The sequence below is a fragment of the Streptomyces sp. JJ36 genome (assembly GCF_021696945.1).
Lineage (GTDB): Bacteria > Actinomycetota > Actinomycetes > Streptomycetales > Streptomycetaceae > Streptomyces.
This window is the reverse complement of record NZ_JACYHE010000012.1, coordinates 1-113,906: the sequence shown is the minus strand read 5'-3', so window position 1 is coordinate 113,906 and position 113,906 is coordinate 1. Positions and strand designations below refer to the sequence as shown.

Sequence of the window (113,906 nt, the reverse complement as noted above, 5' to 3'; positions counted from 1 at the left end):
GCTGCAGGGTCGCCTTGCGCTCCTGGGCGGAGGCCGCCCACGCGGAGCGGTCCGGGAGCCTGCCGGCGGCCTCGAGCTCCCTCGCCACCTCGACGCAGAGCTCCAGGGCGGCCTTGGCGTCGGAGACGATGCCGTAGTCCGGGGCGAAGATCCTGCCGATCTGGGTCGGCTCGATGTCGATGTGGACGAACGTCCGGCCCTCGGTGTACACGTCCATCCGGTAACCGGTGTGGCGGTTGGCCCAGCGGTTGCCGATGCCGAGGACGAAGTCCGACTCCAGGAAGGTCGCGTTGCCGTAGCGGTGACCGGTCTGCTGGCCGACCATACCGGCGTTCAGCGCGTGGTCGTCGGCGATGACGCCCCAGCCCATCAGGGTCGGCACCACCGGGATCCCGGTGAGTTCGGCGAACTCGACCAGCAGGTCGGAGGCGTCGGCGTTGATGACACCGCCGCCCGCGATGATCAGCGGGCGCTCCGACGCGCCGAGCATGGCCAGCGCCTTCTCCACCTGGCGGCGGGTCGCGGCGGGCCGGTGCACCGGCAGCGGTTCGTAGTACTCGGGGTCGAACTCGATCTCGGTCTGCTGGACGTCGATCGGCAGGTCGATGTGGACCGGGCCCGGGCGGCCGGAGCGCATCAGGTGAAACGCCTCCTGGAAGACGCCGGGCACCTGCGCGGCCTCCAGCACGGTGGTGGCCTTCTTGGTGACCGGAGCCGCGATGGCCTCGATGTCGACCGCCTGGAAGTCCTCCTTGTGCAGGAGATGGGTGGGCGCCTGGCCGGTGATCGTCAGGATCGGGACGGAGTCACCGATCGCCGAGTACAGGCCGGTGATCATGTCGGTGCCGGCCGGGCCCGACGTACCGATGCACACACCGATGTTGCCGGCCTTGGCGCGCGTGTAGCCCTCGGCCATGTGGGAGGCGCCCTCGACGTGCCGGGCGAGCTTGTGCTCGATTCCGCCGCCTGCCTTGAGGGCTGCGTAGAAGGGGTTGATCGCCGCGCCGGGCACGCCGAACGCGGTGTCCACGCCCTCGCGCTTGAGGATCTCGACTGCCGCTCGGGCAGCGGTCATACGGGCCATGGGGAAACTCCTGTTCCGGCCGGCCGCCGGCGTCGGGGCCGGGGCCGGGGTCGCAGCAGACGGTGAGGAAGGCGGGGCCCGGCTGGTGTCCGGGCGGGGTGGGTGCCACGCAGGGGTCGGGGCGGGCGGGTGCCACGCAGGGGTCGGGGTGGGCGGGTGCCACGCAGGTCGGTACGGGTGGGTGCCGCGTGGCTCCGGGCGGGTGGACGCCCCGTGGATATCCGGGCGGCGGCGCCTGGGCGCGACAGGACAGGTGTCGGCGCCGCCGCCCGGACGTGGCGGGGAGGGCCGCTGCGGCCCTCCGGGATGCGGCGGGTTCCCGCGTACGGGCCCGGGCCGGTCAGGGGTCGGCCGGTCCCGTACGGGCGGGTCCGCGGGAAGCACCGGCCGGGACCGGTGCGGTGCCGGGCGGCCCCGGTGCGGGGCCGGCCCGCGGCGGTCAGTCCCGGACCGGGAGGCCGGAGAGGCGCTCGACGCCGCGCAGCAGCGCGGAGTGGTCGAGGCCGCCGTCGCCCTGCGCCCGCAGGGACGCCACCAGGTCGGCCACCAGGGAGCCGACCGGCAGGGCGGCGCCGACGGTGCGGGCGGCGTCGCTGACGATGCCCATGTCCTTGTGGTGCAGGTCGATGCGGAAGCCGGGCTGGAAGTCCCGGTTCTTGAAGTTGTCCTTCTTCCGGGTCAGCACGGTGGAGCCGGCCAGGCCGCCGTTGAGCACGTCCAGGGCGGCGTTCAGGTCGACGCCGGACTTCTCCAGGAAGACCACGGCCTCGGCGCAGGCCTGGATGTGGACCGCGACGATGAGCTGGTTGGCCGCCTTGACGGTCTGGCCGGAGCCGTGCGGGCCGCAGAGCACGATGGTCTTGCCCAGCGCGTCGAAGAGCGGCTTGGCGCGGTCGAAGTCGGCCTGCTCGCCGCCGACCATGATGGAGAGCACCGCTTCGACGGCGCCGGCCTCGCCGCCGGAGACCGGGGCGTCCAGCACCCGGATGTCCTTCTCCGCCGCGGCCTTGGCCAGGTCGACGGAGGTCTGCGGGGTGATCGAGGACATGTCGATCAGCAGGGCGCCGGACTTCGCGTGCTCCAGGATGCCCTCGGGGCCGTAGGCGATCGCCTCGACCTGCGGGGACGCGGGGACCATGGTGATCACGACGTCGGCGTCGCGGACGGCCTCGGCGATCGAGGCGGCGGCGGCGCCGCCGTTCTTCGTCAGCCGGTCCAGCTTCTCCTGCTCCAGGGTGTAGCCGGTGACGTCGTAGCCGGCCTTGATCAGGTTCTCGGCCATGGGGGAGCCCATGATGCCCAGGCCGATCCAGGCGATCTTCGGGAGGTTGCTCATGAGGGTGCTGCCTTTCGGGGGCGATCGGAGAGGTTCGGGGGGTTTCCGGCGGGAAGCACCGGCCGTTTGCGGGTCGTGCCGGCCCGGTACGCGGAGAGGGCCTAGCGCGCCGCGCGGAGCGGCGCGGGGAGCCAGTCGAAGGCGCCGGCGCTGGGCGTGTCGCCCGGCTTGTACTCCAGCCCGATCCAGCCGTCGTAGCCGGTCTTCCGCAGCCGGCCGAGCAGGTCGGTGAAGTCGAGTCCGCCGGTGCCGGGGGCGCCGCGGCCGGGGTTGTCGGCGATCTGCACATGGCCGGTCCTGGCCGTGTAGGCGTCGATGACCTGGTGCAGGTCCTCGCCGTTCATGGACAGGTGGTAGAGGTCCATCAGGAAGCGGGCGTTGTCCAGCCCGGTCCGCTCGTTGACCCGGTCCACCACCTCGACGGCGCGGGGGGCGCTGACGATCGGGCACTTCGGCGACTCGGGCGCGTTCAGCGCCTCGACCAGTACCACCGCGCCGATCCGGTCGGCGGCGCGGGCCGCCCGCTCCAGGTTCTCCAGGGCGAGGGCGTCCTGCTCCGCCTCGTCCACGCCCTCGACGCGGTTGCCGTAGAGGGCGTTGAGCGCGGTGCAGCCGAGCGAGCCGGCGAAGTCCACCGCGACGTCGATGTTGGCGCGGAACTTCTCGGACTCCTCGCCGGGGACCGACAGCGCGCCGCGGTCGGGGCCCGGGAGCTGTCCGGCGTAGAAGTTCAGGCCGGTCAGCGTGGTGCCCGCGTCGTTCAGCGCGTGCCGGAGCGCGTCCAGCTCGGACTTCTCCGGGACGGGTGCGTCGACCCAGGGCCACCACAGCTCGACCGCGGTGAATCCCGCTGCGGCGGCAGCGGCGGGTCGCTCCAGGAGCGGCAGTTCGGTGAAGAGGATCGACAGGTTGACCGTGAAGCGGTGGTCTCCGCTGCCGATTTCTGCGAGGGGGGCCACTGTGATCGGTGCTCCCTTCCGTATTGCGGAAGTTCGTTTCTGCGTGTTGGAAGAGTGCTACCGGGTGCCGGGTGCTGTCAAGTGCGGCCGGGTCCGGTGGGCCCGTACGGGCCTAAGGTGGGGCTGTGCGATTGAAGGTGGAGTTCACGACGGAACCGTTCGACCTGGAGGAGCCGCCGCCGCACGCGGTGGTGGCACGGGAGACGGTGCAGGCCGCGGGGCTGGACGCGCTCGACGTCGGCCCGTTCGGCAACACGGCGGAAGGTGCCGCGGAAGAGGTGCTGGCGGCGGTCTCGGCGATGCTGCGCCGCTCCCTGGACGCCGGTGCGACCCGGGTGTCGTTGCAGGTCAACGTGGTGTCCGAAGGCGAGCCGGGGGAGGCCGCGTCGTGAGCGTCCCGGGGGATCACCCGTTCGTGGCGGCCGTGAAGCCGCTGGTCGACGCCATGGGCGGGGAGATGGTCGAGCCCGCCCGCGCCGAGGGTGACGACGTCGTGCTGGCCTGGGAGGGGCGGGACGTGGTCGCGGTGCGGCTGCCGCACCTGTCGGACTCGCTGGACCACATCCTGGCGGAGCTGGAACGCCGGCACGGCATGCCGCTCTCCGAGCTGGACCGCAAGACCAAGCAGTCGGTGGTGCGCATCCTGGAGACCCGCGGGGCCTTCTCCGTGCGTCACGGCGTGGAGACGGTGGCGAGCGCGCTGGGGGTCAGCCGCTTCACCGTCTACAACTATCTGAACAGGGAGAACGCCACCAGGGGCGGTTCCTGAGCCGATGCCGCCGCGGGCCCGCGCCGTGCGGCGGACCCGCGGCGCGGCCCGTGCCCGCGCGGCACGCACCTCCCGCCGCCGTCCGGATGCCGGGCGGCGGTTTTTTCCGCACCCAGAGTTCAACAAAGTGTTGACGTGGTGTGCTCGGAGGGCTTAGCTGTTCCCAGCCCGAACAGCACCACGGCCTCGGAGGCCCCCCGTGACTTCGACTCCGACACCAGGTCTGACCTGGTTCAACACCGCCGAGGAGAGCGCGGCCCGGGCCGCACTCGCCGAGGTCTGCGCCTCGTCCGCCTGGGGGAGCGGGGTGCTCTCCCGGCGTCCGTACGCCGACCCGGCGGCCCTCTTCGCCGCCAGCGACGCCGCCATGGCGGAGCTGACCGCGGAGGACCTCGCGGAGGCCATGGCGGCACACCCGCCGATCGGCCGCCCGAAGCCGGGCGACCCGGCCTCCGCACGGGAGCAGCGGGGCATGTCCGGGGCCTCCGAGGAGCTCAGGGCGGAGATGCTGGAACTGAACCTGGCCTACCAGGAGCGGTTCGGTCACGTCTTCCTGATCTGCGCCACCGGCCTCTCCGGTGAGCAGATGCGGGACGCGCTCCGCGAGCGCCTCGGCAACCCGCCGGAGCGCGAGCGGGAGAACGTACGCGACGAACTGGTGAAGATCAACCGCATCCGGCTGACCCGCCTCGCCCGGGAGGCACCCGCAGCGCACGAAGGAGCCTGAGCCATGAGCACCGAGCACGCCGGCACCACCGCCTCCGTGTCCACGCACATCCTGGACACCAGTGTGGGCCGCCCCGCCGGGGGTGTGGCCGTCGCGCTGTCCGTCCGTGCGGGCGGCGACGGTGACTGGGCCGCGCACGGCGCGTCGCAGACCGACGCGGACGGGCGCTGCAAAGACCTTCCGGTCCTGCCGGAGGGCACCACGCACGTACGGCTCCGCTTCGAGGTCGAGCCGTACTTCGCCGGCCACGCCGCGCGAGCACCGCAAGCCGAGGAAAAGCAGGACGCCCCCCGCGTAAGGGACAGCGCCCCCCAAGGAAGGGAAAGTGGCAGTTTCTTCCCCGAGGTGACCATCGTCTTCGCGGTCGTCCCGGGTGAGCACTACCACGTACCGCTGCTGCTCAACCCGTTCGGCTACTCCGTGTACCGAGGGAGCTGACACGAACATGACCGCTATGTCCCGCCCGGCCCGCCCGGTCGTCCTGGGCCAGAACCAGTACGGCAAGGCGGAGAACCGGGTCGTCAAGATCACGCGCGACGGCGACACCCACCACATCAAGGACCTGAACGTCTCGGTCGCGCTCTCCGGCGACATGGAGGACGTCCACTACTCCGGCTCCAACGCGAACGTCCTGCCGACGGACACCACCAAGAACACCGTGTTCGCCTTCGCAAAGGAGCACGGCATCGAGTCGGCCGAGCAGTTCGGCGTCCACCTGGCCCGGCACTTCGTGACCAGCCAGGAGCCGATCCACCGGGCCCGCATCCGCATCGAGGAGTACGCCTGGGAGCGGATCGCCACCTCGGAGGCCAACTCGAAGTTCATCGGCGCCGACCAGGTGCAGCACTCCTTCGTCCGCACCGGCCAGGAGACCCGCACCGCCCAGATCACCTTCGACGGCGAGCGCTTCGAGGTGCTCTCCGGACTCAGCGGCCTGACCGTCCTCAACTCCACCAACTCGGAGTTCTGGGGCTACCTCAAGGACCGCTACACCACGCTGAAGGAGGACTACGACCGCATCCTCGCCACCGAGGTCGCCGCCGTCTGGCGGCACGGCTGGTCCGGCCCGGAGACGCGGATGCCGAACTGGGACCGGTCGTACGCGGAGGTGAAGAAGCACATGCTGCACGCCTTCGCCGAGACCTACTCCCTCTCCCTCCAGCAGACGCTCTACCAGATGGGCGCCCGGGTGATCAACAGCCGCGCGGAGGTGGAGGAGATCCGCTTCTCCATGCCGAACAAGCACCACTTCCGGGTGGACCTGGAGCCCTTCGGGCTGAAGAACGAGGCCGCCGACGGCGCCGTCTACTACGCGGCCGACCGGCCGTACGGCCTGATCGAGGCCACCGTCCTCCGGGACGGCGCCGAGCAGCGCATCCCGGTGGACATCACGAACCTCTGACCGCGAAACCCACCCTTTCGGCACCCGGAGCGGTAACGGTGGGGGCAGTCCTGTCAACTGCCCCGCCGGCTCCGGCACTCACCTCACGGGCCCTGCCGTGCCCCTCCCCGGCCGACGGCGGGGAGTCCCGACGCCGAACACAGAACGAGGACCACCATGGCAGACCGAGCAGAGCGCATCGTCATCGAGAACTGCGCCGTCGCCACCGTCGACGCCGAGGACACCGAGTACGCCTCCGGGCACGTCGTCGTCGCGGACCACCGCATCGAGTCCGTGGGAGCCGGCCCGGCGCCCGGGGGACTCGACGGCGTCGTACGGCGCGTGGACGGCACCGGCCATCTGGCCACCCCCGGACTGGTCAACACCCACCACCACTTCTACCAGTGGATCACCCGCGGTCTCGCCCAGGACTGCAACCTCTTCAACTGGCTGGTGACGCTCTATCCGGTCTGGGCGCGCATCGACGAGCAGATGGTGCACGCCGCGGCCCAGGGCTCGCTGGCGATGATGGCCCGTGGCGGCGTCACCACCGCCATGGACCACCACTACGTCTTCCCGCAGGGCGCCGGCGATCTGCTCGGCGCCGAGATCCGGGCCGCCCGCGACATGGGCGTGCGCTTCACCGCGGCCCGCGGCTCCATGGACCGCGGCGAGTCGGACGGCGGCCTGCCGCCGGACTTCGCGGTGGAGAGCACCGAGGACGCGCTGCGCGCCACGGAGGAGGCGGTCGACCGCCACCACGACGCCTCCTTCGGGTCCATGCTGCACATCGCCGTGGCACCGTGCTCGCCGTTCTCCGTGACCACCGAGCTGCTCCGGGAGGCGGCCGTGCTCGCCCGCCGCAAGGGCGTACGGCTGCACACGCACGGCTCGGAGACGGTCGAGGAGGAGAAGTTCTGCCACGAGCTCTTCGGCAAGGGGCCCACCGACTATCTGGACTCCACCGGCTGGCTCGGCGAGGACGTGTGGATGGCGCACTGCGTCCACATGAACGACTCCGACATCGCTGCCTTCGCCCGCACCGGCACCGGTGTCGCGCACTGCCCCTCCTCCAACGCCCGGCTCGCCGCGGGCATCGCCCGGGTCCCGGACATGCTGGCGAGCGGTGTCCCGGTCGGGCTCGGGGTGGACGGCACCGCCTCCAACGAGTCCGGCGAGCTGCACACCGAGCTGCGCAACGCCCTCCTCGTCAACCGCCTCGGCGAGCACCGGGAGAAGGCGCTGAACGTCCGTCAGGCGCTCCGGCTGGGCACCCGCGGCGGCGCCCGGGTGCTGGGCCGCACCGCGGAGATCGGCTCGCTGGAGGCCGGCAAGCTGGCCGACCTGGTGCTCTGGAAGCTCGACGGCCTCGGCCACTCCTCCATCGCCGACCCGGTCGCCGCCCTCGTCCTGGGGGCCGCCGCGCCGGTGACGCTCTCCCTGGTGAACGGCCGGCCGGTGGTCGAGGACGGCCGCCTGGTCACCGCCGACGAGGACGCGATCGCCCGCAGCACCCGGGACGAGGCACGGCGCCTCGCCCGTATCGCCGACGGCGCCCGCTGACCGGGCGTACCGGCACCGCCGCCGTACCGCAGCGGCGTACGGCACCCGCCGTCGTACGACGGCCCCGCAGCTCCGGCCGGGAGGGACGGCTCCCGGCCGGAACCCGGGCATCCGAGCGGGATGCTCGGGCACCGCTCCCGGGACCGGCCCCGGCCGGTCCCGGGAGCGGCCCGCACGACCAGGGCGCGACGGGACACCGCAACCGCACACCCAGCAGGACCTTGCCCCCCACGCACGACGCAGCACGACCTCCCTGAAACCGCGTGCCACCCCGGCACACGTCCACCGACAGGAGGAACCGCCCGTGGCCGAGACGCCCAGGTTCACCGCGCAAGGCACCACCCCCGACGGCACCCCGGAACCCGACGCCCCGGACGGGGGCGCCCGCGACGCGAGCGGCGCGCCCGCCGGAGAGCACCCGCCGGACGGGGGAGCCCCGGCCCCGGACCGTGCCTCCGCCCCCGGCAAGCACCCCGTCGACGAGACGCTGCCGCCGCTCCGGCTCGTCACCACCGGTCTCCAGCATGTGGCCGCCATGTACGCGGGCGTCGTGGCGCCCCCGCTCGTGGTGGGCGTGGCCGTCGGCCTCTCGACGGCCGAGCTCACCTTCCTCATGGGCGCCAGCCTGTTCACGGCGGGCATCGCCACCCTGCTCCAGACGCTGGGCGTCTGGCGGATCGGCGCCCGGCTGCCCTTCGTCAACGGTGTCACCTTCGCCGGCGTGGCGCCCATGCTCGCCATCGTCGGCTCCGAGGAGCCCGGGGACGCGCTCCCGGTCATCTTCGGCGCCGTGATGGTCGCCGGGGCCCTCGGCTTCCTCCTCGCGCCGTACTTCGGCAAACTCGTCCGCTTCTTCCCGCCCGTCGTCACGGGCACCGTCATCACCCTGATCGGCATCTCGCTGCTGCCGGTCGCCTTCAACTGGGCCCAGGGCGGGGACGCGCAGGCCGACGACTACGGCGCGGCCGCGAACATCGCCATGGCGGCGGTGACGCTGGTGACCGTGCTGCTGCTGCGCCGTTTCACCGGCGGCTTCGTCAAGCAGATCGCGGTGCTGCTCGGTCTGGTCATCGGGACGCTGCTGGCGATACCGGCCGGCCTGACCGACTTCTCCGCGCTCGGAGAGGCGGACGTGGTGGGCTTCCCGACGCCCTTCCACTTCGGCGCCCCGCAGTTCTCGCCGGCCGCGATCATCTCGATCTGCATCGTCATGGTGGTGTCGATGACGGAGTCCACCGCCGACATGCTGGCGCTGGGCGAGATCGTGGACCGCCCGGCGGACGAGAAGACGATCGCGGCCGGCCTGCGCGCCGACACCCTGGGCTCCTTCGTCAGCCCCTTCTTCAACGGCTTCACCTGCAGCGCCTTCGCACAGAACATCGGCCTGGTGGCGATGACCCGGGTGCGCAGCCGCTTCGTGGTCGCCGCCGGCGGCGCCATCCTGGTGCTGATGGGCCTCTGCCCGGTCGCGGCCGCGCTCATCGCCGCCGTCCCGCTGCCGGTGCTGGGCGGGGCGGGTGTGGTGCTCTTCGGCTCGGTCGCCGCCAGCGGCATCCAGACGCTGGTGAGGGCGGGCCTGGACCGGGACAGCAACGTGGTGGTCGTAGCGGTCTCGCTGGCCGTCGGCATCATCCCCATCACCGCGGAGGGCTTCTACCACTCCTTCCCGGAGAGCGCGCGCATCGTCCTGGACTCCGGCATCTCCACCGGCTGCCTCGCGGCCATCGTCCTCAACTTCCTCTTCAACCACCTCGGCGGGCGCCGGGCGGAAGAGCAGACCGTCGCACACCCGATGGAGCCGCACGCCGAGCCGGGCTCCCAGCCGCCCCCGGCGCACCCCGAGAGCGCCCCCGCGGCCACCCGCTGAGCGGGTGCGCCCCGGCCCGAACGGGTGGCAGCGCAGGGCCAGTCGCGGTGACCTCACGCATGAACGCCGCGCAACGGGACATTCCGGCGGTGGTCCGTGGCGGCACCGCCCCGGATCGACGGAATCCGGGCGGTAGTCCCATAACCAATACATATCGATGTATGGTCCCTGTACCGGTGCTCCGCGCCGTCACGCTTCGCGTCCCCGCAGGTGGGGGCGGTGGTGACGGCGCGGACCGGTGCGCGGGCGCCGCCCGGTGGGAACGGAGCACCCCTCCGGCTGGGCCAAGATGATCCCTCAGCACCGTCTGAAGGAGCCACCCCCCCGTGCACGCCACCACCAGCCGCCGGAAGTTCGTCGCCGCGGCCGGAGCGGCTCTCGGCCTGGCCGGGGCCACCGCCGCCGTCACCGCGATCGCCGCCGGCACCGACGACGAGTCGTCGGACTCACCGTCCGCCGAGGCCAGTGTCCGCCCCCCGAACGTCATCGTCGTCCTCGCCGACGACCTCGGGTACGGGGAGCTGGGCTCGTACGGCCAGCGCCTGATCACCACCCCGCGGCTCGACGAACTTGCCGCCGAGGGGATGCGGTTCACCCAGGCGTACGCACCGGCGCCGGTCTGCGCCCCGTCCCGCTGCTCGCTGCTGACCGGGCTGCACAGCGGGCACGCCGCCGTGCGCACCAACCCCTTCCAGGGCCCGCAGGCCTCCATAGGCGACGACGACACCACCTTCGCGGAGCTGCTGCGGGAACGCGGCTACCGGACGGCCTGCGTGGGCAAGTGGGGCTTCGGGCCGGAGGAGCCCCACCAGCCCAGTCACCCGAACAGCCGGGGCTTCGAGGAGTTCTACGGCTACATCGCCCACGGCGCCGCGCACGACTACCACCCGGACGCGCTGTGGCACAACGCCGAACGGGTGGCGCTGCCTGCCAACGCGAACGGCCGCCGCGGCACCTACGCCCCGGACCTCTTCCACGAACGGGCGCTGGACTTCCTGGAGCGGCACGCCGGCGGGGACGACCCCTTCCTGCTCTACTTCGCCCCGAACGTCCCGCACGCCCCGAGCCGCCGGCTGGAGCAGGCCGGCTACGCCACCCGCCCCTGGACCCAGGCGAACAAGGGCCACGCCGCCCAGGTCTCCCACCTCGACGCCTCCGTCGGGGCCATGGTCGACCTGCTGCGTGCCAAGGGCGCCGACCGGGACACCATCCTGCTGGTCAGCAGCGACAACGGCCCGCACGACGAGGGCCGGGTCGACCCCGCGCGGTTCGCCGCCGCCGGCGGCCTCCGCGGCAACAAGCGCAACCTCTACGAGGGCGGCATCCGGGTGCCGCTCATCGCCTGGGCGCCGGGCCGGATCGAGCCCGGCAGCGAGACCGACCGTGCCACACCGCTCACCGACGTGCTGCCCACCGTGGCCGAGCTGGCCGGCGCCCGCGTGCCCGGAAACATCGACGGCGTCTCCCTCACCGGGCTCCTCGGCGGGGGCGACGCCCGTCCGCACCGGTATCTCTACTGGTACCGCAACGACCCGCACGCCACCCGCCACTCGCAGCGCGCCGACCACGGCCGCGGGCTGCAGGTCTGCGAGGCGGTGCGGCAGGGCGACTGGAAGCTGGTCCGGTTCGCCCCCGGCCGGGACCGCTCGGTGCCGGACGCGCGCTGGCAGGTCGAGCTCTACAACCTGCGGACGGACCCGGGGGAGCGGCACGACGTCGCCGCACGGCATCCGCGGATCGTGGCCCGGCTGGTCAACCTCGCGCACGACGCCTGGGTGGAGCCGCAGCCGGTACGCGCCTGAGCGGCCCGCGGGCGGGCCGCGGCGCCGGCCCGCCCGTACGGTGCGCCGCCGTACGCCCCGCCCGCCCGTACGGCGTGGCGGCGCGTCAGGGCGCCGGGTCCGGCCCGTCGGTGCTGAGGAACTCGCACCACACGCTCTTGCCCGAGCCCCGGGACTCCACGCCCCAGACCTCCGCCAGCCGGTCGACCAGCAGCATGCCGCGCCCGGAGACCGAGGAGGCGGCGGGCGTCCGCACCTGGGGCGGTGCGCTGGAGCGGTCCGCGACCTCCACCCGCACCCGGCGCTCCCGGCCGGCCAGCGGGTAGACGGTGACGGTGGCGCCGTCACCGGTGTGCAGCAGCGCGTTGGTGACCAGCTCGTCGGTGACCAGCGCCACGTCGTCCGCGCGGTCGCCCGCGCTCCAGGACCGGGCCGCGGCGTGCACCATGTGGCGCACGGCGATCAGCGCCTCGGGGTCGCGCGGGGCCACGTGCTGGTGCAGCCGGCGTCCCGGCTGCCGGGGCGCGGTCTCCTCGCGGTGCAGCAGCACCAGGGCCATGTCGTCGGTGCCCGCCCAGCCGTCGGGCACCTCGCACAGCCGGTCCGCCAGCTCCGCGATGTCCTGCGGGCCGTCCCGCACGGCCTCCTCCAGCCGCCGCACCCCGGTGTCCAGGTCGCTGCCGGGCTCCTCCACCAGCCCGTCGGTGAAGAGCACCAGCGTCTCGCCCGGCTCCAGCTCCATGGTGGTCTCCGGGTACTCCACCCGGCCGAAGTGCGTGGAGAGGCCCAGGGGCAGGGAGCCCATGGCGGGGAAGGTGCGGCAGCTCCCGTCCGGCCGGCGGAGCAGCGGCGCCGGGTGCCCGGCCCGGACCAGCCGCACCCAGCCGCTCACCGGGTCGGTCTCGGCGTAGAGACAGGTGGCGAACCGGTCGGTGTCCAGGTCGTGCAGGAAGGCGGAGGCCCGGGCCATCACGGTCGGCGCCGCGTGCCCCTCCGCCGCGTAGGCGCGCAGCACGATCCGGAGCTGGCCCATCACCGCCGCCGCCTGGGTGTCGTGCCCCTGCACGTCGCCCACCACGGCCGCCACCCGGCCGCCGGGCAGCGGGATGACGTCGTACCAGTCGCCGCCGATGTCGGTGCCCTGCCGGGCGGAGCGGTAGCGGACCTCGGCCCGCACCCCCGGCGTGTAGGGGATGGTGTGCGGCAGCATCGCGCGCTGCAGGCCCTCGGCGAGCTCGTGCTCCTGCTCGTACAGCCGGGCACGCTGCACGCTCTGCGCGATGCTGCTGGTGAGCGCGGTGAGCAGGGCCCGCTCCTCGTTCGGGAAGGAGTGCTTGTTCCGGTAGAGCAGGCCGATCGCCCCCACCGCACGGGCCTGGGCGAGCAGCGGGAGATAGGCGGCGGCCGAGACGTCCAGCTCCCTCAGGTGCCGCCAGAGCCGCGGGTAGCGGGCGCGGAAGTCCTCGGGGGAGGTCAGATAGCGGGGGGTGAGGGTGCGCACCACCTCGCTGAGCGGCAGCGGGTCCTCGATCCGCGCGAAGCCGTCCAGCGGGAGCCGGTCGCCCAGCTCGCCCTCGCCGAACATCCGCAGCCGGGTGTCCTCCAGCAGGCCGACGATGAGCCCGACCGCCCCGAGCTGTTCCAGCCCGTGCGAGGCGGCCAGCGCGTCCAGCACCTCGCCCACGGTCCGGGCGTGTGCCAGGGCCGCGGTGGTCTTCTCCACCACGTCGGTGTGCGGGTTCCGGGTCGCGTAGGGGGTGTGTCCGGCCGGGCGGGTCAACTCCTCCCCGGCGTCCCGGAGGATGCCGATGATGCGGCGCGGGCGGCCGGTGGGGCCCCGCCGCACCGCCCCCTGGCTGTGCGCCCAGCGGACGGAGCCGTCCCGGCGCTGGATGCGGAAGTAGACCGAGTACGAGCCGCCGCCCTGCTTGAGCACCTGGGAGATCAGCGCGTCCAGCCGGGTGGCCTCCGAGGGCGGCACCCGCTCGGCGAGGCTCTGCGGATCGCTGTCGTAGGCGCCGTCCGGCAGGTCGAAGAGGGCCTGCGCGGAGCCGTCGAGGTGGAGCAGGCCGCGGTCCAGGTCCCAGTCGAAGGACCCGGTGTGGGTGAGCACCATGGCGCACTCGGGCCCGACGGGCCACGGGCCCGGGTCTCCGGTGCCGCCCGGCGGCGCCCTGCGCGGATCCATCCCAGCTCCCGCCCTCGAGGGCGGCAGACCGACCGCCCCGATGCCACCACTGTGGCACTGTCCGCCGGGTATGGCGACCACCGCGCGCAGGTCGGGAGGCCGCAGCGGTCCGTCGCGTCCCCGGGCCCGGCGCCGTGCGGCCGTCGCCCGCGGCGCGGCCCCGGGGCCCGCCGTCCCCGGCGGACCCGGTGCCGCGCCTCCGCGGTGCGCGGCGGGTGTCAGTCCAGCAGCTCGTAGGCGGGCAGGGTGAGGAATTCGGCGTAGTCCTCGTCCAGCGCCACCCGGAGCAGCAGGTCGTGCGCCTGCTGCCAGCGCCCGGCGGCGAACGCCTCCTCGCCGGTCTCGGCGCGGACGGCCGCCAGGTCCTCCGCCGCGATCTCCCGGACCAGCTCGGGGGTGACGCGGCGGCCGTCGTCCAGGACGACACCGGCGTTCACCCACTGCCAGATCTGCGAGCGGGAGATCTCCGCGGTGGCGGCGTCCTCCATCAGACCGAAGATCGCCACGGCCCCGAGCCCGCGCAGCCACGCCTCGATGTAGCGGATGCCGACCTGCACGGCGTTCCGCAGGCCCTCGTACGTCGGTCGCGCGTCCAGCGAGTCGACGGCGAGGAGGTCGGCCGCCGCCACCCGGACGTCCTCCCGGAGCCGCTCCTTCTGGTGCGGCCGGTCGCCGAGCACCGCGTCGAACGAGGCGCGGGCGACGGGCACCAGGTCGGGGTGGGCGACCCAGGAGCCGTCGAAGCCGTCGCCGGCCTCCCGGTCCTTGTCGCTGCGCACCTTCTCCAGGGCCCGCTCGTTGGCCTCCGGGTCCCGGCGGTTCGGGATGAACGCCGCCATGCCGCCGATGGCGTGCGCGCCCCGCTTGTGGCAGGTGCGGACCAGCAGCTCGGTGTAGGCCCGCATGAAGGGGGCCGTCATGGTCACCGCGTTGCGGTCCGGGAGCACGAAGCGCTCGCCGGCGTCCCGGAAGTTCTTGACGAGCGAGAAGAGGTAGTCCCAGCGGCCGGCGTTCAGCCCGGAGGCGTGGTCGCGCAGCTCGTGCAGGATCTCCTCCATCTCGTACGCGGCGGTGATCGTCTCGATCAGTACGGTGGCCCGCACGGTGCCCTGCGGGATGCCGCAGTAGTCCTGGGCGAAGACGAACACGTCGTTCCACAGCCGCGCCTCGAGGTGCGACTCGGTCTTCGGCAGGTAGAAGTAGGGGCCCTTGCCGAGGTCGAGCAGGCGCTGCGCGTTGTGGAAGAAGTAGAGCCCGAAGTCGACCAGGGCGCCCGGCACGGCGCGGCCGTCCACCCGCAGATGGCGCTCCTCCAGGTGCCAGCCGCGGGGCCGCATCACCACGGTGGCCAGCTCCTCGGCGGGGCGGAGGGCGTAGGACTTGCCGCTCGCCGGGTCGGTGAAGTCGATGCGGCGCTCGTAGGCGTCGGCCAGATTGAGCTGGCCGCCGATGACGTTCTCCCAGGTGGGAGCCGAGGCGTCCTCGAAGTCGGCGAGCCAGACCCGGGCGCCGGAGTTCAGCGCGTTGACGGTCATCTTCCGGTCGGTCGGACCGGTGATCTCCACCCGGCGGTCCTGGAGCGCGGGCGGGCAGGGGGCCACCTGCCAGTCGCCCTCCCGGACGCCGGCGGTGTGCGGGAGGAAGTCCAGCGTGCCGGTGCGGGCGATCTCGGCCCGGCGCTCGGCACGCTGTACCAGCAGCTCGTCACGGCGCGGCGTGAACCGCCGGTGCAGCTCGGCCACGAACGCCAGGGCCGCGCCGGTCAGGACCTCGTCCTGACGGTCGACCGGCTCGGCGTCGACGACGGCTGGCTGGGACGGCGCTGGTGCGGACATGTGCGGTCACTCCTTCAGCGGGCGGTGCCTGACGGCCGCCTTCCCGGTCGCGGGGCTGCACAGGGCACGCAGTGCCAGCCGCTCCGGAATACGGTCGCGGGCGCCGTCGTGGGTACGGGGCGCTTCTGACCAGTGGAGAGTAGTTTTCTTATTGTGGAAGTTCAATACTCTGTTGACGTCGAGACATTTCTCTCCCGTCGACGGGGGCGCCGATGGCCCGGCGTGCCACCGCGTTTCACGGTACGGCGGGAGCCCGGATCAGGGCGTGAGCCGGGAGAGGTCCCCGGGTGTGTCCACGTCCGCCGGGTCGGCGACGTCGCCGCACTCGACCAGTTCCAGCCGGGCCGCGTGGGTCCGCAGATAGTCCCGGGCTCCGTGGTCCCCGGCCGCCGCCGCGGCGACTCCCGCCCAGTGCGTGCGGCCCAGCAGGACCGGGTGCCCGCGGCGGCCGCCGTACGACGCGGCCGCCAGGGTGCCGGGGGAGCGCGCCGCCGCGAGCACCCGGGCCACCGCCTCCGGGCCGATGCCCGGCTGGTCGACCAGGAAGACCAGGGCCGCGTCCGCCCCGCTCCCGGGCAGCTCCCGCAGGCCCGTACGCAGTGACGAGCCCATGCCGCGGGCCCAGTCCGGGTTCTCCAGCAGTACGCAGCCGGGCAGCTCGGCCTGTTCCCGGACCTCCGCCGCCGCGGCACCCAGGACCACCCGCACCGCGGGCAGGCAGCCACCCTCCCGCAGCACCCGTACGGCGTGCTCGACCAGGGGGCGGCCGTGGTGCCGCAGCAGGGCCTTCGGGCGTCCGCCGAGGCGCCGCCCGCCGCCTGCGGCCAGCAGCAGCGCGGCGACCCGGGGGCCGGCGGATACGTCCTCCATGCCGTCCATGGTGACCGAGAGCTGCGAGGCGATAACAATACCGGCTGGAATTTCGCCCTCCGTGTGGCGCGGTGTGCGGAGCGTGGCGTTTACTGTGCGGACCTCTCGCGCCGGCCCGGGGGCCGGGAGAGGCCGACGGTGTGATCCGTGGGGGGAGAGAACCATGGTGCGAAGCGAGGCGCTGGAGCAGCGCGCCGCCGCGGCGGACTCCGCCGGCGGTGCCGCGGCGGACCCGCGGGTGGCCGCCCTGCGCCGGTCGGTGGACCGGGTCCGCCGGGAGCTGGCGGCCCACCCCGCGGAGCTGCCGGACCGGCAGACCGCCGAGGAGGAGCTGGCCGGGATGGAGGCGATGGCACGGGACGGCCTGCCGGAGCTGCCGCGGCTGCGCGGTGCGCTGCTGCTCGTCGCCGCCGCACTCGGCTCGGTGAGCGCGCTGGCGGCGGCGCTGGCCGAACTGCGGCAGGCCGTCGAGCTCTTCGGCGACCCGGCCGGTTCGCAGCCGGGACCGCCGCGGGCGTAGCGGCGGCCGGCGTCCGGGGTTGCGCCCGGTTCCGTGGCCGGCGCCCGTACCGGTGGCCGGGAGGCTTCCGGCGCGCCGCTGAGGCAGGCGGGCCGGGGCGGCCCGGTCCCGGGGCCAGCACCCGGCCCGAAGGCACATGACGGGGCGCGCCGCCGCGGAGTACGCGCGGCGGCGCGCTACCGTCCGCCCGCCGTGATCCGGCCCCGAACGGGCGGGTGCCCCATGACCGGAACGGCCGTCCGCCGGCGCGCAGAGGCTCTGCTGCCGCCGCCGACCCGTTCCGGATCGCCGCGCCCCGCCCGCGGGCGCGGCCTCGCGGGGAGCCGACGGCGCTGCGGGCCGCCGGTGCCCGGGACCGGAGGGCCAGCCGACCGGCCCTCCGGCGCGGCCGGCGCAGCGGGCCGCCCCCTGCACGCCGACGGATCCGGCCGCTCGACGGCTGCCCTCTCCGGCTCCGTGAGCAGACTCCGCGGAGGACGGCACGCGCGGCGGGCTCTCCCGGGCGGGCCCGGCGGACCGGCGCCCTCAGGGCCCGTGTGTGGAGACGAGCGCGGCCGACAAATCCCGGGCCACCTCGTGCAGCAGCGGCACGAACTTGTCGGTGGCGGCCTCGGTCACCCGCCCGGCCGGACCGGAGATGGAGATGGCCGCGGCGGTCGGCGAGTCCGGGACGGTCACGGCGATGCACCGCACACCGACCTCCTGCTCGTTGTCGTCCACCGCGTAGCCCACCTCCCGCACGTGCTCCAGCGCGTCCAGGAAGCCCTCCGGGGTGGTGAGGGTCCGTTCCGTGGCGGCCGGCATGCCGGTGCGCGCGAGCAGCGCCCGCACCTCCTCGGCGGGCGTGTGGGCCAGCAGTGCCTTGCCGACGCCGGTGGAGTGCGGCAGCACCCGGCGGCCGACCTCGGTGAACATCCGCATGGAGTGCCGGGAGGGCACCTGCGCGACATAGACCACCTCGTCGCCGTCGAGCATGGCCATGTTGGCCGTCTCGCCGGTCTCCTCGACCAGCCGGGCCAGGTAGGGCCGTGCCCAGGTGCCGAGCAGCCGCGAGGCGCTCTCGCCGAGGCGGATCAGCCGGGGCCCGAGGGCGTACCGGCGGTTGGGCTGCTGGCGGACGTAGCCGCACGCCACCAGGGTGCGCATCAGCCGGTGGATGGTGGGCAGCGGCAGCCCGCTGCTGCTGGAGAGCTCGCTCAGGCCGACCTCGCCGCCGGCGTCCGCCATCCGCTCCAGCAGGTCGAAGGCGCGCTCGAGGGACTGCACGCCACCACCGGAGGCGGGGGCGGGCGAGGCGGAGGTCTTGCGCTCGGCGGACGGCGGCACTTCGCGTTCCTTTCCTGCGGGTGTGCCGCATGCTACCGGTCCCTACCGGGGGTCCACAGTGTCGTGGGCGCGGCGTCTCCGCCGGTCACGAGCGTTTTGTCCGGCCCGGCAGGCGTGGGGCGGGAGCGCCAGTGACAGGACAGACATTCTACTTTGCGAAAACTGGTTTTCGTTTTGTGGAAACCTCCAAGATCCGGCCTGGTCTTGACGGGGTGCCGTCCCGGAATGAAGACTTCTCAACAGAACGTTGAAATTCCGCAGTGTGGAAGCGCTGTGGCGGGCCGAGGAACAGGAAGAGGAGGACCGCCGTGTCCGTGCCGCCGGATTCGTCCCAGCTCGTGCTGCGCTCGACGCGCGTCGTCACGCCCGAGGGCACCCGGCCGGCGTCCGTGACGGTCGCCGGCGGTCGCATCACCGCCGTGCTGCCGCACGACGCGGAGGTCCCCGCGGGCGCCCGGCTGCAGGACTTCGGGGACGACGCGCTGCTGCCCGGCCTCGTCGACACGCACGTGCATGTGAACGACCCGGGCCGCTCGGAGTGGGAGGGCTTCTGGACGGCCACCCGGGCCGCGGCGGCCGGGGGCGTCACCACGCTGCTCGACATGCCGCTCAACTCGCTGCCGCCCACCACCACCGTGGACCACCTGCGCGTCAAGCAGGACGTCGCCCGCAGCAAGGCCCACGTGGACACCGGCTTCTGGGGCGGTGCCGTGCCCGGCAACGTGGCCGAGCTGCGCCCACTGCACGACGCGGGCGTCTTCGGCTTCAAGTGTTTCCTCTCCCCGTCCGGCGTCGAGGAGTTCCCGGAGCTCGACGCCGGGCAACTGGAGGCCGCCCTCACCGAGATCGCCTCCTTCGGCGGCCTGCTCATCGTGCACGCCGAGGACCCGGCCCACCTGTCCGCGGCCCCGCAGCGGGCCGGTGGCCGGTACGCCGACTTCCTCGCCTCCCGGCCCCGCGCGGCCGAGAACGACGCCGTCGCGCTGCTCGTCCGGCTGGCCCGGCAGCTCGACGCCCGGGTGCACGTGCTGCACCTCTCGTCCGCCGACGCGCTGCCGATGATCGCGGAGGCCCGGCGGGAGGGCGTGCGGCTGACCGTCGAGACCTGCCCCCACTTCCTCACCCTCACCGCCGAGGAGGTGCCGGACGGCGCCACCGAGTTCAAGTGCTGCCCGCCGATCCGGGAGCGGGAGAACCAGGACGCCCTCTGGCAGGGCCTGGCCGACGGCGTCATCGACTGCGTCGTGTCCGACCACTCGCCCTGCACCGCCGACCTGAAGACCCCGGACTTCCGGGACGCCTGGGGCGGCATCTCCTCCCTCCAGCTCGGGCTGCCCGCGGTGTGGACCGAGGCCCGCCGCCGCGGGCATTCACTGGACGACGTGGTGCGCTGGATGTCCGGCGGGCCCGCCGCCCTTGCCGGCCTCGCCGCCAAGGGCGCCATCGCGCCGGGCCGCGACGCCGACTTCGCCGTCCTGGCCCCCGAGCAGACCTTCACGGTGGACCCGGCCGCCCTGCACCACCGCAACCGGGTCACCGCGTACGCCGGCCGCACGCTGCACGGCGTCGTACGGTCGAGCTGGCTGCGCGGGGAGCAGATCACCGACCACTCCCGTCCCGTCCGCACGTCCGGCCGACTGATCGAGAGGAACCCCGCATGAGCGCGGCCACACCCGCGATCCCCCGCTTCACCGGTGATGCGAGCCCCTACGGCGGCGGCGACCCGTACGCCGACTACCGCTCCGCCGACCTGCCCTTCACCCGACTCGCCGACCTGGCCGACCGGCGGCTCGGCGCCTCGGTGATCGCCGCCAACGACGAGTTCTTCGCCGAGCGGGAGAACCTGCTCAAGCCGGGCGCCGCCGAGTTCGACCCGGAGCACTTCGGCCACAAGGGCAAGATCATGGACGGCTGGGAGACCCGCCGCCGGCGCGGCGTCTCCGCCGAGGCGCCGCACCCCGCCGAGGACGACCACGACTGGGCGCTGATCCGGCTCGGCGCCCCCGGTGTGATCCGCGGCCTCGTCGTGGACACCGCCCACTTCCGCGGCAACCACCCGCAGGCGGTCTCCGTGGAGGCCGCCGCCGTGGACGGGTCCCCCTCCCCGGAGGAGCTGCTCGGCGACGACGTGCGGTGGACCGAGCTGGTGCCCCGCACCGAGATCGGCGGGCACGCCGCCAACGGCTTCGAGGTCACCGCCGAGCGGCGCTTCACCCACCTCCGCCTGAAGCAGCACCCGGACGGCGGCATCGCGCGGCTGCGGGTGCACGGCGAGGTCGCCCCCGACCCGGCATGGCTCGCCGCGCTGGGCACCTTCGACCTGGTCGCGCTGGAGAACGGCGGCGCGGTGCGGGACGCCTCCGACCGCTTCTACTCCCCGGCCACGAACACCATCCAGCCCGGCCGCTCCCGCAAGATGGACGACGGCTGGGAGACCCGCCGGCGCCGGGACGCCGGCCACGACTGGATCCGCTACGCCCTCGCCGAGCAGGCCGTGGTCCGCGCCGTCGAGATCGACACCGGCTACCTCAAGGGCAACGCCGCGGGCTGGGCCGCGCTCCACGGCCGGGACGGGCGGGACGCCGAGTGGCGCGAACTGCTGCCCCGCACCCGGCTCCAGCCGGACACCGTGCACCGCTTCCTGCTGGACGGGACGCCGCCGGTCACCGACGTCCGGCTCGACATCTTCCCCGACGGCGGCATCGCCCGGCTGCGGCTGCACGGCTCGCTCACCGAGGAGGGGGCCCGGCGGCTGTCGGCGCGCCACCGGGAGCTCGGCGGCTGACCGCGGCGCGGGCCGGCCGGAACCCGTTCCCGGCGAGGTCACCCCTCGGCCCGGCGGCCGAGGGGTGGCATTGTCTGCGGCAACCGGTAGCGTTCCCCGCGAACGCGATGACCGGCGGCGTACACACGGGAGGCAAGGGTGGCATTCGGGCCGGAAGCCGTGACCTGCGGCGAGGCGATGCTGCTGATGCTCGCCGAGCCCGGCGTCCCGCTGGAGCGCGCGACGCACTTCCGCCGCGCCGTGGCGGGCGCCGAGTCCAACGTCGCGGCGGGCCTGGCCCGCCTCGGGCACCCGGCGCGCTGGCTCGGCCGGGTCGGTGCCGACCCGGCGGGCGACGCGGTGCTGCGCGAGCTGCGCGCCGACGGCGTCGACGTGTCGTACGCCGTCCGGGACCCGGAGGCCCCCACCGGTCTGCTGCTGCGGGACAGCCATCCGCAGCGCGCCATCGACGCCCAGTACTACCGCACCGGCTCCGCCGGCTCCCGGCTGACGCCCGCGCAGATCGTTCCGGAGGCCCTGCACGGCGCCCGCCTGGTGCACGTCTCCGGGATCACGCCGATGCTCTCCCGGTCCGCCGCCGAGGCCACGCACCGGCTGATCGAGGTCGCGCGGCAGGCCGGGGCGGCCGTCAGCCTGGACCCGTCCGTCCGGGAGAACCTCGGCGGCGACCACGCCTGGATACGCACCGTCGGCCCGCTGTTGCGCGAGGCCGACCTCGTGGTCGCGGGCGAGGACGAACTGGAGCTGCTGCTCGGCGGCGGCGCCGACGAGGGCGCCAAGGCGCTGCTGGAGCTGGGCCGGGCGGGGACGGTGGTCGTCAAGCGCCGCGACCACTCGGCCACCGCCGTCAGCCGGGAGGGCACGTGGCGGCACGAGCCGTTCGCCGTGCAGGTCGCCGACCCGGTGGGCGCCGGGGACGCGTTCGCCGGCGGCTGGCTCTCCGCCTGGCTCCGCGGGGCGCCGCCGGAGCGGGCGCTGGCGGAGGCGGCCTGCGTGGCGGCGCTGGCGGTGCAGGCGCCGGCCGACACCGACGGGCTCCCCACCGCGGCCTTGCGGGACCGCACACTGGCGATGTTCGGCGGGGGCGGGGCGCACCGGCCCGGCTGAGAGGGGGAGCAGCATGCGCGGTGGTACCGGCGACCCGGAGGGGCCCGCGCCCAGCGGGGCCGAGGTGGCCCCGTGCCGGGCCGGCGATCTCGCCCTGCTGGAGCGGCACATGCCCGCCCCGGACGCCCCGGGCCGGCACGCCCGCTGCTTCGCCCGGCACCAGGCCGGCCGTGGCAGCTATCTGGTGGCCTGGCGGTACGGCCTTCCGGTGGCGAGCTGCGAGGTGCGCTGGGACGGCTGCCCGGATCCCGTGGTCCGCACCCGCTGCCCGGAGTGCGCCGAGGTCGAGGGCCTCGGCGCCTGGCCGGAGGTGATGCGCTCCCCGGGGGTGGGCGTCGTGCTGCTGGAGGCCGCCGAGGAGCTGGCCGTGGCCCGCCGCACCCCGTGTCTGGGCATCGGTGTGGAGCGGAACAACCCGCGTGCCGAGGCGCTCTACAAGCGGCTCGGCTTCCGCAGCGAACTGCCCTATCTCCACTGCTGGTCGTACCGGGACGGGGCGGGCGCCACCCACCGGGTGGCCGAAGCCCGCACCTTCATGGTCAAGCGGCTGCGCCGGCCCCGGGGGCGGGGCGGCGCGCGGGCGGTCAGGTGAGCAGGAAGTCGGCGTCGCCGTTCTTGGCACCCTCGATGAAGGTCTGGATCTCGTGTGGGGTGTAGATCAGGGCGGGACCGTCCGGGTCGCTGGACTGCCGCAGCGCCACCCGGCCGTCGGACAGCTTCAGCACCTCCACGCAGTTGCCGCCGTTGGTGCCGCTCCACGGCTTGTGCCAGCCGTGGCTGCCGAGGTCCCTCGCGGGCATGCCGTTGTATATCCGGTCCATGGGGGGTTCAGAGCTCCTTGCGCAGGTCACCGAGGATCCGCTCGGTGTCTTTCAGGGGCGCGGCCTGCGCCCCCATCCGGTCCAGCGCCTCCAGATAGGCGACGGTGTCCGGGCGTTCGTCCAGATAGACGGCACCCGTCAGGCTCTCGGTGTAGACGATGTCGGGGAGTTCGGGGATGTCGAAGCGGAAGAGCTGGAACGGCCCGAACATCCCCGGGTGGGGCCCGTTCGCGAAGGACAGGATCTGCAGGGTGACATGAGGCAGCGCCACCAGTTCGGAGAGCCGGTCGAGCTGCTCCCGCATCACCCGGGCACCGCCGACCGGCCGGCGCAGCACCGTCTCGTCCACCACCGCCCAGAAGCGGGGCGGCGAGGGGCGGTGCAGCAGCGCCTGGCGTTCCATCCGCAGCGCGACCCGGCGGTCCAGCTCCTCGGCGGGCGCGCCGGGAAAACCCACCCGCAGCAAGGCGCGCGCGTAGTCCGGGGTCTGCAGCAGCCCGGGCACGCAGTGCGGCTCGTACGCCCGGATCAGCGCGGCCGACTCCTCCAGGCTCACGTACAGGCTGAACCAGGGCGGCAGCACATCCCGGAAGCGGTGCCACCAGCCCGGGTTCCCGGCCTCCTCCACCAGGCCGAGGAAGGCCACGCACTCGGCCTGCGGCACGCCGTACACCTGGAGCAGCTTCTCCACGTAGACCGGCTTCAGGCCCACCTCGGCCTTCTCCATGCGCCGGACGGTGGTGGGGTTGACGCTCAGCGCACGGGCGGCCGCCTCGAAGGAGACACCGGCGCGCTCCCGCAGGTCGCGGAGCCGCAGACCGAGGACGATCTGCCCCACGGTCGGTGCTGAACGCGCGTCAGGCACCGCGCCCCTCCCTCGTCCGTACGCCACGCAGACGTCAACCGCGCCGCCGCGCAGCAGTGTTGCATGCGGCGACCACGGAACCAACATCTTGCCGGGGCTATTCTGCAATTCGCAGAACGCCTCTTGCCAGATGCTCCCGGCGCACTGGATAGTGGGGCACCGGGCGTACACACGTTCCCGGCATCACCCGTATGCGGACGGAAGGCGGAATGCTCGTGGCCTTGACTCCCGGCGCCACGGTGCTCGCCCTGCCGCCCGGCGAGGACGCGGGCGACGCCGACCTCCTCTGGGCGGGCTTCGAACTCGCCGCGCACGACGGCGCCCCGGCGGACGCCCGCAGGAGGGTGCGCCGCCAGCTCCGGCGCTGGTCCTTCCCCGCCCGCCTCTGCGACACGGCGCAACTCCTCGTCTCCGAGCTGGTGACCAACGCCGTGGTGCACACCGACAGCGCGCGGGTGCGCTGCCTGCTGCGGGCCGGCGGCAGCCGGCTCCGCCTGGAGATCCACGACGAGGGCTCGGAGCGGTCCGCACCACTGCCCTGCTGGGCCACGCCCGAGGACGAGCACGGCCGCGGGCTGCTGCTCGTCGACACCCTCTCCGACGAGTGGGGCGTGGACTGCGCCGCGCAGGGGCGCGGCCGTACGGTCTGGGTGGAGCTGGCACCGGCACCCACCTGACGTGCCCGGTCCGCCGCGGTGTGGGCACGGGGGTGCGCCGCGGCGGCCGGGTGCTTCTCCCGGGGGCGCCGTCCCCGGCGTGGTCCTCCCGGGGCGCCCGGGGCCCTCCGCGGCGCGGGCCGCCGCGCACGGTCACCCGGGCGGTCCGCCGGAACGGCGGCTCGTCCGCTCCTGCCGGAGCGGTGGCCCGTCGCGGCGTAGGCTGCCGGGATGACCGGAAGCCCCAGTACCTTCGACGACGCCATGGAGGCCTGGCGCGACTGGCAGGCGAGCCCGTGGGGGCGGCTCCGTTACACCCTCGCCGCGCACAACCTGGCCCGCCACCTGCCGGAGGGCGGCCGCCCGCTGCGGGTGCTGGACCTGGCCGGGGCCGACGGCGGCGACGCCGTTCCGCTCGCCGCCCGCGGGCACCATGTCACCGTGGTGGACTTCTCCCCGGGCATGCTGGCCGCCGCCCGGGAGCGGGCCCGCGCGGCCGGTGCCGCGGACCGGCTCGCCACCGTCGAGGCGGACGTCTTCGCGCTGCCCGCCACTCTCACCCGTGACGCCTTCGACCTGGTGATCTGCCACAACCTGCTGCAGTACCAGCGCACCGTACGGCCCGCCGTGGCGGCGGCGCTGCCGCTGGTGCGGCCCGGCGGGCTGCTCTCCCTGATGGCCGTCAACCGGCACTCCGTCCCGCCGGCGCTCGCCGTGCGGGACCTGGACCCGGCGGCCGCCCTGGCAGCGCTCGACGAGCGGCGCGGCACCGCCTTCACCTTCGACGCCGAGATCACCCTGCACACCGCCGAGGAGGCCGTCGCAGAACTGGACGCCCGCGGCTGCGGCCCGGTGCACCACTACGGCATCCGCAGCGTCGCCGACCACATCACGGACGAGGAGCGCAAGCGAGAGCCCGGCTTCTACGCCGCGCTGGAGGCGCTGGAGCTGGCGCTCTCCGACCGGGCGCCCTACCGCTCGGTGGCGCGGTTGTTCCAGCTCGTCGCGGAGGTCCCGGGGCCGCGGTGAGGCGGGGGTGGGGCTTCCGCGAGATCCTTTTCTTGTCCGGACATCCGAACCTACGGCTTCCGGAGCCCCGGGGTGCGGGTTACGCTCCCCGGGTGACCAAGAGGGAACCGGCCGATCTCGAGCTCGGCGTGGACCGCAGCAGCCCGGTGCCGCTGTACTTCCAGCTCTCGCAGCAGCTCGAGTCCGCCATCGAGAAGGGAAAGCTCGCCCCCGGCAGCCTGCTCGGCAACGAGATCGACCTGGCCGGGCGGCTCGGACTGTCCCGGCCCACCGTGCGGCAGGCCATCCAGGCGCTCGTCGACAAGGGCCTGCTGGTCCGCCGCCGCGGCATCGGCACCCAGGTGGTGCACAGCCAGATCAAGCGGCCGCTGGAGCTGAGCAGCCTCTACGACGACCTGGAGGCGGCGGGACAGCACCCCGCCACCCGAGTGCTCCGGCTGGAGAGCCGGGAGGCCACCGCGGAGGTCGCGGCCGCTCTCGGCATCGCCGAGGGCGCCGAAGTGCGGACGGTGGAACGGCTCCGCCTCGCTCACGGCGAACCCATGGCCTATCTACGGAACCACCTGCCCCCGGAGCTGCTCACCGCCGACGCCGAGGAACTGGAGCGGACCGGGCTCTACCGGCTGCTGCGCGGTGCCGGGGTCACCCTGCACAGCGCCCGGCAGGCCGTCGGGGCCCGCGCCGCCACCCCGGAGGAGGGCGAACTGCTCGAGGAACCGGCCGGAGCGCCGCTGCTCACCATGGAGCGGACCGCCTTCGACGACACGGGCCGGCCCGTCGAGTTCGGCTCCCACCTCTACCGGGCCTCCCGGTACGCCTTCGAGTTCCAGCTCCTGGTCCGCGGCTGACCGGCCCGCCCCGGGCGCCCGGCCCCACGTGGCACAATCGGCACGCGGGCGCTCCGCCGCCCCGACGGACACCGAGCTCACCGAGATCACCGAGATCACGCAGAGACGAGACGAGAAGTTGCGCGCACCCTCCCGCAGCCGCCCTCGCACCCGCCCGGCACCCGGCACGGGGGTCACGCCGTGAGCGCCGGACGTGACCGCGTGTACCGCCGGAGCGCGCCCAGCAGCAGCGTGCTCCGCACCGTCAGCACCCGGGAGCGGCGTTCGCACCTGTCCGCCCCAAGGGTGCCCACCGTCGGCATCGACATCGGCGGCACCAAGGTGATGGCCGGCGTGGTGGACGCGGACGGCCACATCCTGGAGCGGGTCCGCGCCGAGACACCGGACAAGTCCAAGAGCCCCCAGGTCGTCGAGGACACCATCACCGAGCTGGTGCTCGACCTCTCCGACCGGCACGACGTGCACGCCGTCGGCATCGGCGCGGCCGGCTGGGTGGACGCCGACCGCTCCCGGGTGCTCTTCGCCCCCCACCTCGCCTGGCGGGACGAGCCCCTCAAGGACGCCCTCACCGCCCGGCTGGCCGTGCCCGTGATGGTGGACAACGACGCCAACACCGCCGCCTGGGGCGAGTGGCGCTTCGGCGCCGGGCGCGGCGAGGACCACCTGGTCATGATCACCCTCGGCACCGGCATCGGCGGCGCCATCCTGGAGGACGGCCGGGTCAAGCGCGGCCGGTACGGCGTCGCCGGGGAGTTCGGCCACATGCAGGTGGTGCCCGGCGGCCATCGCTGCCCGTGCGGCAACCGCGGCTGCTGGGAGCAGTACAGCTCCGGCAACGCCCTGGTCCGCGAGGCCCGCGAACTCGCCGTGGCCGAGTCCCCGGTGGCGTACGGGATCATCGACCGCGTCGGCGGCCAGGTGGGGGACATCACCGGGCCGCTGATCACCGAGCTGGCCCGCTCCGGGGACGCCATGTGCGTCGAGCTCTTCCAGGACATCGGGCAGTGGCTGGGCATCGGACTGGCCAACCTGGCCGCCGCCCTGGACCCGTCCTGCTTCGTCATCGGCGGCGGCGTCAGCGCCGCCGACGAGCTGCTGACCGAACCGGCCCGGGAGGCCTTCCGCCGGCATCTCACCGGGCGCGGCTACCGGCCGGAGGCCCGCATCGTGAAGGCCCAGCTCGGCCCGGAGGCGGGGATGGTCGGCGCGGCAGACCTGGCCCGGCTCGTCGCCCGCCGCTTCCGGCGCGCCAACCGGCGCCGGCTGGAGCGCTACGAACGCTACGAGCGCGCCGCGGACAACCTGCGCCGGGCGGTGGGCCAGTGACGCCGCCCACCGGGCCCGCCGCCCCCACCGCCACCGAGGACCCCATGCCCCCGCGGACCTCCCTCCTGCCGGTCAACCCGCGCCCGCCGCACCGGCCGCGGCACCGGGTGCTGACCCTGCTCGTCGTGGTGCTGCTGATCGCGATCCCCGCGGCGATCCTGGTCCAGTCCGCCTTCGTCAGCCGGGAGAGCGGCGAGGACAAGCAGCGCGAGGCGGCCCTGAGCGACCTGCACTGGGAGTGGCCCAGCAAGGTCCAGCGGCGCGTCTACGAGGTGCCGATCCCGCAGGGATCGAGCTATGTCGCCTACTACGAGACCAACGGCTGGGAGAAGAGCACGCTCTACGTGCAGTTCCGCACCTCCCGGAAGAACCTCGGGGCCTTCCTGGAGGAGATCGGAACCGGACGCTCCGCGCTGCGCCCCGGCACGGTGCCCATCACCGCGCGGCAGGCGGCCGTCGTCGGCTGGGACTTCCGTGACGACGGGCGCAGCTACGCCGGCCTCACCCACCCGCAGTCCGGCCCGGACCCGGACCTGTCCGTGGTCGTGGACACCTCCGCCGAGCAGCGGCCGCGGGTGTACGTCCGCTCGGTCGTCACCTTCTGACCACCCGTCCGGCGCGGCCGGGGGCCGCTCCCGGGGCCTCCCGGGCCGCTTCCGTGAACGTCCCGTGAACGGCCTGTGTCCCCGGAACCCCGGGGAAGCGGCCGCGGCATCCCTCGATAGCGTGACCGGGTGAGCGAGACGAAGACCCTTCAGTACCGGACGGACGGCCCCGGCGGCGCGCCGCTGCTCGTCCTCGGTCCCGCGCTGGGCGCGACCTGGCACATGTGGGACCGGCAGATCCCCGAACTCACCCGGCACTGGCGCGTCCTCCGCATCGACCTCCCGGGGCACGGCGGCGCGCCCGCCCACCCCGCCCCGTCGGTCGCGGAACTCGCGGACCGCCTGCTGGCCACCGTGGACGCGCTCGGCGTCGACCGGTTCGGCTACGCGGGCTGCTCGCTCGGCGGCGCAGTCGGCGCCCAGCTCGCCCTCGCCCACCCGGAGCGGGTCTCCTCGCTGGCCCTGGTCTCCGCCTCCGCCCGGCACGCCACCCCGGACACCTGGCGGCAGCGCGGCGTGGTGGTCCGCACCAACGGGCTGGAGCCGATCGCGCGGTCCGCCCCGGAGCGCTGGTTCACCGCCGCGTTCGCCGCCGCGCAGCCCGCCATCGTGGAGTGGGCCGTGCAGATGGTGCGCACCACCGACCCCGGCTGCTACATCGCCGCCTGCGAGGCGCTGGCCGCCTTCGACATCCGCGCCGAGCTCGGCCGGATCGGGGTGCCCGCACTCATCGTGGCCGGCTCCGAGGACCAGGCCACCCCGCCGGCCGACGCCCGGGCGCTGGTCGCCGGGATACCGGACGCCCGCCTGGCGATGGTCCCCGGCGCCTCCCACCTGGTGCCGGTCGAGCAACCCGGCGCCGTCACCGAGCTGCTCATCCGGCACTTCACCACGAGCCGGCAGCAGTCCGCCGCCGGGCCGCCCGCTCCTGCGCCCGTGCTCACGCCCTCCTCGCCGCAGCCCGCCGCGGTCGCCGAGCTGGAGGCGGCGGACCCGGGGACCGGCGCGGTGCGCGCCGACCCGTACGACGCGGGCCTGAAGGTACGGCGGGAGGTGCTCGGCGACGCCCATGTGGACCGGGCGCTGGAGAACGCCGACGGCTTCACCCGCGACTTCCAGGACTTCGTCACCCGCTACGCCTGGGGCGAGGTCTGGGACCGGCCCGGCCTCGACCGGCGCACCCGCTCGGTGATCACCCTGACCGCCCTGCTCTCCCGCGGCCACCTCGACGAGCTCGCCTTCCACACCCGCGCGGCGCTGCGCAACGGCCTCACCCCGGACGAGATCAAGGAGGTGCTGCTGCACGCCGCCGTCTACTGCGGGGTGCCGGCCGCCCACTCGGCCTTCGCCGTGGCGCAGCGTGTCATCCGCGAGGAGACGACCCCACAGGAGTAGCACAATGGCCGCCATGGAGCTCACGAAGCAGGGCCACGCCTGCGTACGCCTGGCCCAGGACGACCGTACGCTCGTCATCGACCCCGGCGGCTTCTCCGAGGAGGACGCCGCGCTGGGCGCCGACGCGATCCTGGTCACCCACGAGCACCCCGACCACTTCGACGAGTACCGGCTGCGCGCCGCCATGGAGGCGAACCCGGCCGCGGAGATCTGGACCCTGCGCAGCGTCGCCGACCGGGTCGCCCCCGCCTTCCCCTGCCGGGTGCACACCGTCGGGCAGGGCGACACCTTCACGGCCGCGGGCTTCGAGATCGAGGTGCACGGCGAGCTGCACGCGGTGATCCACCCCGACATCCCGCGGATCACCAACATCGGTTTCGTCGTGGACGGCAGCGTCTTCCACCCCGGCGACGCGCTGACCGTGCCCGGCCGCCCCGTGGACACCCTGCTGCTGCCCGTGCACGCCCCGTGGAACAAGGTCGCGGAGGTCATCGACTACCTGCGCGAGGTCGCGCCCCGGCAGGCGTACGACATCCACGACGGGCTGCTCTCCGCCGTCGCCCACCCGGTGTACGGGCGGATGCTCGGGGAGGGCGGCCCGGGGGTCGGCGGCGCGGAACACCTCCGGCTGGCCCCGGGGGAGAGCACCACGGTCCCGGCGCCCGCACGGTGAGCCGCCCCTGAGCGGCCCCGTGGGCCCCGGGCAGCGGGCGACGGCCGGGCTGTCGGCGGGGGCGGGTAGGTTGGAGCGCATGGCATTGCGTATCGCGACGTGGAACGTCAACTCCGTCACCGCGCGGCTGCCGCGGCTCCTGTCGTGGCTGGAGAGCAGCGCGGCGGACGTGGTCTGCCTCCAGGAGCTGAAGTGCACCGCGGAGGCCTTCCCGGCGGAGCAGCTCCGCGCGCTGGGGTACGAGGCCGTGGTGCACGCCGACGGCCGGTGGAACGGCGTGGCGGTGCTCTCCCGCGCCGGGCTGTCCGACCCCGTGCTGGGGCTTCCGGACGGCCCGGACTTCGACGGCGGGCAGGAGCCCCGTGCGGTGGCGGCGACCTGCGGCGGGGTGCGCGTATGGTCGGTGTACGTGCCGAACGGGCGCGAGGTCGGCCACCCCCACTTCGCGTACAAGCTGGAGTGGCTGGCCGCGTTGCGCAAGACCGCGGAGCCGGACGCCGCGGCGGCGCCGCCCTTCGCCGTTCTCGGGGACTTCAACATCGCGCCGGCCGACGAGGACGTCTGGGACATCTCCCGCTTCGAGGGCGCCACCCATGTCACCGAGGCGGAGCGGGCGGCCCTCGCCGCGCTGCGCGAGACGGGGCTGTCGGACGTGATGCCGCGCCCGCTGAAGTACGACCACCCCTTCACCTACTGGGACTACCGCGAGCTCTGCTTCCCGAAGAACCGCGGCATGCGCATCGACCTGGTCTACGGCAACCGCGCCTTCTCCGACGCCGTGCGGGACGCCTACGTGGACCGGGAGGCCCGCAAGGGCAAGGGACCCTCGGACCACGCCCCGGTCGTCGTCGACCTGGAGCTCTGAGGAAGCCCCGGGGCGGGGCGGGCCCCGGACGGCGGACGCCCGGTGCCGCGGGGCAACCGGCGCCAGCGCGCCTGTGGTGCTTCCTGCTGCCCGGATGCCACGCTGAGCGGTATGAACATCCCCTTCCTCGACCAGTGGCGCAAGCGGCACGGAGAGCCGGCCGGCGGGGCGGCGCTCGCCGACGCGCTCTCCGCCGACCCCGAGGGGGTCGCCCAGCTCCTCTCCGAGTGCGAGCTGCTGCGCGACCACGCGAGACGGGCCGGGGTGGAGCTGGACGACACGGTGGAGTCGCTGGCCGCGCTCGACCAGCTCCTGCCGCGCTGGCGCGAGGACCCCGAGGTGGAGCCGTGGCTCGGCGGGGATGCGGGACTCTATCTGGGCACCGTCATCCTGCGGACCGTTCCGGGCGCGGCCTGGCAGCTCTGGCCCGGCGGGCAGCCCGTGGTGCGGCTGCCCTCCGGACTGGAGGTGGACGTGCTGGAGGAGGGCCGCTCCTGGGCGGCCACCGGCACGCCGGAGCTCTCGCAGATCTACGCGGAGCTCTCCGAGGACTGACCCGTTCCCGGTCCCTGCTCTCCCTCGGGAGGACCGTCCGGTTCCGCTCCCGGTGCACAGTGCGCGGCGGCCACGCCCACCGCCACCAGTGCGGCGAGCAGCAGCCCGCACACCAGAACCGGCCGGGGGCCCGGAGTGGCGAGCAGCACCAGCCCTGCGGTGACCGGCAGCAACGCGCCGTACGCCACCCCGCCGTGCCGTGGCCGCACCAGCAGGAACCAGGTCACCAGCAGGAAGACGGCGACCGGGACGGTCACCGTGGCGGCCGCCTGCGTCGCGCCGATGTCCGCGTGGTGGGTGGCGTGCGCGGTGGCCACCGCCAGCCCGGCGCCGACGGCGGCCACGGAGGCGAAGAGCAGCAGATGGCCGTACCCCCAGACGAACGCGACCCGGTTGCTCACCAGATAGCCGGCGTAGGGCTTGGCGAAGTAGACCCACCACAGCGCGAACACCGTCAGCAGTCCGCCCGCGATCACGGTCAGCAGGTCCGTGGTCAGCCCCTCCCGCACCGCGCCCTCCACGGCCACGGTGGCCGCGAGGACCGACTCGCCGAGCACGATGATGGTGAAGAGCCCGTACCGCTCGGTGATGTGGCGCGGATGCCAGGCGGTGCCGCCCGCCCGCTCGGCCCACACCGGCGTCGCCAGGTCGGCGAGCCCGAGCAGCACGAACACGGCGAGCAGCCCGCCGGTCGGCCGGGCCTGGAAGACGAAGAGCAGCCAGCCGGTCTGCACCGCCACCAGTGCCACCGCGTACCGCAGGGACGTGCGACGGCGCTCCGGGTGTGCGTGGGCGGCCCGTAGCCACTGGGAGACCAGGCCGAGGCGCATGATCGCGTATCCGGTTCCGGTCACCCGGAAGTCCAGCTCGGTGAAGGCGCGTGGCACTCCGGCGGCGAACACCAGCAGCCCGGTGATCTGCACGAAGGTCGCCACCCGGTACGGCACGTCGTCGGTGTCGTAGGCGGAGGCGAACCAGGTGAAGCCCATCCAGGCCCACCAGATGGCGAAGAACACCAGCAGGTAGTGGCCGGTGCCCTCCGCGAAGTGCCCCTCGGCGAAGGCGTGGTGCAGCTCCGTGGAGACCTGGGCGACGGCGACGACGAAACAGAGGTCGAAGAAGAGTTCGAGAGGGGTGGCGGGCCGGTGCGGTGCCGCGGGGTCCCGTTCCCTCATCCGGCGCACCCACGGGGTCCGGGGCGGCCCGGAGGGCGTCGTTCGCGTCATGCGTTCAGTCTCGGGACGTCCTCCGCGGATGCCGGCGGGGACGCGCGCCGCGCTCCCGGGTTCAGCCGGACGCGCGAGCGCTCCCGCGGCGGGTGCCGCCGCCGGAGGCGGCCGCCGGGGGAGCGGTGGCCGCCCGCGTGACGTCGGCGACCAGCTCCACCATGTCCGGGCCGTACGCCTCCGAGTTGTGCACCCGCAGCAGCAGGCAGAAGGTCCCCTTGTGGCCGTGCCTGCGGGCCAGCCGGACGTGGTGGCGGGCCAGATAGCGGGCGGCGGCCTGGTTGGTGATCCCGGTCTGTCCCGCGAAGAGGAAGACGGGCCGCTGCGTGCCGTTCTCCCCGGCGGTCAGCCGGGCGAGCAGCACGTGCTCGCTGGTCCCCTTCTCCATCCGGTGGGTCTCGCCGCCGATGGTGAAGGCGGCCCGGTCCGGGCCCGGTTCGGGGTCCGTGCCGACCGAGACGCCCGGCAGCAGCGACTTCAGGTGGGCCGCGGTCCGGCTGTTCGAGACGGGGCCGCCGAGACAGAACTCGGTGCGCTCGCCGAACCCCTGCTCTGCCGCGTCGTGCGCGACGATGTCGGCCTGCGCCTCGCAGTCCTTGATGAGCGCGGACAGCTCCAGCAGCGCGTAGACGTCGTGCCGGGCCACCGCCCGCTCGGTGACGGACGGGTCGTTGTTGACCACCAGCAGGCACCGGGAGTGCGGCGGGAGCCCGAAGAAGCGCTGGGTGCGACGGAGCCGGCGGCGCCAGAGATGCGTCCGCAGGAACCAGCCCAGGGCGGCCGTGACCCCGGCCGTGAGCACGCCGAGCACGAGCTCGCGCAGGTTGTCGTCCATGGCCCGGCAGCGTACATGTCAGGTCGCCGGCGGCACCCCTGCCGGGCGTGCCCCTCCGGCCCGGACCGTCCCCGCGTAGGGCGTGCGGTGCTGACGTGCCTGCCCCCGGCGCACTACGCTGCGCTGACGGCCGATCACTGGAGGTTCCGGATGCGCCGTCCCGCCCGCCTGTTGTCCCTCCTCACCGCCCTCACCGCGGCCGCCACGTTCGGCGCGCCGGCCGCCGCGACCGGCTCCGCCGGCTCTGCCCCGGCCCCGCACCACCCGCCCGGAACACCGCAGAAATCACCCGTCGCCGTCGGTCACGGAGGCGCCGTCGCCAGCGTCGACCCGGAGGCCAGCGCCATCGGCATCCGCGTGCTGCGGCGCGGCGGCAACGCCGTGGACGCCGCCGTGGCCACCGCTGCCGCCCTCGGCGTCACCGAGCCCTACTCGGCCGGGCTCGGCGGCGGCGGGTACTTCGTCCACTACGACTCACGAACCGGCCGGGTGCAGACCCTGGACGGCCGTGAACGCGCCCCGCTCAGCGCGCGCGAGGACCTCTTCCTGGAGGACGGCGCGCCGCTGCCCTTCGACGAGGCCGTCACCAGCGGGCTGAGCGTGGGCACCCCGGGCACCCCGGCCACCTGGGAGACCGCCCTGGACACCTGGGGCACCCTCTCCCTGCGGCAGGCGCTCCGGCCCGCCGCCCGGCTGGCCGCCCGCGGCTTCGTCGTCGACGAGACCTTCCGCGCGCAGACCGCCGCCAACGCCGACCGCTTCGCCGACTTCCCCGCCAGCGCCGCGCTCTTCCTGCCCGGCGGCGAACTCCCCGAGACCGGCTCCCGGCTGCGCAACCCGGACCTCGCCCGCACCTACCGGGAGCTCGGCCGCCGCGGCATGGACGCCTTCTACCACGGCGACCTCGCGCGGGACCTGGTCCGCACCGTCCGCCGGCCCCCCGTGGACCCGGCGGCCGAACGCGAGGTCCGGCCCGGCGACCTCACCCTCCGCGACCTGGCGGCGTACGGCGTCAAGGCCCAGCGCCCGGCCCGGGTCGGCTACCGGGGACTGGACGTCTACGGCATGGCGCCCTCCTCCTCCGGCGGCACCACCGTGGGCGAGGCACTGAACATCCTGGAGCGCTTCGACCTCGGCGGCATGGACGCCACGGACCGGCTGCACCGCGTGCTGGAGGCGAGCCGCATCGCCTTCGCCGACCGCGGCCGCTGGGTCGGGGACCCCGCCCACGAGGACGTGCCCACCCGCGGCCTGCTCTCCCAGGAGTTCGCCGACGCCCGCGGTTGCCTGATCCGCGACGACCGGGCGCTGACCAGCCCGCTCGCCCCCGGCGACCCGCGCGACCCGCGGGCCTGCGCGCCGGGCGGCCGCGCGGCGCCGCTCACCTACGAGGGCACCAGCACCACCCACCTCACCGTGGCCGACCGCTGGGGCGACGTCGTCTCCTACACCCTCACCATCGAGCAGACCGGCGGCAGCGGCATCACCGTGCCCGGCCGCGGCTTCCTGCTCAACAACGAGCTGACCGACTTCTCCTTCGCCCCGGCGGGCCCGGACGTCCCCGACCCCAACCTGCCGGGCCCCGGCAAGCGTCCCCGGTCCTCGATGTCGCCCACCCTGGTGCTCCGGGACGGTGAACCGGTCGCCGCGCTCGGCTCGCCCGGCGGCTCCACCATCATCACGACCGTGCTGCAGATCCTGGTGAACCACGTCGACCGGGGCCTCCCGCTGCACCGGGCCGTCGCCGCACCGCGGACCAGCCAGCGCAACACCGCCGTGACCCAGCTCGAGCCCGGGCTGTACGACTCCCCGGTCCGCCGTCAGCTGGAGGCGCTCGGCCACCGCTTCGCCCGCAACCCGGAGATCGGCGCCGCGACGGGCGTACAGCGGCTGCCAGGCGGCCGCTGGCTTGCGGCCGCGGAGCCGGAGCGCCGCGGCGGGGGCGCGGCCATGGTGGTCCGCCCGTGAACCGGGGCGGGGGCCACCAGGCGGCCTTCCGCCGCCGGTGACCCCCGCCGTGTTCTCCTCACGCCCCTGCCCGTCCTCTCTCCCCTCACGACTCCGCCCGTGCTCTCCTCACGCCCCGGCCGGTGGATGCCCCGCGGCCACCGACCGCCGCCGCGGACCCACCGCCGTGGCGGCCGTCCGCTCCGCCGGACAGGCATCTGTCGGCGACCTGACGCCGATGCCCTTGCCACCGCCGTGGCCGGGATCTACGGTCACATCCTCACGCGGATCCGGTCGTTCTTCGCGGATCCGCGCGGGTCTACGCGAGTCGAGCCCGGCGGATGTCGTACACCTCGTACGAAGGAGCTGTTCATGCCCGATGTGGTGCGCGCCGCGCTGGTCCAGGCCACCTGGACCGGGGACACCGAGTCCATGATCGAGAAGCACGAGCGCCACGCGCGCGAGGCGGCCCGGCAGGGAGCGCGGGTCCTCGGCTTCCAGGAGGTGTTCAACGCCCCCTACTTCTGCCAGGTCCAGGACCCCGCCCACTACCGCTGGGCCGAACCGGTGCCGGACGGCCCGACCGTGCGGCGCATGCAGGCCCTGGCGCGGGAGACCGGCATGGTGCTGGTGGTGCCCGTCTTCGAGGTCGAGCAGTCCGGCTTCTACTACAACACCGCCGCCGTGATCGACGCCGACGGCACGGTGCTCGGCAGTTACCGCAAGCACCACATCCCGCAGGTCGAGGGCTTCTGGGAGAAGTACTACTTCCGGCCCGGCAACCTCGGCTGGCCCGTCTTCGACACCGCGGTCGGCAAGGTCGGCGTCTCCATCTGCTACGACCGCCACTTCCCCGAGGGCTGGCGCGCCCTCGGCCTGGCCGGCGCGCAGCTCGTCTACAACCCCTCCGCCACCTCCCGCGGTCTCTCCGCCTACCTCTGGCAGCTCGAACAGCCCGCCGCCGCGGTCGCCAACGAGTACTTCGTCGCCGCCATCAACCGCGTCGGCACCGAGGAGTACGGCGCCAACGACTTCTACGGCACCAGCTACTTCGTCGACCCCCGCGGGCGGTTCGTCGGGGAGGTCGCCAGCGACAAGGAGGAGGAACTGCTCGTACGGGACCTGGACTTCTCGCTGATCGACGAGGTCCGGCAGCAGTGGGCCTTCTACCGGGACCGCCGCCCGGACGCGTACGAGGGGCTGGTGCGGCCGTGACCGGACGCAGCGACCACCGGGACGACCTCCTCCACCGCCACCGGGCCGTGCTGCCCGGCTGGCTCGCCCTCTACTACGACCGCCCGCTGGAGCTCACGCACGGCGAGGGCCGCCACGTCTGGGACGCCGACGGCCGCCGCTACCTGGACTTCTTCGGCGGCATCCTCACCACCATGACCGCCCACGCGCTGCCCGAGGTCACCAAGGCCGTCAGCGAGCAGGCGGGCCGCATCCTGCACACCTCCACCCTCTACCTCAACCGCCCCATGGTGGAGCTGGCCGAGCGCATCGCCGCGCTCTCCGGCATCCCGGACGCGCGCGTCTTCTTCACCACCTCCGGCACCGAGGCCAACGACGCGGCGCTGCTGCTGGCCACCGCGTACCGCGGCTCCCACCAGGTCCTGGCCCTGCGCAACAGCTACCACGGCCGCTCCTTCTCCACCGTCGGCATCACCGGCAACCGCGCCTGGTCCCCGACCACCCTCTCCCCGCTGCAGACCCTCTACGTGCACGGCGGGGTGCGCACCCGCGGCCCCTACGCCGGGCTGGACGACGCCGCCTTCGTCCGCGCCTGCGTCGCCGACCTGGAGGACCTGCTCGGCCAGACCGGCGGCCGGGTGGCCGCGCTGATCGCCGAGCCGGTGCAGGGCGTCGGCGGTTTCACCGCGCCCCCGGACGGCCTCCTCGCCGCCTTCCGCGAGGTGCTGGACCGGCACGGCATCCTGTGGATCTCCGACGAGGTGCAGACCGGCTGGGGCCGTACCGGCGACCACTTCTGGGGCTGGCAGGCGCACGCCGGCAACGGCCCGCCGGACGTGCTCACCTTCGCCAAGGGCATCGGCAACGGCATGTCCGTCGGCGGCGTCGTCGCCCGCGCCGAGGTCATGAACTGCCTGGACGCCAACTCCATCTCCACCTTCGGCGGCAGCCCGGTCACCATGGCCGCCGCCCACGCCAACCTCACCCACCTGCTGGAGCACGACCTGCAGGGCAACGCCCGCCGCGTCGGCGGACTGCTGCTGGAACGGGTGCGGGCCGCCTGCGCCGGGCTGAGCGTCGTCCGCGAGGTGCGCGGCCGCGGCCTGATGATCGGCATCGAACTGGTGCGGCCCGGCACCGACGAGCCCTCGCCCGAGGCGGCCTCGCTGGTGCTGGAGGCGGCCCGGGAGGGCGGCCTGCTCCTCGGCAAGGGCGGCAGCCACCTGGGCAGCGTGCTGCGCGTCGCACCCCCGCTGTCGCTCACCGTGGCGGAAGCGGAGGAGGGCGCCGCCGTCCTGGAGGAGGCCCTCCACGCGGCACAGACCGAGCTGGAAGGGAGCGGAAACCCATGAGCCGTACGGTCATCCGGGGTGGACTGGTGATCACCGCCGCCGACGAACTCCACGCCGACCTGCTCGTCGAGGACGGGCGCATCGCCGCGCTGGCCACCCACGGCAGCGACGCCGCGGCCGCCTGGACCGCCGACGAGGAGCTGGACGCCACCGGCCGGTACGTCCTCCCCGGCGGCGTCGACGCCCACACCCACATGGACTTCCCCTTCGGCGGGACCTTCTCCTCCGACACCTTCGAGACCGGGACCCGGGCGGCCGCCTGGGGCGGCACCACCACCGTCATCGACTTCGCCGTGCAGACCCGCGGGCACGCGCTGCGCGAGGGGCTCGACCAGTGGCACGCGAAGGCCGACGCCCAGTGCGCCGTCGACTACGCCTTCCACATGATCCTCTCCGACGTGAACGAGGGCACCCTCAAGGAGATGGACCTGCTGGTCGAGGAAGGAATCACCTCGTTCAAGCTGTTCATGGCCTACCCCGGGGTGGTCTACAGCGACGACGGCCAGATCCTCCGCGCGATGCAGCGCGCCGCGGACAACGGCGCCCTCACCATGATCCACGCGGAGAACGGCATCGCCATCGACGTGCTGGTCCAGCAGGCCCTCGCCGCCGGGCGCACCGACCCCCGCCACCACGGCGAGGTCCGCAAGGTGCTGCTGGAGGCCGAGGCCACCCACCGCGCCGTGCAGCTCGCCCGGGTGGCCGGCGCGCCGCTGTACGTCGTGCACGTCTCCGCCGAGGAGGCCGTCGCCGAACTCGCCGCCGCCCGCGACAAGGACCTGCCCGTCTTCGGGGAGACCTGCCCGCAGTACCTCTTCCTCTCCACCGACAACCTCGCCGAGCCGGACTTCGAGGGCGCCAAGTACGTGTGCAGCACGCCGCTGCGGCCCCGCGAACACCAGGCGGCGCTGTGGAAGGGGCTGCGCACCAACGACCTCCAGGTGGTCTCCACCGACCACTGCCCGTTCTGCTTCAGCGGCCAGAAGGAGCTGGGCCGCGGCGACTTCTCCAAGATCCCCAACGGCCTGCCCGGTGTCGAGCACCGCATGGACCTGCTGCACCAGGCCGTGCTCGACGGGCACCTCAGCCGCCGCCGCTGGATCGAGATCGCCTGTGCCACCCCCGCCCGGATGTTCGGGCTCTACCCCAAGAAGGGCACCCTCGCCCCCGGCTCGGACGCCGACGTGGTCCTCTACGACCCGGGCGCGGAGCAGACCCTCTCCGCCGCCACGCACCACATGAACGTCGACTACTCCGTCTACGAGGGCAAGCGCCTCACCGGCCGGGTGGAGACCGTGCTCTCCCGCGGCCGCACGATCATCGACCGCGGCTCCTACACCGGCCACGCCGGCCACGGCCAGTACACCCCGCGCGGCACCTGCCAGTTCCTCGGCTAGCCGCGCGCGCACCCGCCCGTACCGGCCCGGGCCGTCCCGGGCAGGCCGCAGCAGACCGGACAGACCGGAAAGGAGACCTGAGGCATGGACTTCGGGCTCGTCCTCCAGACAGACCCGCCCGGCGCCGCCACCGTCGGCCTGATGCGGCGCGCCGAGCGCAACGGTTTCCGGTACGGCTGGACCTTCGACTCCTCGGTCCTCTGGCAGGAGCCGTACGTCATCCACAGCCGCATCCTCGCCAACACCCGGCGGCTGATCGTCGGCCCCATGGTGACCAACCCCGCCACCCGCGCCTGGGAGGTCACCGCCTCGACCTTCGCCACGCTCAACGAGATGTACGGCAACCGCACGGTCTGCGGCATCGGCCGCGGCGACTCCGCGATGCGGGTGGCCGGGCGCCGGCCCACCACGCTGGCCCGGCTCTCCGAGGCCATGTCCGTCATCCGCGACCTGGCCGAGGGCCGGGAGGCCGTCGTCGACGGCACTCCGCTGCGGCTGCCCTGGGTGCGGGACGGGCACCTGCCGGTGTGGATGGCGGCGTACGGGCCGAGGGCGCTGGCCCTGGCGGGCCGGGAGGCCGACGGCTTCATTCTCCAGCTCGCCGACCCGTATCTGACGGAGTGGATGGTGCGGGCCGTGCGCGAGGCCGCCGCCGGCGCCGGCCGGGACCCGGACCAGGTGACCGTCTGCGTCGCCGCGCCCGCCTACGTCTGCGAGGACACCCCCGAGGCGCTGGCGCACGCCCGCGAGCAGTGCCGCTGGTTCGGCGGCATGGTCGGCAACCACGTCGCCGATCTGGTGGCCCGCTACGGCGAGGACTCCGCGCTCGTGCCCACCGCGCTCACCGCGTACATCAGATCCAGACAGGGGTACGACTACGCCCACCACGGGCGCGCCGGCAACCCCGACACCGCCTTCGTCCCGGACGACATCGTGGACCGCTTCTGCCTGCTCGGTCCGCCCGCGGCGCAGGTGGCGCGGCTGCGGGAGCTGCGCGACCTGGGCGTGCACCAGTTCGCCGTGTACGCCATGCACGACGCCCGGGAGGCCACCATCGACGCCTACGGCGCCGAGGTGCTGCCGGCCCTCCAGCCCTGAGCCCGCAGCCCGCTCACGGCTCGCCGCCGGGAGCCGTGCCCGGCACCGTGCCGCGACCGGTGGCGCGCGGTGCGGCGCCGTCCGGGCCGGTCTCCGGCCCGGACTTCGTGGCGGCCTCCGGGCCGGCGTCCGGGGCGCGGTCCCCGGCGGGGGACCGGCCCCGCGCCTCACCGGCCTCCCCGGCGGCGCCTGCCACGTCCTGCCCGTCCTCCCCGTCCTCCCCGTACTCGACGTCGTCCTCGCCGTCCTCCGCCGCCAGGCGGCGCGCGAGCGGGGACAGGACGGCGCCGAGCAGCGTGGCCGAGGCGATGCCGCCGAAGGCCATGCCCCATCCCACCGGACCCAGCGGCGTACAGCCGAAGAAGGGGCTCACCACCGGCGTCTGGATGATCGCCGCGAGAACCGCGGCCGACCCGAGCCCGGCGACCAGCACCTCCCGGTTCAGACCGCCGGCCAGCAGCGTCTGTGCGAGCTGGGTGCCGACCACGGCCGCCAGCGCCACCGTGCTCGCCCGCCGCTGACGCCCCGTCAGCCGCGCCAAGCCCCAGGCCAGGCCGGCGCCGGCCGCCGTGGTGGCCCCGCGCACCAGCATCTCGTACGTCAGCGCGGCCCCCAGCGACTGGTGCGGCCCCTCCCGCAGCAGCCGCTCGCCGGCCTCGGCGTTCGGCTCGCGCACCGCGATGGCCAGCGCGGGCGCCAGATCCGTGAGCAGGTTCACCAGCATGATCTGACGGGCGTTCAGCGGCGCGGCACCGGTCAGCGCGGAGGCCAGCACGCTGAACGAGACCTCGCCCAGGTTCCCGCCGATGAGGATGGCCAGCGCCGCCCGGACCGACGCCCACATGGAGCGGCCCTCCAGCAGCGCCGAGATGATGGTCTCCAGGCGGTCGTCGCCCACCACCAGGTCCGCCGCCGCGGTGGCCGCCGGCGTGCCCCGCCGGCCCAGCGCGATGCCGACGTCGGCGAGCCGGATCGCCGGGGCGTCGTTCGCCCCGTCGCCCGTCATCGCCACCACCCGGCCGAGCCGCTGGTAGGCCTGCACGATGCGGACCTTGTGCCGCGGGCTGCACCGGGCGATCACGTCCACTCGCGGCAGCAGCGCGTCCAGCTCCGCGTCGTCGAGCTCGTCCAGTTCCGGCCCGGTCGACACCACCGGCTCCGCGTCCTCGCTCACCGTCGAGGCGATGGCGCCCGCGGTCGCCGGGTGGTCGCCGGTGAGCATGACGATCTGCACCCCGGCCTCCCGCAGCCGCGCGGTGGCCGGCGCGGCGCCGCTGCGCACCGGGTCGGCCAGGGTGACGAACCCGAGGAAGACCAGCTCCTCCACGGTCTCGTCGGTCAGCCGCGCGTCCGTGGCGAGGGTCCGCTCGGCCACGGCCAGCACCCGGCGGCCGGCGCCGGCCAGCTTCTCGGCCGTGGCGGTGAGGTCGTGCCGCGCGGCCTCGTCCAGCTCCGTCGTCTCGCCGTCCAGCCGCCGGCGGCGGCACCGCGGCAGGACGTTCTCGGGCGCGCCCTTCACGCTGAGCAGACCGCCGCGCGAGGTCCGTCCCGCGGTGGCGTGGTACGCCCGGGACGGGTCGAAGGCCAGCGCATAGGTGCGCCGCCAGGAGGCGGCGCCGCGCCGCACCGCCACCTTCGCCCGGCGTGCCCCGGCCGCCACCGCACGGTCCGTCTGGTGGGCCATGGGCTCCGACTGCCGCGCCGGCGGGGTGGCGCGCAGCGCCGCGGCGAGCACCGCCCTGTGCTCCGGGCCGAGCCGGTCGACGGGCTGCGCGGTCTCCCCGTCGCTCACCGCGGCCAGCTCCAGATGGCCCTCGGTGAGGGTGCCGGTCTTGTCGAAGCAGAGCACGTCCGCGCGGCCCAGCGCCTCGATGGTCCGCGGGTTGCGCACCAGCGCCCCGTCCTCCGCGAGCCGCCGGGCGGCGGCCAACTGCGCCGCGTTGACCAGGAGCGGAAGCCCCTCCGGGACGGAGGCGACGGCCAGGTTCACCGCCGAGGCGAGGGTCTCGGTGATCCGGTGCCCGTGCAGCAGCCCGGCACCGGCCACCGCGGCCGCCGAGCCCAGCGCGAGCGGCAGGCCCGCCCGGGTCAGCCTGGTCAGCCGGGCCTCCACGCCGGTGGCCGGAGCGGAGCGCCGGGCCGTGGCCATGCTGCGGCCCACCTCCGTGGAGGCGCCGGTCGCCACCACCACGGCCACGGCCCGTCCCGCCGAGACCATCGTGCCCTCGTAGAGCATCGAGCGCCGGTCGGCGAGTTGCGCGGCCACCACCGGCGCCGGGTCCTTCGCCACCGGCAGCGACTCGCCGGTCAGCGAGGACTCGTCGACCTCCACCCCCTCCGCCTCCAGCAGCCGGCAGTCCGCCGGGACCACGTCCTCCGGGCGCAGCACCACGATGTCCCCGTGCACCAGGTCCCCCGCGGTCACCAGCCGCTCCGCTCCGCCGCGCCGCACCCGGGCGCCGATCGCCGAGCGTGCGAAGAGGCCTGCCAGGGCGCGCTCGGTCCGTACTCGCTGCACGCTGCCGACCAGCGCCGACGTACCGGTGATCGCGCCCACCAGGGCGGCGTCGGTACGCGACCCGACGGCGGCGGCCAGAGCCGCGCCCGCCGCCAGGACCGGCGTCAGCGGGTTGGCCAGCTCCTCCACGAAGGCCGCCGGCAGCGTGGTGCGCGCCGGTTCGGCCGAGCCGGGCGAGGCGCCCACCCGGGACGCGGCCTCGTCCGGGGCCAGCCCCTCGGGCGTGGTGTCCAGCCGCTCCAGCACCCGGTCCACGGGCATCAGATGCCACGGCGTGGTGCTCACCGGCGGATCGACCGGGCGGGAGAGCAACTGCCGCGCCCGCCACACGCCCATGCCGAACGCCGCGGACCCGGCGGCGGTGCCCGCCGCGGCCCCCCGCGCGGCCGCCCGGGGCGGCGGCGACTGCAGCGCGGCCACCGCGCCCACGCCGCTGCCGCCGGTCGCCAGCACCGCGCTGTCGTGGTCGACCCGGGCGGCCACGCCGACGGCGTCCACCACCAGGCCCGCCGCCTCCAGGTCGGCACCGACCAGCAGATGGGCGCCCCACGCCGGGGGATCGCCCGCATGGTGCACCCCCACCCCGCAGTCCGCGGCGCCGAGCGCCCGCCGGTTCCCCGACACCAGCAGCACCACCGAGCCGGCGGCCTGCAGCTCCCGTACGGAGCCGGCCAGCCGGTCACCCCCGGGCACCACCGCGTCGGCGAAGCCGAACGCCGGCTCCCGCCGGTCGGTGGCGAGCACCACGCGCGCTCCCGCCCGGCGGGCCGCGGCCGCCACGGCCTCCGCACCCGGGGCCGTCTGGGTGGCCAGCCCCGCCACCGCCTCCAGCCGGCGGCCGCGCGCCAGGCCGAGGAACCGCTCGCTGCCCCGCTTCCGCAGCCGCGCCGCCGCCTGCCGGCCCGTCCGGCCGGTCAGCGTCAGCCCCTCCAGCGGGCCCAGCACCCAGCCGTCGTCGTCCCGCCGCGTCTCCAGGGCGGCCTCCGGATCGAGCAGTGCGAAGAGCCGCTCCGCCGTACGCCCGGGGTCGGCGCCGCTCAGCAGCGCCAGGTCCACCGGCTCGTACCGGTCGGTGCGCAGCGCCTGCTCCTCCAGCACCACGGTGTCCACCTGCCCGAGCCGGCGCAGCGCACCCCGGTCCATCACCACCACGCCGCGCAGCGAGAGGAACCGGCCGAGGGTGGTGGCGAATCCCTCCCGCCCGGCGCCCGGGGCCTTCGGCACCGCGGCCAGCGCCACCGCCAGCCCGCGCCGCGGCCCGGCGAACGGGGTCGCCGCGGCACCCGCCAGGGCCCCGGCCCCCATCGCCCGTTCGGCGAACCGGGCGGCCGTGTCCCGGTGCGGCACCGGCCGCTCCACCGCCACCGGCCCGGCGGCCGCCTCCTCCGGGCCGGGGACCAGGCCCGGCTCCGCCGCCGCCCAGGCGTCGCGCTCCGCGGCCGCCTCCCGCCACTGGGAGACACGTTGCGCGACGTCCAGCACCAGACCGCCGCCCCGCGTGGCCACGCCCTGGACCAGCGCGCTGACCACCGGCAGCACCGACTCGGCGGAGTCCTGGCCGGGCAGTCCCCGCTGGGCCAGCCGCCGCAGCCGCGGATGGGTCTGGAGGGCGCCGACGAGGCCCGCGACCTCACTGGGCAGCGGAGCCCAGGGCAGCAGCCGGGAGGCGGTCGACGTGGCGAGCCCGATCGCGTCCGCGGCCAGCGCCGAGACCGACTGCCGGGTCCGCGGGCCCTCGCCCGGATGGTGGGGTTCGGCCAGCCACTCGTCGTGCTCGTACGTCTCCGGGACCGCGCTGCGTCGCTCCGCCCACTCGATCAGCGCGACCAGCTCCCGGGTCGGCGCCGCCGGCGACCCCAGCGCCACCACCGCCCGCTCGGAGGGCGCGTTCACCCGCGCCCACAGCACCCCGGGATGCTCCTCCAGCGCCCGCTCCACGAGCCGGGCCAGCCGCGCCCCCTCCGGGCCGTGCACTCCGCGCACCTCGATGTACCGGCGACCCGGCCGCTCCCACACCCCGCGCCGCTCCAGGCCCAGCAGCGGCCCGGCGAGCCGGCCCGTCACCTGCCCGGCCAGGTCCGCGGCCCCGCGGACGCCCGCCGCCACCCCGTCGGTGAGGAAAGACGGCAGCGGGAGCGGCACACCGGGCACGTGCAACGCTGACATGACTCCGCCCTTCCCGCCCGCTCCGGGCCTCCCGGTCGGAACCTGAAGAGCTCCCGGTTCCCCCGCTCGCCGGGATGTACACCGGATAGACTGAAGGTGGACATGCCTCTTATCTGCGCGAATGTACGGATGTGAGATCCGTGGCCAGCGAGAAGAAGGAAGCTGCGGCGCGGCAGGCCGGACGCGGGCAGCAGCCTGAAGAGCACACCGGCGGGCGTACGCTCACCGTCACCCTCCCCCGGGCCGACCGGCTCGCCTCCGGCGCGGTGCACGCGGCGCTGCTGCCCGTCGCCGTGGCCCGCGAGGTGCTGCCGGCCAAGGGCGGTCTCCCGCTCTACCTCGGGCTCGGCGCCCTGGGCGCCGCGGACGTGCTGGACTGGCCGGTGGCCGTCGGCATCGGCCTCGGTTACGCCCTCCTCCGCCGCCCCGCCCCCCGCACGGCCGCCGCCCCCGCCTGACACGTCGCCCACGGAGGACGGCGCGCGGCGCCGGCCGGGACCGCCTGCCCGGGGACGCCCACCGGTGACGGGCCACCTGAGCCGGGTCGCCCGGGAACGCCCGGGACTGGCGGAGGCCGGTGACTACACCGGCTGCCCGGGGCCGCCGGACGGTTCCGTCAGCTCGTCGAGGAGTCCGGGGAGGGCCCGGCTGATGGGCTCCCGCACCACGCGTTCGGCGAGGGCGTCATACGGGGTGGGCTCGCCGTTGACGATGAGCAGCCGGGCGCCGTGCTCGGCGGCCACCCCGGCCAGCGAGGCCGCGGGCTGGACCCGGAGGCTGGTGCCGACCGCCAGGAAGACGTCGCACGCCCGGGCGACGGCCACCGCCTCGCCCAGCACCTCACGGTCCAGGGCCTGCCCGAACATCACCGTCGCGGACTTCAGGATGCCCCCGCACTCCCGGCACGCCGGGTCCGCCTCGCCCGCCGCCACCCGCTCCAGCGCCTCCGCCATCGGCGCCCGCGCGTCGCACTCGGTGCAGACCACGGTGCGCGAGGTGCCGTGCAGCTCCAGCACCTCGCGGTCCGGCATCCCGGCGAGCTGGTGCAGCCCGTCGACGTTCTGTGTGATCACCCGCACCGGCAGGCCGTCCCGGGCCAGCCGCGCCACCGCCTCGTGCGCGGCGTTCGGCCGGGCCTGCCAGGTGGGGCTCTCCCGCCGCATCTGCCAGGAACGGCGGCGGATCTCCGGATCCGCCATGTAGTAGTCGTACGTCACCAGCTTCTCTGCCTCCGGATCGCGCCGCCAGAGGCCCTGCGGACCGCGGTAGTCGGGGATGCCGGAGTCGGTGGAGATCCCCGCACCGGTGAGCACGGCGATCAGCGGCCTGCGGTCGGTGGTCCCGGTGGAGCTCATGCCGGCGAGCCTAGTCCGCCCCCGGCCGGTGTGCCGCGTTGCGGGGAACCGTCTCCCGGGACATGCGGCGGTCCGGGGGTGTTCTCCGGGAGCCCTGGCGGCTGGACGCCCCGAGCCGGGCCGGCCCGGCGGCGGGCCCTCGAGCACCAGGGGCCGGCGTCGCGGGTCACGGGGCGTGCGCCCCGTACAGGCGGCCGCGGGCGGTCTCGTCGGGGCGCGGCCGCGCGCGTACCCTCCCGCGCATGGTGACCACCCGGCCCACCCTGCAGGGCACCTTCGGCATGGCCTCCTCCACCCACTGGCTGGCCTCGCAGACGGCGATGGCGGTGCTGGAGGACGACGGCAACGCGTTCGACGCCGCGGTCGCCGCCGCCTTCGTGCTGCACGTCGTCGAACCGCACCTGAACGGCCCGGCCGGCGAGGTGCCGATCCTGCTCGCCCCCGCCGGCGGGCCGGTACGGGTGCTCTGCGGCCAGGGCGTCGCCCCGGCCGGCGCCACGCCCGCGCACTACCGCGCCCTCGGCCTGGACCTCGTCCCCGGCACCGGCCCGCTGGCCGCCGCCGTGCCGGGCGCCGTCGACGCCTGGCTGGTGCTGCTGCGGGACCACGGCACCAAGCAGCTGGAACAGGTCCTCGGCTACGCCATCGGGTACGCCGAGCGAGGGCACCCGGCGGTGGAGCGGGTGGGGGAGACCGTGGAGGCCGTGCGCGGGCTCTTCGAGCGGGAGTGGACCACCTCGGCCGCCGTCTACCTGCCCGGCGGCCGCGCCCCGCGCCCCGGCGCCCTGCTGCGCAACCCCGCGCTCGCCCGCACCTGGCGGCGGCTGCTGGACGAGGCCGCCGCCGCTGGGCCCGGCCGGGAGACCCGGATCGAGGCGGCACGCCGGGTGTGGCGCGAGGGGTTCATCGCCGAGGCGCTGGTGCGGGCGGCGGCGCGGCCGGCGCTGGACACCTCCGGGGAGCGCCACGCCGCCACGCTGACCGGCGACGACCTGGCCCGCTGGGAGGCCGCCTACGAGGACCCGGTGACCGGTGACTGGGAGGGCTGGACGATCTGCAAGCCGGGTCCCTGGTCACAGGGCCCCGTCCTCCTCCAGCAGCTCGCCCTGCTGCCGCCGGGGCCGTTCCCGGCCGCCGGGGAGGCGAGCGGGGCCGAGGTGCACCGGCTGGTCGAGGGCACCAAACTCGCCATGGCCGACCGGGAGGCGTGGTACGGGGACGCGCAGGGCCCCGGGGCGGTGCCGCTGGCGGAGCTGCTCTCCCCGGGGTACGCCGCCACCCGCCGGGCGCTGATCGGCCCGGACGCCTCGTACGCGCTGCGGCCCGGCAGCCCCGGCGGCCGTACGCCCCGGCTGCCCGCGCACGTGCACGGCGCGGCCCTCCGCGAGAGACCTCCCGAGCCGGGCACCGGCGAGCCCACCGTCCCCCGCGAGGACGCCGACGCGCGGGAGGCGGCGGAGCCCGGCCCGCCGGGGACGGACCCGGCCGGGCCCGCCGTGGCCCCGGACGGCGCCACCCGGGGCGACACCTGCCACCTGGATGTCGTGGACCGCTGGGGCAACATGCTCTCCGCGACGCCCAGCGGCGGCTGGCTCCAGTCCAGCCCGGTCGTCCCGGAACTGGGCTTCCCCCTGGGCACCCGGCTCCAGATGACCCGGCTGGAGCCCGGTCTCCCGAACACCCTCACACCGGGGCGCCGGCCCCGCACCACCCTCTCGCCCACCCTGGCGCTGCGCGGCGGCGAGCCCGTGCTGGCCTTCGGCACCCCCGGCGGCGACCAGCAGGACCAGTGGCAGCTCCCCTTCCTCCTCGGCGTCGCCCGCCGGCCCCCGGTCCGCGGCGGCCCGGACCTCCAGGGCGCCGTCGACGCGCCGAACTGGCACACCGAGGGCTTCCCCGCCTCCTTCCATCCCCGGACCTGGCGGCCCGGGAGCGTCACCGTGGAGTCCCGGGCCGGCGCGGAGACCGTCGCGGAGCTGCGGCGCCGCGGGCACCGGGTGACCGTCGGGCCGCCCTGGTCCGAGGGGCGGCTCTGTGCCGTCGCCCGCGACCCGGAGACCGGGGTGCTCAGCGCCGCGGCCGACCCGCGCGGGGCCCAGGGGTACGCCGTGGGCCGCTGACCGCGCGGTGCGCCGGAGGGTGCGCGGAGCCGGGACACCGGGTCGACACCCGGGATCGGCCCGGTGGACACGCCACCGAGCGGGCCCGGCCTTGGCGGGCGTGCTTCCATGGAGGAATGATCGACGATGCACTGGTGGCGAACACCGAGGAGGCCCTGCGCAAGGCGGCGGCCGAGGAGATCATGCCGCGGTGGCGCCAGCTCGCCGCCCACGAGGTGGTCGAGAAGAACGGCCCGCACGACCTGGTCACCATCGCCGACCGCCGGGCCGAGGAGCACCTCACCCGCTCGCTGACGGCGCTGCTGCCCGGCTCCGTCGTGGTGGGCGAGGAGGCGGTCCACGACGACCCGGTGGTCTACGAGGCGCTGCGCGGCCCGCAGCCGGTGTGGATCGTGGACCCGGTCGACGGCACGCGGCAGTTCGTCCGCGGCGAGACCGGCTTCAGCACCCTGGTCGCCCTCGCCCGCCACGGTGAGCTGCTCGCCTCCTGGACGTACGCGGCCGCGCAGGACCTGATGGCCGTCGCCCGGCACCGCGGCGGGGCCCTGCTCAACGGCGAGGTGCTGCGCTCCGGTTCGCCGGACCCGGACCGGCCGCTCCGGGTGGCCACCTCGCACCCGGACTTCACCACCGAGGCCCAGCAGCGCGCCCTGCTGGGGCTGCGCACGGAAGGCGTGGAGGCGCGGCCCTGCGGCTCCGCCGGACTGGAGTACCTCGCCGTCGCCCGGGGCCTCGTCGACGCGGTCGCCTTCTCCTGGGAGAACGCCTGGGACCACGCCGCCGGGCTGCTGCTGGTCGCGGAGGCGGGCGGCGGCAGCAGCACCATCGCGGGCGAGCCGTTCCGGATCGCCGGCGGCAACGCGCTGCCGTTCACCGCGGCGCGCGACGACGCGACCGTGAGGCGTATCGTCGACCTCCTGCGCACCAGCAGTGGAGCCGAGCGGTGAGGGGAGTGCCGAAGTGCCGTCGATCCGGGACGCGGTGGTGGTGGGGGCGGGCCCCAACGGGCTGACGGCCGCGGTGGAGCTGGCCCGGCGCGGGCTGAGCGTGGAGGTCTTCGAGGCACGGGAGGCGGTGGGCGGCGGCGCCCGCACCGAGGAGCTGACGCTGCCGGGCTTCCGCCACGACCCCTGCTCGGCCGCGCACCCGCTCGGAGTGAACTCGCCCGCGTTCCGGGGGATGCCGCTCGATCGCCACGGCCTGGAGTGGGCGGAGTCCCGGCTGCCGATGGCCCACCCCTTCCCGGACGGAACCGCGGCGGTGCTGGCCCGCTCGGTCGGTGAGACCGCCGCCTCCCTGGGCCCGCGGGACGCGGGCAGCTACCGCCGGCTGGTCGAACCCTTCCTGGCCCGCTGGGACCGGCTGGCCGAGGACTTCCTGGGGCTCGGCTCCGCCCTCAACGGCCGCCTGCCGCGGGACCCGCTGGGCCTGGCGCGGTTCGGGCTGACCGGTCTGCAGCCGGCCGCCTGGGTGGCCCGGCGCTTCCGCGACGAGAAGGCCCGCGGGCTGCTGGCCGGGCTGGCGGCCCATGTCATAGCGCCCACCCGCACGTTCGCCACCGGCGGCATCGCGCTGGTGTTCGCGCTCGCCGCGCACGCCCGCGGCTGGCCGGTGGCCCGCGGCGGCTCCCAGGCGGTCTCCGACGCGCTGACCGGCTACCTGCGCGCGCTCGGCGGTCTGGTGCACACGGGCGCCGAGGTGAAGCGGCTGGACGAGCTGCCGCCGGCCCGCGCGTACGTCTTCGACACCTCGCCGCACGCCCTCGCCCGTATCGCCGGACTCGGCAACGCCTACCGCGGCTACCGCTACGGGCCCGCCGTCTTCAAGATCGACTATGCCCTGGACGGCCCCGTGCCGTGGAACGCCCCGGAGGCCCGAGAGGCCACCACGGTGCACGTCGGGCCGACAGCGCACCGGATCGACGACGCCATGGAACGGGCGGTCGAGGGCCGGGAACCCACCGAACCCTTCCTGATCACCGTCCAGCCGAGCCTCGCCGACCCCACCCGGGCCCCCGAGGGCAAGCAGGTCTTCTGGGCGTACGGGCACGTGCCGAACGGCTGGGAGGGCGACGCCACCGCGCTGATCGAGCGCCGCCTGGAGCAGTACGCCCCCGGCTTCCGCGACCTGGTGCTGGCCCGCGCGACAGCGGGCCCGCCGGAGCTGGCCGCCCGCAACCCCAACTACGTCGGCGGCGACATCGCCGCCGGTGCCGCCTCCGGGCTGCAGCTCCTGCTGCGGCCGAAGCTCACCCGGGTCCCGTACGCCACCGCGCACCCGGCGGTCTTCCTCTGCTCCTCGGCGACGCCCCCGGGCCCGGGCGTGCACGGCATGTCCGGCCACCACGCGGCCCGCGCCGTCTGGCGCCGCCTCACCCTCGGCCGCTGACCCGGGCGGCCTGCCCGGGCCGCCGCCCGGCGCCCGGGAGCCCGCCGGCGCTCGCGCCGTACCGTCCCACGCCCCCGCCCGGCGGGAACCGGCGGGCGCGGAGACGTGTCCTCCCCGGTGTGGAGGCGCGGCACCGGCGCGGGGCCGGAAGCGCCTCCCCAGGGGGTGGCAGCACATGTCCGATTGGGTGGTCCCCGGGTACACCGAGGTGCGGGAACTGGGCTCGGGCGCGAGCGGCCGGGTGGTGCTGGCCGTGCACGACGCCACCGGCACCCCGGTGGCCGTCAAGTACCTCGGCGCGGCGCTGCGGGCCGACCCCGCCCTGCGGCGGGAGTTCCGCGCGGAGGCCCGGCTCCTCGGCGACCTGCGGTCCCCGTACGTCGTGGACCTCTACGAGTACGTGGAGGCGCCGGAGGGCGCGGCCCTGGTGATGGAACCGGTGGAGGGCGCCGCCCTGCGGCAGCTCCTGCGCGAACAGCCGGTCCTCACGCCGGAGGCCGCGCTGGCGCTGCTCAAGGGCTCCCTGCTGGGGTTGGCCGCCGCTCACCGGGTGGGCGTGGTGCACCGCGACTACAAACCGGAGAACGTCCTCGTCGCACCCGACGGCTCCTCCCGCCTGGTCGACTTCGGCATCGCCGCCCGCAGCGGCACCCCCGGCCGGGCGAGCGGCACGCCGGTCTACATGCCGCCGGAACAGTGGAGCGGCCGGCCCGCCACCCCGGCCGCCGACGTCTACGCCGCCACCGCCACCTGCTACGAGTGCCTCACCGGCGACAAGCCGTACCCCGGGCGCCACCCGATGGAGCTGGCGCTTCAGCACCTGGACGCCCCCGTCCCCGCCGAGCGGGTACCGGAGCGCGTACGCGAGCTGATCCGGCGCGGGATGGCCAAGGACCCGGCGGACCGCCCGCGGGACGCGGCGGCGTTCGTGGCGGAACTGGAGCAGGCGGCCGGCGCGGTCTACGGGCCGCAGTGGGAGGAGCGCGGGCGGAAGCGGCTCGCCGCCCTGATGGCGCTGGTGCCGCTGCTGCCGTCCCCCGCCGGGGGTCCCGGCGGCGTCGTCGCCCGGGCCACCACCAGCCTGCCCGGGCAGGGCCGGGCCGGCTCCCCTTCCGGAGCGGCCGCCGGACCGGGCGCCCGGGCCCCCCGCCTCCGGCCGGACCGGGGCCCGCTGCTCGCCACCGGGGGCGCCCTGCTGCTGGCCGGCGTGCTCGTCCTCGGCCCGGCCGTGGCCGGGGGCACGGAGGGCGGAGGTGCCGGGGAGACCGTTCCGGCGGCCGGGGCCCCCGCCACCACGGACGTGTCCCGTGGGGCGTCGCCCGCGCCGGTGACGAGTCCGTCCGGCACCGCGTCGCCCTCCGGCGCGATCCCCACCGGGTCCTCGGCGCCCACCGGGCCGTCGGCGACCGCAAGCCCCACGGCCTCCGGGCCCCCGTCCGGCGGCTCCGGCCCGGCGTCTCCCGGAGCCGGCGGGGCGAGCCCGGGCACCGGCCCGTCCGGCGATCCGTCCCCCGGCGGCACCGGCCCGTCCCCGGGCACGGGCACACCGGGGCCCGGCGGGCCGTCACCCGGCCCGGGCGGTTCGGCCTCCCCGGCGACGCCCGTACGGGTCGACTCGGTCGCGGTCAGGGACCTGCGCCAGACGGGCCCCGCCGACGCCGCCGCCGTGCTCGGGGTGACCGCCGGAGGACGGGGACCGGTGACCCTGACGGTCACCTGGTACGTAGCCGACGGCAAGGCGGGCCCCGGTGTGCCGGACGGCGCCTCGCGCACGTACCGGCTCGATGGGGACGGCAGCCGCTCGCTTAACGTGACCCACACCTTCCGGGCGCGCGGCTGCTACTGGGGTCTCACCGTGACCGCAGAGCCCGCCGCCGGCAGCGGCACGACCGACCGGCGCCTGCTGACCCGCCGGTGCACGCTCGAATGAGCGCGGCGGACAGACCCGGGGGCGCTCCGGAGCCGTGGCGGAGGGGTCCGGCCGGGGGCGCGGCTCCGGAGCCCGCCCCGGAGGACGACGACCGCGCGACGCTGCTCGGCACCGGGTGGGGCCAGGCGGGGGACCGGCCGGCGGACCGGGACACCCAGCCGCTGCCCGCGGAACCGGGCGGCACACCGCCGCCTGCGGAGTCCGGCGGCACGCTGCTGCCCGCGGGACCCGCGCGGCCCGGCGGGGCGCCGCTGTGGCCTGGGCAACCGCTCCGGCCCGGCGGGGAGCAGTCGGGGGAGCGCGGAGAGGCCGGGGCGTCCCCTCGGCCGGGCGGCGCACCGCCGTCCGCGGAACCGTCCGGGGAGCCGGCGAGCACCCTGTCGCTGCCCGGCGAGTCCGGACGGCAGCCCGGCGGCATGCCGCCCTCCCCGGAGGGCCCCGGCAGCGTGGCGCTGCCGTCCGGTGCGCGCGGACACCTGGGGGAGCTCCCTGGCACGCTGCCGCTGCCCGGGAAGGTGGAACGTACCGGGGAGACCTGGCCGCCGTCGGGGGAGCCCAGGGTGTCCGTCCGGGCCGGTGGCACGCTGCCCGGCACGCCTGGCACGCCTGGCACGCCCGGCACGTCCGGGGAGGACGGACCGGCGACGCCGGCCCCGGAGCCGGGCGGGACCGTGCCGCTGCCGGGGACACAGGGTACTCCGGCCCGGGCGGCACCGCGGGAGCCGGGCGCCGCCGGCGCGGTGCTGCGGTTCGGGCCGGGCGTGCCCGCGTCCCCGGCACCCGCCGGCCCGGCCTCGCGGCCGCGCGGCCCCCGCCTGCGCTACCTGCCCGCGCTTCTGGTCCTCCTGGCCACGGCCGCCTTTCTCGGGTGGCAGCACCTCGGACCGGGGCTGGCCGTGGAGCGCGTGACCGTACGGACCCCTCCCGGAGGACCGGGGTGCGACGGGACCGCGGAGGTGGTGGGCGTGGTCGCGACGAACGGCGAGGCCGGGATCCTCCGCTATCGCTGGCGGCGCAGCGACGGCACCGCCTCCGCACTGCTGCGGGCCCGCGTCCCGGAGGGGCGGCGGGAGGTGCGGCTGCACCTGCTGTGGACCTTCCAGGGCGCGGGCCGCCACGCGGCCCGCGCCACGCTGGAGATGACCGCGCCCACCGCCCGTACGGCCACCGCCCGCTTCACCTACCGCTGCCCCTGAGCCGGGCCCTGCACCGCGGGGCGGGCACCCGCCCCGCGGTGCAGATCCCGGGAACCCGCCGTGCTGCCGTTCCGGCGCCGGTCGCGGCGTGCGCCCCGAGCCGGGCCCGCCCCGGCGGCCGGCGCCGGGGCGGTTCAGGCAGCGTCCCGCAGATCCGCCAGGACGATCTCCCGGACCGGCGCCGGCTCGATGCCCAGACGTGCGAGCACTCCCCGGGTGACGCGGTCGTCGGAGCGCAGCAGGGCGAGCACCAGGTGCTCCACCCCGATGTACCGGTCCTTGCGGGCGACGGCCTCCCGCAGCGCCAGTTCCAGCGCCTTCTTCGCCCGGGGGGTGAAGGGGATGTGGCCCGCGGGTTCCGCCTCGCCGCCGCGGGAGCGGCGCCCCCGGCCGAGCGGCAGCCACCGCCCACGGCGACCGCTCGCGGCGGCGTCGTCGCCCGCCCGGTCCAGCGCACCGGGCTCGAAGGCGGCGTCGGTGTGGCGCCGGACCTCCTCGAGGTCGATGCCGAAGGCCCGCAGCGCCGCTGCGTCCTCCGGGCCCAGCGGTTCCGGGCCGGAGGCGAGGGCGGCGACGGCGTCCCGGCAGTTCTCCGCGGTGACCCCCAGCCGCGCCAGGGTGGCCGCGCCGGCCTCCTCCGGTTCCCGCACCACCGCCAGCAGCAGGTGCTCGGTGCCGATTCCCTCGTGCCGGAGGGCGCGGGCCTCTTCCTGGGCCCGCACCACCGTGGACCGTGCCCGCTTGGTGAATCGCTCGAACATCTCCCGCCTACCTCCTGGCGTGCTTCTTGTGTACGGCCTGCCGGCTGACGCCCAGCGCGGCCCCGATCTCCTCCCAGGACCATCCCTGCCGGCGGGCGCTGTCCACCTGAAGCGCCTCCAGGCGCTCCACCAGCCGCCGCAGGGCGGCGACCGCGCGTAGGCCGACCTGCGGGTCCCGGTCGGCCGCGGCGCGGGCGTCGTCCAGCGCGTTGAGCGCCTCCGGCCCGTCGCCTCGCTCGTCCCGTGCGTCCGTCTTTCCGGTCATGGTGTCAACGTAGGATGACAGAATGCCGCGTGTCAACCATCATTGACATCGGTGGTCGTGGCGGTGTGCGCCGGATAAGGTCGCAGCGGCGCGACTGCCCGTTCGAACGCAAGGGACGACTCAATGGCTCACACAGGGCGCGTGCTGATCGCCGCGGACAAGTTCAAGGGCTCGCTGACGGCCGTGGAGGTCGCCGAGCACGTCACGGCCGGTCTGCACCGGGCCCGCCCGGACCTGGAGGTGGCGGCCCTGCCCGTAGCCGACGGCGGCGACGGCACGGTGGCCGCCGCCGTCGCGGCCGGTTTCGCCCGCCGGGAGGTGCGGGTGACGGGCCCGCTCGGCGAGCCGGTCACCGCCGCCTACGCGCTGCGCGACGGCACCGCCGTGGTCGAGATGGCCGAGGCGTCCGGGCTGCAACTGCTGCCCGAGGGCGTCTTCGCCCCCCTGACCGCCACCACCTACGGCACCGGGGAGCTGCTGCTCGCGGCGGTCGGGGCGGGGGCCCGCCGGATCGTCTTCGGGGTCGGCGGCTCCGCCACCACGGACGGCGGCGCCGGGATGCTGGAGGCGCTCGGCGCCCGCTTCCTGGACCGGGACGGCGACCCGGTGCCGCACGGCGGCGGGCCGCTGCGGGAGCTGGACACGGCGGATCTCGCCCGGCTCGACCCCCGGCTGCGGGAGGTCGAGGTGGTGCTCGCCAGCGACGTGGACAACCCGCTGACCGGCCCCCAGGGCGCGGCGGCGGTCTACGGACCGCAGAAGGGGGCCGGCGAGACCGAGGTGGCGGCGCTGGACGCGGGCCTCTCCCGGTTCGCCCGGGTGCTGGGCGAGAAGCTCGGGCCGGAGGCCGCGGCCGCCGCCGAGGCGCCCGGTGCGGGCGCGGCCGGCGGCATCGGCTACGGGGCCCTGGTGGGGCTCGGTGCGGCCTTCCGGCCCGGCATCGAGGTGCTGCTGGAGGTGCTCGGCTTTGCCCCCGAGCTGGACCGGGCGGACTTCGTGATCACCGGTGAGGGCTCGCTGGACGCGCAGACCCTGCACGGCAAGGCCCCGGCCGGTGTCGCTGCCGCGGCGCAGGCCGCGGGCAAGCCGGTGGTGGCGGTCTGCGGCAGGCTGGCGATCGACGAGGCCGCGCTGCGGCGGTCCGGGATCGTGGCGGCGTATCCGCTGACCGAGCTGGAGCCGGACCCGGCAGTGTGCATGGCGCAGGCGGGGCCGCTGCTGGAGCGGGTCGCCGAGCGGATCGCCCGGGACCACCTGGCCTGAGAGACCGCGGTACACCGCCGGAACGCGCCCGGGAAGGCCGGAACGCGCCCGGGACGGCAGGGAAGGGCGCCCGCAAGCAGCGAGAAGGGGTTCGCGGGCCGTGAGGCCACGGGCACCGGCCCGCAGGCCGCGAAAACGGACGGGCGGGCCCCACCGCCCAGGGTCGCGGTGGGGCCCGCCCGTGCAGCGTGTGGGTCCGTGCGGGTCAGCCGCCGTGCGCGGCCGCCCGGGCCTCCCGCCGGTTGTCGCGGAAGGCGTTGACCCGGCGCGCCGTCGCGAACAGCGGGATGACCGCGCCCAGCACCACCTGGAGCGCGCAGCCCGTCTGGAGCAGCAGCTCCCCTCCCGGAGCGTCGAACGCCCAGGCCGCCAGCAGCGCCATGCTGAGCACGATCCAGCACAGCATCGCCCCCGCGAGCCGCCCCCGGGGCTTCGGGTACTCGACCCGGCTGACCATCAGCCACGCCACCCCGATGATGGCCAGCAGCGTCGGCAGGAACGGCAGGCCCAGCAGCACGATGGAGACGACCGTGAGGGCGCCGAACGGGCTCGGCATGCCCTGGAAGATCCCGTCCCGCAGGGTCACGCAGGAGAAGCGGGCGAGCCGCAGCACCACCGCCAGCAGCACCACCACCGCGGCGACCACCGAGACCCGCTGGTGGGCGTCGCTGGCGACCATGCCCCATACGGCCACGAAGTAGGCGGGGGCGAGCCCGAAGCTGATGAGGTCGGAGAGATTGTCCAGTTCCGCGCCCATCGCGGAGCTGCGCAGCTTGCGCGCCACCAGCCCGTCGAACAGGTCGAAGACGGAGGCCAGCAGCATGAAGATGACGGCGGTGGCGGCGCTGTGCCGGGCCATGCCGCCGTCCTCGTTGCCCATCAGGTGCGGGATGAGGACGCCCGTGGTGGTGAAGTAGACGGCGAGGAAGCCGCAGATGGCGTTGCCCAGGGTCAGGGTGTCCGCTATCGAGAGCCGCATCGACAGCGGCATCTCGTCGTCGTCCTCGTCCACGTCCGGGACCCAGGCCGGCTGGGCGTCGCGGTCAATCACGGTCAAGGCGAGTCACCCCCGCGGTGGTCTTCTGGCCGACCTCGACGGCGGGCTCGACCCCCTGCGGGAGGTAGACGTCCACCCGGGAGCCGAAGCGGATGAGGCCGAGCCGCTCGCCCTGCTCGAGCTTCGCACCGTGGGTGACGTAGGGGACGATGCGCCGCGCGACGGTGCCGGCGATCTGCACCATCTCGATGTCGCCGAGCTCGGTGTCGAAGTGCCACACCACCCGCTCGTTGTGCTCGCTCTCCTTGTTGAACGCCGGCACGAAGCCACCGGGGACGTGTTCCACGGAGGTCACCGTGCCCGCCAGCGGCGCGCGGTTGACATGGACGTTCAGCGGGCTCATGAAGATCGCGACGCGGGTGCGGCCGTCCTGCCACGGCATGATGCTCTGCACCACCCCGTCGGCCGGGGAGACGACCCGCCCCGGGGCGATCTCGCGCTCCGGGTCGCGGAAGAACCACAGCATGCCCGCCGCGAGCGCGGTGGCGGGCACGGCGACCGCCGCCGCGCGCCCCGAGCGGCGGGCGCGGACCAGGCTGACGGCGGCGGTGGCCACGGTCGGGAGGAGCCACGGCGAGGCTCCGCGCGCGAGGCGTACACGACCGCTGGGTGCAGTGGATGGGCTGTGGGGCATGGAAGACCTTCGTAGCGGAGGGTGCCGCGTGATCGATGGGGGACGGCGGCTTTCCGGGATGTTATCGGTTACTGGTGGCAACTGGGCAAGCCAGAGCGCCAGTCAGCCCCCGAACTCTCCCGATCGGGGTGTTCCCCGGTCTCCCGGAAAACACCCCGAAGGGGACGATCAGCCCTGGAAGCGGTACTCCTCCAGCAGACGGCGCCCGACGATCATTTTCTGGATCTCGGCGGTTCCTTCACCGATCAGGAGCATCGGCGCCTCCCGGTAGAGCCGCTCGATCTCGTACTCCTTGGAGAAACCGTACCCGCCGTGGATGCGGAAGGCGTCCTCCACGACCTCCTTGCAGTACTCGGAGGCGAGATATTTGGCCATGCCCGCCTCCAGGTCGTTCCGCTGCCCGGAGTCCTTCTTGCGGGCGGCGCCCACCATCAGGGCGTGCGCGGCCTCCACCTTGGTGCCCATCTCGGCCAGCTTGAACTGGATGGCCTGGTGCTGGGCGATGGGCTTGCCGAAGGTGTGGCGCTGCTGCGCGTACGCCACGCCCAGCTCGAACGCGCGCTGCGCGACGCCGCAGCCACGGGCCGCCACGTTCACCCGGCCCACCTCGACGCCGTCCATCATCTGGTAGAAGCCGCGGCCGGTCTCGCCGCCGAGCACGCGGTCGGCCGGCAGGCGCAGCCCGTCCATGATCAGCTCGGTGGTGTCGACACCCTTGTAGCCCATCTTGTCGATCTTGCCGGGGATGGTCAGGCCCGGCCTGACCTCGCCGAATCCGGGCTCCTTCTCCACCAGGAAGGTGGTCATCGACCGGTGCGGAGCCGTCCCCTCCGGGTGCCCCTCGTCGGTGCGGCAGAGCACCGCCACCAGGGTCGAGGAGCCGCCGTTGGTCAGCCACATCTTCTGGCCGTCGAGGACGTACTCCTCGCCGTCCCGGACGCCCTTGGAGGAGATCGCGGAGACGTCGGAGCCCAGGCCGGGCTCCGACATGGAGAAGGCGCCGCGGACCTCGCCCGTCGCCATCCTCGGCAGGAAGTGGTCCTTCTGCTCCTGTGTGCCGTGCTGCTTGAGCATGTAGGCGACGATGAAGTGCGTGTTGATGATGCCGGAGACGCTCATCCAGCCGCGCGCGATCTCCTCCACGCACAGCGCGTAGGTGAGCAGCGACTCCCCGAGGCCGCCGTACTCCTCGGGGATCATCAGGCCGAAGATGCCGAGTTCCTTGAGGCCCTCGACGATCTCGGTCGGATAGGCATCCTGGTGCTCCAGCTCGGTGGCGACCGGAAGAATCTCCTTGTCGACAAAGCTGCGGACCGTGGAGACGATCTCCTGCTGGACGTCGGTCAGTCCCTCGGTCTGTGCGAGCCGCCCCATGTCACTTCGCTCCCTTCGGCGCGGGCTCCCGGAGCTCGGGCCGGCCCGGCTGCTCGCCGCCGCGCTCCTCGACGTACGCGGCGGTGGGCACCATCACCTTGCGCCGGAAGACGCAGACGAGGGTGCCGTCCTGCTTGTAGCCCTTGGTCTCCACCTGCACGATGCCGCGGTCGTTCTTCGACTTCGACGGCGTCTTGTCCAGCACCGTGGTCTCGCCGTAGAGCGTGTCGCCGTGGAAGGTCGGCGCCACGTGCCGCAGGGACTCGATCTCCAGGTTGGCGATGGCCTTGCCGGACACGTCCGGCACCGACATGCCGAGCAGCAGGGAGTAGATGTAGTTGCCCACCACCACGTTCCTGCCGAAGTCGGTGGTCTCCCCGGCGTAGTGCGCGTCCATGTGCAGCGGGTGGTGGTTCATGGTGAGCAGGCAGAACAGGTGGTCGTCGTACTCGGTGACGGTCTTGCCGGGCCAGTGCCGGTAGACGTCGCCGACGGTGAATTCCTCGTAGGTGCGGCCGAACTGCATGGGTGGGGGTCCCCTCCGGGGTGTGCGGGGCGGGCCCTGGGGCCCGCGGGGGTTTCTCGGGTACGGGGTGTGCCGGGCCCCGCGACGGCCCGTGCCGGGCCCTCCCGTCCGGGGCCCCGCGACGCGGCCCCGGACGGGACTCCGGCGCCCGGGCCCGGGCGCCGGAGGGGCGGTGCCCTCCGGGGCACGGGCCGCCGGCACGTACCGGCCCGTGCCCCGGAGAGCGGACCCGTAGCCGGCCCGGCCGAGCCGTGCCGCGCGGGTCCGGACGCGCCGCGGGCGCACCGCGCTCAGTCCTGCGGTGGCTCGAAGCGCGAGGTGCGGGACAGACCTGCCGCCCGCCCCTTCCCGGCGACGACCAGCGCCATCTTGCGGCTGGCCTCGTCGATCATCTCGTCGCCGAGCATCGCCGAGCCCTTCTTTCCGCCCTCCTCGGAGGTGAAGTACTCGTACGCGTCGAGGATCAGCTCCGCGTGGTCGTAGTCCTCCTGCGACGGGGAGAAGATCTCGTTGGACGCGTCCACCTGGCCCGGGTGCAGCACCCACTTGCCGTCGAAGCCCAGCGCCGCCGCCCGCTGGGCGACCTCGCGGTACCCCTCCACGTTCTTGATCTGGAGGTACGGGCCGTCGATGGCCTGCAGGTCGTTGGCCCGGGCGGCCATCAGGATGCGCATCAGGATGTAGTGGTAGGCGTCGGCCGGGTAGCCGGGCGGCTGCTCGCCGACCACCAGCGACTTCATGTTGATGGAGGCCATGAAGTCCGCCGGGCCGAAGATGACGGTCTCCAGCCGCGGTGAGGCGGCGGCGATCTCGTCGACGTTCACCAGGCCCCTGGCGTTCTCGATCTGCGCTTCGATGCCGATGCGCCCGGTCTCCAGCCCGACCGTCTTCTCGATCTGCGTGAGCAGCATGTCCAGGGCGTGCACCTGCTGGGCGTCCTGCACCTTGGGCAGCATGATGCAGTCCAGGTTGGCCCCGGCGCCCTCGACCACCGTGATGACGTCCCGGTAGGTCCAGTGCGTGGTCCAGTCGTTGACCCGCACCACCCGGGTCTTGCCGGTCCAGTCGCCCTCGTTGAGGAACTTCACGATCGTGTGCCGCGCCCCCTCCTTGGCGAGCGGGGCGCACGCGTCCTCCAGGTCCAGGAAGACCTGGTCCGCGGGGAGGCCCTGGGCCTTCTCCAGGAAGCGCGGGTTGCTGCCCGGCACGGCGAGGCAGGAGCGGCGCGGGCGCAGCGGCTTCGCCGGCGCGGCGTCGGGGGTGGTCATGCGGGGACCTCCAGTGGTTCGAGCTTGTTCGCGGCACGGATCTCGTCGACGATACGGCCGATGATCTCCGTGATCCCGAAGTCCTTGGGTGTGAACACGGCCGCCACGCCGGCGGCACGGAGTGCCGCGGCGTCGGCGGAGGGGATGATGCCGCCGGCCACGACCGGGATGTCGTCGGCGCCGCTGCGGCGGAGCCGTTCCAGCACGTCGGGCACGAGGGCCGCGTGCGAGCCGGAGAGCACCGAGAGCCCGACGCAGTGCACGTCCTCGGCGACGGCCGCCGAGACGATCTGCTCCGGGGTGAGCCGGATGCCCTGGTAGACCACCTCGAAGCCGGCGTCCCGGGCCCGTACGGCGATCTGCTCGGCGCCGTTGCTGTGCCCGTCCAGGCCGGGCTTGCCGACCAGCAGCCGGAGCTTGCCGGTGCCCAGGTCCCGTGCGGTGCGGTCCACCTTGCGGCGGACCGTGTCCAGCTCGGACCCCTCCTCGGCCGCCACCGCGACCGGCGCCCCGGAGACGCCGGTGGGCGCCCGGAACTCGCCGAAGACCTCGCGCAGCGCCCCGGCCCACTCGCCGGTGGTCACGCCGGCGCGCACGCACTCCAGGGTGGCCTCCATCAGGTTGGCGTCCGAGGCGGCCGCCTCCTTCAGCAGCTCCAGCGCCTTGGCCGCGGGCGGGTGGACGTACGGCTCGTCCCGGGTGCGCCGCCAGTCGGCGACCGCCCGGGCCAGCCGCTCCTCGCCCGCCGGGTCCACGGTGAGGATGGCGGTGTCCAGATCGGCGGTGAGCGGGCTGGGCTCGGTCGCCTCGTAGCAGTTCACCCCGACGATCTTCTCCTCGCCGGACTCGATACGGGCGCGCCGCTCCGCGTGCGAGGAGACGAGCTGGGACTTGAGGTAGCCGGACTCCACCGCGGCCAGCACGCCGCCCATCTCCTGGATCTTGTCGATCTCCGCGAAGACCTCCTCGACCAGGCTGTTCACCTTCTCCTCGACGACGTACGAGCCGGCGAAGACGTCCTCGTACTCCAGCAGGTCGCTCTCGTGCGCGAGGACCTGCTGGATGCGGAGGGACCACTGCTGGTCCCAGGGCCGGGGCAGGCCCAGCGCCTCGTTCCAGGCGGGAAGCTGCACCGCGCGTGCCCGGGCGTCCTTGGAGAGGGTCACCGCCAGCATCTCCAGCACGATCCGCTGGACGTTGTTCTCCGGCTGCGCCTCGGTCAGGCCGAGGGAGTTCACCTGGACGCCGTAGCGGAAGCGGCGCTGCTTCTCGTTCTCGATGCCGTACCGCTCCCGGGTGATGCGGTCCCAGATCCGGGCGAAGGCCCGCATCTTGCACATCTCCTCGATGAACCGGACGCCCGCGTTCACGAAGAAGGAGATGCGGGCGACCACGTCGCCGAACCGCTCCGGAGGCACCTGACCCGAGTCCCGCACCGCGTCGAGCACCGCGATGGCCGTGCTCATGGCGTACGCGACCTCCTGAACCGGGGTGGCCCCGGCCTCCTGGAGGTGGTAGCTGCAGATGTTGATCGGGTTCCACTTGGGGATGTGGTGCACCGTGTAGGCGATCATGTCCGTGGTCAGCCGCATGCTGGGCCCCGGCGGGAAGACATGGGTGCCGCGGGACAGGTACTCCTTGACGATGTCGTTCTGCGTCGTCCCGGAGAGCTTCGAGATGTCCGCGCCCTGTTCCTCGGCGACCACCTGGTAGAGCGCCAGCAGCCACATGGCCGTGGCGTTGATGGTCATCGAGGTGTTCGTCTGCTCCAGCGGGATGTCCTGGAACAGCCGCCGCATGTCACCCAGATGGGAGACCGGGACCCCGACCCTGCCCACCTCGCCGCGGGCCAGGATGTGGTCGGGGTCGTATCCGGTCTGCGTGGGCAGGTCGAACGCGACCGACAGGCCGGTCTGGCCCTTGGCGAGGTTGCGCCGGTAGAGCTCGTTGGACGCCTCGGCCGTGGAGTGCCCGGCGTAGGTCCGCATCAGCCACGGACGGTCCTTCTCACGCTTGCTCATGCGCGCAGCTCCCGCTCACACGTCCCGGCGGGACCCGTTGGTCCGCTCGCCTTCGGCGTCGCGGAACAGGTTGATGGCGTCCAGGTGCCGGGCGCGCATCTCCTCGTCGTGCACGCCCATGCCCTCCTCCGGGGCGAGGCAGAGCACGCCGACCTTGCCCTGGTGCAGGTTGCGGTGCACGTCGTAGGTCGCCTGCCCGGTCTCCTCCAGGGGGTAGCTCCTGGACAGCGTCGGGTGGATCTTGCCCTTGGCGATCAGCCGGTTGGCCTCCCAGGCCTCGCGGTAGTTGGCGAAGTGCGAGCCGACGATCCGCTTCAGCGACATCCACAGGTAGCGGTTGTCGTACTCGTGGACGTAGCCGGAGGTGGAGGCGCAGGTGACGATGGTGCCGCCCTTGCGGGTGACGTAGACGCTGGCGCCGAAGGTCTCCCGGCCGGGGTGCTCGAAGACGATGTCCACGTCCTCGCCGCCGGTGAGCTCGCGGATGCGCTTGCCGAAGCGCTTCCACTCCCTCGGGTCCTGGGTCGTCTCGTCCTTCCAGAACCGGTAGCCCTCGGCCTTCCGGTCGATGATCGCCTCGGCGCCCATCCGCCGGCAGATCTCGGCCTTCTCCTCGCTGGAGACGACACAGACCGGGTTGGCGCCGCCGGCCAGCGCGAACTGGGTGGCGTAGCTGCCGAGCCCGCCGCTGGCGCCCCAGATCAGGACGTTGTCGCCCTGCTTCATCCCGGCGCCGTTCTGCGAGACGAGCTGCCGGTAGGCGGTGGAGTTGACCAGACCCGGGGCGGCGGCCTCCTCCCAGGACAGGTGCCGGGGCTTCGGCATGAGCTGGTTCGTCTTGACCAGGGCGATCTCGGCGAGCCCGCCGAAGTTGGTCTCGAAGCCCCAGATGCGCTGCTCCGGGTCGAGCATCGTGTCGTTGTGGCCGTCGGCGCTCTCCAGCTCGACGGAGAGGCAGTGGGCGACCACCTCGTCGCCGGGCTTCCAGGCGTTGACGCCGGTGCCGGTGCGGAGCACCACACCGGCCAGGTCGGAGCCGATGATGTGGTACGGCAGGTCGTGCCGCTTGGCCAGCGGCGACAGCTTCCCGTAGCGCTCCAGGAAGGCGAAGGTCGGCAACGGCTCGAAGATCGAGGTCCAGACCGAGTTGTAGTTGACGGAGGAGGCCATCACGGCCACCAGCGCCTCGCCGGGGCCGAGCTCGGGCAGCGGGACGTCGTCCACGTGCAGGGACTTGCGCGGGTCCTTCTCGCGGGTCTCCAGGCCGTCGAACATCTCGGCCTCGTCCTTGTGCACGGTCACCGCGCGGTACGACTCGGGGAGCTCCAGGGCGGCGAAGTCGTCTGCTGTCGTGTCGGACGCGAGGATCGCGTCGAGGATCTGGTTCACGGTATGCCTCCGGCGAAGCGCGTTGCGGGGAACGCTCAGGGGACGTGTCAGGAGAGGCAGTGCCGTCGGTTCGGCTGGTGCTGTGGTGTTGGGGCGGCGCGCGGGGTGAGCGCGCCTTGCCTGTGACGCAGGCGTCCGGACGCACGCGGAGTGCGAGCCGCTGGGACAGCGCCCGGACTGAACTTCACCGTATGACACCCAGTGCCAGCTCGCAAGGCACGCCGTGCCAAGAATTTCTCTCAGATGTCACCATGCCCGCACGCATGAGCGCCGCCGCGGCGACGCACCGCAGGGTGCTCCGCCGCGACGGCGCGCGGGGACAGGGAGGGACAGGGACGGGGGCAGGACGGGAACGGGGACGGAGACGGAATACGGGTAGGGGAGAGCCGGCGGTGACCGGCCGAGGACGTACGGGCAGGGGCGCCGGCGCGGTCAGCGCCGGCGCAGCGCCTCCTCGATGGAGTGCATGATCTCCGGCAGCGGGGTGTCCGTACGCGCCACCGTCACCAGCACCTCGCCCCGGCGCTCGGTCTCCGCGGCCGCCTCGGCGGCGGGTGCGGGCCGGCTCGCCCCGAAGCCGGTGCCGAAGGTCCGGCGGACGATCGCGAAGGCGTGGTCGAGCTGCGCCTCCACGTCCCCCACCGCGCCGCCGCGCAGCCACCGCCGCAGCACGTGGTTGTGCGCGGTGACCACCGCGGACGCGGCCACCTCGGCGAGCAGCGGCTCGTCGTAGTCGCTGACGTCCTCCCGGTGCGCGGCCTCGTCGAAGTGCCCCAGCAGGTAGCGGGTGAAGAGCCGCTCGTAGCGGGCGACGGAGGCGATCTCCCGCTCCCGCAGCGCCGGCACCTCGCGGGTCAGCTTGTACCGCTCGACGCTCCCCTTCGGCGAGGACGCGTACATCCGCATGACTTCCTTGATCCCGCGGCAGACGGTGTCCAGCGGGTGCTCGTGCGGCGGTGCGGCCTCCAGCACCGCCTGCGCCCGGACCAGGGTGTCGTCGTGGTCCGGGAAGATCGCCTCTTCCTTCGAGCGGAAGTGCCGGAAGAAGGTGCGCCGGGCGACCCCGGCCGCGGCGGCGATCTCGTCGACGGTCGTGGCCTCGTACCCCTTGGTCGCGAACAGCTCCATGGCCGCGGCCGCGAGCTCACGGCGCATCTTCAGCCGCTGGGTGGACGCGGCGGGGGTACGGGCAGGCTTCACGGACTCCGGCATGTGGTGAACGCTACACGGTGTGACCGGTGGGGGAGGGGGGCCACTGCTCCCCGGGGGCTCCAGCAGCCCGCCCCAGGCGCTGCTCACCACCGCCTCGCCTCCGGGCGCTCGGGCCCGGCGTCGACGTTCCTCGGCGCTGTGCTCGCTCGTCCCTCGCTCGCTCGGCCTCGTCGCTCCCGACGCCGGCGCACCCTTCGGCTCGGCCCTGCCTGCCGCTGCCGCGGCCCCCGCACCGTCCGGCGCACGGGCACCGGAGGGCTTGGTCACCGCCGTGCGTACTCGCGGAATCCGCGGCCCGTCTTGCGCCCCAGACAGCCCGCCGAGACGAGGTGCTCCAGCAGCGGCGCCGGAGCCAGCCCGGGATCGCGGAACTCCCGGTGCAGCACCTGCTCGATGGCGAGCGAGACGTCCAGCCCGACCACGTCCAGCAGCTCGAACGGCCCCATCGGGTAGCCCCCGCCGAGCTTCATCGCCGCGTCGATGTCGTCCAGCGAGGCGTAGTGCTCCTGGACCATCTTCACCGCGTTGTTGAGGTACGGGAAGAGCAGCGCGTTCACGATGAAGCCCGCGCGGTCGCCGCAGTCCACCGGATGCTTGCGCAGCCTGCCGCAGACCTCCCGCACCGTGGCGTGCACGTCGTCGGCGGTCAGTACCGTGCGGACCACCTCGACCAGCTTCATCGCCGGCGCCGGATTGAAGAAGTGCATCCCGATCACGTCCCGCGGGCGGGAGGTCGCCCGGGCACAGGCGACCACCGGCAGCGAGGAGGTGGTGGTGGCGAGCACCGCACCCGGCTTGCACACCCGGTCCAGGGTGGCGAAGAGCTCCTGCTTGACCCCCAGGTCCTCGGCGACCGCCTCGACCGCCAGGTCGACGTCCGCGAGCGCCTCCAGCGACCCGGCCGGCGTCACCCGGGCCAGCGCCGCGTCCCGGTCGGTCTCGCTCAGCCGCCCCTTCTCCACCGCGCGGCCCAGCGACTTCGCGATCCGGGCCTTCGCCCGCTCCGCCTTCTCCTCGCTGCGGGCGGCGAGCACCACCGGGTAGCCCGCCTTGGCGAAGACCTCGGCGATGCCGGAGGCCATCGTCCCCGAGCCGGCCACGCCCACCGCGCTGACCGGCCGGGAGTCCGCCCGCCCGGCGTCCCCGGCCGGGGTCTCCGCGTCCGCGACGGTCTCGGCGGAGCCCGGCTCCGCGTAGGTGTAGAAGCCGCGCCCGGACTTGCGCCCGCTCAGCCCGGCGTCGCTGAGCTGCCGGAGGATCGGGGCCGGGGCGTGCAGCCGGTCGCCGGAGGAGGCGTACATGGCCTCCAGGACGGTTCGGGCGGTGTCGATGCCGATCAGGTCCAGCAGTGCCAGCGGGCCCATCGGCAGGCCGCAGCCGAGCCGCATCGCCGCGTCGATGTCCTCCCGGCTGGCGTAGCGGGACTCGTACATCGCCGCCGCCTGGTTGAGGTAGCCGAAGAGCAGCCCGTCCGCGACAAAGCCCGGCCGGTCGCCCACCGCGATCGGGTCCTTGCCCAGCTCGCGGGCCAGTTCGGTGACCGCGGCCACCGCCTCCGGCGAGGTCAGCACGGAGGAGACCACCTCGACCAGCTTCATGGCCGGTGCCGGGTTGAAGAAGTGCAGCCCGAGGACCCGCTCCGGCCGGTCCGAGTCGGCGGCGAGCCGGGTCACGGAGAGCGCGTTGGTGCCGGTGGCCAGGATGGTGTCCGGCTTGACCACGGTGTCCAGGGCCGCGAAGACCTGGCACTTGGTGTCGTAGTCCTCCGGGACCACCTCGATGACCAGGTCCGCCTCGGCCGCGGCCTGGAGATCGGGGAAGGTGCGGAAGCGGGCCAGCACGTCCTGGCGTCCGGCCTCGGTCAGCCGGCCGCGCTCGACGGCGCGGGCGGTGGAGGCCTCCAGGGCGGCGACGGCGCGGCGGGCCGCCGCCTCGTCGGTGTCGATGCCGACGACCTCGCGCCCGGCACGGGCGAGGATGTCGGCGATACCGGTGCCCATCGTGCCGAGGCCGACGACGGCGATGGTGTTCAGGGGTGGACGGTCCATCTCGGGACTCCCAGAGTGACGACTGACATGAGGGTGGAGCCCCGCGTGCACGCGCGGAGCGGGGATCGCGGGGGACGGCCGGCCCTGTCCCGGGGCCGCGCCGTGAAAGGTCGCCGAACCGACTGCACTCTCGGCGGCTGCGTCACCAGGCCGCCTGAGCGGTCGTGCCGCTCTGACGAGCAGGCTAACCGGTCGGTAACAAGAACGCCAGGGGTATAGGAACCTCAGATGCGCCCACGCCGTCCGGACCCGCGTGCCCGGGCGTGCGTGACGGGCCGCCGACCCGGCGATACATCGGTACAGCGGTACAGCGACATGACGACACGGCCACACGGAGTGCGGCCTCCGGCGACCCCGGGGCCGCACGGGCCGCGAGCCGCCGAGACGGCGCGAGACGAGGAGCGAGGCGACGCGATGACGAGCAGAGGCGGCGGAGCGACGGCGCACCGGGACGAGACCGAGTTCGCGTCCCTCGTACGGCGGGCCCGCGCGGAGGCCGGCCGCCAGGCCGCGACCGCCGCCTGCGAGGAGCTCATCGACCTCGCGCGGGACGGCCGTACGGACGCCCGGGACGCGCTGGCCGCCGTGCTGGTGGAGAACGAGCGGCCGTTATGGGCGCGGGAGATCGCCTCCTTCGCCCTCGGCTGCGCGGGCGACCGGCGGGCGTTCGAGACCCTCGTCTTCCTGCTCAACTACCGCGACCCGGTGCGCGGCGCCACGGCCGCGCACGCACTGGTCCGGCTCGGCGACCCGCGCACCGCCCGGGCCGCCGCCGCGCTGGCCACCAACGAGCTGCGCACCGCCTACGCGGTCCACCCGGTACGGCTGCTCGCGGCGCTGCGGGCGCCGGAGTCCGTACCCACGCTGGTGGCGGTGCTCGCGCGGCTTCTGGAGCGGCCGGACCCGCACTGGCCGGTCGCACTGGCCTGTGTGGAGGGGCTGGGCCGGATCGGCGACGCCCGGGCGCGCCCCGTGCTGGCCGAGGCCGCGGCACACCACCGGCTGCGGGCCGCGGCGCAGGCCGCGCTGGCCCGTACCGGGGGATAGCGGCGCGGTGCCGGCGGCCGGGCGCCGGGCGCCGGGTGGCCCGGCGCCCGGCGGGCGGTGGTCAGCCGAAGGGCAGCTCCAGCACCGACTGGTCGCCGGTGCCCAGGGTGCTCGGCCCGTTGCCGATGGCGTTCCAGACCTCCACCCGGATGCGGCCGCCGTTCATGTCGCCGTGGCTGCCGCTGGAGGACTTCAGCCCCCGGCTCTCGGTGTAGTGCTCGTAGCCGGGCACCGGGTCGGTCGCGAAGTAGTGGTAGGTCTCCGTACGGTCCCAGCTCCCGTCGCCCGTACGGTCGTAGGAGATCCGCACCTGCTGGCCGTTGGCGACCGTGGTGCCCGCGTCCACGAACAGGTCGAAGCCGGTGGAGCCGCCGGTGTAGGAGCCGTCCACGCCGGAGACGGTGAAGGTCTGCGGCTGGTGGGGGGAGCCGTCGTGGTTGGCGCCGCCCGCGGAGGCCAGTGTCACGCTGCCGGAGGAGCCGCCGGCGGAGCCGAGGGTGCCGTCCGAGCCGAGGTAGAGGGTGCTCGGGTCGGCGGGCGGGTCGGTCGGGTCACCGGGGTCGCCGCCGTCGCCGCCCTTGGTCCACACCGCCACGTAGTCGACCAGCATGGAGTGCCCGGGCACGGTGGCCGCGGTCGGGGTGGCGTGGCCCGCGACGCCGTCCGGGAAGGCGCCGCCCATGGCGACGTTCAGCAGGATGAAGTAGCCCGCGTGGCTGGTCATGTCGGACCAGGTGCCCGCGTCCATCTGGCTCTCGCTCACGCTGTGGTACTGCTGCCCGTCCACGTACCAGCGGAACTCCTCGGTCGGCGAGGAGCGGTCCCACTCGAAGGTGTAGGTGTGGAAGGCCGCCTGGCAGGCCGGGCCCGGGCAGGTGCGGCTGGCGCCGAGGCCCTGGGTCTCGTTGCACGGCCCTCCGGGGTTGACGCCGCAGTGCAGCACGCCCCACACGGTGTTCAGCCCGTTGACGTTCTCCATCACGTCGAACTCGCCGATGCCGGGCCAGTTCCAGTAGTTGCCGCGGTACGGGGAGCCCAGCGCCCAGAAGGCGGGCCAGTAGCCGAGCGCCGCGTCACCGGTGACGTCCGGCATCCGGATGCGGCCCTCGATCCGCATCGTGCCGCCCTCCGGGGCCTTGAAGTCGCCCCGGTGGGTCTCGATCCGGGACGAGGTCCACTCGCCGGAGGCGGACTTCCGCGGGGTGATCCGCAGGTTGCCGTTGCCGTCGAGGCCCAGGTTCTCCGGGGAGTCCGTGTAGCGCTGGATCTCGCCCGTGCCCCAGTTGGCGGGACCGCCGGGGTAGCCGTGGCCGAGGTCGATCTGCCAGTTCTCGGATGAGGGAAGGGAGCCGGCCGCCCCCTCGAAGTCGTCGCTCCAGGCCAGGTCCCAGCCCGGGGCGGACGGCACGTCGCCGCGCGCGGGCTGGGCGGCGAGTACGGCCGCCAGCAGGGCGACGACCAGCGCGGAGACGCCGAGCGTGGCCCGTGGCGCCCGGCGTCTCAAGGCGGGTGCGGGCGATGTCGCGGGGGGTATGGAGCCGGTCGTGCTCATGCGGAGAGCACCTCCTGCAGTGTGGAGTGGGGTGGTGGGGCGGTCTCCGTGCGGAGGCCGCCCCTCGGGGGGTGAGAGCGCTCTCACAGTCTTATAGGTGGACACACGGAGCCGGTCAACGGGTCGGACACGTCAACTTCTTGAAGGCGGGTGAGTGACCGGCGGGACAGGAGGGGCTCCCCGTTCCGCGGGCGCTGACGCGGCAGCCCCCGCCGTGCGGGACGGTGCGGACGGCGTGCGGCGCCGGGACGCGCCCGGTACCGGCCACTCTCCCGGGGCGCCCCGGCGCGGCGGGGGCGCTCGGCGTGGTGCGGCCGGTACGGCACTCCCGCCGGTGCACCGAAGGAGCGGAGTGCGCCCTTGTCGCCGCGTCCGGGCGGGGCGAATACTGCTGACAGGCTGTCAGGTGCGCGCCCATCCCTGACGGGGCATCAGCGCTCTCCATCGGGCCGGACCACCACGGCTCCGAACCCCCCACGGAGGAAACGTGACACGCACCCGTTCCGCCCACCCCTGCGCACCGGCGTTCCGCGCGTTCCCACGCGCCCGGCTGCTCGCCGCTGCCGCCGCCGTACTCGCCGCACTGGCCGCGGCTCTGACCCCGTCCCCAGCCGGGGCCGGCACCCCACCGGCGTACAGTGCGGCCCAACTCGCCCGCGCCGGGGACGCGGTACACGAGGCCGACATCGCCGGCACCGCCTGGCGGACCGACCCGGAGACGGGCACCCTCGTCGTCCGCACCGACCCACGGGTCGGCGAGCAGGAGATCGACGCCATCGAGCGGGCCGCGGGGCCCGCCGCCGGGGCACTCCGGTTCGAGCGGGTCCAGGGCACCTTCCGGCGCTACATCGCCGGCGGCGACGCCGTCTGGGGATTCGGCACCGGGCGCTGCTCCCTCGGCTTCAACGTGCGCGACCGCGCGGGTGCGTACCACTTCCTGACGGCCGGACACTGCACGGAGGGCCACCCGGTCTGGTTCTCGGCCGGCGGCACCTACCTCGGCCCCACGACCGGCTCCCGCTTCCCGGGTGACGACTACGGCATCGTGCGGCACCAGAACGCGCTGCCGAAGCCGGGAACGGCCGGCGGCACCGACATCACCCACGCCGCCGAGGCCCGCCTCGGCCAGCAGGTGCTCCGTACCGGCAGCACCACCGGCACCCACAGCGGCCGCGTCACGGGACTCGACGCGACCGTCAACTACGGCAACGGCGACATCGTGCACGGGCTCATCCAGACCGACGTCTGCGCCGAGCCCGGCGACAGCGGCGGCCCGCTGTACGCGGGCGGTGCCGCGCTCGGGCTGACCTCCGGCGGGGAGGGCGACTGCACCTCCGGCGGCACGACCTACTTCCAGCCCGTCACCGAGGCGCTCCGCGCCTACCGCGTGCAGGTGTACTGAGTCCGCGCGGGCGGCCGGTCCGTCGGGTGCCGGGCACCGTGGACGCCGACGGGCCGGCGGGAGGCAAGGCCGCAGGAGCCCGGGCCCGCGGGCCCGGGCGGAGTCGCCGGCCTCCCGGCGGGCCCGGCACCGCGCCGGCTCAGAGGGCGCGCCGGTACCGCACCTCCGGCACCGGGGCGCCGCCCACCTCGAAGAGCTGCCGGGCTCCGTCCGGCGCGAACCCCGCCCGCTCGTAGAAGCGGCGGGCACGGGCGTTGCCTTCGACCACCCAGAGCCGCAGGCCGGGGCAGCCGAGGGCGCCGGCCTGCTCCAGGACCGCCGTGAGCAGGGCCCGACCGGTGCCGGTGCCGATCGCCTCCGGGTGCACGTAGAGGGCGTACACCTCCCCGTCGGCATCCTGCGGGTCCCCGCGGCCGGCGGCGGCCGGGCCCCCGCGGTCACCGTGTGTCTCCGGGCCGTGCTCCTTCCCCCGGTACGGTCCGTAGGAGGCCCAGCCGGTGACGGCCCCGCCGCCGTCCTCGCTGACGAGATGCCGCGCGCCGGGCAGACCGTTCCGCAGCATCGTGCGGCGCCGCTCGGTGTCCGCCGTCACGGACAGCGCGTCCAGGTACGCCTGCGGCATGATCCCGGCGTACGCGTACCGCCATCCCCCGACCCGCGCCGCGGCCACCCCGGCGGCGTCCGCCTCCGTCATCTCCCGTACACGCATGCCGTCATGCTCCCAGGCGTCCGCCGTCCCGCCGCTGATCCGGGCGGGCTCCCGCGAGTTCGGGCTGACGCGCCATGGATACCCGTTGTGAGGGAATCGTCACAGAGAGGGCATGGAAGGGGAGGTGTGCGGTCATGGCGACAGGCGACCGCAGGGCAGCGGCCGAGGAGGCAGCAGAGGGGGCGGAGGCCGAGGTGCCGTGCTGCGGTGCTCTGGTGGTGGACACCCGGACCGGTCGGGTCGGTGTGGTGATGGGCGCCGAGGGGCCGTACCTCCAGCTCCGGCCGCCGCGGGGAGGGAGGGAGTGGGACTGCCCACCAGGGAACGTGCGCCTCGCCTCCCCGTCGGAACGGCTCAGCGCCAAGGTCGCCGAGGCCAACGCGGCACGCCGCTGGGCGCCGTAGGGCTGGGTGGCTTCGCGGGGGCGGGCAGCGGGGGGCTGGGGGTGGTGGTTCGGTGCGGGCTGGGTCGTGGTTGCTGTTACTGCTTGGCGGGCTACGGGGGGAGGGGTGCCTTGCCGGGGCTCGTTCATGCTGCGGGCGCGGGTGGCGTGGTGGGCTGGGCACGGGTCGCGCGGCGTAAGCCCGGCCTCGCCAGGCCGCAGCCCAGGGCCCGCCCGGCCTACCGACTGGCGGCCGGGCGTACCCCCACTCCGGAACGGCCCGCAGCCGGACCCTGCAGTGCCACCGGCGTGGAACGAGCGGAGCGAGAAGACGAAAGCTCAGGCACAGCGCGGCAGCAGCCCGCCAGGGCACCCCCGTCACCGGCTACCGACCGCCCCGCCGCCCGGCCCCGTCACAGGCGGGTGAACCCCAGCCCACCACGCCACCCGCCACCAGCAACATGAACGAGCCCGCCACCCACCACCCCTCCCGCCGTAGCCCGCCAAGCAGTGACCGCGACCGACCCCGGTGGCGCATCCGGCAGTGCACCCGGGCCTCCCCGGCCGCTGCGCCGTACCCCGCTCCGACCCCGGGCCTCCCCGGTCGCTGCGCCGTACCCGCCTCCCGCACCTCTCGACACGCCGCAGAAAGCCGGACAGGAGGTGTCGGGTATCGGAGCGAGGATGCCCGCATGACGACGACAAGCTGGGCGGATTTCGAGCGGGCCGCGCCCGTCCTGGCGGCGGCCGTGCGCAGGCGTTTCGAGGGCTACACCCACCATGTCCTGGCCACCCTGCGGGCCGACGGGGCGCCGCGGCTGACCGGGCTGGAGGCCACCTTCCGGGACGGCGAGCTGTGGCTGGGCATGATGCCCAACTCGCGCAAGGCACGGGATCTGCGGCGGGACCCCCGGTTCGCGCTCCAGGCCAACCCCGGTTCCGGTGCGGAGATGGCCGAGGGGGACGCCCGGGTCTCCGGACGGGCGGTGGAGGTGCGCGATCCGTCGGTGCTGGCGCGGTTCAGTGCCGCCCAGCCCGAGGGGGAGGTCCCCGAGGTCTTCCACCTCTTCCGCGCCGATCTGACCGAGGTGGTCCGGGTCTACCTGGACGTACCGGACCTGTGCATCGACGTGTGGCACCCCGGACGCCCGGTCCGGACGATCCGCCGGGGGAACGACGACGCGCCACCACGGGAGGAGAACGGCGGGTGAGCCGAGGCCGGCCGGCCCCGGCGGGTGCCGGGAACGTCGGGCCGCCGGGGGTGCCGGGCCGCCCCGCCCCCGCGCCGGGGCGGCCCGGCCTGCGGGCCCGGCGCCGTGGTGCCCCGGCACCGGGCTCGGCGGTCCGGCGGCGGCGCGATGAGTTTCCGCGGCCGGGCGGGTCTACCTGTGTGACCCCCGCCGGACAGGAGCGCCGGGCACGGAGCGAGTGAGGAGCACCGTCATGCAGAAGATCACCCCCTGCCTCTGGTACGACAACCAGGCCGAGGAGGCCGCGCAGTTCTACACCTCCCTCTTCAAGGACGGGCGGATCGTCGAGGTGACCCACTACACCGAGGTGGGCCCGGGTGAACCGGGCTCGGTGATGACCGTGACGTTCGAGATCGCCGGCCAGCGGTTCCTGGCGCTGAACGGTGGCCCGGTGTTCTCCTTCACCGAGGCGATCTCGCTCCAGGTCGACTGCGAGGACCAGGCGGAGGTGGACGAGCTCTGGGCGAAGTTCACCGAGGGCGGCGAGGAGTCCCAGTGCGGCTGGCTCAAGGACAAGTACGGTCTGTCCTGGCAGATCATCCCGCGCCGGCTGTTCGAGCTGCTCAACGACCCCGACGCGGAGAAGGCGCAGCGCGCCATGAAGGCGATGCTGCAGATGCGCAAGATCGACGTGCCGCGCCTGGAGGAGGCGGTGCGCAGCTGACGCGGTCGTGGGGTACCCGGGGCCCGGTCACGGGGCGGGCTCCGGGCACCCCGCTCCTCAGAGCAGCGTGAGCTGGGTGGGCCGGGGTTCCGGGGGTGGTCCGTCGTCCTCCTCGGCGTGCCCGGGCGGGAGGCGGTGTGCCCCCGGGGCCGAGGGGCCGATGCCGTATTCGGCGGCCAGTTCGTGCACCTGCCGGGTGATGCGGCGCTGGTACCACTTCGGTGCGTAGGCCCCGTCCGCGTACAGCGCCTCGTAGTGCCGGACCAGCCGGGGGTGGTGGGTGCCGAGCCACTGCAGGAACCACTCCCGGGCTCCGGGCCGCAGATGCAGCGTGAGCGGGGTGACCGAGGTGGCGCCGGCCGCGGCGACGGCACGTACGGTCGTGCGGAGCTGGGCCGGGGTGTCGCCGAGGAAGGGGATCACCGGCGCCATCAGCACCCCGCAGGGGATGCCGTGTTCCGCCAGGGTACGGACGACGTCCAGCCGTCGTTCCGGTGCCGGTGCGCCGGGCTCCACGGTGCGCCACAGGTCCTCGTCGGTGAAGCCGACGGAGACGGAGACACCGACGTCGGCGACGGCGGCTGCCGAGCGCAGCAGCTCCAGGTCGCGCAGGATCAGCGTGCCCTTGGTGAGCAGGGAGAAGGGGTTGGCGTAGTCCCGGAGCGCGGTGAGGATGCCGGGCATCAGGCCGTAGCGACCCTCCGCCCTCTGGTAGCAGTCGACGTTGGTGCCCATCGCGATGTGCTCGCCGCGCCAGCGGCGTGCGCCCAGCTCGCGGCGGAGCAGTTCGGGGGCGTTGACCTTCACGACGATCTGGGAGTCGAAGCCGGTCCCGGTGTCCAGGTCGAGGTAGCTGTGCGTCTTGCGGGCGAAGCAGTAGACGCAGGCGTGCGTGCAGCCGCGGTAGGGGTTGACCGTCCATTCGAACGGCATGCGGGAGGCCCCCGGCACCCGGTTCACGATCGAGCGGGCCCGGACCTCGTGGAAGGTGACGCCGCGGAACTCGGGCGTGTCGAACGTCCGGGTCACGACATCGGTGCCGAAGAGGGCGGCCGGGCCGTCGCCGCTCAGATTCTCCCAGCGCATGCACCCTCCTGGCGGTCGGCGTCGTCGTACGGCCATAATAGAACACCTGTTCGTGCCTGGCCTGTCAACCGGATTTGGGCCCGCGGCCCGGGGGTGATTGGCTTGCTGCCCGAGTCCCAGCGAGCCAGGTGAGCACCACAGGAGGACGCATGGCGCAGGTCGAAGCCACCACGCGACGCGAGATCGCCGCGAAGCCGGAGGACGTGTTCGACGCCCTCGCCGACTACGGCGGCACCCGCGGCCGGCTGCTTCCGCAGCAGTTCAGCGAGTACGAGGTGCGCGAGGGCGGCGACGGCGAGGGCACTCTCGTGCACTGGAAGCTCCAGGCGACCAGCAAGCGGGTGCGGGACTGCCTGCTGGAGGTCACCGAGCCCGCCGACGAGGTGCTGGTGGAGAAGGACCGCAACTCCTCGATGGTCACCACCTGGCGCGTCGAGCCGGGCGCCGCCGAGGGCACCGCGCGGGTGACCGTCACCTCGGTGTGGAACGGCGCGGGCGGCATCGGCGGCTTCTTCGAGCGGACCTTCGCGCCCAAGGGTCTCGCACGGATCTACGACGCGGTCCTCGAACGGCTCGCCGCCGAGACGGAGAAGAAGGAGCAGTAGGCACAACGCCACGCCCGTCCGGGACCGCCTCACCGGATCGGGTGGTTCTCGCGCGGGCGGGGTGCGTGTCGGCGGACGGTGTCGTACGTCGCCGGTGCCGGCAAAGTCCCTGCTGAGGGCTCGATCGACCGGCCTGCCACGGGAGTTGTACCCCGTTGCGCCCGTGCTGTCCCGCCGCGCGGCGAACTTGATCGCCCTGTCGCCGAATGCGAGAAATACGCCGGAAACACGCCTGTTGGGGCGGCCGGGGTGACAGGGGCACGAGGTGAGGGCGATGAGCGGGGGCACGACGGCGACCGGGGCGGCACCACCCGCCATGGTCGAGGTGAGCGTGGAGGTCCCCGGTCACCGGCCCGGGGCGGGCGGCATGGAGGCGGGCGTCACTCCGGGGGCGCCCGCCGGGGCCGGAGAGGTGCCTGCGGGCGCCCCCGCGATCGCCGGAGCGCCCGTGCGCACCCCGGAGCCGGGCCGCGGCCCCGGGGGAGGGTGTGACGCCGCCGCGGGGGAGGCTGCCGCTGCCGCGCCGGACGGGCCGGGCGGGTGCCCGACACCGCACGCGCCGGATGGGCGCATGACACCGGACGCAGCGGTCACGTCCGCCGGGCCGGTCGCGTCCGCCGGGCCGGTCACGCCCGCTGCACCGGTCGCGTCCGCCGGGCCGGTGCCGGGCGACTCCCGCGGCGCGGGCACCGGCGAGCCCGGAGGGCCCGCCGCCCCGGAGGCGCCGGCCGCCGCGGCACCGTTGCCGCTGGGCCGGGCGCGGGTCCGGCTGGTCTTCCCCGTGCTGATGCTCGCCCTGCTCCTCGCCGCCCTCGAACAGACCATCGTCGCCACCGCCCTGCCTGAGATCGTCGGCGAACTCCACGGCCTGGACCGCATGTCCTGGGCCGTCACCGCGTATCTGCTCGCGGCCACCGTGGTGCTGCCGGTCTACGGCAAGCTCGGCGACCTGCTCGGCCGGAAGGGCGTCTTCCTCTTCTCCATCGCGGTGTTCGTCGCCGGTTCCGCACTGGCCGGGTGGTCCCGGACGATGGACGAGCTCATCGTCTTCCGCGCCCTCCAGGGCGTCGGCGCCGGCGGGCTGATGATCGGGGTGCAGGCCATCATCGCGGACATCGTGCCGCCCCGGGAACGCGGCCGGTATCTGGGGCTTGCCGGCGCCGCCTTCGGGGTCGCCTCCGTGGCCGGGCCGCTGCTGGGCGGCTGGCTCACCGACGCCTGGTCCTGGCGCTGGTGCTTCTATGTCAACGTCCCGTTCGGCCTGCTCACGCTGCTGGTCGTGGCGCTGGTGCTCCGGCTGCCCGCACCGCGCCGCCGGGCCCGGCTCGACCTGCCCGGCACCCTGCTGATCACCGCCTTCTCCACCTGCCTCGTCCTCCTCACCACCTGGGGCGGCACCGCGTACGCCTGGGACGACCCCGTCGTCCTCGGCCTCGGAGCTGGTGCGCTGGCCGCAGCCGTGCTGTTCCCGCTCGCCGAGCGGTGCGCCGCCGAACCGCTCATCCCGCTACGGCTCTTCCGCGACCCCGTCTTCCGCGTCACCAGCCTGGTCGGGGCCGTCGTCGGCGTGGCGCTCTTCGGCGCCGCCGGCTATCTGCCGAGCTTCCTGCAGATGGCGCACGGGGCCACCGCCACCGAGTCCGGGCTGCTGATGCTGCCGCTGATGGGCGGCATCGTCCTGGCCTCGGTCGTCTCCGGCCATCTGGTCAGCCGTACCGGCCGCTACAAGGTCTGGCCGGTGCTCGGCTGTGCCCTGGCCGCCACCGGCATGGGCCTGCTGTCCCGGCTGGACGCCGGCACCCCGCGGGAGTCCTACAGCCTCTGGATGGCGCTGCTCGGGCTCGGCATCGGGCTGGTGCTGCCGGTGCTCGTGCTGGCCGTGCAGAACTCCGTGCCCGCCGCCGACCTCGGCGTCGCCACCAGTGCCCACACCTACTTCCGGCAGATCGGCGGCAGCGTCGGCGCCGCCGTCTTCGGCACGCTCCTCGTGCACCGGCTCGGGGACGCCCTCGCCGGCCGGCTGCCCGAGCGGCCCGGCGTGGCCCTGCCCGAGGCCGACGCCCTCACCCCGGAGTCCGTGCACGCCCTGCCGGCGGCGCTGCGGGAGGGGTACGCGCTGGCGTACGCGGACGCCATGCCGTGGATCTTCCTGCTGCTCGCCCCGGTGCTGCTGCTCGGCCTGCTGCTCGCCTTCCTGCTCAAGGAGAAACCCCTGGTGTCCCAGAACACGTCCGTGCCCGAGGCCCGCACCGTCCTCAGCCCCGGAGCCGCCTGCGCCCCGCCGTCCGCGGGGGACACTGCGGCGGTGCCCGGCGTCCCGGTGTGCGGGGCCGTCCGGCACCACGACGGCAGCACCGTGCCACGCGCCGCGCTCACCCTCATCGACACCTCCGGCGGCCAGGTCGGCCGCGGCGCCTCCGGGGAGGACGGGCGGTACGCGCTGAGCACGCCAGGCCCCGGCGCGTACGTGCTGATCGCCGCAGCCGGCGGCCACCAGCCGCGGGCCGTCGGCGTGACCGTGGGGGAGCGCCCCGTCGAGCTGGACATCGTGCTCGGCGGGGCGGGCCGGCTCTCCGGCAGCGTGCTCACCGCGGACGGCACCCCGGTGCGCGAGGCGGCGGTCACCCTCACCGACGTGCGCGGCGAGGTCGTCGCCGCGACCCGCAGCGGCCGGGACGGCGGCTATGTGCTGGGGGACCTGGTGGCCGGGGAGTACACGCTGGCCGCCAGCGCCCCCGCCTACCGTCCGGCGGCGCTCCCGGTCAGCGTGCAGGCGTCCCGCGAGACCCGGCAGGACGTGGAGCTGGCCGGCGGCGCGGTGCTGCGCGGCACCGTACGGGCCGGTGGGGGCCGGGCGGTCGAGGACGCGCGGGTGACCCTGCTGGACGCCGCCGGCAACGTCGTGGACACCGCCACCACCGGCCCGGACGGCGTCTTCCGCTTCGTCGATCTGGCGTCGGGGGAGTACACGGTGATCGCGGCCGGCTATCCGCCGGTCGCCACCGTGCTGCACGTGGCGGGCGGCGGCCGTACCGAGCGCGACCTCCAGCTCGGCCACGAAGACTGACGCGGTGACAGCCGGCGGGTGGTGCCCGGCGGGGGCGCGCGCCTCACCCGGGGCGGCGCGTGCCTCGTCGGGGGCGGCGCGGGCGGCCCCTCCCGGGGAGGCCGGATGCGCCCCGCGTACCACCTCTTCCCGCGATCACCCGCGCGGCGGCTCCGCTCGGCCGTACGGTGGAATCTGCATCGCACGGGAAGGGAGAGCGGCCCTCATGGAGCGTGCGCGGAGCGAGGCGGCAGGCGCCGCCGGCGGAGACGCCGGGCGCCTTCCGCTTGCCGTGGTCGTGGTGGACGGCCGGGGCCTTGTCTCGCACTGGAGCACCGGCGCACGCCGGCTCTTCGGCCACCCCCGGGAGGAGGCCGTCGGGGCGCCGGCCGTGGAACTGATGCCGGTCTCGGGTGCGTTCGAGGCGTCCGCGTACCCGGTGGGCGGGCGGGCCCGCACCGCCGATCCCGGGGACGGTGCACGGGACGTGTTGTGGTGGGCCTACCCGCTGGTCGGTCCCGGTCCCGAGCGGCTGCTGCTGCTCGCCGCGGACGCCGACCGGGTGCGCCCGCCGGACGGCGTACACGACCGGGTCGCCCCGGGCTTCGCGTTGCACACCGACTTTCCCGGCGCCGGTGAACTCGCCCGCCGGCTGCCCGAGATCCTGCCGGGAATGAGCCCGCGGGAGAGCGGTCGCGTCGCTGCGCAGGTGCTGGAGCTGGGCTATCCGGTCCTGGAGTTCCAGCAGCACGAGCGCGTACCCGTCACCCCGGACTGGGGCGTGCCCCGACGGGTCGAGCGCCGGGCGCGGTTGCTGCGCGCCGCCGCGGAGGCCGAGGGCGAACCGGGGGGCCCACGGGCCGCGGCGGCGGAGCGGGCGTCCGGACCGGAGGCCGACCTGGCGGCCGACCTCGAGCACGCCGCCGTCCGTGAGCGGCTGGAGTTCCTCAACGAGGTGAGCAGCCGCATCGGCTCCTCGCTGGATCTGGCCCGTACGATCCAGGAGGTCAGCGAGGCGGTGGTGCCGCGCTTCACGGATGTCGCGGGCACCTATCTGCGTGAGCAGGTCGTCGCCGGCGAGGGCTTCCCGGACGGCCCGCCGGACGCCACCACGCTCTGGCACCGCGTCGCCGTGGAGCACGACGACGAGCCGGGGCGCTGGGACGACGTGGTGCCGGTCGGCGAGTCGATGGCCTTTCCCACGCACACGCCGTTCTTCCGGTGTATGACCACGGGCGAGCCGGTGCTGATCCCGCGGGTCAGCGAGGAGGCGGGGCGCGCCATCGCTGCGCAGTTCGAGAAGCGGGACATCGGTCCGCTCATCATCCACCGGTCGATGCTGGTGGTGCCGCTGAAGGCGCGCAGCGTGGTGCTGGGCTTCATGATCCTGCTGCGTCATCAGGAACGCCCGGAGTTCGACGACATGGACCGGGTGACCGGCGCGGAGCTCGCCGCCCGGGCCGGGCTGGTGCTGGACAACGCGCGGATGTACACGTATCAGGAGAACGTCGCCGAGACCCTGCAGGACAGCATGCTGCCGCGGATCGAGCCGCGGATGCCCGGCTGCGACACCGCGACCCGCTATCTGCCCGGTACCCGCCAGGGCCGGGTCGGCGGCGACTGGTTCGACACCATCAAGCTGCCCGGCTCGCGCACCGCCCTGGTGGTCGGCGACGTGATGGGACACGGGCTGAACTCGGCCGCGATGATGGGGCAGTTGCGCACGGCGGTGCAGACCATGGCGGCGCTCGACCTGCCACCCGCCCAGCTCCTGCGCAACCTGGACGACCTGGCGCAGCGGCTGGGCGACGGCTATCTCGCCACCTGCCTCTACGTGGTCTACGACCCCGTGCGGCACGAGCTGCGCATGGCCAACGCCGGGCACATCCCGCCGGTGCTGGTCCGCGCGGCGGACGGGCGCAGCCGGCTGCTGGAGCTGCCGACGGGCGCGCCGATAGGGGTCGGCTCGGTGCCGTTCGAGACCGTCACGGTGCCGGTCGCGCCCGGGGACCGGCTGGTGCTGTGCACCGACGGTCTGGTGGAGGTCCGCGGCACGGACATCGGGGACGGGCTGGCGGCGCTCTGCGAGTCGGCGGCGCATCCCGCAGCCTCCATGGACGCGGCCTGCGACACCGTCATCCGGGAGCTGGCCCGGGTGACGGCCACCGACCGCGGCGGCCGCAAGGACGATGTCGCGTTGCTGATGGCCCGGCTGAACGGCATCGCCGAGGAGGACGTGGCGGTGCACCCCTTCCCCCGCGCGCGGCGCGAGGTGCCGCGGGTGCGCGGCTTCGTCCGCGACCGGCTGCACGCCTGGGGGCTGCGCGGGGAGCTTGCGCACAGCACCGAACTGCTGGTCAGCGAAGTGGTCACCAACGCGGTGCGGCATGCGCGGGGGGAGCGGATCGTGCTGCGCCTGGTCCGTACGGACGCGCTGCTCTGCGAGGTGTCGGACGACGACGCCGCCCCGCCGGAGCTGCGGGCGGCCGGGCCCGAGGACGAGTCCGGGCGCGGGCTGCGGGTGGTCGACCGGCTCGCGCGGGCCTGGGGCACCAGCCGCACGGCCACGGGGAAGACCGTGTGGTTCGAGCAGACGCTGCCACGGGCGGGAAGTTCAGGGTAGGGCCGGGCGGGGGAGGCGGCGCAGGGCGGGCGGGAGAGGCGCGCAGGGGCCGGAGGGAGAGGCACAGTGAGCATGCCGGGGCAGTACGCCGACGCCTGGGAGAGTTTCTGGCGGGATGCGCCGAAGGAGGCCGGCACGGTCTTCTGGGACGCGGCACCGGAACGCACGGCGGGCCGCCACCTGCCGCTGTTCGGCCCGCACTTCGGCGGGCGTCCGGTGGTGGACCTGGGGTGCGGCAACGGCACCCAGACCCGGTTCCTGGCCCGTCGTTACCCCCGGGTGGTGGGCGTGGACCTCTCCGAGGCCGCCATCGGGCGGGCCCGCGAGACCGTCGCGGCACCGCCGGGTCCCGCGGCGGCCGCCCCCGGCGCCGCGACGCCCGCTGTCACGGGTCCCGGCCCGGAGGTTCCGGACCGCCCGGAACAGGCCAACCACGCACCCGACTTCCGGGCCCTCGACGCGGCCGATCCCGGTGCGGTCCGCGCGCTGCGGGAGGAGCTGGGGGAGTGCGACGTGTACCTGCGGGGCGTCCTCCACCAGTGCCCGCCGCACGACCGTCCCCGGATAGCGGCGTCCGTGGCCACCCTGGTCGGGGAGCGGGGTCGCGCCTTCGTGGTGGAGCCCGCCGAGGCGGGCGGCGCGACGCTGGCCTCGCTGATGGGCCGGCCCGGTGGGCCTCCGCCGTCGCTCGCGGCGGTCTTCGCGCACGGGATACGGCCGATGGAGATGCCGGACGCGTCCGTGCCGGAGTTCTTCCGGGAGGCGGGGCTGGAGGTGCTCGACGACGGCACCGCACCCCTGGCGCTGACCGTCGCCGGGGAGGACGGCACGCCGCTGGACCTGCCCTCCACGTGGCTGGTCGCGGGCCGGGCCGATGGCTGACCGCGGCTGTCCCCGCCGAGCGGTTCCCGTACTCCACCCAGGGGTGAATCCGGAGACCGGAAAGGGGTGTAAGGGGCGTTGCGGGTGGGCGGCCGGTGAGGCCCGTCACAGCCTCGGAGGGTTGCCCCGTGAGGGCTTGCGTTTCCGTCACAGAGGGACCACGCGCAGGTCAACGATGCCGTGGCCGGGAGTGACGGCCTTTCAGGTGGTGTAGACCTCAGGCGTTGTCCACAGGGGTTTCACCGCGCTGTGCGACCGCGTAACGTGACGCCTCATGAAGATCTTGATCAGTGCGGACATGGAGGGCGCCACCGGTGTGACCTGGCCCGCCGACGTGCTGCCGGGGACGCCGCAGTGGGAGCGGTGCAGGCCGCTGTTCACCTCCGACGTCAACGCGGCGGTCGCCGGGTTCTTCGACGGGGGCGCTGACGAGGTCCTCATCAACGAGGCGCACTGGACCATGCGGAACCTGCTGCTGGAGCGCCTCGACGACCGCGCGCAGATGCTCACCGGCCGGCACAAGGCGCTGAGCATGGTCGAGGGCGTCCAGCACGGAGACGTGGACGCCATCGCCTTCGTCGGGTACCACACCGGCGCCGGCACGGAGGGCGTCCTCGCCCACACCTACCTCGCCAACTCCGTCACCGGCGTCTGGGTGGACGGCGTCCCGGCCGGCGAGGGCCGGCTGAACGCACTGGTCGTGGCCGAGTACGGGGTCCCGGTGGTGCTGGTCACCGGCGACGACCGGGCCTGCGAGGACGCCAAGGGGTACGCGCCCCGGGCGCGCACCGCCGCGGTCAAGGACTACGTCTCGCGGTACGCCGCGGTCTGCCGCACCCCCGCGCGCACCGCCGCCGACATCCGGGCGGCCGCCCGGGACGCCGCCGCGCTCGCCGGGCGGTACGAGCCGGAGGCGGGCGGGCCGTACGAGGTGGAGCTGGAGTTCGACGCCGAGCACCTGGTCGGCGCGGCCAGCGTCGTGCCCGGGGTGGAGCGCTCCGGCGTCCGGCGCGTGGCGTACACGTCCCCGACGATGTACGAGGGGATCCGCTGCTTCAAGGCGGTCACCACGCTCGTCTCGTCCGCCGTGGAGGAGCAGTATGGCTGAGCCGCACATCGACCCGCAGGCGCTGGACGAGGTGGTCACCTTCACCTCGGAACTGATCCGGATCGACACCACCAATCACGGCGGCGGCGACGGCGTGGAGCGCCGGGCCGCCGAGTACGTCGCCGAGCGGCTGGCGGACGTGGGCGTGGAGCCCACCCTGCTGGAGAAGGCCCCGGACCGTACCAACGTGGTGGCCCGCATCCCGGGCACCGACCCGTCCGCGGACGCGCTGCTGGTCCACGGCCATCTGGACGTGGTGCCCGCGCAGCCGGAGGACTGGACCGTCCACCCGTTCTCCGGAGAGGTGCTGGACGGCGTGGTCTGGGGCCGCGGCGCCATCGACATGAAGAACATGGACGCCATGGTGCTCGCGGTGGTCCGCGCGTGGGCCCGGGCGGGCGTGCGGCCGCGCCGGGACATCGTGCTCGCCTTCACCGCGGACGAGGAGGACAGCGCGGAGTACGGCTCGGGTTTCCTCGCCGACCACCACCCCGGCCTCTTCGAGGGCTGCACGGAGGGCATCAGCGAGTCCGGCGCCTTCACCTTCCATGCGGACGACGGGCTGCGGCTCTACCCCGTCGCGGCCGGCGAGCGGGGCACGGCCTGGCTGCGGCTGACCGCGAGCGGCGCCGCGGGCCACGGCTCGAAGGTGAACCGCGCCAACGCGGTGAGCCGGCTCGCCGGCGCGGTCACCCGCATCGGCGAGTACGCCTGGCCGGTGCGGCTCACCCCCACCGTGCGGGCGGCCCTCACCGAGCTGGCGCTGGCGAACGGGCTGGAGGCGCCCGACCTGGACGCCCCCGGCTTTGACGTCGACGCGCTGCTGGCCCGCCTCGGGAGCTCCGCCGCCCTCGTCGAGCCGACGGTCCGGAACAGCTCCAACCCCACCATGCTCGAGGCCGGTTACAAGGTGAACGTCATCCCGGGCCGGGCGACGGCGTTCGTCGACGGCCGCATGGTGCCCGGCGGCGAGGAGGAGTTCCGGGAGACGATGGACCGGCTCACCGGGCCGGACGTCGCGTGGGAGTTCCACCACCGGGAGACACCGCTCCAGGCGCCCGTCGACGCCCCGGCGTTCGCCGTCCTGCGGGAGGCGCTGGAGCACTACGACCCGACGGCGCGGGTGGTGCCGTTCTGCATGTCGGGCGGCACGGACGCCAAGCAGTTCTCCCGGCTCGGCATCACCGGGTACGGCTACTCCCCGCTCCGGCTCCCCGCGGGCTTCGACTACGCGGCCCTGTTCCACGGCGTGGACGAGCGGGTGCCGGTGGACGCGCTGCACTTCGGCGTCCAGGTGCTCGACCGGGCGCTGCTCGCGCTCTGAGCCCCGTGCTGCGGGCCCGCCCGCAGCACGGGGCCCGTCCCGTCCCGTCCGTCAGGAGGAACATCCGCACATGGCTCTCACCCGGTCCCCGTACGGAAGCTGGCCGTCCCCCGTCGACGCCCGGCTGGTGGCCGCGCACGACGGCCGTCCCGAGTACCTGGACGCCGTCGGCGAGGAGTTCTGGTGGACCGCGCCGCGCCCGGAGGAGGGTGGCCGTCGTGCCCTGATGCGGCTCCGCCCCGGCGACGGCCCGGCCGAGTCCGTCCTGCCCCCGCCGTGGAACGTGCGCAACCGGGTGATCGAGTACGGCGGGCTGCCCTGGGCCGGCACCGCCCGGGAGCGGGGCGGCCCGCTGGTCGTCTTCACCCACTTCGCGGATCAGCGGCTCTACGCGCTGGCCCCGGACGAGCCCGGCGGGGCCGAGCCACGCCCGCTGACCCCGCTCTCCCCGGTGGGCGGCGGGCTTCGCTGGTGCGATCCGGTGGTCCGCCCCGAGGAGGGTGAGGTGGTGTGCGTCCTGGAGGAGTTCACCGGTGAGGGCCCCACGGACCTGCGCCGCACCCTGGTCGCGGTGCCGCTGGACGGCTCGGCCGCCGAGGACCGCACCCGGGTCCGCGAACTCACCGGCGACGCACACCGGTTCGTGACCGGCCCCCGCTACGCCCCCGACGGACGGCACGCGGTCTGGCTCGCCTGGGACCACCCCGCCATGCCCTGGGACGGCACCCTGCTGCGCCTGGCCCGGGTCGGGGAGGACGGCGCCTTCCACGACGTCCGCACGGTGCTCGGCGGCCCGGGGGAGTCGGTGGCGCAGGCAGACTGGTCCGGAGACGGGCGGCTGCTCGCCGCCACCGACCGCACCGGCTGGTGGAACCTGCACCGTGTCGACCCGGAGACCGGTTCCGCCGTGAACCTGTGCCCACGCGAGGAGGAGTTCGGCGGCGGCCTGTGGAAGATCGGCCTCCGCTGGTTCGCGCCGCTGCCCGGCGGTCTGGTGGCCGCGGTGCACGGCCGCGGCCGTACGGCTCTGGGCATCCTGGACCCGGAGACCGGCGAACTGGTGGACGCGCCCGGGCCCTGGACGGAGTGGGCGCCGTCGCTGGCCGTCGCCGGCGACCGGGTGGCCGGCATCGCCGCCGCACCGCACCGGCACTACGAGATCGTGGAGCTCGACACCGCCACCGGGCACAGCCGGGTGGTCGCCGCCGAGCACCACGACCCCGTCGACCCCGGCTACTACCCGGTGCCGTCCCTGCGGACCTTCGAGGGCCCCGGCGGGCGGGAGGTGCACGCCCACGTCCATCCCCCGCACCACCCCGACCACGCCGCCCCCGAGGGCGAGCTCCCGCCGTACGTGGTCTGGGCGCACGGTGGCCCCACCAGCCGGTCGCCGCTCGTCCTCGACCTGGAGATCGCCTACTTCACCTCCCGCGGCATCGGCGTCGTGGAGGTGAACTACGGCGGTTCCACCGGCTACGGCCGCGCGTACCGCAACCGGCTCCGCGGGCAGTGGGGGGTCGTGGACGTCGAGGACTGCGCCGCCGTCGCCCGCGCCCTGGCGGCCGAGGGCCTCGCCGACCCGGAGCGGCTGGCGATCCGCGGCGGCAGCGCCGGAGGCTGGACCAGCGCCGCCTCCCTCACCTCGCCCGCCGCCGCGGGCGTCTACGCCTGCGGCACCATCGCCTACCCGATCCTGGACCTCGCCGGCTGGGCGGAGGACGAGACGCACGACTTCGAGTCGCGCTATCTGGAGACGCTGGTCGGCCCGTTCGCCGAGCACGCCGAGCGGTACCGGGAGCGCTCGCCGGTCACCCACGCCGACCGTGTCGAGGTGCCGTTCCTGCTGCTCCAGGGGCTGGACGACGTGATCTGCCCGCCCGTGCAGTGCGAGCGGTTCCTGGAGCGGGTCCGGGCCACCGGGCGGGGGGTTCCGCACGCCTATCTCACCTTCGAGGGCGAGGGGCACGGCTTCCGGCGCGCCGGGACCATCGTCCGGGCGGTGGAGGCCGAGTTCGCGCTCTACGCCCGCACCTTCGGCATCGCCCGCGACGACCTTGCCCCGCTGGACCTGGAGGCCTGACCGCCCGGGGTCGCGCGAGCCGCGGCGCGGCAGGCGGCGCCGGACCGCCGGGCTCCGGCCGGCGGCCCGGCGCCGCGGAGGGGCACACCCGCACCGGTGGGTGCGGGCGGCGGGCCCGCTCCGGCGGACGTTCAGGCGTAGACGCTCTCGACGAAGGCGGCGAGCTGACTGTCCGACAGGTGCTGGGCCAGGTCCGCCTCGCTGATCATGCCGACGAGGCGCTTGTTGTCGATCACCGGCAGCCTGCGGATCTGGTGGGTCTGCATCTCCTCCAGGACCTCGTTCACATCGGCGTGGGCGTCGATCCAGCGCGGCGTGCCGTGTGCGAGGTCGCCGGCGGTCACCCGGGACGGGTCGTGACCCTGGGCGACACACTCGACGACGATGTCGCGGTCGGTGAGGATGCCGCACATCCGCTCGTCGGCGTCGCTGATCGGCAGCGCCCCCACGCCCAGCCGGCGCATGAGCTGCGCGGCGCGGTCGAGCGTCTCCGTCGCCGGGATCCACTCGGCGCCGGGGTGCATGATGTCGGCGGCCGTGGTCATCGGGACACCTCCTGACCTGGGGTCGGCCACATTTCCCTCCCATGGTCCCGCGTCACCCGACGGGCGCAACCGGAGCGGGCGCTCCCGCCCTCGCCCGCCCCGCCCGGCGACGGCAGCGGGCCTGTTCAAGCCGGGCCGGAGCGTGTTCCATGGTCATCCGGGGGCGCCGGCAGGCGGCGGCCCGGGGGAGAGAGCGAGGTACCGGTGGCCACGACCGTACGCAGCAGCACCCTGACCCTGCCGGCCGCGCCCGTCGGGCCCGGGAACCCGCTGCCCGCCCTGCTCCCCCTGGACGAGATGCACACCCTGGACGAGCGGGAACGGGCCGCGCTGCCCCCGGAGATGGCCCGCCAGGTCGGCTACGCGCCGCTGCGTTCCGTGCTGCCCACCCGCCTCCTGGACGGCTACGGGCGCCGCCGTACGGTGACCGGCCTGGAGGCCGTCGTGGTGGAGAACGACCGGCTGCGCGCCACCGTGCTGCCCGGCCTCGGCGGCCGGGTGCACTCCCTGCACCACAAGCCGACCGGGCGTGAGCTGCTCTACACCAATCCGGTGCTGCAGCCGGCCTGCTTCGCGCTCAACGGCGCCTGGTTCTCCGGCGGTATCGAGTGGAACATCGGCGCCACCGGCCACACCACCCTCTCCTGCGCGCCGCTGCACGCCGCGCGGGTCCCCGCACCCGACGGCGGGGAGATGCTGCGCCTGTGGGAGTGGGAGCGGCTGCGCGACACCCCGTTCCAGGTGGACCTGTGGCTGCCGGAGGGCTCCGACTTCCTGCATGTCGGCGTCCGCATCCGCAATCCGCACGACCGCACCGTGCCCGTCTACTGGTGGTCGAACATCGCGGTCCCCGAGCACGAGCGGACCCGGGTGCTGGTGCCCGCCGAGGAGACCTGGCACTTCGGCTACGCCCGCACTCTGCGCCGCATACCCGTGCCGGAGTGGGAGGGCGCCGACCGCAGCTATCCGCTACGCAGCGTCTTCCCCGCCGACTACTTCTACGAGGTGCCCGGGGACGCCCGGAAGTGGATCGCCTCGCTCGACGAGCACGGCCGCGGCCTGGTGCAGACCTCGACCGACCTGCTCCGCGGCCGGAAGCTGTTCGTCTGGGGCTCCGGGCCCGGCGGCCGGCGCTGGCAGCGGTGGCTGACCGAGGAGGGCACGCCCGGCTACGCCGAGATCCAGGCCGGTCTCGCCCGGACACAGCTCGAACACGTGCCGCTGGAGGCGGGCGGCGAGTTCGCCTGGCTGGAGTCCTACGGGCCGCTGGAGGCCGACCCTGCCGCGGTGCACGGCCCGGACTGGGGGGCGGCCCGCGGCCACGCCGCCGAGCGGCTGGAGGAGGCGCTGCCGAGGGCCGCGGTGGATGCCGCGTTCGCCGCCTGGCGCCCGTACGCCGACGCCGCCCCCGAGGGGCGGCCGCTGGCCCGCGGCTCCGGATGGGGCGCGCTGGAGGTCGCCCACGGGGGCTTCGCGCTGCCCGGGACGCCCTTCACGGAGGACACCCTCGGGCCCGAGCAGCGTCCCTGGCTGGAGCTGCTGCACGGCGGCGCGCTGGGCCCCGGCCCGTCCGGCGCCGACCCGGGGCCCACCCTGGTGGCGCCCCACTGGCGCGAGCTGCTGGAGGCGGCTCCGGCGGACGCCCGCACCGACTACCACCTCGGGGTCGCCCAGTGGCACGCCGGCGACCGGTCGCAGGCGGTGCGGAGCTGGGAGCGGTCGCTGCGCGCGGCGGAGACCCCGCAGGTGCTGCGCTGCCTGGCGGTCGCCGAGCAGCAGGCGGGGGAGACCGGCCGCGCCGCCGGGCTGTATCTGCGGGCCGTCGAGCGGGCTGCCGCGGACGCCGACGCCACCGGGACGGCCGCCCGGGGCGCCGGGGCCCGTTTCCGGCGCACGCTGTCCGCCGCGCTGGCCCGCGAGGCGGTGCCCGCCCTGCTCGCCGCGGACCGCGCGGCGCAGGCGGCGGAAGTGCTGGCGCTGCTGGATCCCGAGGTGCGGGAGCACGGCCGGTTCCGGCTGCTGCGGGCCCGGGTGCTGGTGGCGTCCGGGGAGCGGGAGGCGGCCCGGGCCCTCTTCGATGCGGGTTTCGAGGTCCCGGACCTGCGGGAGGGCGACGAGATCCTCGGCGAGACCTGGGCGGAGCTGACCCCGGAGCCGCTGCCGGAGCGCTACGACTTCCGCATGCGCCCCTCCTGAGGCGCCGCGGGGCACACCTGCCGGCCGCCCGTACGGGCCGACCGGGGCCCCGCACGGGCACCCCCGCGACCGAACGGGCACCGAACGGGCATGCCGGGGCCCGGTAACGGGCATCGCCGGACCCCCTCGCTCCGGCGTTCGCGCCGGAACAGGGGCCTGGGCCCGGGTCCGGGTACGGGCGAAAACGGGCACGATCCGTTCCACGACGAGCCTGGTTCCCCCATGCTGTGACCTGTACAACTCTCTCCACGGGCCCGAACGGGCAGCCGGATGCCCGTTCGGAGCGGGCCGGGACACCCGTACGGAGGAGAGGAGACGGGAGCGTCATGAGCGCGGAGGAACGGCAGCGGGAGATCGTCGGGACGGCCCGCCGCGCCGGGTCGGTCGACGTGGGCGAGCTGGCCGCCGCCCTCGGGGTGGCCCGCGAGACCGTCCGCCGCGACCTGCGCGTCCTCGAGTCCCACGGCCTCCTGCGCCGTACCCATGGCGGGGCCTACCCGGTGGAGAGTGCGGGCTTCGAGACGACCCTCGCCTTCCGCACCACCATGCACGTACCGGAGAAGCGGCGGATCGCCGCGGCCGCCGTCGACCTGCTCGGCGACGCCGAGACGGTCTTCATCGACGAGGGCTTCACCCCGCAGCTCATCGCCGAGGCGCTGCCCCGTGACCGGCAGCTCACGGTGGTCACGGCCTCGCTCGCCGCAGCCGGCGCGCTGGCCGAGGCCGAGGAGTGCACCGTGCTGCTGCTGGGCGGGCGGCTGCGCGGCGGCACGCTGGCCACCGTCGATCACTGGGCCACCAAGATGCTCTCCGGTTTCGTCATCGATCTCGCCTTCCTCGGCGCCAACGGCATCTCCCGCGAGCACGGGCTCACCACCCCCGATCCCGCGGTCAGTGAGATCAAGGCCCAGGCCCTCCGTGCCGCCCGGCGGCGTGTCTTCGCCGGCATGCACACCAAGTTCGGCGCGGTGAGCTTCTGCCGCTTCGCCGAGGTCGGCGACTTCGAAGCGATCGTGACCACCACCGGCCTGCCCGCCCCGGAGGCCCATCGGTACTCGCTCCGGGGGCCCCAAGTGATCCGGGTCTGACACCCCCGCCCGGAACGCCACCGCACCCGCCGTACCGCGGGGTGCGGCCCCCGGCACCCTCCCGGCGGCACCCTGCCGGGGCACGGCAGCCACGACCAGGACGCAACACCCCCGACACGACGGTGTACGCACAAGCCCCACCCAGCCCACCCAGCCCCTCCCCCCAGGACGAGAGACCGGAGCATGACCATGCGCAGCCCCAGCAGAGACAGAGTGCGGGCCCTGGCCGTCGCGGTGACCGCGGGAGCGTTGCTCGCCGCGTGCAGCGGAGCCGGCGGCAGCGGTTCCGGCGACGGGAACGCCATCAACGTCCTGATGGTGAACAACCCGCAGATGACCGACCTGCAGAAGCTCACCGCCGAGCACTTCACCGAGGAGACCGGGATCGAGGTCAACTTCACGGTGCTGCCGGAGAACGAGGTCCGGGACAAGATCAGCCAGGACTTCTCCAACCAGGCCGGCCAGTACGACGTCGCCACCATCAGCAACTACGAGACGCCGATATACGCGAAGAACGGCTGGCTGCACGCCCTGGACCCGTACATCACCGAGGACAAGAGCTTTGACCAGGACGACGTCCTGCTGCCGATGCAGCTCTCGCTGACCGCCGAGGACGGCAAGGTCTACGCCGAGCCCTTCTACGGCGAGTCCTCCTTCCTGATGTACCGCAAGGACGTCTTCGAGAAGCACGGTCTGGAGATGCCCGAGAAGCCCACCTGGGACGAGGTCGCCGACCTCGCCGCCGAGGTGGACGCAGCGGAGAAGGACATGTCCGGGATCTGCCTGCGCGGACTTCCCGGCTGGGGCGAGGTCATCGCCCCGCTCACCACCGTGGTCAACACCATGGGCGGCACCTGGTTCGACGCGGACTGGCAGGCGCAGCTCGACTCACCGGAGTTCACCAAGGCCACCAAGTTCTACGTGGACCTGGTGCAGGAGCACGGCGAGGCCGGCGCCGCGCAGGCCGGGTACGCCGAGTGCCTGAACAACATGACCCAGGGCAAGTCCGCCATGTGGTACGACGCCACCGCCGGCGCCGGCTCGCTGGAGGCGGCGAAGTCCCCGGTGAAGGGCAAGATCGGTTATGTCCCGGCCCCGGTGGACAAGACCGAGAGCTCCGGCTGGCTCTACACCTGGGCGTTCGCCATGCAGAAGGCCTCCGACAACCCGGAGGACGCCTGGGAGTTCATCTCCTGGGCCACCAGCAAGGAGTACGAGGAACTGGTCGGCAAGGAGATCGGCTGGGCCAACGTGCCGGGCGGCAAGCGCAAGTCCACGTACGAGAACCCGCAGTACCGCGAGGAGGCGGCCGCCTTCGCCGAGGTCACCCGGGAGGCCATCAGCCAGGCCGACCCGCGCGACCCCGGGGTCCAGAAGCGTCCCGCGCCGGGCATCCAGTTCGTCGGCATCCCCGAGTTCACCTCGCTCGGGACCAAGGTCTCGCAGGAGATCAGTGCCGCGATCGCCGGACGCCAGTCCGTCGAGGAAGCCCTGAAGAAGTCGCAGCGGCTGGCCGAGAAGGTCGGCGAGGAGTACCGGAACCGATGATCGACTCCCCCGTGGCGGCTCCGCCGCCCACCACGTCCCCGGCGTCCGGGCCCCGGCCCGCACGCCGGGGGCGGCGGCTGCGGAACTGGGCCACCCGAGCCCCGCTGTTGCCCGCGCTGGTGTTCCTGATCGCGGTCACCCAGTTGCCGTTCGCGGCGACGCTGGTGATCTCGCTCTTCGACTGGAACTCCCTCTACCCCGACGCCCGGAAGTTCACCGGGCTCTCCAACTACGAGTCCGTGCTCAGCGATCCCTCGCTGCGCGAGTCCGTGCTCACCACCGCGGTGCTCACCGCCACGGTGGTGCTGGTCAGCCTGGTGCTCGGGCTCGGCCTGGCGCTGCTCCTGGACCGCCGCTTCCGCGGCCGGGGCGTGGTGCGCACTCTGCTCATCGCCCCCTTCCTGCTGGTGCCGATCGCGGCCGCGCTGCTCTGGAAACACGTGCTCTACAACCCGGAGTACGGCCTCCTCAACGGGCTGCTCAACACCCTCGGCGGCCTGGTGGGCATCGAGGACCCCGTCCAGCCGGACTGGATCTCGGACATGCCCCTGCTCGCCGTCGAGGCCTCGCTGGTCTGGCAGTGGACGCCCTTCATGATGCTGATCCTGCTGGCCGGGCTGCAGAGCCGGCCGCTGGAGATGGTCGAGGCGGCCCGGCTGGACGGCGCCGGGAACTGGCAGATCTTCCGTTATCTCACACTGCCCCACCTGCGCCGCTATCTGGAGCTCGGGGCGCTGCTCGGCTCGATCTACATCGTGCAGCACTTCGACGCCGTCTACACCCTCACCCGCGGCGGTCTGGGCACCGCCAACCTGCCGTACACGATCTACCAGACCTTCTACAAGGCGCACGACTACGGACTCGCCTCCGCCGCCGGCGTGCTGGTCGTCATCGGCTCGCTGGTGATCGCCACCTTCGCGCTGCGGGTGGTCTCGTCCCTCTTCAGCGAGGAGGTCTCCCGAGCATGACCACCACCGCACCGAGCGCACCCGCTGCCGGACGGGCGCGCCCCGCGGGGCCGCCCGACCCCGTACGCCGCGCCCGGCGGCGCAGCACCGCCCTCGGGCTGGTCACCTGGCTCGTGGCGCTGGTCTTCTTCCTTCCCGTCGCCTGGATGGTGCTCACCTCGTTCCACTCCGAGGCCGACGCCGCGACCAACCCGCCGTCCTTCGCGGCCCCGCTCACCCTGGACGCCTACCGGAACTTCTTCGGCGGCGGCACCGGCGGACCGTGGCCGCCGCTGATCAACTCGACCACCGCCTCGGTGGTCTCCACCCTGCTGGTCCTGCTGCTGGCGCTCCCGGCGGCGTACGCGCTCTCGCTGCGTCCCGTGCGCAAGTGGCGCGACGTGCTCTTCTTCTTCCTCTCCACGAAGATGCTGCCGATCGTCGCCGGGCTGCTTCCGGTCTATCTCTTCGCCAAGAACACCGGGATGCTCGACAACATCTGGCTGCTCGTCCTCCTCTACACCGCGATGAACCTGCCGATCGCGGTCTGGATGATGCAGTCCTTCCTCGCCGAGGTGCCCGGTTCGCTGATCGAGGCCGCCCAGATCGACGGCGCCCGGCTGCCCACCATCCTCGCCCGGGTGATCGCGCCGATCGCCGGGCCCGGGATGGCCGCCACGGCGCTGATCTGCTTCATCTTCAGCTGGAACGAGATGCTGTTCGCCCTGGTGCTGACCGGGGTCAAGGCCCAGACCGCGCCCGTCTTCCTGACCGGCTTCGTCACCAGCCAGGGGCTCTTCCTGGCCAAGGTGTGCGCCGCGTCGCTCGTCATCTCCCTCCCGGTGCTCGCCGCCGGGTTCGCCGCCCAGGACAAGCTGGTCCAGGGCCTGTCGCTAGGAGCCGTGAAATGAAGGCCGCCCTCGTCGAAGCCCCCGGCAAGGTCTCCGTGACCACCGTGCCCGACCCCACGCCGGGACCCCGCGAGGTCGTGGTGGAGGTGGCGGCCTGCGGGCTGTGCGGCACCGACCTGCACATCCTGCAGGGGGAGTTCGCGCCGTCGCTGCCGCTGGTGCCGGGCCACGAGTTCGCCGGCGAGGTGGTCGGCACGGGCAGCGAGGTGAGCGAGCTGGCGGTCGGCGACCGGGTGGCCGTCGACCCCTCCCTCTACTGCTACGAGTGCCGCTACTGCCGCACCGGGCACAACAACCTCTGCGACCGCTGGGCAGCCATCGGCGTCAGCACCGCCGGGGGTGCCGCACAGTACGCCGTCGCCCCGGTGGCCAACTGCGTGCGCCTGCCGGACCACGTGCGCACCCAGGACGCCGCGCTGATCGAACCGCTGTCCTGCGCGGTGCGCGGTTACGACGTGCTGCGCAGCCGGCTCGGCGCCCATGTGCTGATCTACGGATCCGGCACCATGGGCCTGATGATGCTGGAGCTGGCCAAGCGGACCGGCGCGGCCGCGGTGGACGTCCTCGACCTCAATCCGGACCGGCTGGAGACGGCCCGCCGGCTGGGCTGTACCCGGGCGGCCGCGCGCGCCGACGAGCTGGACCGGCCGGAGGGCTGGGACCTGGTCATCGACGCCACGGGCAACGCGGCGGCCATCCAGGACGGCCTCGGGCGGGTCGCCAAGGCCGGGACCTTCCTGCAGTTCGGCGTCTCCGACTACGCCACCACGGCCACCATCGAGCCGTACCGCATCTACAACCAGGAGATCACCATCACCGGCTCCATGGCCGTGCTGCACAGCTACGAGCGGGCGGCCGAGCTGTTCGCCGGCGGCGTCCTCGACCCGGAGGTCTTCATCAGCGACCGGATGCCGCTGGACAGCTACCCGGGGGCGCTGGACCGCTTCGCCGCGGGGCAGGGCCGCAAGATCCTGGTGGTGCCCTGAGCCGGCGGCGCCCGCCGGGCGGCCGGGCTCCCGCCCGGAAGGAGGACGGGGGGAGCCCGCCGCCCACGGCACAGCCGTCGTGGTCCGTCCGGCCGAGGGCACCCGGGCGGACCGCACGGCCTCCGGCCGTGGTGTCTCCGGATCAGCCCACGCGCTCCACGCGGGCGTTGCGGATCAGGAACGTGCCGGCCCCGCCTCCGGGGGCTCAGGCGCCGTGCCGCCCCTCCCCGGCGGCGAACCGGGCCGCACCGCCGACCGCCTCCGCGAGCACCTCCCGCCCGTGCCGCAGTTCCGCGGCCAGCGCCTCCTCCTCCGGGAGTCCCTCCTGGTCCAGCAGCGCCGCCCGGTCGCTGCGCAGGCACGCCTGCGGCAGGGCGGCGAGCTCGGCCGCCAGCCGCTCGGCGGCCGCCCGGGACTCGCCCGGCGGCACCAGCCGGTCCGCCAGGCCCATCCCGTGGGCCTCGGGCGCGGGCACGGGACGCCCGGTGAGGACCAGGTCCATGGCCCGTCCGGCACCGACCAGCCGCGGCAGCCGTACCGTGCCGCCGTCGATCAGCGGTACGCCCCAGCGGCGGCAGAACACCCCGAAGACGGCGTCCTCCTCGGCCACCCGCAGGTCGCACCAGAGGGCGAGTTCCAGGCCGCCCGCCACCGCGTGACCGCCTACCGCGGCGATCACCGGCTTGCTCAGCCGCATCCGGGTGGGCCCCATCGGGCCGTCCCCGTCCGGCTCCACCCGGTTGCCCCGGGCCGTGCCGATCGCCTTGAGGTCGGCGCCCGCGCAGAAGGTCCCGCCCGCGCCCCACAGCACCGCGGCCCGTGCCCCCGCGTCCGCCTCGAACGCCCGGAAGGCGCCGGCGAGCGCCGCGGCGGTCGGGCCGTCCACCGCGTTACGGGCCTCCGGCCGGTCCAGCACCACCGTGGTCACCGGCCCCTGCCGCTCCACCCGTACGGTCACGCGGCGGCCCCGCCGGACCCCGCGCCGCCCGCGGGCACCCGGCTCCGCTCCAGGACCCCGGCCAGGTCGGTCTCCGGGGGAAGCGTCCCGAAGGCGTGGCCCCAGCCGCCGCCCAGCCGGGAGGCACAGAAGGCGTCCGCGACGGCGGGGCTGCTGTGCCGCACCAGCAGGGAGCCCTGCAGCACCAGCGTCATCCGCTCGGCCACGCTGCGGGCCCGGAGCTGGGCCTGGCCCGGGTCGGCGAGGGTGGGCAGTTCCTTGCGCAGCGCGGCGACGGACGCGTCCAGATGCCGGTCGGCGCCGGCCGCGGCGTCCACCTCGGCCCAGAACGCGTCCAGCGCCTCCGGCTCCTTCGCCAGCGCCCGCAGCACGTCGAGCGCGGCCACGTTGCCCGAGCCCTCCCAGATGGAGAGCAGCGGCGCCTCGCGGTAGAGCCGGGGCATGCCGGACTCCTCGACATAGCCGTTGCCGCCCAGGCATTCGAGGGCCTCGGCGGCGTGCGCGGCACCGCGCTTGCAGACCCAGTACTTGCCGGCCGCCAGCCCGAGCCGGCGCAGCGCCGCCTCGCCGGTGTCCCCGGCCAGCGAGCGGTCCAGGGCGGCGGCCAGCCGCATCCCCAGCACCGTCGCGGCCTCCGACTCGACGGCCAGGTCGGCCAGCACCTGGCGCATCAGCGGCTGCTCCGCGAGCGGGGCGCCGAAGGCGCGGCGGTAGGCGGTGTGGCGCAGGGCCTGCCGCAGTCCGGCCCGCATCCCGGCCGCGGTGCCGAGGACGCAGTCCAGGCGGGTCATGTTCACCATCTCCACGATGGTGCGCACCCCGCGGCCCGGTTCGCCCACCCGCCAGACCAGGGCCTCCTCGTACTCGACCTCGGCGGAGGCGTTGGAGCGGTTGCCCAGCTTGTCCTTGAGCCGCTGGAGGCGCAGTGCGTTGCGGGTACCGTCCGGCAGCACCCGGGGGAGCAGGAAGCAGGTCGGACCCTCCTCGGTCTGGGCCAGGGTGAGGAAGACGTCGCTCATCGGCGCCGAGGTGAACCACTTGTGGCCGGTGATGCGATACCGCTCGCCCGCCTCGTCGCGGCCGTCCGGCACCGCCCGGGTGGTGTTGCTCCGTACGTCCGAGCCGCCCTGCTTCTCGGTCATCGACATGCCGGCGATCAGCCCGGCCTTGCCCAGCGGCGGGCGCAGGCCGTAGTCGTAGCGGCGGGCGGCGAGCAGCGGTTCGTACAGCGCGGCCAGGGGCGGCTCCGCGCGCAGCGCGGGCACCGCGGCGTAGGTCATGGAGACCGGGCAGCCGTGGCCGGCCTCCGCCTGGGACCACAGGTAGAACGCGGCCGCTCGCAGCAGGTGCGCGCCGGGGCGCCGCTCCGCCCAGGGTGCGGCGTGCAGCCCGTGCTCCACGGCCGTGGTCATCAGCCGGTGCCAGGCCGGATGGAACTCCACCTCGTCCACCCGGTGCCCGTACCGGTCGTGGGTGCGCAGCCGGGGCGGGCTCTCCTCGGCCCAGCGCGCCAGCTCCTGCACCTCGGCGGAGCCGGCGAGCGCGCCGAGCTCGCGCAGCTCCGGCTCGCCCCAGCCGGCGCCGTCCCGGCGCACCGCCTCCAGCAGGGCGGGCTCGTCCAGGGCGCTGAAGCCGGCCGGCTCCGGTGGCTGATTGAAGACCTCATGGGTAGCCATGGGATCGACATTACGCCTCCTCTGCGGGTGGAGAGAAGGCGTAATACCGGGCGGTGGGTGGTCGCTCCCGCCGTCAGCCGGTGACGTCGCGGCCGAAGAGCCGCGGCGCGTCGCGGATGAAGGCGCGGATCTCCTCGTCGGTGAAGCGCAGCGCCGGCAGGTCCGGGCGTTTGCTGTCCCGGAGGGCCCAGCCGCCCCCGTGCAGTGCGGTCACCTCCACGCAGATCTCGGTCTGGCTCGCGCAGGAGCTGACCCAGGCGGCCCCCGTCAGGTCCTCGGCGTACAGCTCGGTCGCGGCGGTCAGGTCGTTCAGCTCGTACAGGTCGTTCACGGTAGTGCCTCTCGCGTTCGTCACCGCCGGGGGCGGTGGTGGTGAGCAGGTGCGGGCGGCCGGCCCCGCCGGCCGTCACCCCGGCCCGCCCGGCCTCCGCGACGGGCGGGTGCGGGGCGATCTCCCCATCATTCAGAGGGATTTGGCGACGGGTGAGTTCCGTCCCGGCGCCGGCCGCCGTCTCGCGGGCGGCTCCACCGCCCGGCCCGTACGGGGTCAGGCGAGCGCGGTGCCGTCCACCTCGGTCCGCACGCCCTCGGCGAGAAAGCACAGGTGACCGGCGATGCGACGGGCACCGGGCAGCGGCTCCGGGTAGTACCAGACCGCGTCCGGCACGGTGACGTCCCCGGCCCGCACCGCGCGGTAGGAGGCGGTGCCCTTGTAGGGGCACACCGTGTGGGTGGCGCTGGGCACCAGCAACTCGGTGCGCACATCCGCCTCCGGCAGGTAGTAGCGGTTCGGCAGACCCGTCTCCGAGAGCACCAGCGCGCGGCGGCTGGCCGCCACCTCCACGCCGTGCACGGTGACCCGTACGGACCGGCTCGCCGCCCGCACGTCGACGCGGTGGTACGGGTCCCGGAGGTGGCCGAAGACCTCCTCGTCCTCGTCGAACCAGGCGTCCATGCGGTCCCCGTACACGGCGCTGTGCCCGGCCAGCCAGTCCGCCCCGGGCACCGGTTCCGGGTAGCTCCACACGGCGTTCTCCGCGGTGTGCCCGCCCACCCGTACGGTCTCGTAGTGCGCCTCGCCCTTGAAGGGGCAGCGGGTGCGGTGGGCGGTGGGGGTGAGCAGGTCCTCCCGCAGGTCCGCGCGCGGCACGTAGAGCTGCGGGAGCAGGCCGCTCTCGTGCAGCAGCATCCCCCGCTCCGTGTCGAGCACCGTCTCACCGCCGAACAGGGCCCGCACCCGGCGGGGGAAGGGGGCCCAGAACAGCAGGCCGTCGGGCCCGTCGACGCGGTAGTTGGCGGGGTGCGGGGCACGGCGGTCGAGAGGGCCGCCGCCCAGTGTGAGAGCCATCGGGTCGTTCACCTCCGGTGGGAGCAGGCACCCGGCCGGGTTCCCGGCGGCACGGACCCGCACGCCCCGCTCCGGGCGGGGGCGGTTCGCCCCGGCACCGCACGGTACCCGCCCTCCGGGTCCGCGGACCCGGAGGCGAACCGGGCGGGAAGGCCGCGGACGGCCGCCGGCAGCCCGGTGCGGACCTCCCGCTCGTCTAGGATGCGCGCAGATGAACGAGGACCGATCTGACGGCCGCCGGCCCGCCCAGGGCACGCGTGCGGACCGGCCGCCCGGCGGGGCGCCGCCGGAGCTGCGGCCCCTCACCGCGCGCTCGATCGTGCTGAGCACCCTTCTCGGACACCACCCGCCGCGGCTGCCCGCGCGCGCCCTGGTCCGGGTCGGCGCGCTCTTCTCCGTCGCCGAGGGCACCATCCGGGTCGCCCTCTCCCGCATGGTCGCCGCGGGTGAGCTGGAACAACGGGACGGGACGTACGCCCTCACCGCCCGGCTGCTGGAGCGCCAGGCACGCCAGGACGACAGCCGGGCGCCCCACACCCGGCCGTGGCACGGCGACTGGGAGGTCGCCGTGGTCACCGCAGACCGCAGGAGCGCCGCCGAGCGGGCCGCCCTGCGGCAGACGATGACCGGGCTGCGCCTCGCGGAGCTGCGGGAGGGGGTCTGGCTGCGCCCGGCCAACCTGGACCGGCCGCTGTCCGCCGGCGTCCGCACGCAGTGCACGGTGCTCACCGCGGTGCCCGAGGAGGCCCCGGAGGAGCTGGCGACCCGCCTGTGGGACCTGCCGGGGTGGGCCCGGAGCGCCCGGGAGCTGGCGGAGGCGCTGGACCGCGCACGGGAGCCCGCGGAGCGGTTCACCGTCGCGGCGGCGATCCTGCGGCACCTGCTCGCCGACCCGGTGCTCCCGCCGGAGCTGCTGCCGCCCGGCTGGCCCGGCGCGCGGCTGCGCGCCTGCTACGCGGAGTTCGCACGGGAGCTGGCGGACCTGCTGCGGGACCACGCTGCCGACAGGCGGCAGGGCGCCGGCTCCGGGCGGTAGGGGACTGCCCCCGGGCGGCAGAGTTCTGCCGCGGCAGGGTGCCGGCTCCGGGGCGGCAGGCCGCCGGGAGGTAGGGCGCCACCCCCGGGCGGGCGCGACACACTGTCCCGGGCGGCACTGTGCACGGGCGGTGAGACGCTGCTCCCGGGCGGCGCGCCGAGGGCGACGGAACGCGCCGCTCCGCCGGGGGAAGCCCGGGTGCGGCCGCGGCGGCGCATGTGCTCCGGACGGCGGACACCGGGAATGATCACCGCCGGGTGTCCGTTGCCCCGGACATGAAGGCAATCGTGACAGACGGCTACCACGGCCGCGACGGGCTGCGGCTCGCCGAGCGGCCCGACCCGAAGATCGCCCCCGACCAGGTGCTCGTCCGGGTGCACGCCGCCGGGGTCAACCCGGTGGACTGGAAGGTCGCCTCCGGCGGCCTGGACGCGGTCTACGAGACCCGTTTCCCGCTGATCCCCGGCTGGGACGTGGCCGGTACCGTGGAGGCCGTCGGGCTGGACGCCACGGAGTTCTCCCCCGGCGACGAGGTGATGGGGTACGTCCGCAAGGACGAGCTGCAGAACGGCACCTACGCGGAGCTGGTCGCGGCCCCGGTGCGCACCCTGGCCCGGCGGCCCGCCGCCCTGAGCCGGCAGCAGGCGGCCGGCCTGCCGCTGGCCGGCCTCACCGCCTACCAGGCGCTGCACCGGCTGGGCGTCGGCGAGGGCGAGACGGTGCTGGTGCACGCGGCCTCCGGCGGCGTCGGCTCGGCGGCCGTGCAGATCGCGCGGGCGCTCGGGGCGCGCGTGCTGGGGACGGCCTCGGAGCGGAACCACGGCTATCTCCGGGAGCTCGGCGCCGAGCCGGTGACCTATGGCGAGGGTCTCGCCGCCCGGGTGCGGGAGCAGGCCCCGGACGGCGTGGACGCGGCGCTGGACTTCGCCGGCGGCGACGCCGTGCAGGTCTCCCAAGAGGTGCTCAGGCGACCGGAGCGGGTGCTGTCGGTCGTCGATCCCGGCGTGCGCGAGCGCGGCGGTCACTATCTCTTCGTCCGCCCCGACGCCGCGGACCTGGCCGCCCTGGGACGGCTCGCGGAGGAGGGCAGGCTGACCGTGCACATCGACCGTGCGCTCCCGCTGGCCGAGGCCGCGGAGGCCTGGCGGCTCAGCGAGGAGGGGCGCACCCGGGGCAAGCTGGTGCTGGAGGTCTGACGCACCGCCGGCCCGGGAGGACCGTACGGCCCCTCCCGGCCCCTGCCCGCCCGGGGCGTCCGCCCCGGGCGGGTCCTGCCGCGGTCACTCCGGGGGGCCCTGCCGGTCCACGTACTCGAAGACGCTGCCGTCCGGGTGCCGGGCCACGACGTTCCGCCCCGCCGGTGTGCTCTTCGGCCCGGCGATGATCTCCGCGCCGACCGCCCGGAGATCCGCCAGGGCCTCGTCCACGTCCTTCACGGCCAGCGTGGCCGTGATCTTGCGCAGTACCTCCAGATGCCCTTCCGGGCCGCTCATCAGGAAGAAGGGCCCGACCGCCGCCACCGACACGGGGCCGTTGCTGAACCGCATCGCCTCGGCTCCGGTCAGCCGTTCGTAGACCGGAATGGCCCTGTCCAGATCGTCGACGCAGATCCGCAGCGAAGTCCCCTGAATGTCCATGCCGAGCAGCGTAGTTGGTCGGGGACGGCCGGTCAGTGCCCCGCCCGGCTGATGTCCGCCAGCGGCGAACCCGGCTCCCGCTCCTGGGCGAGGTCACCGAGGCTGACCAGCCCCACGGGCCGCCCGTCCTCGGTCACCGGAAGCCGCCGGACGGCGTGCTGCCGCATCAGCTCGGCGGCCGCCAGCACGTCGTCGCCCGGCTCGACGGTCACCGGTTGCGGCGTGCACACCGACAGACAGCTCACCGTCAGCGGGTCGACCGCCTCGGCGACCGCGCGCAGCGTGATGTCGCGGTCGGTCACCACCCCCAGGAGCCGGCCGTCCTTGGTGACCAGCACGTCCCCGATGTCCTGTTCGCGCATGAGCTGGGCGGCCTCGACGAGGGTGGCGTCCGGGCGTACGGCTGTGGCGGCCGGGGTCATGACGTCTCTCACGTACTGTGTCATGCCGCTCGCCTCTCTGTTTCCTGGCCTGATCGTTCCTGTGCTCGTGCCCGGTCCGGCCCTGCCCTACGCGGACCCGTCAGGACCGCGGATGCCTGCCGAGCGCGTCCACCACCTCCTGCACGGTGCGGTACTCGCGCCCCTCGGGCAGTTCGCGTGCGGTGTCCACGAGGGCGTCGGGGGCGTTCCGCTCCCGCAGCGTGTACAGCACCGTCCGGCGCCCGGCCGGGAAGGTGCCGCGGCCCAGATACCGGGCCAGGTCGAAGCGGAGCGCCTCCGCCTCCGTCTCCTCCGGGTCGCCCAGCGGCCGGCCGGGGACCGGGCCGGTGGTGACGCGGGGGTCGTCGTCCGCCTCCGGTTCCGGGTCGTTCCACTCCTCGGCCCGGGTCGGGTGGCCGGAACGCAGCCGGCCCTGCAGCTCGCGCTTCATCTCGTCGTCCCGGTGGACGTTCAGGCGATCACTGCCGCGCTGCATGTCGCCGGTCACCTCCTCGCGGTGCGGGCTCGCGGACGGCGGGCCCGTCCTGGTGGCCGGGCGGGTACCCGGCCGGCGGGCCCCGACACGACCGCATCGCAGGTCCCGTGGCCCCGCCCGCCGCCGTGCCCGGACACGGCGGCCGGCGGGGCCGGCGGTCAGCGCGGCTGGATGCGGACGTCCCGGAAGGAGACCACGTCCGCGGTGCCGTGGGTCTGCAGCCCGAGGTACCCGCGGGCGTGCTGCCGCCCGTCCGTGCCCGGGTCGCCGGCCCGGGGCGGGGAGAAGAGCTGACCGGGGGCGTTGTCGAACTCGTTGATCAGCCGCCCGTTCCGGTAGACGGCGTAGTGCTGCCCGGTCACCCGGATCTCGTAGTCGTTCCACAGGCCCTTCGGGCGGACCCCGGACTCACCGCGGTTGACCAGGTCGAAGCCGTAGACGGAGCCCGTCTTGTACTGGTCGCCGAGCGGCGCGTCGTTGATCTGGACCTCGTGGCCGTACGTGATGGCCACCCACTCGGGGCGCGGTTCCTGCGGGTGGTCGTGCACACCGGGGAAGCGGACGAAGACGCCGCTGTTGGCGTTGTGGTCCCCGGCCGCGTCGTCGCGGTACTGCAGCCGCAGTGAGAAGTCCCCGTACTGCCGCTCCGGGAACCAGAGCATGCCGAGGCCGCCGGTCGTGCGGCTGCTGGTGAGCACGCCGTCCGCGCTCAGGGTGAAAGCGCCGCCACCCACGTGCTCCCAGCGGGCGAAGGACTCCGCACTGCCGTCGAAGATCCGCTGGTAGCTCTGGTGGTCCGGGCCCCCGATGTCCGTACGGCGGGCGGCCCGCACCACGGCCCGCCGCTCCTCGCGGTCCAGCACGCCCTGGTCGAGCAGCCGCGCGGTGACGGCGCGGACGTGGTCCCGGAAGGCCTTGCGGCCGTCCCACTCCGCCTCGTCCTCGATCAGTTCGTTGATCCGGCAGCCGTCCGGTGCGGTGCGGTTCGGCACGCCCGTCTGCCGGTCGCCGACGACCACCAGCGGCCGGCCGTCGCGCTCCGGGCACTCCGGCTCGGGCTCGGTGTCGCGGGCGACGACGGTGAAGGTCACCGAGCCGGCCGTGGAGGTGTTCCCGGCGTGGTCCGTGGCCCGGTAGGTCAGGGTGTGCTCGCCCACGGCGTGCACCATGACGGGCCCCTCGTACGGCGTGAAGGCGCCGCCCGCGGTGGCGTACTCGATCCCGGCCACGCCGGACTCCGCGTCCCGGGCCGTCAGGGTCACCGTGGCCATGTCCAGATAGGCGCCGTCGGCGTTCCGCTCGCCCTCGACGGTGGCGGTCACCTCGGGTGGCGTGGTGTCGTCGGCGGGCGGCGCCACCACGGTGAGGGTGACGGAGCGCTCCGGGGAGGTGTTGCCCGCCTTGTCGGTGGCCCGGTAGCGCACGGTGTGCTCGCCGGGCGTGTCGAGCAGCAGCGGGGCCTCGTAAGCGGTCCAGGCGCCGTCGTCCACCGCGTGGTCGACCCGGTCCACTCCCGAGGAGTCGTCGGTGGCGGTCAGGGTGACGGTGGCGCTGCCGACGTAGTCGCCGTCGCCGTTGCGCGAGCCGGAGACGTCGGCGGTGACCTCGGGCGCCGTGGTGTCCTCGCTGCCGCCTCCGGTGACGACCAGCTCGCCCTGCATCGAGCCGTGACCGGGGATCGAGCAGTAGTAGTGGTAGACGCCGGGGGAGAGGGTGACCTGCACCTCGTGCCGCCCGCCCTGGGCGTCGTTCGGGTTCGCCAGGATGTTGACGCTGACGTCGGAGTTGTAGTCGGGGTCGGAGGTGGTGAAGGTCAGGGTGTGCGGCATGCCGGTGGTGTTGCCGGTGTCCGCGCTGTTCTCGAAGACCAGGGTCGCGGCTCCGGCGACCGCCGTGGTGGGAGCCGAGGTGTACTCGGTGATGCCGTCCCCGGCGGTCCAGGTCAGCACCTGGGCGGCCGCGTTCCCGTCGCTGCCGGAGCCCCGGGCGGCGCCGGCGGGCTGCTGGGCCCGGGCGGACGGCAACGCGGTCAGGGTGAGCGCCGCCAGCAGCAGGGCGACCAGGGCGGCCGGCAGCCGCCGGGGGAGGTGCGCCGGGAGCCCGGGGCGGGCGCTGGGTGGTGGGTGCATCGCGTTCCCTCTTCTCAGGCGGGCTTCTCCGTCGTCTTCTCTCCGGGCGCCTGCGGTCGGCCGTGCCGGTGGGCGGCACGGGGTGCGGGTGCGTCAGCGGTCTCCCAGGAAGTCCCCGGGCAGCGGGGTCGGCGGGCCACCCCGGTAGGTCACGCGCCAGAGCGCGGAGTCCTCGTGCGCGGTGAAGAAGCCACGACCGTAGTCCTGCACGTAGAGCGCGCCGTCCGGCCCGAACTTCCAGTCCATCAGGTTGCGGATGCCGCCCTGGCCGTCCGGCACGATGGCGTCCAGGCTCTCGGCGTGCACCGGCAGCCCGCCGCGGCCCACCGTGCCGGGGTCCATCACCAGGGCGTGCCGCGGCTGGTCGCCGTCGTAGAAGTCCCCCACGAACCACTTGCCGTCCCAGTACTCCGGCCACTTGGTCCCGCTGTTGCTCTGCTCGTCGTAGCGGTAGACCGGCCCGGTCATGGCGGCCTGGCCGCCGCCCTTCAGCCAGGGCAGGCGCAGTTGCTGGTCCGCGAGGCGGTAGCTGGGGACGCCGGTCTCGTCCCGCGGGAAGACCGGGGCGCCGCCCTGCGGTGCGTACCAGATGTTGTTGGCGCGGGCCGGCGGGATGTTCACCAGGCCGTCGTTGTGGGGGGACTCGTTCTTCAGGTTGTCGCAGTCGTACCAGTCCAGCGGCTGCGACGGGTCGGGGAGGTTCCGGTCCCGGTAGGGCTGCTTGTCCCCCATGCAGTACGGCCAGCCCTGGTTGCCGGCGGAGGTGATGGCGGCGAAGGTGTCGTACTTGGCGGGGCCCCAGGTGGGGCTGGGCTCGGGGGCGTCGGGGCCGACCCAGCCGGCGTAGAGGATGTCGGTCTCCTCGTCCACGAAGATCCGGGCGGGGTTCCGTACCCCCATCACGTAGATCTCCGGGCGGGTCTTGCCGCCGCCGCCCTCCTCGCCGGTGAAGAGGTTGCCCTCGGGGATCGTGTAGCCGCCGTCGTCCTCGGGGTGGATGCGCAGGATCTTGCCGTTGAGGTTGTTGGTGTTGCCGGCGGTGCGGCGGGCGTCGGCGAAGGAGACGCCGCCGAAGTCGGGCTGCGGGTTGTTGCCGGAGTAACCGTCGCTGAACCGCGAGGAGTTGTTGTCGCCGGTGGCGATGTAGAGGTTGCCCTCGGAGTCGAAGTCCATGCCGCCGCCGGCGTGGCAGCAACTGTGGATCTGCACCGGCCAGGACAGCAGGGTCCGCTCGGAGGAGAGGTCCAGGGTGCTGGTGCGCAGGTCCAGGGTGAAGCGGGAGACACGGCGCTCCGCCATGTGCGTGGTGCGGTCGATCTCCGCGTGCGGGGTCCAGTGCAGGTAGATCCAGCCGTTGCGCAGGAAGTCCGGGTCGAGGGCGATACCGAGCAGGCCCTCCTCGTTCTTCACCAGTTCGCCGCCGCCGCCCTTGTCGCCGAAGACCTCCAGCGTCCCGGCGCGGGTGACCTCCCCGGTGTCCGGGTCCCACACGTGCAGGGTGCCCTCGCCGAGCCCGATCCGCGGGTCGTCCCAGTCGGTGACGACCGGGGAGCCGGGCATCCCGCCGCCGCGCCCGATGGAGAACACCCGCCCGTCGCCGGCGATGTCCAGGCCGTGCGGTTCGCCGATCTGGTCCAGTTCGTCCGGCTGGTTGGGCGCGGTCAGCCGGGTGGCCTCGTAGTTTCCGGTGATGGTCGCCTGGCAGCCGGCCCGGGCCAGCCGGGCCGCCCAGAGCACCGCGCCGCGCAGGTGCTTGCGGAAGTTCGCCCCGTCGTAGCCGGTCACGGTCCCGCCCATACCGGTGTAGAAGGAACGCCCGCCGTCGTAGTCGCGGCACCAGGAGACGGGGTGGTCCCAGCCGTGCGCGCCCTCGCCCGGGTCGTACGAGCGCTCCCGCACCCGGGCCACCGTGTGCACCGAACCGCTCGGGTTCTGCTGCCAGTTGAACCAGACGTCGTTGCGGGCCCACTCCACCGGGACGCCCCGGGTGGCCGGGTGCACCCGGTCGCCCACCTCGACCACCGCCCGCTGGGGAGCGGTGGGGCCACCCGTGGCGGGGCGGGCGCCGAGCAGCCCGGTGAACCAGGAGGACTCCGGCTCGGCGCGGGCCGCGTCGTGCACGCCGACGAAGCCGCCGCCGGAGCGGATGTACTCCCGGAACGCCGACTCCTGGGCGTCGTCGAGCAGGTCGCCCGCAGCGGAGAGGAAGACCACGGCGTTGAAGCGGCGGAGGCGGTCGGCGGTGAAGACCCGGGGGTTGTCGCTGACGCGGGTGCGGAAGCGTTCCTGCTCGGGGCCGTTCCTGCCGATCCGCCGGACCGCCCGGACGCCGGCCTCGGTGACCTCGGCGGGCGCGTCGGGGGAGTGGAAGACCAGGACCCGGGCGTCGGCGCCGCCCGGCATGGGGTCGCCGGCCGCCGGCGGTCCCGCGGCGGTGTGGTTCCCGGCGTCCCCGGCCGCCGCGGCCGTCCCGGTGAGCAGGGAGGCGGTGAGCGCGGCGACGAGGGCCAGGGCGGGTGTGCGGCGTCGCATTCTTCGTACACCTCTCGTAGGTGACAGCAACGCCCCAGGAAGCTAAACGACTTTCGCCGACTCGCCAATGGCTATGACCGGAGAAAACCGGACTTTGTCCAGAGGGTGGGCAAACTCGGCCGGTGTTCCTAGCATGAGGCGCCGTCAGTCCCGTGCACGAGGACCGAGCGCCGAGGAAGGACATCCCCATGTCGCCAGCACGCTTCTCCCGACGGGCATTCACCACCGGTGCCGCCGCTGCCGCCTTCACCCCCGCGCTGACGTCGCAGGCCGCGGCGGGCCCCGCCCCGGGGGCACCGGCCGCCGAGCCGCGGTTGCTCACCCTGTACATGGAGGCGCTGCCGGACGGGCGGATGGGGTACGGGCTGGAGCCCGGCAAGGCGACCGTGCCGGGGCCGCTGCTGGAGATGTACGAGGGGGAGACCCTGCACATCGAGGTGGTCAACATGCTGGACGTGGCCGCCAGTCTGCATGTGCACGGGGTCGACTACGCGATCGACAGTGACGGCACGGCCCTCACCGGCAGTGTCGTCCCGCCGGGGCGCACCCGGCTCCACACCTGGAAGGCGCACGCGCCCGGCAAGCGCAGGGACGGCACCCTCATGGCCGGCAGCGCAGGCTACTGGCACTACCACGACCACGCCGTCGGCACCTCGCACGGCACCGGCGGCATCCGCAACGGTCTCTACGGCGGCCTGGTCGTACGGCGGCGGGGGGACGTCCTGCCGGACCGGCAGTTCACGATCGTCTTCAACGACATGACGATCAACAACCGGACCGGTCGGCCGGGGGACGAGGCCCCGGACTTCACCGCGCGGATCGGCGACCGCTGTGAGATTGTCATGATCACGCACGGCGAGTTCTTCCACACGTTCCACCTGCACGGGCACCGCTGGGTCGACAACCGGACCGGCATGCCCGCCGGGCCGGACGACGCCACCCCGCTCATCGACAACAAGACCTGCGGTCCGGGGGACTCCTTCGGCTTCCAGGTGGTCGCCGGCGAACACGTCGGGCCGGGGAGATGGATGTACCACTGCCATGTCCAGAGCCACGCGGACATGGGCATGGCCGGGCTCTTCAAGGTCACGGACGAGAACGGCGAGCTGCCCGGGGGAGGAGGCGGACACTGACGACGGCCGCGACGGGCGTCGGCTCCCCCGGGGCGGCGGCCGCGCCGGTGTGTGCGCGGCTGCCGTGGAGGGGGCGGACGGTGGCGCCCCGGAGCTGCGGAGGGTGCGCGGCGGCGGGCGGAGCGTGGGCGCCGGGTTGCCCCATGTGGGGGGCCGGTGCCGGTGTGTCACCGGTGGCGCCGATGCTTCCGGATCCGTACCGAATCCCCCGTTTGGGTACTCCTCACACGGGCACGCGAAAGAATGTGCTTCGGACCTGAAGGCACTTCCGCGGGAGCGGCCCACGCGCCCCGCCTGTGCCTGTTCCCGCGGTGATCCGTCGAACAGATGACCACCGTGCAGCAGGGAGAGCTCGAAGCCATGACCGCTACCACTACCCGTGCCGAGCGCACACGCCACCCTCATGACGACGCCCCCGACACCACGGAGGCCTTTCAGCGGCTCGCCCGGATGCCCGACGGACCGGAGAAGGACCAGCTCCGGCAGGAGGTGGTCCGCGAGTGGATCCCGATGGCGCACCGGCTTGCGGGACGGTTCCGCAACCGCGGCGAGGCGCTCGAGGATCTGCAGCAGGTGGCAGCTCTCGGGCTCTTCAAGGCGGTCTCCCGCTACGACCCCGCCCGCGGCAGCGCCTTCGAGAGCTTCGCCGTCCCGACCATCGTCGGCGAGCTCAAGCGGCACTTCCGCGACCACATGTGGGACCTCCACGTCCCGCGGCGGGTGCAGGAGCTCCGCAACCGGGTCCGGAACAGCACCCGCGAGCTGAGCGTCAACCTCGACGGGCGCAGTCCCACGGTCGCCCAGCTCGCCGAGCACAGCGGACTCACCGAGGAGGACGTGCTGGTGGGCCTGGAGGCCCTGGAGAGCTACAGCACCCTCTCGCTCGACGCCGAGCTGCCCGGCGCCCACGACGGGTACGCCCTCGTCGACACCCTGGGCGGGCCGGAGCCCGGCTTCGACCAGGTGCTCTACCGGGAGGCGGTCAAGCCCGCCCTCCGGCGGCTCCCGGAGCGCGAACGGCGCATTCTCTACCTGCGGTTCTTCCAGGACATGACACAGAGCCGCATCGCCCAGCAGCTCGGCATATCGCAGATGCACGTCTCCCGGCTGATCAGCCGGACCTGCGACCGCATCCACGAGCAGGTCGACGCCGAGCGGCGGAGCACCACGGCACAGCCGCACACCGACTCCGCGGAGCCGGCGCGCACCGCTCCCGCAGCGCACGCCTCCGCAGCGCCCACCCGACGGTCAGCCGCAGCGGCCTAGCGCCAGGGCCAGGTGGCGGGCCATCCGGTCCGCCACCGCCGCCTCTGCCAGCTCGAACGGCCGGCTCCCGCCCGTACGCAGCAGGGTGAGCGCCCCGAGCGGGGGCTCCGCCTCCCCGGCATCTGCGGGATCCGCCGCGGTCAGTGGCACACACAGCAGCGAGGTCACCTCGGCCCGTACCACCAGCGGGGCCCCCGTCTCGTCGTGGCCCAGCACCTCCGGGTCGTCCGGGCGGGAGCGCAGGGTGTGCGTCCCGTCCCGCACGGTGGAGACCACGACCGGGCAGTCGGCCGGGTCCTGGGTGGCCATGAGCTCCCGTTCCGCGCCCTCCGGCGCCAGCAGCGCCGCCCGGCGGAGCTTCCCGCCGGCCCCCGTCAGGTCCACCGCCACCCAGTCCGCGAACCGCTCCTGGAGCACACCGGCCGCGCGGGCGGCCACCACGTCGTGCGCGGCCGGCGCCGCCAGCAACGCGGCCGCCAGGTCGTCGAGCAGATCCAGCAGCACGGTGTGCCGGGTCAGCCCCCGCAGGTCCGGCCGCGGGTCCGTAGGCTCCGGCTCGGCCGCCGACGCGGCGGCGCTCCCGGTCACCCGCTGGAAGAGCGCCAGTGCCCCGGTGCCCGGCTCCCGCGGCGGCCGCAGCGCGGACAGCGTCACCCGCAGCTCGCCGCTGGTCCGGTCCTCCGGGACCGGCGGGCGCAGCAGCCGCACCCGCATGCTGCGTGCCCCCTCACCACGGGCCACCGCCGCGACCTGGCTGCGGAAGGGCGCCCGGGCCTCGTGCGCCAGCGACCCGGTGAGCGACCGTCCGGTGGCATAGCCCAAGCGGAGGCCGAAGAGCTCCGTCGCCGCCACGTTGAGCCTGCGCACCACCGCGTCCCGGTCGAGCAGCGCCACCGCCACCGGCAGCCGCTGGAAGAGCGCGCGCAGCAACTGGAGCTCGTTCCCGTCCTCCCCGGTGCCGCCGCGCCGGCCGGCGGCGAGCTGCTCGTAGCGCGGCCAGAGCACGTCCACCGCGTGCTGGAGCTCGAAGAGCGCCGCGTCCAGCGCGGGCAGCCGCTCCGGCTCGGGGAGCGCCCGCGCCGCCCGCAGCTCCTCCACCCGGCGACGGAAGTCCGCCAGCTCCGCCCCGAAGTCCTCCAGCCCGCTCATGGAGCCCAACGTAGCCGGTCGGCGGCCCGCCCGGGCGCCCGCACGGGCGGTTCGCGCCGTTCGCGGCGGTTTTCCGCACCGGATGCCGGGCAGCCGTGCCCTGTGAGTTCCCGCACCCCGCCCCCCGCCCCGGACCCGTCCCCCGAGAGCCCCGAGGGGCCGGTCGGCGCCTCAGCCGGCCGCAGCCTCGCCCGCCTGGCCGAGCAGGCCGTCTGCTGCACCCCGGTGTGCGGCGCGGCCGCCGCGACCGCCTCCGACCCCACCGAACCCGTCGCCGGGCTCGCGGGCCCCGACGCGGCCATGGCTGTGACCCACCCGGACCTCGCGGCCCTGCTGACCGTCCAGCGCGACGAGGGCGAGGGCCCGGTGCTCGACGCCCTGGCGACCGACCGGCCCGCCGGCTCCGCCGACCTGCTGCACGACGAGCGCTGGCCCGGCTACCGCGCCGCCGCCCTGGATGCGGGCGTACGGGCGACGGCCACCGTGCCGCACCACTACGGCAGCCTGGCGGTGACCGTCACGGTCTGCTTCTTCCGGCCCTACCGGCTGCCGGACGTGGTGCACGGCAGCACGGCGGTGCTCGCGGACCTCGCCGTCGCCGTCCTGGTCCGGGACCGGCGCTACCGGGACGCCCTCGCCGAGGCCGAGCAGCTCGACACCGCGCTCCAGTCCCGCCCGGTCATCGACCAGGCGTGCGGCATCGTCATGCACGTCCTCGGCTGTGACGCCGCGGAGGCGTTCGCGCTGCTGCGCCGCATGTCGCAGCGGTCCAACCGGAAGCTGCACACGCTGGCCGAGGGGCTGGTACGGAGCCGGGGCCGGGGGCTGGAGGAGCAGATCCGCACCCTCGGGCGGTCTTCCTGAGCCCTGAGCCCGGGCCGGGCGGGACGGTGGAGCCCGGGCCGGCATCTCCGCGGGCCCGGGCCGGCGGCCCGGTGGAGCGGCGGGCCCGGGCCGTCAGGCCGCGGGCGTCCCGGGCCGTCAGGCCGCACGGGACGTCCCGGCGGGTCGGCAGACCCGTCGCGTGCGGCGGAACGCGGATCGCCGGCGCGGGGAGTGCCGACCGCCGTGCCGGGGGACCCGGTGCGCACGGCGGACGCCAGGGAGGTGGCGGGCATGGCTGCGGGCGCGACCAGCGGGGGCGCCGCGGGTGGCGGCGGGCCGCCACGCGCCCGGAGCCCGGCGCCCGAGGCGCGTGGCGCGACCGCCCTGCCCGCCGCCGCGGCCGGCTACTGGCACCGGCGGGGCCTGCACACCCGGCCCGGGCAGATCGTTGCGGCCCCCGGAGCACCGCTGCTGCTGCTCGCCCTGCTCGCCGCCACCGGCGGCCCGGGCTCCGGCGTGCTGCTGCCCCGGCCCTGCGCCGCCTGGTACCCGCCCCAGGCGCGGCTCCTCGGCCGCCCGCTGCACCCCGTGGCGGTACCCGCCGAGTGCGGCGGGGTGCCCGATCCCGTCGCCCTGCTGGAGGCCGTCCGGCGCGCCCGGTCCGGCGGTGACACGCCCGGCGTGCTGCTGCTCTCCGTCGCCGACGACCCGACCGGCACGGCACCGCCCCCGGAGCTGCTGCACGAGGTCTGCGAGGCCGCGACGGACGAGGGACTGCTGGTCGTGAGCGACGAGACCTGGCGGGACACCGCGCACGACCCGCACGACACCGTGGTGGTCAGCCCGGCGGAGATGCTCGCCGACGGGCACGCCGACTCCGTCGTCGTCCTCACCGACCTCGGTGTGACGCTGCTGCCCGGCGGGCCCCCGGTGGGCCTCGCCCGGCTGCCCGCCACGGCCCGGGGCCGCACCCTCGGTACGGCGGTGCGCCGGGCGCTGGCCGGTCTGCGCGCCGGGCTGCCCGCCCCGGACGCCGCGGCGG

96 protein-coding genes and 1 pseudogene (1 of these 97 running past the window's edge) are annotated in these 113,906 nt (G+C 74.6%); 58 read left to right on the top strand and 39 right to left on the bottom strand.

All coding sequences use genetic code 11. From position 1 onward, the window contains the following. From gcl to HOY81_RS07590, 3 genes are all read right to left on the bottom strand, one after another. A protein-coding gene (gene gcl, locus HOY81_RS07600; protein ID WP_237319447.1) for a glyoxylate carboligase crosses the window boundary here: on the bottom strand, nucleotides 1-1,084 show its 5' portion. 701 nt of this gene lie to the left of the window's left edge; only the first 1,084 of its 1,785 coding nucleotides appear in the window; its start codon is at nucleotides 1,082-1,084; its stop codon lies beyond the left edge, outside the window. A gap of 439 nt (nucleotides 1,085-1,523) precedes the next feature. Next, nucleotides 1,524-2,420 carry a 2-hydroxy-3-oxopropionate reductase gene (locus HOY81_RS07595; protein WP_237319446.1) on the bottom strand — a complete coding sequence of 299 codons (897 nt, stop codon included), beginning with the start codon at nucleotides 2,418-2,420 and terminating at the stop codon, nucleotides 1,524-1,526. Nucleotides 2,421-2,521: 101 nt separating this feature from the next. Further along, nucleotides 2,522-3,361 (bottom strand): TIM barrel protein, encoded by an 840-nt coding sequence (locus HOY81_RS07590; RefSeq protein ID WP_237319463.1) that lies wholly within the window; start codon nucleotides 3,359-3,361, stop codon nucleotides 2,522-2,524. Between the two features lie 143 nt (nucleotides 3,362-3,504). Here HOY81_RS07590 and HOY81_RS07585 point away from each other — a divergent pair, with 143 nt between their 5' ends. The 8 genes from HOY81_RS07585 (at nucleotide 3,505) to HOY81_RS07550 (ending at nucleotide 11,488) form a co-directional block, all read left to right on the top strand. Continuing rightward, nucleotides 3,505-3,771 (top strand): hypothetical protein, encoded by a 267-nt coding sequence (locus HOY81_RS07585; protein ID WP_237319445.1) that lies wholly within the window; start codon nucleotides 3,505-3,507, stop codon nucleotides 3,769-3,771. After that, nucleotides 3,768-4,148: a helix-turn-helix domain-containing protein gene (locus tag HOY81_RS07580; RefSeq protein ID WP_237319444.1), complete on the top strand. Its 381-nt coding sequence runs from the start codon at nucleotides 3,768-3,770 to the stop codon at nucleotides 4,146-4,148. The genes HOY81_RS07585 and HOY81_RS07580 overlap by 4 nt, the downstream gene beginning before the upstream one ends. A gap of 199 nt (nucleotides 4,149-4,347) precedes the next feature. Next, on the top strand, nucleotides 4,348-4,875 hold the full coding sequence (gene uraD, locus HOY81_RS07575; RefSeq protein WP_237319443.1) for a 2-oxo-4-hydroxy-4-carboxy-5-ureidoimidazoline decarboxylase: 528 nt from the start codon (nucleotides 4,348-4,350) through the stop codon (nucleotides 4,873-4,875). 3 nt (nucleotides 4,876-4,878) lie between these two features. Next, on the top strand, nucleotides 4,879-5,313 hold the full coding sequence (locus tag HOY81_RS07570; protein WP_237319442.1) for a hydroxyisourate hydrolase: 435 nt from the start codon (nucleotides 4,879-4,881) through the stop codon (nucleotides 5,311-5,313). 7 nt (nucleotides 5,314-5,320) lie between these two features. After that, the gene (pucL, locus tag HOY81_RS07565) at nucleotides 5,321-6,277 is read left to right on the top strand and encodes a factor-independent urate hydroxylase (protein ID WP_237319441.1); all 957 of its coding nucleotides are present in this window, start codon (nucleotides 5,321-5,323) and stop codon (nucleotides 6,275-6,277) included. A 156-nt stretch (nucleotides 6,278-6,433) separates the two neighbouring features. Next, nucleotides 6,434-7,819: an 8-oxoguanine deaminase gene (locus HOY81_RS07560; protein ID WP_237319440.1), complete on the top strand. Its 1,386-nt coding sequence runs from the start codon at nucleotides 6,434-6,436 to the stop codon at nucleotides 7,817-7,819. Between the two features lie 487 nt (nucleotides 7,820-8,306). After that, on the top strand, nucleotides 8,307-9,686 hold the full coding sequence (locus tag HOY81_RS07555; RefSeq protein ID WP_237319462.1) for a nucleobase:cation symporter-2 family protein: 1,380 nt from the start codon (nucleotides 8,307-8,309) through the stop codon (nucleotides 9,684-9,686). Between the two features lie 326 nt (nucleotides 9,687-10,012). After that, on the top strand, nucleotides 10,013-11,488 hold the full coding sequence (locus HOY81_RS07550; protein WP_237319439.1) for an arylsulfatase: 1,476 nt from the start codon (nucleotides 10,013-10,015) through the stop codon (nucleotides 11,486-11,488). Between the two features lie 85 nt (nucleotides 11,489-11,573). Here the strand turns inward: HOY81_RS07550 and HOY81_RS07545 are convergent, their stop codons facing one another. From HOY81_RS07545 to HOY81_RS07535, 3 genes are all read right to left on the bottom strand, one after another. Next, entirely contained in the window at nucleotides 11,574-13,655 is a 2,082-nt protein-coding gene (locus tag HOY81_RS07545; protein ID WP_237319438.1) for a SpoIIE family protein phosphatase, read from the bottom strand. A 218-nt stretch (nucleotides 13,656-13,873) separates the two neighbouring features. Beyond that, nucleotides 13,874-15,490 carry a malate synthase A gene (gene aceB, locus HOY81_RS07540; protein WP_237319437.1) on the bottom strand — a complete coding sequence of 539 codons (1,617 nt, stop codon included), beginning with the start codon at nucleotides 15,488-15,490 and terminating at the stop codon, nucleotides 13,874-13,876. A gap of 258 nt (nucleotides 15,491-15,748) precedes the next feature. After that, the gene (locus HOY81_RS07535) at nucleotides 15,749-16,360 is read right to left on the bottom strand and encodes an NTP transferase domain-containing protein (protein ID WP_237319436.1); all 612 of its coding nucleotides are present in this window, start codon (nucleotides 16,358-16,360) and stop codon (nucleotides 15,749-15,751) included. A gap of 163 nt (nucleotides 16,361-16,523) precedes the next feature. Between HOY81_RS07535 and HOY81_RS07530 the strand changes: the two genes are divergently transcribed. Continuing rightward, nucleotides 16,524-16,880: a DUF5955 family protein gene (locus HOY81_RS07530; protein ID WP_237319435.1), complete on the top strand. Its 357-nt coding sequence runs from the start codon at nucleotides 16,524-16,526 to the stop codon at nucleotides 16,878-16,880. 525 nt (nucleotides 16,881-17,405) lie between these two features. On the opposite strand, the gene HOY81_RS07525 is transcribed toward HOY81_RS07530, so the two are convergent. After that, nucleotides 17,406-18,206 (bottom strand): IclR family transcriptional regulator, encoded by an 801-nt coding sequence (locus tag HOY81_RS07525; protein ID WP_237319434.1) that lies wholly within the window; start codon nucleotides 18,204-18,206, stop codon nucleotides 17,406-17,408. 314 nt (nucleotides 18,207-18,520) lie between these two features. On the opposite strand from HOY81_RS07525, the gene allB reads away from it, so the two are divergent. The 4 genes from allB to HOY81_RS07505 all read left to right on the top strand — a co-directional run bounded on the left by allB (nucleotide 18,521) and on the right by HOY81_RS07505 (nucleotide 22,690). Continuing rightward, nucleotides 18,521-19,867 (top strand): allantoinase AllB, encoded by a 1,347-nt coding sequence (allB, locus tag HOY81_RS07520; RefSeq protein WP_237319461.1) that lies wholly within the window; start codon nucleotides 18,521-18,523, stop codon nucleotides 19,865-19,867. After that, nucleotides 19,864-20,991: an allantoicase gene (gene alc / locus HOY81_RS07515; RefSeq protein WP_237319433.1), complete on the top strand. Its 1,128-nt coding sequence runs from the start codon at nucleotides 19,864-19,866 to the stop codon at nucleotides 20,989-20,991. The genes allB and alc overlap by 4 nt, the downstream gene beginning before the upstream one ends. Before the next feature lie 177 nt (nucleotides 20,992-21,168). Further along, a complete protein-coding gene (locus HOY81_RS07510) occupies nucleotides 21,169-22,098 on the top strand; it encodes a sugar kinase (RefSeq protein WP_237319460.1) in 930 nt (309 codons plus the stop codon). 13 nt (nucleotides 22,099-22,111) lie between these two features. After that, a complete protein-coding gene (locus tag HOY81_RS07505; RefSeq protein WP_237319432.1) occupies nucleotides 22,112-22,690 on the top strand; it encodes an N-acetyltransferase in 579 nt (192 codons plus the stop codon). On the opposite strand, the gene HOY81_RS07500 is transcribed toward HOY81_RS07505, so the two are convergent. Next, the gene (locus HOY81_RS07500; protein ID WP_237319431.1) at nucleotides 22,683-22,919 is read right to left on the bottom strand and encodes a DUF397 domain-containing protein; all 237 of its coding nucleotides are present in this window, start codon (nucleotides 22,917-22,919) and stop codon (nucleotides 22,683-22,685) included. The two genes, HOY81_RS07505 and HOY81_RS07500, sit on opposite strands and share 8 nt — an antisense overlap. Before the next feature lie 7 nt (nucleotides 22,920-22,926). Next, complete coding sequence (locus HOY81_RS07495) at nucleotides 22,927-23,784, bottom strand: helix-turn-helix transcriptional regulator (protein ID WP_237319430.1); 858 nt, start codon at nucleotides 23,782-23,784, stop codon at nucleotides 22,927-22,929. Between the two features lie 209 nt (nucleotides 23,785-23,993). On the opposite strand from HOY81_RS07495, the gene HOY81_RS07490 reads away from it, so the two are divergent. The 9 genes from HOY81_RS07490 (at nucleotide 23,994) to HOY81_RS07450 (ending at nucleotide 31,736) form a co-directional block, all read left to right on the top strand. Further along, nucleotides 23,994-24,461, top strand: coding sequence for an ATP-binding protein (locus HOY81_RS07490; RefSeq protein WP_237319429.1), 468 nt, complete (start codon nucleotides 23,994-23,996; stop codon nucleotides 24,459-24,461). Between the two features lie 210 nt (nucleotides 24,462-24,671). Then, nucleotides 24,672-25,469 carry a bifunctional 2-polyprenyl-6-hydroxyphenol methylase/3-demethylubiquinol 3-O-methyltransferase UbiG gene (locus tag HOY81_RS07485; RefSeq protein WP_237319428.1) on the top strand — a complete coding sequence of 266 codons (798 nt, stop codon included), beginning with the start codon at nucleotides 24,672-24,674 and terminating at the stop codon, nucleotides 25,467-25,469. A 92-nt stretch (nucleotides 25,470-25,561) separates the two neighbouring features. Continuing rightward, complete coding sequence (locus tag HOY81_RS07480; RefSeq protein WP_237319427.1) at nucleotides 25,562-26,317, top strand: GntR family transcriptional regulator; 756 nt, start codon at nucleotides 25,562-25,564, stop codon at nucleotides 26,315-26,317. Nucleotides 26,318-26,497: 180 nt separating this feature from the next. After that, a complete protein-coding gene (locus HOY81_RS07475; protein WP_237319426.1) occupies nucleotides 26,498-27,643 on the top strand; it encodes an ROK family glucokinase in 1,146 nt (381 codons plus the stop codon). Next, nucleotides 27,640-28,248 carry a hypothetical protein gene (locus tag HOY81_RS07470; protein ID WP_237319425.1) on the top strand — a complete coding sequence of 203 codons (609 nt, stop codon included), beginning with the start codon at nucleotides 27,640-27,642 and terminating at the stop codon, nucleotides 28,246-28,248. Before HOY81_RS07475 ends, HOY81_RS07470 begins: the two co-directional genes overlap by 4 nt. A gap of 129 nt (nucleotides 28,249-28,377) precedes the next feature. Then, nucleotides 28,378-29,643, top strand: coding sequence for a 4-carboxymuconolactone decarboxylase (gene pcaC / locus HOY81_RS07465; RefSeq protein WP_237319424.1), 1,266 nt, complete (start codon nucleotides 28,378-28,380; stop codon nucleotides 29,641-29,643). Between the two features lie 13 nt (nucleotides 29,644-29,656). Next, nucleotides 29,657-30,316, top strand: coding sequence for an MBL fold metallo-hydrolase (locus HOY81_RS07460; RefSeq protein ID WP_237319423.1), 660 nt, complete (start codon nucleotides 29,657-29,659; stop codon nucleotides 30,314-30,316). An 85-nt stretch (nucleotides 30,317-30,401) separates the two neighbouring features. After that, nucleotides 30,402-31,181 carry an exodeoxyribonuclease III gene (locus HOY81_RS07455; RefSeq protein WP_237319459.1) on the top strand — a complete coding sequence of 260 codons (780 nt, stop codon included), beginning with the start codon at nucleotides 30,402-30,404 and terminating at the stop codon, nucleotides 31,179-31,181. A gap of 111 nt (nucleotides 31,182-31,292) precedes the next feature. Continuing rightward, entirely contained in the window at nucleotides 31,293-31,736 is a 444-nt protein-coding gene (locus HOY81_RS07450; protein WP_237319422.1) for a DUF6278 family protein, read from the top strand. Here the strand turns inward: HOY81_RS07450 and HOY81_RS07445 are convergent. Together HOY81_RS07445 and HOY81_RS07440 are read right to left on the bottom strand one after the other, a co-directional pair. After that, nucleotides 31,712-32,962 (bottom strand): low temperature requirement protein A, encoded by a 1,251-nt coding sequence (locus HOY81_RS07445; protein WP_237319421.1) that lies wholly within the window; start codon nucleotides 32,960-32,962, stop codon nucleotides 31,712-31,714. The genes HOY81_RS07450 and HOY81_RS07445 overlap by 25 nt on opposite strands. A gap of 61 nt (nucleotides 32,963-33,023) precedes the next feature. Next, nucleotides 33,024-33,797 (bottom strand): hypothetical protein, encoded by a 774-nt coding sequence (locus HOY81_RS07440; protein WP_237319420.1) that lies wholly within the window; start codon nucleotides 33,795-33,797, stop codon nucleotides 33,024-33,026. A 150-nt stretch (nucleotides 33,798-33,947) separates the two neighbouring features. Between HOY81_RS07440 and ggt the strand changes: the two genes are divergently transcribed. From ggt to HOY81_RS07415, 5 genes are all read left to right on the top strand, one after another. After that, a complete protein-coding gene (gene ggt, locus HOY81_RS07435; protein ID WP_237319419.1) occupies nucleotides 33,948-35,765 on the top strand; it encodes a gamma-glutamyltransferase in 1,818 nt (605 codons plus the stop codon). Between the two features lie 351 nt (nucleotides 35,766-36,116). Further along, entirely contained in the window at nucleotides 36,117-36,959 is an 843-nt protein-coding gene (locus HOY81_RS07430; protein WP_237319418.1) for a nitrilase-related carbon-nitrogen hydrolase, read from the top strand. Further along, nucleotides 36,956-38,290, top strand: coding sequence for an aspartate aminotransferase family protein (locus HOY81_RS07425; RefSeq protein WP_237319417.1), 1,335 nt, complete (start codon nucleotides 36,956-36,958; stop codon nucleotides 38,288-38,290). Before HOY81_RS07430 ends, HOY81_RS07425 begins: the two co-directional genes overlap by 4 nt. Beyond that, the gene (gene hydA / locus HOY81_RS07420; RefSeq protein ID WP_237319416.1) at nucleotides 38,287-39,687 is read left to right on the top strand and encodes a dihydropyrimidinase; all 1,401 of its coding nucleotides are present in this window, start codon (nucleotides 38,287-38,289) and stop codon (nucleotides 39,685-39,687) included. Before HOY81_RS07425 ends, hydA begins: the two co-directional genes overlap by 4 nt. 84 nt (nucleotides 39,688-39,771) lie before the next feature. Continuing rightward, on the top strand, nucleotides 39,772-40,785 hold the full coding sequence (locus HOY81_RS07415) for a TIGR03842 family LLM class F420-dependent oxidoreductase (RefSeq protein WP_237319415.1): 1,014 nt from the start codon (nucleotides 39,772-39,774) through the stop codon (nucleotides 40,783-40,785). Between the two features lie 13 nt (nucleotides 40,786-40,798). Here the strand turns inward: HOY81_RS07415 and HOY81_RS27305 are convergent, their stop codons facing one another. Then, nucleotides 40,799-45,469 (bottom strand): cation-translocating P-type ATPase, encoded by a 4,671-nt coding sequence (locus HOY81_RS27305; protein WP_272892491.1) that lies wholly within the window; start codon nucleotides 45,467-45,469, stop codon nucleotides 40,799-40,801. Nucleotides 45,470-45,609: 140 nt separating this feature from the next. Between HOY81_RS27305 and HOY81_RS07405 the strand changes: the two genes are divergently transcribed. Beyond that, complete coding sequence (locus tag HOY81_RS07405) at nucleotides 45,610-45,927, top strand: hypothetical protein (RefSeq protein ID WP_237319414.1); 318 nt, start codon at nucleotides 45,610-45,612, stop codon at nucleotides 45,925-45,927. 123 nt (nucleotides 45,928-46,050) lie between these two features. On the opposite strand, the gene HOY81_RS07400 is transcribed toward HOY81_RS07405, so the two are convergent. Beyond that, on the bottom strand, nucleotides 46,051-46,824 hold the full coding sequence (locus HOY81_RS07400; protein ID WP_237319413.1) for a Sir2 family NAD-dependent protein deacetylase: 774 nt from the start codon (nucleotides 46,822-46,824) through the stop codon (nucleotides 46,051-46,053). A 242-nt stretch (nucleotides 46,825-47,066) separates the two neighbouring features. On the opposite strand from HOY81_RS07400, the gene HOY81_RS07395 reads away from it, so the two are divergent. The 5 genes from HOY81_RS07395 to HOY81_RS07375 all read left to right on the top strand — a co-directional run bounded on the left by HOY81_RS07395 (nucleotide 47,067) and on the right by HOY81_RS07375 (nucleotide 54,458). Continuing rightward, a complete protein-coding gene (locus HOY81_RS07395) occupies nucleotides 47,067-48,944 on the top strand; it encodes a gamma-glutamyltransferase family protein (protein WP_237319412.1) in 1,878 nt (625 codons plus the stop codon). A 116-nt stretch (nucleotides 48,945-49,060) separates the two neighbouring features. Further along, nucleotides 49,061-49,891 carry an inositol monophosphatase family protein gene (locus tag HOY81_RS07390; protein WP_237319411.1) on the top strand — a complete coding sequence of 277 codons (831 nt, stop codon included), beginning with the start codon at nucleotides 49,061-49,063 and terminating at the stop codon, nucleotides 49,889-49,891. Between the two features lie 13 nt (nucleotides 49,892-49,904). Next, nucleotides 49,905-51,332: an NAD(P)/FAD-dependent oxidoreductase gene (locus HOY81_RS07385; protein ID WP_237319410.1), complete on the top strand. Its 1,428-nt coding sequence runs from the start codon at nucleotides 49,905-49,907 to the stop codon at nucleotides 51,330-51,332. Nucleotides 51,333-51,507: 175 nt separating this feature from the next. Beyond that, nucleotides 51,508-53,262, top strand: a complete 1,755-nt coding sequence (locus HOY81_RS07380; RefSeq protein WP_237319409.1) for a serine/threonine-protein kinase — start codon at nucleotides 51,508-51,510, stop codon at nucleotides 53,260-53,262. Then, nucleotides 53,259-54,458, top strand: coding sequence for a hypothetical protein (locus HOY81_RS07375; protein ID WP_237319408.1), 1,200 nt, complete (start codon nucleotides 53,259-53,261; stop codon nucleotides 54,456-54,458). Before HOY81_RS07380 ends, HOY81_RS07375 begins: the two co-directional genes overlap by 4 nt. 134 nt (nucleotides 54,459-54,592) lie before the next feature. Here HOY81_RS07375 and HOY81_RS07370 read toward each other — a convergent pair whose 3' ends face one another. From HOY81_RS07370 to HOY81_RS07360, 3 genes and pseudogenes are all read right to left on the bottom strand, one after another. Then, complete coding sequence (locus HOY81_RS07370; protein ID WP_272892498.1) at nucleotides 54,593-54,760, bottom strand: Clp protease N-terminal domain-containing protein; 168 nt, start codon at nucleotides 54,758-54,760, stop codon at nucleotides 54,593-54,595. Nucleotides 54,761-55,036: 276 nt separating this feature from the next. Then, nucleotides 55,037-55,219, bottom strand: a pseudogene (locus HOY81_RS07365) (Clp protease N-terminal domain-containing protein); the annotation flags it as partial. Between the two features lie 7 nt (nucleotides 55,220-55,226). Further along, nucleotides 55,227-55,484: a hypothetical protein gene (locus HOY81_RS07360; RefSeq protein ID WP_237319407.1), complete on the bottom strand. Its 258-nt coding sequence runs from the start codon at nucleotides 55,482-55,484 to the stop codon at nucleotides 55,227-55,229. A 123-nt stretch (nucleotides 55,485-55,607) separates the two neighbouring features. Here HOY81_RS07360 and HOY81_RS07355 point away from each other — a divergent pair, with 123 nt between their 5' ends. Next, complete coding sequence (locus HOY81_RS07355) at nucleotides 55,608-56,747, top strand: glycerate kinase (RefSeq protein ID WP_237319406.1); 1,140 nt, start codon at nucleotides 55,608-55,610, stop codon at nucleotides 56,745-56,747. Between the two features lie 205 nt (nucleotides 56,748-56,952). On the opposite strand, the gene pssA is transcribed toward HOY81_RS07355, so the two are convergent. From pssA to HOY81_RS07310, 9 genes are all read right to left on the bottom strand, one after another. Then, nucleotides 56,953-57,804 carry a CDP-diacylglycerol--serine O-phosphatidyltransferase gene (pssA, locus tag HOY81_RS07350; protein WP_237319405.1) on the bottom strand — a complete coding sequence of 284 codons (852 nt, stop codon included), beginning with the start codon at nucleotides 57,802-57,804 and terminating at the stop codon, nucleotides 56,953-56,955. Beyond that, on the bottom strand, nucleotides 57,791-58,438 hold the full coding sequence (locus HOY81_RS07345) for a phosphatidylserine decarboxylase (protein WP_237319404.1): 648 nt from the start codon (nucleotides 58,436-58,438) through the stop codon (nucleotides 57,791-57,793). Before HOY81_RS07345 ends, pssA begins: the two co-directional genes overlap by 14 nt. Before the next feature lie 168 nt (nucleotides 58,439-58,606). After that, nucleotides 58,607-59,812 carry an acyl-CoA dehydrogenase family protein gene (locus HOY81_RS07340; protein WP_237319403.1) on the bottom strand — a complete coding sequence of 402 codons (1,206 nt, stop codon included), beginning with the start codon at nucleotides 59,810-59,812 and terminating at the stop codon, nucleotides 58,607-58,609. Nucleotide 59,813: 1 nt separating this feature from the next. Then, the gene (locus tag HOY81_RS07335; protein WP_237319402.1) at nucleotides 59,814-60,338 is read right to left on the bottom strand and encodes a MaoC family dehydratase; all 525 of its coding nucleotides are present in this window, start codon (nucleotides 60,336-60,338) and stop codon (nucleotides 59,814-59,816) included. A 290-nt stretch (nucleotides 60,339-60,628) separates the two neighbouring features. Continuing rightward, complete coding sequence (locus HOY81_RS07330; protein WP_237319401.1) at nucleotides 60,629-61,606, bottom strand: CoA ester lyase; 978 nt, start codon at nucleotides 61,604-61,606, stop codon at nucleotides 60,629-60,631. Continuing rightward, nucleotides 61,603-63,627, bottom strand: coding sequence for a protein meaA (locus tag HOY81_RS07325; RefSeq protein ID WP_237319400.1), 2,025 nt, complete (start codon nucleotides 63,625-63,627; stop codon nucleotides 61,603-61,605). The genes HOY81_RS07330 and HOY81_RS07325 overlap by 4 nt, the downstream gene beginning before the upstream one ends. A 15-nt stretch (nucleotides 63,628-63,642) precedes the next feature. Beyond that, on the bottom strand, nucleotides 63,643-65,016 hold the full coding sequence (gene ccrA, locus HOY81_RS07320) for a crotonyl-CoA carboxylase/reductase (RefSeq protein ID WP_237319399.1): 1,374 nt from the start codon (nucleotides 65,014-65,016) through the stop codon (nucleotides 63,643-63,645). A 432-nt stretch (nucleotides 65,017-65,448) separates the two neighbouring features. After that, a complete protein-coding gene (locus tag HOY81_RS07315; protein ID WP_237319398.1) occupies nucleotides 65,449-66,228 on the bottom strand; it encodes a TetR family transcriptional regulator in 780 nt (259 codons plus the stop codon). Nucleotides 66,229-66,491: 263 nt separating this feature from the next. Beyond that, entirely contained in the window at nucleotides 66,492-68,276 is a 1,785-nt protein-coding gene (locus HOY81_RS07310) for a 3-hydroxyacyl-CoA dehydrogenase family protein (protein WP_237319397.1), read from the bottom strand. 414 nt (nucleotides 68,277-68,690) lie between these two features. Between HOY81_RS07310 and HOY81_RS07305 the strand changes: the two genes are divergently transcribed. Beyond that, nucleotides 68,691-69,323: a HEAT repeat domain-containing protein gene (locus HOY81_RS07305; protein WP_237319396.1), complete on the top strand. Its 633-nt coding sequence runs from the start codon at nucleotides 68,691-68,693 to the stop codon at nucleotides 69,321-69,323. A gap of 61 nt (nucleotides 69,324-69,384) precedes the next feature. Here HOY81_RS07305 and HOY81_RS07300 read toward each other — a convergent pair whose 3' ends face one another. Then, nucleotides 69,385-70,875, bottom strand: a complete 1,491-nt coding sequence (locus tag HOY81_RS07300) for a glycoside hydrolase family 16 protein (protein ID WP_237319395.1) — start codon at nucleotides 70,873-70,875, stop codon at nucleotides 69,385-69,387. A gap of 487 nt (nucleotides 70,876-71,362) precedes the next feature. Here HOY81_RS07300 and HOY81_RS07295 point away from each other — a divergent pair, with 487 nt between their 5' ends. Then, nucleotides 71,363-72,277, top strand: a complete 915-nt coding sequence (locus HOY81_RS07295) for a S1 family peptidase (RefSeq protein WP_237319394.1) — start codon at nucleotides 71,363-71,365, stop codon at nucleotides 72,275-72,277. 139 nt (nucleotides 72,278-72,416) lie between these two features. On the opposite strand, the gene HOY81_RS07290 is transcribed toward HOY81_RS07295, so the two are convergent. After that, on the bottom strand, nucleotides 72,417-72,986 hold the full coding sequence (locus HOY81_RS07290) for a GNAT family N-acetyltransferase (protein ID WP_237319393.1): 570 nt from the start codon (nucleotides 72,984-72,986) through the stop codon (nucleotides 72,417-72,419). A gap of 134 nt (nucleotides 72,987-73,120) precedes the next feature. On the opposite strand from HOY81_RS07290, the gene HOY81_RS07285 reads away from it, so the two are divergent. The 3 genes from HOY81_RS07285 to HOY81_RS07275 all read left to right on the top strand — a co-directional run bounded on the left by HOY81_RS07285 (nucleotide 73,121) and on the right by HOY81_RS07275 (nucleotide 75,282). Continuing rightward, nucleotides 73,121-73,390: a hypothetical protein gene (locus HOY81_RS07285; protein WP_237319392.1), complete on the top strand. Its 270-nt coding sequence runs from the start codon at nucleotides 73,121-73,123 to the stop codon at nucleotides 73,388-73,390. Nucleotides 73,391-74,060: 670 nt separating this feature from the next. Further along, nucleotides 74,061-74,579 (top strand): pyridoxamine 5'-phosphate oxidase family protein, encoded by a 519-nt coding sequence (locus HOY81_RS07280; RefSeq protein WP_237319391.1) that lies wholly within the window; start codon nucleotides 74,061-74,063, stop codon nucleotides 74,577-74,579. Between the two features lie 232 nt (nucleotides 74,580-74,811). Continuing rightward, the gene (locus tag HOY81_RS07275; RefSeq protein ID WP_237319390.1) at nucleotides 74,812-75,282 is read left to right on the top strand and encodes a VOC family protein; all 471 of its coding nucleotides are present in this window, start codon (nucleotides 74,812-74,814) and stop codon (nucleotides 75,280-75,282) included. Nucleotides 75,283-75,339: 57 nt separating this feature from the next. Here HOY81_RS07275 and HOY81_RS07270 read toward each other — a convergent pair whose 3' ends face one another. Then, the gene (locus HOY81_RS07270) at nucleotides 75,340-76,368 is read right to left on the bottom strand and encodes an Rv2578c family radical SAM protein (RefSeq protein WP_237319389.1); all 1,029 of its coding nucleotides are present in this window, start codon (nucleotides 76,366-76,368) and stop codon (nucleotides 75,340-75,342) included. A gap of 149 nt (nucleotides 76,369-76,517) precedes the next feature. Between HOY81_RS07270 and HOY81_RS07265 the strand changes: the two genes are divergently transcribed. The 7 genes from HOY81_RS07265 (at nucleotide 76,518) to HOY81_RS07235 (ending at nucleotide 88,036) form a co-directional block, all read left to right on the top strand. Further along, on the top strand, nucleotides 76,518-76,973 hold the full coding sequence (locus HOY81_RS07265; RefSeq protein WP_237319388.1) for an SRPBCC family protein: 456 nt from the start codon (nucleotides 76,518-76,520) through the stop codon (nucleotides 76,971-76,973). Between the two features lie 571 nt (nucleotides 76,974-77,544). Continuing rightward, nucleotides 77,545-80,040, top strand: a complete 2,496-nt coding sequence (locus HOY81_RS07260) for an MFS transporter (RefSeq protein ID WP_306423453.1) — start codon at nucleotides 77,545-77,547, stop codon at nucleotides 80,038-80,040. Between the two features lie 205 nt (nucleotides 80,041-80,245). Next, a complete protein-coding gene (locus tag HOY81_RS07255; RefSeq protein ID WP_237319386.1) occupies nucleotides 80,246-82,642 on the top strand; it encodes a SpoIIE family protein phosphatase in 2,397 nt (798 codons plus the stop codon). 66 nt (nucleotides 82,643-82,708) lie between these two features. Then, nucleotides 82,709-83,524 carry a class I SAM-dependent methyltransferase gene (locus HOY81_RS07250; protein ID WP_237319385.1) on the top strand — a complete coding sequence of 272 codons (816 nt, stop codon included), beginning with the start codon at nucleotides 82,709-82,711 and terminating at the stop codon, nucleotides 83,522-83,524. A gap of 274 nt (nucleotides 83,525-83,798) precedes the next feature. Next, nucleotides 83,799-84,632, top strand: a complete 834-nt coding sequence (locus HOY81_RS07245; RefSeq protein ID WP_237319384.1) for a M55 family metallopeptidase — start codon at nucleotides 83,799-83,801, stop codon at nucleotides 84,630-84,632. Next, on the top strand, nucleotides 84,625-85,956 hold the full coding sequence (locus HOY81_RS07240) for a M20/M25/M40 family metallo-hydrolase (protein WP_237319383.1): 1,332 nt from the start codon (nucleotides 84,625-84,627) through the stop codon (nucleotides 85,954-85,956). The genes HOY81_RS07245 and HOY81_RS07240 overlap by 8 nt, the downstream gene beginning before the upstream one ends. A 70-nt stretch (nucleotides 85,957-86,026) precedes the next feature. Beyond that, nucleotides 86,027-88,036 (top strand): prolyl oligopeptidase family serine peptidase, encoded by a 2,010-nt coding sequence (locus HOY81_RS07235; protein ID WP_237319382.1) that lies wholly within the window; start codon nucleotides 86,027-86,029, stop codon nucleotides 88,034-88,036. Between the two features lie 131 nt (nucleotides 88,037-88,167). Here HOY81_RS07235 and HOY81_RS07230 read toward each other — a convergent pair whose 3' ends face one another. Then, nucleotides 88,168-88,581 carry a CBS domain-containing protein gene (locus tag HOY81_RS07230; protein WP_237319381.1) on the bottom strand — a complete coding sequence of 138 codons (414 nt, stop codon included), beginning with the start codon at nucleotides 88,579-88,581 and terminating at the stop codon, nucleotides 88,168-88,170. 204 nt (nucleotides 88,582-88,785) lie between these two features. Here HOY81_RS07230 and HOY81_RS07225 point away from each other — a divergent pair, with 204 nt between their 5' ends. From HOY81_RS07225 to HOY81_RS07200, 6 genes are all read left to right on the top strand, one after another. Then, nucleotides 88,786-90,777 (top strand): DUF5107 domain-containing protein, encoded by a 1,992-nt coding sequence (locus HOY81_RS07225; protein WP_237319380.1) that lies wholly within the window; start codon nucleotides 88,786-88,788, stop codon nucleotides 90,775-90,777. A gap of 326 nt (nucleotides 90,778-91,103) precedes the next feature. After that, nucleotides 91,104-91,865, top strand: a complete 762-nt coding sequence (locus HOY81_RS07220) for a DeoR/GlpR family DNA-binding transcription regulator (RefSeq protein ID WP_237319379.1) — start codon at nucleotides 91,104-91,106, stop codon at nucleotides 91,863-91,865. Between the two features lie 189 nt (nucleotides 91,866-92,054). After that, nucleotides 92,055-93,413: a sugar ABC transporter substrate-binding protein gene (locus HOY81_RS07215; RefSeq protein ID WP_237319456.1), complete on the top strand. Its 1,359-nt coding sequence runs from the start codon at nucleotides 92,055-92,057 to the stop codon at nucleotides 93,411-93,413. After that, nucleotides 93,410-94,381: a carbohydrate ABC transporter permease gene (locus tag HOY81_RS07210; RefSeq protein ID WP_237319378.1), complete on the top strand. Its 972-nt coding sequence runs from the start codon at nucleotides 93,410-93,412 to the stop codon at nucleotides 94,379-94,381. Before HOY81_RS07215 ends, HOY81_RS07210 begins: the two co-directional genes overlap by 4 nt. After that, nucleotides 94,378-95,271, top strand: coding sequence for a carbohydrate ABC transporter permease (locus HOY81_RS07205; RefSeq protein ID WP_237319377.1), 894 nt, complete (start codon nucleotides 94,378-94,380; stop codon nucleotides 95,269-95,271). The genes HOY81_RS07210 and HOY81_RS07205 overlap by 4 nt, the downstream gene beginning before the upstream one ends. Further along, complete coding sequence (locus HOY81_RS07200; RefSeq protein WP_237319376.1) at nucleotides 95,268-96,257, top strand: zinc-dependent alcohol dehydrogenase family protein; 990 nt, start codon at nucleotides 95,268-95,270, stop codon at nucleotides 96,255-96,257. The genes HOY81_RS07205 and HOY81_RS07200 overlap by 4 nt, the downstream gene beginning before the upstream one ends. A 205-nt stretch (nucleotides 96,258-96,462) precedes the next feature. Here the strand turns inward: HOY81_RS07200 and HOY81_RS07195 are convergent, their stop codons facing one another. The 4 genes from HOY81_RS07195 to HOY81_RS07180 form a co-directional block, all read right to left on the bottom strand. Then, nucleotides 96,463-97,215, bottom strand: a complete 753-nt coding sequence (locus tag HOY81_RS07195; protein ID WP_237319375.1) for a crotonase/enoyl-CoA hydratase family protein — start codon at nucleotides 97,213-97,215, stop codon at nucleotides 96,463-96,465. Beyond that, a complete protein-coding gene (locus tag HOY81_RS07190) occupies nucleotides 97,212-98,891 on the bottom strand; it encodes an acyl-CoA dehydrogenase family protein (RefSeq protein WP_237319374.1) in 1,680 nt (559 codons plus the stop codon). The genes HOY81_RS07195 and HOY81_RS07190 overlap by 4 nt, the downstream gene beginning before the upstream one ends. Before the next feature lie 73 nt (nucleotides 98,892-98,964). After that, complete coding sequence (locus HOY81_RS07185) at nucleotides 98,965-99,222, bottom strand: DUF397 domain-containing protein (protein WP_237319373.1); 258 nt, start codon at nucleotides 99,220-99,222, stop codon at nucleotides 98,965-98,967. Between the two features lie 216 nt (nucleotides 99,223-99,438). Further along, nucleotides 99,439-100,239, bottom strand: a complete 801-nt coding sequence (locus HOY81_RS07180) for a DUF427 domain-containing protein (RefSeq protein WP_237319371.1) — start codon at nucleotides 100,237-100,239, stop codon at nucleotides 99,439-99,441. A 211-nt stretch (nucleotides 100,240-100,450) separates the two neighbouring features. On the opposite strand from HOY81_RS07180, the gene HOY81_RS07175 reads away from it, so the two are divergent. Together HOY81_RS07175 and HOY81_RS07170 are read left to right on the top strand one after the other, a co-directional pair. Then, nucleotides 100,451-101,275 carry a PaaX family transcriptional regulator C-terminal domain-containing protein gene (locus HOY81_RS07175; protein ID WP_237319370.1) on the top strand — a complete coding sequence of 275 codons (825 nt, stop codon included), beginning with the start codon at nucleotides 100,451-100,453 and terminating at the stop codon, nucleotides 101,273-101,275. A gap of 275 nt (nucleotides 101,276-101,550) precedes the next feature. Continuing rightward, nucleotides 101,551-102,471: an NADP-dependent oxidoreductase gene (locus HOY81_RS07170; protein WP_237319369.1), complete on the top strand. Its 921-nt coding sequence runs from the start codon at nucleotides 101,551-101,553 to the stop codon at nucleotides 102,469-102,471. Between the two features lie 84 nt (nucleotides 102,472-102,555). Here HOY81_RS07170 and HOY81_RS07165 read toward each other — a convergent pair whose 3' ends face one another. The 5 genes from HOY81_RS07165 to HOY81_RS07145 form a co-directional block, all read right to left on the bottom strand. Next, nucleotides 102,556-102,912, bottom strand: a complete 357-nt coding sequence (locus HOY81_RS07165) for a VOC family protein (RefSeq protein WP_237319368.1) — start codon at nucleotides 102,910-102,912, stop codon at nucleotides 102,556-102,558. 32 nt (nucleotides 102,913-102,944) lie between these two features. Continuing rightward, the gene (locus HOY81_RS07160; RefSeq protein ID WP_237319367.1) at nucleotides 102,945-103,358 is read right to left on the bottom strand and encodes a CBS domain-containing protein; all 414 of its coding nucleotides are present in this window, start codon (nucleotides 103,356-103,358) and stop codon (nucleotides 102,945-102,947) included. 76 nt (nucleotides 103,359-103,434) lie between these two features. Further along, a complete protein-coding gene (locus HOY81_RS07155; RefSeq protein WP_237319455.1) occupies nucleotides 103,435-103,830 on the bottom strand; it encodes a DUF2795 domain-containing protein in 396 nt (131 codons plus the stop codon). Between the two features lie 158 nt (nucleotides 103,831-103,988). Continuing rightward, nucleotides 103,989-105,959 carry a family 16 glycoside hydrolase gene (locus HOY81_RS07150; RefSeq protein ID WP_237319366.1) on the bottom strand — a complete coding sequence of 657 codons (1,971 nt, stop codon included), beginning with the start codon at nucleotides 105,957-105,959 and terminating at the stop codon, nucleotides 103,989-103,991. A gap of 93 nt (nucleotides 105,960-106,052) precedes the next feature. Next, a complete protein-coding gene (locus HOY81_RS07145; protein ID WP_237319365.1) occupies nucleotides 106,053-108,491 on the bottom strand; it encodes a ThuA domain-containing protein in 2,439 nt (812 codons plus the stop codon). 188 nt (nucleotides 108,492-108,679) lie between these two features. Between HOY81_RS07145 and HOY81_RS07140 the strand changes: the two genes are divergently transcribed. Both HOY81_RS07140 and HOY81_RS07135 read left to right on the top strand, forming a co-directional pair. Continuing rightward, nucleotides 108,680-109,624, top strand: coding sequence for a multicopper oxidase domain-containing protein (locus HOY81_RS07140; RefSeq protein ID WP_237319364.1), 945 nt, complete (start codon nucleotides 108,680-108,682; stop codon nucleotides 109,622-109,624). A gap of 360 nt (nucleotides 109,625-109,984) precedes the next feature. Further along, nucleotides 109,985-110,890: a SigB/SigF/SigG family RNA polymerase sigma factor gene (locus HOY81_RS07135; protein ID WP_237319363.1), complete on the top strand. Its 906-nt coding sequence runs from the start codon at nucleotides 109,985-109,987 to the stop codon at nucleotides 110,888-110,890. On the opposite strand, the gene HOY81_RS07130 is transcribed toward HOY81_RS07135, so the two are convergent. Then, nucleotides 110,873-112,039 (bottom strand): PAS domain-containing protein, encoded by a 1,167-nt coding sequence (locus HOY81_RS07130; RefSeq protein ID WP_237319361.1) that lies wholly within the window; start codon nucleotides 112,037-112,039, stop codon nucleotides 110,873-110,875. The two genes, HOY81_RS07135 and HOY81_RS07130, sit on opposite strands and share 18 nt — an antisense overlap. A gap of 102 nt (nucleotides 112,040-112,141) precedes the next feature. Between HOY81_RS07130 and HOY81_RS07125 the strand changes: the two genes are divergently transcribed. Further along, a complete protein-coding gene (locus tag HOY81_RS07125; RefSeq protein ID WP_237319359.1) occupies nucleotides 112,142-112,903 on the top strand; it encodes a GAF and ANTAR domain-containing protein in 762 nt (253 codons plus the stop codon). 252 nt (nucleotides 112,904-113,155) lie between these two features. After that, nucleotides 113,156-113,906: aminotransferase class I/II-fold pyridoxal phosphate-dependent enzyme (locus HOY81_RS07120; RefSeq protein ID WP_237319357.1), on the top strand; the 751-nt coding region annotated here is incomplete at its 3' end.

Bases quoted from the DNA above. Each gene is read 5' to 3' on its own strand.
- HOY81_RS07595 (WP_237319446.1), bottom strand. From the start codon at position 2,420: ATGAGCAACCTCCCGAAGATCGCCTGGATCGGCCTGGGCATCATGGGC.
- HOY81_RS07570 (WP_237319442.1), top strand. From the start codon at position 4,879: ATGAGCACCGAGCACGCCGGCACCACCGCCTCCGTGTCCACGCACATC.
- pucL (WP_237319441.1), top strand. From the start codon at position 5,321: ATGACCGCTATGTCCCGCCCGGCCCGCCCGGTCGTCCTGGGCCAGAAC.
- HOY81_RS07560 (WP_237319440.1), top strand. From the start codon at position 6,434: ATGGCAGACCGAGCAGAGCGCATCGTCATCGAGAACTGCGCCGTCGCC.
- HOY81_RS07545 (WP_237319438.1), bottom strand. From the start codon at position 13,655: ATGGATCCGCGCAGGGCGCCGCCGGGCGGCACCGGAGACCCGGGCCCG.
- aceB (WP_237319437.1), bottom strand. From the start codon at position 15,490: ATGTCCGCACCAGCGCCGTCCCAGCCAGCCGTCGTCGACGCCGAGCCG.
- HOY81_RS07535 (WP_237319436.1), bottom strand. From the start codon at position 16,360: ATGGAGGACGTATCCGCCGGCCCCCGGGTCGCCGCGCTGCTGCTGGCC.
- HOY81_RS07530 (WP_237319435.1), top strand. From the start codon at position 16,524: ATGGTGCGAAGCGAGGCGCTGGAGCAGCGCGCCGCCGCGGCGGACTCC.
- alc (WP_237319433.1), top strand. From the start codon at position 19,864: ATGAGCGCGGCCACACCCGCGATCCCCCGCTTCACCGGTGATGCGAGC.
- HOY81_RS07510 (WP_237319460.1), top strand. From the start codon at position 21,169: ATGCTGCTGATGCTCGCCGAGCCCGGCGTCCCGCTGGAGCGCGCGACG.
- HOY81_RS07505 (WP_237319432.1), top strand. From the start codon at position 22,112: ATGCGCGGTGGTACCGGCGACCCGGAGGGGCCCGCGCCCAGCGGGGCC.
- HOY81_RS07500 (WP_237319431.1), bottom strand. From the start codon at position 22,919: ATGGACCGGATATACAACGGCATGCCCGCGAGGGACCTCGGCAGCCAC.
- HOY81_RS07490 (WP_237319429.1), top strand. From the start codon at position 23,994: ATGCTCGTGGCCTTGACTCCCGGCGCCACGGTGCTCGCCCTGCCGCCC.
- HOY81_RS07485 (WP_237319428.1), top strand. From the start codon at position 24,672: ATGACCGGAAGCCCCAGTACCTTCGACGACGCCATGGAGGCCTGGCGC.
- HOY81_RS07460 (WP_237319423.1), top strand. From the start codon at position 29,657: ATGGAGCTCACGAAGCAGGGCCACGCCTGCGTACGCCTGGCCCAGGAC.
- HOY81_RS07450 (WP_237319422.1), top strand. From the start codon at position 31,293: ATGAACATCCCCTTCCTCGACCAGTGGCGCAAGCGGCACGGAGAGCCG.
- HOY81_RS07445 (WP_237319421.1), bottom strand. From the start codon at position 32,962: ATGACGCGAACGACGCCCTCCGGGCCGCCCCGGACCCCGTGGGTGCGC.
- HOY81_RS07440 (WP_237319420.1), bottom strand. From the start codon at position 33,797: ATGGACGACAACCTGCGCGAGCTCGTGCTCGGCGTGCTCACGGCCGGG.
- ggt (WP_237319419.1), top strand. From the start codon at position 33,948: ATGCGCCGTCCCGCCCGCCTGTTGTCCCTCCTCACCGCCCTCACCGCG.
- HOY81_RS07430 (WP_237319418.1), top strand. From the start codon at position 36,117: ATGCCCGATGTGGTGCGCGCCGCGCTGGTCCAGGCCACCTGGACCGGG.
- hydA (WP_237319416.1), top strand. From the start codon at position 38,287: ATGAGCCGTACGGTCATCCGGGGTGGACTGGTGATCACCGCCGCCGAC.
- HOY81_RS07415 (WP_237319415.1), top strand. From the start codon at position 39,772: ATGGACTTCGGGCTCGTCCTCCAGACAGACCCGCCCGGCGCCGCCACC.
- HOY81_RS27305 (WP_272892491.1), bottom strand. From the start codon at position 45,469: ATGTCAGCGTTGCACGTGCCCGGTGTGCCGCTCCCGCTGCCGTCTTTC.
- HOY81_RS07400 (WP_237319413.1), bottom strand. From the start codon at position 46,824: ATGAGCTCCACCGGGACCACCGACCGCAGGCCGCTGATCGCCGTGCTC.
- HOY81_RS07395 (WP_237319412.1), top strand. From the start codon at position 47,067: ATGGTGACCACCCGGCCCACCCTGCAGGGCACCTTCGGCATGGCCTCC.
- HOY81_RS07390 (WP_237319411.1), top strand. From the start codon at position 49,061: ATGATCGACGATGCACTGGTGGCGAACACCGAGGAGGCCCTGCGCAAG.
- HOY81_RS07380 (WP_237319409.1), top strand. From the start codon at position 51,508: ATGTCCGATTGGGTGGTCCCCGGGTACACCGAGGTGCGGGAACTGGGC.
- HOY81_RS07375 (WP_237319408.1), top strand. From the start codon at position 53,259: ATGAGCGCGGCGGACAGACCCGGGGGCGCTCCGGAGCCGTGGCGGAGG.
- HOY81_RS07360 (WP_237319407.1), bottom strand. From the start codon at position 55,484: ATGACCGGAAAGACGGACGCACGGGACGAGCGAGGCGACGGGCCGGAG.
- HOY81_RS07355 (WP_237319406.1), top strand. From the start codon at position 55,608: ATGGCTCACACAGGGCGCGTGCTGATCGCCGCGGACAAGTTCAAGGGC.
- HOY81_RS07345 (WP_237319404.1), bottom strand. From the start codon at position 58,438: ATGCCCCACAGCCCATCCACTGCACCCAGCGGTCGTGTACGCCTCGCG.
- HOY81_RS07340 (WP_237319403.1), bottom strand. From the start codon at position 59,812: ATGGGGCGGCTCGCACAGACCGAGGGACTGACCGACGTCCAGCAGGAG.
- HOY81_RS07335 (WP_237319402.1), bottom strand. From the start codon at position 60,338: ATGCAGTTCGGCCGCACCTACGAGGAATTCACCGTCGGCGACGTCTAC.
- HOY81_RS07330 (WP_237319401.1), bottom strand. From the start codon at position 61,606: ATGACCACCCCCGACGCCGCGCCGGCGAAGCCGCTGCGCCCGCGCCGC.
- HOY81_RS07325 (WP_237319400.1), bottom strand. From the start codon at position 63,627: ATGAGCAAGCGTGAGAAGGACCGTCCGTGGCTGATGCGGACCTACGCC.
- HOY81_RS07315 (WP_237319398.1), bottom strand. From the start codon at position 66,228: ATGCCGGAGTCCGTGAAGCCTGCCCGTACCCCCGCCGCGTCCACCCAG.
- HOY81_RS07310 (WP_237319397.1), bottom strand. From the start codon at position 68,276: ATGGACCGTCCACCCCTGAACACCATCGCCGTCGTCGGCCTCGGCACG.
- HOY81_RS07305 (WP_237319396.1), top strand. From the start codon at position 68,691: ATGACGAGCAGAGGCGGCGGAGCGACGGCGCACCGGGACGAGACCGAG.
- HOY81_RS07300 (WP_237319395.1), bottom strand. From the start codon at position 70,875: ATGAGCACGACCGGCTCCATACCCCCCGCGACATCGCCCGCACCCGCC.
- HOY81_RS07290 (WP_237319393.1), bottom strand. From the start codon at position 72,986: ATGCGTGTACGGGAGATGACGGAGGCGGACGCCGCCGGGGTGGCCGCG.
- HOY81_RS07285 (WP_237319392.1), top strand. From the start codon at position 73,121: ATGGCGACAGGCGACCGCAGGGCAGCGGCCGAGGAGGCAGCAGAGGGG.
- HOY81_RS07280 (WP_237319391.1), top strand. From the start codon at position 74,061: ATGACGACGACAAGCTGGGCGGATTTCGAGCGGGCCGCGCCCGTCCTG.
- HOY81_RS07275 (WP_237319390.1), top strand. From the start codon at position 74,812: ATGCAGAAGATCACCCCCTGCCTCTGGTACGACAACCAGGCCGAGGAG.
- HOY81_RS07270 (WP_237319389.1), bottom strand. From the start codon at position 76,368: ATGCGCTGGGAGAATCTGAGCGGCGACGGCCCGGCCGCCCTCTTCGGC.
- HOY81_RS07265 (WP_237319388.1), top strand. From the start codon at position 76,518: ATGGCGCAGGTCGAAGCCACCACGCGACGCGAGATCGCCGCGAAGCCG.
- HOY81_RS07260 (WP_306423453.1), top strand. From the start codon at position 77,545: ATGACACCGGACGCAGCGGTCACGTCCGCCGGGCCGGTCGCGTCCGCC.
- HOY81_RS07255 (WP_237319386.1), top strand. From the start codon at position 80,246: ATGGAGCGTGCGCGGAGCGAGGCGGCAGGCGCCGCCGGCGGAGACGCC.
- HOY81_RS07245 (WP_237319384.1), top strand. From the start codon at position 83,799: ATGAAGATCTTGATCAGTGCGGACATGGAGGGCGCCACCGGTGTGACC.
- HOY81_RS07240 (WP_237319383.1), top strand. From the start codon at position 84,625: ATGGCTGAGCCGCACATCGACCCGCAGGCGCTGGACGAGGTGGTCACC.
- HOY81_RS07235 (WP_237319382.1), top strand. From the start codon at position 86,027: ATGGCTCTCACCCGGTCCCCGTACGGAAGCTGGCCGTCCCCCGTCGAC.
- HOY81_RS07230 (WP_237319381.1), bottom strand. From the start codon at position 88,581: ATGACCACGGCCGCCGACATCATGCACCCCGGCGCCGAGTGGATCCCG.
- HOY81_RS07220 (WP_237319379.1), top strand. From the start codon at position 91,104: ATGAGCGCGGAGGAACGGCAGCGGGAGATCGTCGGGACGGCCCGCCGC.
- HOY81_RS07215 (WP_237319456.1), top strand. From the start codon at position 92,055: ATGCGCAGCCCCAGCAGAGACAGAGTGCGGGCCCTGGCCGTCGCGGTG.
- HOY81_RS07210 (WP_237319378.1), top strand. From the start codon at position 93,410: ATGATCGACTCCCCCGTGGCGGCTCCGCCGCCCACCACGTCCCCGGCG.
- HOY81_RS07205 (WP_237319377.1), top strand. From the start codon at position 94,378: ATGACCACCACCGCACCGAGCGCACCCGCTGCCGGACGGGCGCGCCCC.
- HOY81_RS07200 (WP_237319376.1), top strand. From the start codon at position 95,268: ATGAAGGCCGCCCTCGTCGAAGCCCCCGGCAAGGTCTCCGTGACCACC.
- HOY81_RS07190 (WP_237319374.1), bottom strand. From the start codon at position 98,891: ATGGCTACCCATGAGGTCTTCAATCAGCCACCGGAGCCGGCCGGCTTC.
- HOY81_RS07180 (WP_237319371.1), bottom strand. From the start codon at position 100,239: ATGGCTCTCACACTGGGCGGCGGCCCTCTCGACCGCCGTGCCCCGCAC.
- HOY81_RS07175 (WP_237319370.1), top strand. From the start codon at position 100,451: ATGAACGAGGACCGATCTGACGGCCGCCGGCCCGCCCAGGGCACGCGT.
- HOY81_RS07170 (WP_237319369.1), top strand. From the start codon at position 101,551: ATGAAGGCAATCGTGACAGACGGCTACCACGGCCGCGACGGGCTGCGG.
- HOY81_RS07165 (WP_237319368.1), bottom strand. From the start codon at position 102,912: ATGGACATTCAGGGGACTTCGCTGCGGATCTGCGTCGACGATCTGGAC.
- HOY81_RS07160 (WP_237319367.1), bottom strand. From the start codon at position 103,358: ATGACACAGTACGTGAGAGACGTCATGACCCCGGCCGCCACAGCCGTA.
- HOY81_RS07155 (WP_237319455.1), bottom strand. From the start codon at position 103,830: ATGCAGCGCGGCAGTGATCGCCTGAACGTCCACCGGGACGACGAGATG.
- HOY81_RS07150 (WP_237319366.1), bottom strand. From the start codon at position 105,959: ATGCACCCACCACCCAGCGCCCGCCCCGGGCTCCCGGCGCACCTCCCC.
- HOY81_RS07145 (WP_237319365.1), bottom strand. From the start codon at position 108,491: ATGCGACGCCGCACACCCGCCCTGGCCCTCGTCGCCGCGCTCACCGCC.
- HOY81_RS07140 (WP_237319364.1), top strand. From the start codon at position 108,680: ATGTCGCCAGCACGCTTCTCCCGACGGGCATTCACCACCGGTGCCGCC.
- HOY81_RS07135 (WP_237319363.1), top strand. From the start codon at position 109,985: ATGACCGCTACCACTACCCGTGCCGAGCGCACACGCCACCCTCATGAC.
- HOY81_RS07130 (WP_237319361.1), bottom strand. From the start codon at position 112,039: ATGAGCGGGCTGGAGGACTTCGGGGCGGAGCTGGCGGACTTCCGTCGC.